This is a genomic window from Shewanella sp. 5S214, assembly GCF_041439795.1.
Lineage (GTDB): Bacteria > Pseudomonadota > Gammaproteobacteria > Enterobacterales > Shewanellaceae > Shewanella > Shewanella vesiculosa.
The window spans coordinates 1-82051 of record NZ_JBGOOV010000025.1; the positions used below are offsets into that span (position 1 = coordinate 1).

Here is an 82051-nt window from a genome sequence, read left to right on the forward strand (position 1 = left end):
CCGCTTTCGCTGTCTGCCGTGTCAGTGGATGCGCATTATAGGCAGCTTAAGATTTTGTGCAAGCATAAAAATGCTAAATATTGCAAAAACATGACTGAGAGGTGTTTTTTCAATCGAAATGAACAAAAAAGGGACTATCAGCCCCTTTTTTGCCTATTTTGCTCGGTTCTAATCACCAAAGAATCGAGTTTCCTGTTTTATTTCTATTGGGCTACCGTCTATAACTGCGTTAATTTTAATATCGATTTTGGTAATACTTCTCTTCAGCTCGATAGGATCGACAGCAATACTAATTGGCAAGGTGATGACTTCACCAGATCCGATTGAGACGTGCTGCGGGCCAATCCATTTAGCATTCGGCAGACCTTCGACACTTAACTCATACTCTTGTGGCTGTTCTGTCTTATTAAGAATTTTTATCGTAAAGGTGTTTTCGGTATTGCCTTGGTTGTTTTGACGATACAGTGAGTTTCTATCTCTAATAACATCCATACGAACAGGCGCAATAGTTGCGCTGGCATAAATGAATATTAATATCATCACCGTCAGCACAACACCGTATCCGACCAGCTTAGGTCGCAATACCTTTTCTTGTACGCCATCAAGTTTGTTTTCTGTTGTGTAACTGATTAGCCCTTTTTCGTAACCCATGCGTTCCATGGTGTTATCACATGCATCAATGCAGGCACCACAGTTAATACATTCGTATTGCAGACCATTACGTATATCAATCCCTGTCGGACAGACTTGTACACATAAGTCACAATCAATACAGTCGCCTAAGCCCATTTCTTTTGGGTCTTGTTTGCGAGAACGAGGACCACGGGTTTCACCACGCTGAGTGTCGTAACCGACTATATAAGTATTTTTATCAAACATAGCCGCTTGGAAACGGGCATAAGGACACATATGAATACACATGATCTCACGCATCCATCCGGCATTACCATATGTCGCAATAGTGAAGAAAATAACCCAAAAATATATTCCACCACCGGCATTCAAGGTAAAGATGTCAATGTACAGTTCACGGCTTGGAACAAAGTAAGATACAAAGGTTGTGGCTGTTAATAATGATACCAGTAGCCAAGAGGTATGTTTAGCGGTTTTCCGCCATAGCTTATTAAAGCTCCATGGCATTTGATCAAGCTTAATGCGTTTATTACGTGCGCCTTCAAACTTTTCTTCAAACCAGATAAAAATGAAGGTCCACACCGTTTGTGGGCAGGTATAGCCACACCACACTCTACCGAGATAAGTCGTAACGAAAAACAACCCGAATGCAGCTATCATAAACAGTGCTGCGAGTAAGGTGAGGTCTTGTGGCCAGATAGTTAAACCAAACACATGGAATTTTTGCTCGGCCAGATGAAACCAAACTGCTTGACGATCGCCCCATGGCAACCAGGGCAACAATAAAAAGAACAACATAGCAATCCAACCCATGTAACGTCGTAACGTTGTCCATAAGCCATCTACAGCTCTTACATAAATACGGTTGCGCGGATTGAAACGGTCTGCTTTACTGGCATCAGGTTGATGGATTTTAATACGTTGTTGTTTAGAAAAGTCCTTGGGGTTAGATTCTGTCGTCATGTTACAGCCTTACTGCTTTAATATTGAACGATAACTAGCTTATTATATAGGTAATAACACATTATTGGATAAAAAGATGAGAGGCTGGATAGGATTAATAATAATTGCGGGAATTATTTATTATTTCGCGACGGAAACAGACAAGCTTGATAAGCCAATCCATGACATTAAAACAATGTTTACTAAGGCTGACAAAAAGCTTGATTCGATGACGGGCACAAAAATCATTAAAATTGATAAACACTTACCGCAAATTAAAGCGGAAATTTACGAACGCTTATCAACTATTGAGATCCGTGAGTTAGATGGTGTGTTTACCAGTAATGAAGCAATAGCTGAGTTTAAAGATCAATACTGCCATAGCAGTGCTCGCCACCCGGTTTTCACCAAAGAAAACCTACAATTTATTTGCGATAAAATCTAATAACTCGAGTTAGTTAACGGTTTTATGCTCTCAAATTGACCTAAATATCAAATAAGCCTAGCCTTTGTGTAATATCTACAATAGGGGCTAGGTTTTTATGACTCAATCACACACAGAATCAGTATCCGACATTTTTGATCCAGACTTATGGGATCTTGTCGAAGGATTCAATTTTGAAGACATCACTTATCATCGGGCAAAACACCAAGGTACAGTGCGTATTGCCATTGACAGGCCTGATTGCCTTAATTCATTTCGTCCTAAAACCGTAGACGAACTCTTTATCGCTCTAGATCATGCTAGACAATGGTCTGATGTAGGATGTGTACTATTAACAGGTAATGGGCCATCAGCAAAAGGTCAGTACTCATTTTGCGCAGGCGGTGATCAACGTATTCGTGGTAAAGACGGCTATAAATATGAAGGCGCAGAGGAAGGTAAGCCTGATGTCGCACGCATGGGACGCCTACATATATTAGAAGTACAACGTTTGATTCGTTTTATGCCCAAAGTGGTTATTGCAGTTGTGCCAGGCTGGGCTGTGGGTGGTGGCCATAGTTTACATGTAGTGTGTGACTTAACATTAGCCTCTAAAGAACACGCTATCTTTAAACAAACTGACCCTGATGTGGGTAGTTTTGATTCCGGGTATGGCAGTGCATATTTAGCTAAGATGATTGGCCAAAAACGTGCTCGTGAAATCTTCTTTCTTGGTTTTAATTACTCAGCAGAAGAAGCCTTTGATATGGGCATGGTAAACCGAGCGATTCCCCATGCTGAACTCGAAATAGAAGCATTAGTTTGGGCAAAAGAGATTAACTCTAAATCGCCTACCGCAATGCGTATGCTTAAATATGGCTTTAATATGGCCGACGATGGCTTAGTAGGCCAACAACTGTTTGCCGGTGAAGCCACACGCTTAGCGTATGCGAGTGAAGAAGCTCAAGAAGGCCGTGATGCCTTTTTAGAAAAACGCGACCAAGATTTTTCCCGCTTTCCTTGGCATTACTAACCCCAGCACATAGGGTTATACTCTAAATTAACGGATATTTTCTGCCATCATAAAGGCCCTTTAAGGGCTTTTATTGTTTTCGGTATTAAGAAATATAATCGTAATCGAAATTTTCATTGGTAATAATCGAATTAACCCGCTTTACATGATAATGATAAGTGTTATCATTTAAACAAATAAACAAGGGGGGGACTTAACCATGAAAAAAACTTTCAGTTTTGCCATTTTACACTTCGGTGTAGCATTTACGATTACCTACCTATTAACCGGGAGCATTATTATCGGTGGCACCATAGCCCTGCTTGAGCCTGCCGTTAATACAGTTGTATTTTACTTTCATGACAAGGTATGGAAAAAAATTGAGTTAAAGAAAGTGCAGCAAGCTGAGCGATCTAAAGAGTCGGCACTCTTGATGGGCTAACGTTATAACCATGAGCTTGCTAGTCCATCTTATGCGCTCTTTATGAAATTATAAAAGCATTGTTACCATTATTTTTTTTGGTACCAAATCCAGAAACCGCTTAATGATACCAACAACAATGCTAGCGCAAACAAGTCCCATAGCCACACTGTTAACGCTCCAAATAAGCGACCACTATGTAGATCTAGCATTACGCGTTGCCAATTTAAATGCGCACTACGAGCATGTTGAATAAACTCAGCATTAACTTGAGGATTTGGCATAAGCCAACTTAACGGCTTGAGCGGTACAGTAGGTTGCCAATCAATTAACTGCTCATCAGCTTGATAAATACCAGAATCTGTCTTTAGCCATACTCGACCATCCACTACTGCCAGCGCTAATAAGCCAGCCGGTAAACCGGTACTGCTATTCTGTGTTTCTTGTAAATGCCCTGCGCTATCGAATAAATACAACTGATTGGTATCCATTGCCACCAGCATATTGGCAGCATAACTGGCACTGATTAACGTTTGTGGGCCTTCAAAAATAACCTGTTTTCCCTGCCACAATAAATTATCAGTAATATAAAGTGCATGTAAATTACGCTTATCTAAAGCAGAAAACTGAGCGACATGTGCAGGAGCAGGAATACCATAATAATCAAGTAACCAAGACTGGGTAACAGGTGTTTGGTCTAAACCAAAATCATCGCTGTGATTTATCGCTACACCTGTGAACACTAGCAATAGGATAAATAAAGCACTCGCTAAGCCTAAGCGTCGATGCCAAGGACGAAGTGCTCGTAACAACTTAAGTCTAAAACGATTACGTCGAGATGTCTGAGTCACACTAACCTGCTTGAAATGATCCGCTGGAATTGAAATTGAGCTTATGGCACCACATGCGCATGAAGTAATAATGCAATACGCGATAACTTAGTTAACGCTCTTACTGATAATGTCGCGCCTGTAATGCCATCTATATGCTTATCAAGCTGATATTGGTCATCTAGCTTGGCCGACTTAAATTGATCAGTAAAAAAATCATGACGCACTTCATCACCGCGACTTTCACGATAGATTAACACTTTAGTTCGTTCTATTTGATTGTCTTTTACATGAATAGCCACTGTAATAGGCGATTCTTTACCTATCTCGTCCATTATCCATACCGTTGCATTATTGTGTAGCCAATAACGCAGCCGCATTTTATTAAAACGATGGGCTAAGATAACTTCTATCGCTTGTTTGAGCTCATCGTCAAGCCATAGCACCTTAGACTCGCCACTACTGCCATTAAATGCTTGGCTAATAAACGCTTCATTTGACTGATATTGTGTGGCAGCAACACTATTAAATACTGACAAACAAGCCGCTAATCCCAGCATAAATACCATCAAATATGATCGTAATATTGTTTGCATAATAGCCCTCAAACATCATAAAAATACGGGCGCCAACAATATACACTGCAGGCCCCCATTTACCGATAAACGTTTTTACCGATGCGTCTTACCTCTGAGAATACTCAGGATTAGAACTGGTAACCAACACCTAAGTTAAAACCGTCTGAATCTGCAGCGCCGCCAATATTTTCGTAATCAGCTTTAAACACTACGTTTTCGTGTAACCAGTAGTTAACACCCACGTTGGTTTGTTTTTTCTTAGTATCGGCGCTATCACCAGCATTGTTGTCCCACTCGTTATAACGAGCAAACACACCAAACTGTTCATTAATACGGTAAGCAGGCTCAATATAGAAACCATTTTGCTTATCACGACCTAATGCTTCAGCTTCTTTACCATCAATATTCCACTGTGCATATAGAGCTTTTACAGTGAAGTGTTCAATGCTGTAAATGGCATGGGCGGTAAGCAATGTTGCTGCTGCAGAATCAACATCGGCAGTACCTTGAGTTAAATCTGACTGATACTGAACCGTTGCTGCTAGCTCCAAACCTGGAACCGCAGTGTATTTTACACGGCCGGTATAGGCTAAATCTTCGCCCTTAGCTTCAGAAACTTTTTGACGACCATTACGGATTTTGTAACCAGAGCTTTGGTCTAAATACAAACCAGAAGTGATTGCGGTATCAAAGGCTAAACCTGGCGCCGCTTTAATATTAAGGTTTATACCCCCTTCCCACCACGTTGCAGGAATGATGTCTTTTTCTACTGGGTTACGCTCAACACCATAGAATGCTGTTGGTTCGTGAGTTTCGTTGATAATACCGACAGGCATTAAAAATAGACCAGCTTTACCGGTAAACATCTCATTAAAGTCATGCTCGATATAGGCTTGCTCTAACTCAACTTCGCCATTTTGGCTCTCACCTGCGATGGAATGCTCAACTTCGAGTTCAGAGAAAAAACGTGTACTGCTATTAAACTCGTGACCGACAAATAATACAAAGCGATGGAAGTCGAATTCTTTCTTGTCTTCACCAGTTTGGTTATTGCTAATATTGTTGTAGTGTAATTCGCCATATCCACCAATAGTGGTTGCCGACTTGCTTGATGCGCTTGCTTCTACTACATCAGCCGTCGCCTCTACACGTTTTTCAGTTTGCTCAAGACGCTTTTCAAGATCCTTAAGCACTTTCTGCTGCTGCTCAATAATCTGGCGTAGTTCAGTCGTTTCATCAGAAGCCATAACTTGATTGCTAGCCAAAAGGCTAAATAGTGTTGCAGCTATTAACGTTTTTTTCATATTCCATCCCGATCAGACAATGTAAACAACTAGTGTGTTATGTAAAGTAGTGTAAATTTTCGTGAATTATACATAACGAATATGTTAATGCAAACCATTATCATTAAGCTTAGTGGGTGTGTCACATATTTAATAACAACCACTCTGTGTTTAATGACACGAGATAATCGATGATTGACATGAGGAGTGCCAAATAGGATAAAACGTAGAATATCCTCGGCCAGCTGGCCTATTTTTGGCATTGTTTGGCCATCAAGCTTAGTACTGGCTAACTATATTTTGGATACAAAACCGAAGGTAAAAGAATTATAGAAATAGGCTGTGGCATCGCCCTATCAAGTTTACTACTCAACGAAAAACATGCCGATATTATGGCAAATGACGACCATCCAGAAGTTGAGTAAGCTCTGCCATTTAAGGGCTATATTCTGCTTTTTTCACGTGTAAATATTGTTGCCTGAAAAGCCAATAAAGCGTTATGGCCAGTAATGTCGTTATTAGTGATAATGGACGGCGATAATCATGTCGCACCTTTAAAGGCAACACCTTAACCAAGAAGATTTATCCCATAGTCATTTGGCTATGAAACAACACAAGTTAAACATATTCAGCCTTAGTGTTAACTCACTCAAACTAAAATATTCCTGCTGATATCTCTTAATACAGCACTATTTGCAGGCGCAATAGCTAGCAACGTTTATGGCGGCGCACACCTAATGATAAGCCTTTAATAAAAAGGCCATCGAAAAAACCATAATCCAAATATCAACAAACGATACCGTCAACTTAACCTTAATATTACAGCGTTATTATTTGTCAGGTTTTTAGACTCAAAACACGCTATGATCACCCCATTGTCGTCACGAGCTTTATATCCCTCATAAATTGAGCCATATAGCTTAGATAATCTCATATAAGCCCAGAACAAGGCCTATAATCAGTTGTTATCAGGCGCAGCGAATTTACTCTCCACTTATACTTTATATTAGGCAGTACCATGGCTATCAGAATTAAACTTAAACCTGGCCGCGAACGTTCATTAGAGCGACGCCACCCTTGGATATTTTCCAATGGAATTCACAACGTCAATGGCGGCAAACCGCAAGCTGGTGACACTGTTGAAGTAGTGGCGCACGATGGGCACTGGCTCGGACGCGGTGCCTGGTCGCCAGAATCTCAAATCCAAGTGCGTATATGGACCTTCGACAAAGAAGAAACCATCGATGCAGACTTCTTTGCTAGACGTATAAAAAGGGCTCAAGCCGGTCGTGATGAACTCATCCGCGAACAAGGCCTTACAGGTTATCGTTTAATTGCCGCAGAATCTGACGGTTTACCTGGTATCACCATAGATCGTTATGCCAACGTATTCGTTTGCCAACTATTAAGCACTGGTGCTGAAAAATGGCGCGATACCATAGTTGAGCAACTAGTGATTCAATATCCAGATTGCGCCGTTTATGAGCGTTCAGATGTCGACTCGAGAAAGAAAGAAGGTCTGGTTCCTGTCGTAGGGTTACTTCACGGCGAATTACCCCCAATGCCTATTCTCATCGAAGAAAACGGTATTAAGATTGCGGTCGATGTTATTAAAGGCCACAAAACCGGTTTTTATCTAGATCAACGTGACAACCGTGCTATGGCGGCTCGTTTCGTTAAAGGCAAATCTGTACTTAACTGCTTCTGTTACACTGGTACTTTCGGCTTATATGCCGCCAAAGCTGGCGCGGCGAGTATTGAAAACGTCGATGTATCCACCTTAGCGCTGCAAACTGCTCGCGATAATATGGCGATTAATCACCTTAATGATGACCATGTAAATTATAACGAAGCTGACGTATTTAAATTACTACGCCAGTACCGAGATGAAGCTAAAACTTTCGATGTTATCGTGCTCGACCCGCCTAAGTTTGCCGACAATAAATCGCAGCTAGATGGTGCATGTCGCGGTTATAAAGACATCAACATGATTGCGATGCAATTGCTTAATCCAGGTGGAATATTACTGACGTTCTCGTGTTCAGGCTTAATGCAGTCAGACCTATTCCAAAAAGTGGTTGCTGATGCTGCCTTAGATGCGAAACGTGAAGTTCAGTTTATTGAGCGTATGCATCAAGCTAGCGATCATCCAATTAGCAGCGCATTCCCAGAAGGTTATTACCTCAAAGGTCTAGTCGCTCGAGTTTGGTAATTGATAACGTGACTTCAACAAAAAGGGAACAGTAACTGTTCCCTTTTTGTTGCATGAACATAACCAACAACTATGGCCTTAATGGCTATCACGAGGTTTTAATGGTGCGAGCAAGAGAAATAAAATAAACGACAACCAACTCACAAATATGGTTGCCAGCAACCAGGCAAGTTTCTCATTCGCGCTAACTTTCTTGCTGCGGGCAATAATAACTAACGGTATTAGCCAAAATACCAATAGAATTAATATAGTAAACGCCATTGTAAACATCCTGTTAAATTATCCTTAAAAATGATTTTGATGATATGTACCATTAACATTAACTAAAAAACTGAGTAAACCGTTGCCAATCCCATTGATGTAATCAATTGACTCCACAACATAAAATGGAGGGCAATTTTGCACAGTTTGTGCCTGTAAAGTCAACAGCACTATTCCTATAGAAAACGATAACGCGCCTGAAATAACCATCAGCATAAAAACTAATAAAATAAAACAGTTAAGCTTATCGATATAAATAGAGAGTATTGATAATGTCTACCTATCTATACAATCACAGCAAGCTTAAGTCCCATTTAAATCATAGATAAAAAGTATTCAGAATTTAATGTGATTGAGTGTATCTAACAGGTATAAAAAAAGCGGCTTATCTGGCAAGAATAAGCCGCTAAAGGTTTACATAGCAAATATTACATCGCAGTAAAGTCGTCTAATAAAATCACCCCAAATGGCGCTCCACCATCGACATTATCAACAGCCGCGACAGCATAAATACCCGAAGCATCTAAGGTCACATCAAGCGGACCGATAGCCACATCTTTAGTATTAGCAACAGTAACAGTAATTACATAATTACCAGGCGTAACGCTTAAACTGCCAGAAGAGGCCTTAAATGGTACATCCTCTAATACTGGCGTTGCATCGGTAATATCAGTAGAAGCTGTAAGATAAACATCAACTTCTGGTGCTGAATATGCAGCATGGGTAACAGTTAGCTTAGCCTCAGTCGCTACGCGACGGGTTTGCTCAACTAGCACCAGTGGTTCAATCATGCTATCGGTTAATGATCCTACCGCTAAGGTGCTATAACTTTTACCAAGATCTAAGTCGACGGCGGCCTTATCTATCACCACAACACTGTTATCGGCATCCGCAGCAACAGTTACTGTATGTGTACCGTCAGCAAGATTGACATAGCCCGTTACCTCACCAAAAGACAACATGTTAACTGCTGGAGTGACTGCTTCGTCAACAAATACGTCCACCGCAGGCGCGTCAGCAACAGCATGAACAACACGTAAATCTGCGCCGCTGTTGATATCATTTAAGATTACTTGCCCTTCTGGTAGCGACACTTGTAATGCTACTGGTGAATCACCAGACCAGGTATTAGGGATCGCGCTAATAAAGTAATCTTGCATATCGGCTAAGGCAACCGTACCTGAGTCATATACCACATCTTTCATTCCTGATGCGGTAATACGAATTTGATAGTCACCATTAGCTACCTCAATTTGCGAACTTACATCTAAATAGTTTGCAGATAATGTTGGAGTCATAGCGCTAATATCTGCATCAGGGCCGGTAACATAAACATCAACATTGCCCGCTGCAGGTGCAGCATGCAGAACTTGTACTCTGGCGTAACCTGTAGCAATGTCCATTATTGGGTTTGCAATCAGTTTTAGATTTAGGGTGTCATTAGCCACTAACCCTAATGCCACTGCGGTATATTCCATATCACTTTGCGCATCAAGAGATGTTTCGAGCACGGTTGCAGTGTTACCATCGGCCAAAACAGCATCAACGCTAATATCGTAAGTCGCCGATGATACTTGGATTAGATCACTAGACATGGCGTAATCCACCTTCGACAGTAATGCATTTCCATTAGCGACAACATTCACTAATGGTGCATCACTACCAGCATGAATAACACGTACGAATGAAATTTCTGGCTCTACAGGATCAACAACCATGACATCATCGTCGTCAGAGCAGGCTGTTAAACCAATTAAAGAAACACACAGTGCAAAAGGGTAAATCCGTTTCATTTTAGAAATCCTCATTAAGTATTGTGACCGATTTCTATACGGGGTGATTTATTTGCTGGTTCAAAAAAAATACACACAAATAATTAACTTTTCAGATAAAAAGATATAAATATTTGATGCCAATATAAAATATGCACAAATAATAATTTAGCGCTGGCTGTTTTAAAAAGAATGCTGGCTATGATGAAAATAACCGCGGCACAATATCGCAAACATCATTATAGAGAGCGGATGGTAAGAAGTGTTAATACTGCTAGCCTAACGTTTAGACTTATTAGCCTCACCACAAAAAACCAACATAAACATTATTATCAATTAGTTAATCACCTGTCACTGACACAATTAAACTGTAAAAATATCAATCATTGATGTAACTCTACTTACCACGCAAGTCCACTTTACACATTAAAATAAAATGTTGTTATCGACGAGCTTGATGCTGTGAAGCGTAGCTTGATCTTTTAGTACCGACTATTTTGCAAGTTCACCTCGTTAGTTTATTAAAATAAAAACTGATCTCATTAATTAACGAATGCGTAACTAATGCTGAACTCAAAAATGGTATGCACTCAAAAAAGGAAAATATAATGTTAAATAAATTCACTACAATCATCGCTATTATCCTTGCTAGTTTAGCGTTCTCGACAGTTTCTTATGCAGAGCATCATGGTATGAAAAAAGATATCGTTGATGTCGCTGCTGAAAATGGCTCGTTTAATACTCTCGTTGCAGCAGTGAAATCAGCAGGACTTGTTGAAACATTAAAAGGTGAGGGTCCATTTACAGTATTCGCGCCAACAGATGATGCGTTTGCAAAGTTGCCTGAAGGCACAGTAGAAATGCTTCTTAAACCAGAAAACAAAGATAAACTTGTTGCAGTACTAACTTATCATGTTGTTTCAGGCAAAGTGCTGGCTGCTGATGTAGTTAACCTAGATAGCGCAACTACCGTTGAAGGACAAGCTGTTACCATTGAAGTAAAAGACGGTAATGTTATGGTAAATAATGCACAAGTAATCATGACAGATGTTGAAGCTAGCAACGGTGTGATCCATGTAATTGATACCGTACTGTTACCTAAGTAATCGCTAAGTAATGATGGGGCGTTGGTTTTATGTCACGCCCCTGATTTTTCAATTCTAAAAATGCAATCTCACCGACACTGTAATGGTCAATTAAAATTATCATCTTGATGTCAGAAGCGATGATGTTCACTTTACACATTAGCCGGTAAATTTATTTTATCCAATTGATATAAACCTCATCCTCGTTAAATAGCATTATTGGCAATGTTAGTGACTTTATCCTTTGCCGATAATTAACATAGAGATAGACAGATTCACAATTAAAGCGATAAATGATCAATTATTTTATTACAGTGTTATAGCCAATAAAAACGGCTTCCCAAGAAGCCGTTAAATTAAATTTAAAATTAAATCAAAGCCTTACTCAACCGTAACTGATTTTGCTAAATTGCGAGGTTGGTCGACATCAGTACCTTTAATTAATGCCACATGATATGACAGTAACTGCAATGGAATGGTGTAGATCAATGGTGCCATGAACGCATCACAATGGGGAACCTGGATAACTTTCATTGTGTCGTCTGACTCAAATTCTGCATCGACATCGGCAAACACATACATCAATCCACCACGGGCGCGCACTTCTTCAACGTTTGATTTAAGCTTTTCGAGTAACTCATTGTTTGGCGCAACCACAATCACTGGCATATCAGCATCAATCAAGGCTAATGGGCCGTGCTTTAGTTCGCCAGAGGCATAGGCTTCGGCGTGAATATACGAAATCTCTTTGAGTTTTAATGCACCTTCCATCGCGATTGGGTATTGATCACCACGGCCTAGGAATAATGCATGCTGTTTGTCAGCAAAGTCTTCTGCTAATTCAGCAATAGCATCATTTAAGCCAAGCGCCTGCTCCACTTTAGCTGGCATTGATAACAAGCTTTGAGTAATAGCCGCTTCCATTTCACTAGACATGCCATTATGACGGCCAATAGCGGTGGTTAACATTAACAAGCCAGCAAGTTGCACAGTAAAGGCTTTGGTTGATGCGACACCTATTTCTACGCCTGCTTTCATCATGTAAGCCATATCCGATTCACGAACTAACGATGAACCTGCAGAGTTACAGATGGTTAAGGTGGCTTTGTAGCCCATTTCTTTTGCTAGGCGCATTGCCGCTAAAGTATCTGCTGTTTCACCAGATTGTGAAATCGTCACTAATAAGCTATTTGGGAACAGGTGCGACTTACGGTAACGGAACTCAGATGCAATTTCGACGTTACATGATACGCCAGCCCAGTCTTCTAACCAGTAACGCGCGGCCATACCAGCATGATAACTGGTACCACAGGCAATAATTTGCACGTGTTTAATGTCTTTTAAAAATTCAGCGGCATTTTCACCAAAGGCTGAATCTAATACTTTACCACCCGCAATACGACCTTCTAAAGTATGCGCAATCGCAGTTGGTTGCTCGTAAATCTCTTTCAACATGTAGTGACGGTATTCACCTTTGTCACCGGCATCATGAGTCACTTCAGACTCTTTCATTTCGCGCTGAACAGCGTTGCCATTAACATCAAAAATGTTAACTTGACGACGGGTAATTTCTGCTACATCACCTTCTTCTAAAAATGCAAATGAACGCGTTACCGGTAACAATGCAAGTTGGTCTGAGGCAACAAAGTTTTCACCCAGACCATAACCTATAACCAATGGGCTACCACTGCGGGCAACAACCATGCGTTCGCTATCACGACGGTCGATTACAACTGTGCCATAGGCACCTTCAAGTTGCTTAACCGTCGCTTGAACTGCTACTAATAAGCTCGCGGCTGTTTTTAATTCATGATGAACAAGATGACAAATAACTTCGGTATCTGTGTCTGATGAGAACACATAACCTAAACCTTTTAATCTCTCGCGCAATTTACTGTGGTTTTCAATAATACCGTTATGAACAACGGCAATATCACCTTCAGATAAATGTGGGTGTGCATTACGCTCTGTTGGTTCACCGTGTGTTGCCCAACGAGTGTGAGCAATACCGGTGCCACCACTTAGAGGGGTGATCTCAAGTGCAGATGACAACTCTTGTACTTTACCTACACGGCGAGTACGGCTTAGCTCACCTTGATGAATGACAGCAATACCTGCTGAGTCATAACCACGATATTCAAGACGGCGTAAGCCTTCGACTAAAATTTCTGCAACATCCCTTTGCGCAACAGCGCCTACGATTCCACACATGTTAGTTTCCTTTACTGTTTTAATTTAATTTGTTTACTTAGCATATGGCGCGAGAATGACTCTGACGCCATGTGCTGAAATAGTGTTAACGGCTTCTTGGGTAATGTTGTCGTCGGTAACTAAGACATTAACCACTTCCCAGGGCAGCTCAAGATTAGGGATTCGTCGACCAATTTTGGTAGATTCCAGTAGTACCACCACTTCACGCGACATTTCTGCCATCACTTTACTCAAGCCAGTTAGCTCGTTAAACGTGGTAGTGCCGCGGTTAAGGTCGATACCGTCGGCACCGATAAACAGTTGGTCGAAGTTATATGAACGTAAAACCTGCTCAGCCACTTGACCTTGAAAAGACTCGGAATGGGGATCCCAGGTGCCACCGGTCATCAATAATGTCGGCTCATTTTCAAGTTCATGAATGGCATTGGCCAGTTGTAATGAATTGGTCATGACCACTAAACCATGCTTACCATTAAGCTGTTGAATGATGCCTGATGTGGTACTGCCACTGTCAATGATGATCCGATTATGGTCGCGGATCAGCTCAGCGGCTTTAGCAGCAATAGCTTGTTTATTTAAAGACAGGTTTTCGTTGGCTATTTGGGTCATTTCTTGTGGTAAAGGTACGGCGCCACCATAACGTCGTAACAATAATCCATGGGTTTCAAGCATAGCCAAATCTTTACGGATCGTAACTTCGGAAGTGGCAAATAAATTAGCCAGTTCGTCGACACTGACTTCGCCTTGCTCATTAACCAATTTAATGATCGAATGGCGACGTTGTTGGGTGTTACGTTTAGTCATTTAAATTAACTACTTTCCGCATAAGTTTCGAAACGAAAGGTATTTTAGCATCAAATGAAACTTTATCTAGATCTTATAACTCAAAAGTTGAAATAAATGTACAAAAAAGCCTCTGAAATATGCAGAGGCTTTTTATGAACTAATTAAGATAAATCAGCGTTAACTAGCCATATTAGAACTTAACCTCTGCGGCAACACTGAAGTTACGCTCTTGACCAATAGTCACCATATTATATTGACCACCTTCAATATAATCGGTATCAAATAAGTTTCTGACATTTGCACGTACGCTTACGTCTTTACCCATAACATCCATAGTATAAGCGGCACCAATGTCAAAACGAACATAGCCGTCTTTGCGAATACTGTTATCGGTATTGGCAAAACGCTCGCCAACATAGATAGAACCAAAATTCAGCGCAAAATCTTCGTTCATTTGGTAGCGAGTCCAGATATTGGCAGACCATTCTGGCGCATCAACAGGCGTTTTACCTTCACGTTCATCGCCAGTGTGATATTCAGCATCAAGGTACATCATGGAAGATGTCATAAACCAATTGTCACTTATCTGGCCTTGAGCGCCCACTTCAAATCCACGATGCTTCTGCTCACCACCTTGAGTCGTAATATCAGTATAGGAACCTATTGGAGTCGGGAGTACTTCAGATATTGTAATATTCTCAAGGGTGATATCAAATACAGCCGCGGTCAGTAATAAGCTATCGTTGAACAGTTCCCACTTAGTACCAACTTCATACTGAATACCATATTCAGGTTTTAAATCCAGTTCATCGTTAACATCAAATGGATTATTAACAGCACCTTGCGGGGTAAAACTTTTTGAATAGTTTAGGTAAATACTGCCATTTTCCATGGGCGAGTAAATCACCCCAAACTTAGGCGATAGCGCATAACTGTTCTGGCCTAAACCGTCTTTCTTTTGCTCATCGTAACGAACACCAGTAAGCAGCTTCCATTGTTCATTAAGCGTCATTAAATCTTGCAAATAGAAGCCATAATATTTGTATTCGCTAGGATCACCTTTAACACTTGAATGGTAATCAAGATCAGGCTTAATAACAGGCAGCCCAGGAGTCACTATTTGGGCTTTACCACGTTGGATCTGTTGCTGATAAAAATAATCTAGGTAATTTGCGCCAATTAATAACTGATGTTGAACTCCGGCAAAATCAAACTCGCCTGTAAAATCTACATAAGCCGTTTTATGTTGCCAGTCATCGTAACGATCGAATGGTTTAATGCTATAACCATTGCTAAGAGGATCTGTGGTGTATTGTGGCGCTGAGTCGAAACGTTGGCGATTGAATTGTTGATCGTTATAGCCCGCTTTGACTTTCCAGTTATCACTCATATGCCAAGTCAGATCGGCACCTAAGTTTGACACTGTATTATCGGTAAAGGCCCAAGGCGCATCCCAAACGGTTTTACGTTCGCCAATGACATTACCTTGTTTATCTAACCAACCACCGGCATCAATACCTGCTTTATCTTGAGTGTGATCGTATTTCACTGACAGTAATACATCATCAGTTAAGTCAAATTCCATATTAAGATAACCTAACCAACGATCGCGTTCTTGATTTTCTTCGGTGGTTGAATATTCACGCCAATATGTTGTGTCTTGCTTAACTAACACTCCACGATAACGAATACTTTGGGCATCATTTAAGCTTCCTCCCGCATCGATCTGCGCACGGGTAGAACCGTAACCATCTGTATCTATACCCACATCAAGCATAGAATCATAAGTCGGCTTTTTAGTGACCATATTGACCAAACCACCAGGACCAGATTGGCCATACAACATACTAGAAGGACCTTTCAGCACTTCAACTTGCTGTAGCGTTTCAATAGGTTGTACATAGTGAGACCATTGCTGGTGGCCATTAATCAGATAACCATTACCCGAATCTAACTCAAAACCACGGATACTAAAGACTTGGCGGTTCCAGCGTGTCGTTCCTGCCGTCACGCTGGAATCGTTAACTAATACTTCTGCAAGGTTAGTAGCTAATTGTTCATCGGTAACAAAATCAGGGATAACATTAACTGACTGTGGGGTATCCATTAAGTCGATATCACCGCGCATGGCGCCAGATGCTGTAGCAACTTTATAATCGTTAAAGGTACGACCGGTCACATTAATGCGCTCTATGTTAGCGTCACTCGACACTTCTGCCATAACAGGCATCGCCATTAATGCTGAACCAACAGCCAAACCTATAACTGAATATTTAAATACCATGACCAACTCCTCAATAAGACTTTCAGTCTAACAATTGAGGGGAATATAAATGAGAATTGTTTTTATTTAAACTTATTTGTGAAAAATTTACACTTACTTGTGACATAGCTATAAATTCATTTAAAACCAGCCAATTAAGAACATTTAATTAACATAAATCAAACTTATAACAAACCTTTTTTCAGTATAATTTTCATATAAAAAATGTATAAATAATAAAAAAGCGGCTCATGGCCGCTTGATTATATTTGAGTTAACCGTTACTTTTTAATTTTTATAGGACGCTGCCAACCAGTAATATGGCGCTGTTTAACGCGAGTAATCACCAGTTCATTTTCAGCAACATCTTTGGTTATAGTTGATCCAGCCCCTAGAGTGGCATTTTTGCCTATGGTAACAGGTGCTACTAACTGAGTATCACTGCCGACGAATACGCCATCTTCAATGGTAGTAATAAACTTATTGGCACCGTCATAGTTACAGGTAATTGTACCGGCACCGATATTCACGCCAGCGCCAATGTGTGCATCACCTAAATAGGCTAAGTGGCCAGCTTTAGAACCTTTACCTAATACACTCTTTTTAATTTCGACAAAGTTACCTATATGAGCATCTTCTTTAAGCTCTGCCCCTGGGCGTAAACGGGCAAAAGGTCCTGCACTCGCGGCTTGTCCAAGCTTAGCGCCTTCTACAATAGTATAAGGTTTAATTTCTGCATTATCGGCAATGTCGCAATCAATCAAAATAGCACCTGCGCCGATTGTCACATTGTTGCCTAGGGTTACTTTACCTTGAAAAATAACGTTAACATCTATCATCACATCCATACCAACAGTCACATCGCCGCGAATATCAATACGCGCAGGATCGCGGAGATTAGCACCGTCGAGCATCAGTTTTTCAGCAGCACGAGCTTGATAAGCTCTTTCTAATTGGGCAAGTTGCACGCGATTGTTAGCGCCTTCAACTTCGATAGCCGATTGTGGCTGTGATGTGCTAATTTCAACGCCATCAGCCTTTGCCATGGCAATGATGTCGGTAAGGTAGTATTCACCTTGAGCATTATTATTCGATAAACGATTTAACCAGGCTTTTAACTGCTTACCCGGCACAACCATGATACCTGTGTTCACTTCGGTAATGGCTAGCTGTTCAGGGTTAGCATCTTTTTGCTCAACAATTCCGACGACGCTGCCTTGTTCGCGCACTATGCGACCGTAACCGCTTGGGTTAGGTAAATTAACAGTCAAAATAGCCAAGCCATTCACAGGGCGTGCAGCTAATAATGCTTCTAAGGTTGATTGCTGAATAAGCGGTACATCACCGTAAAGGATTAATACTGTATCGTTATCGTTAATATTCGGGTTTGCTTGGGCAACCGCATGGCCGGTACCCAGTTGTTCAGCCTGTAATACCCAGTTTAATGCTTGTTCGCCAAGTGCTGTTTGTAATTTATCTGCGCCATAACCATACACTAACTGAATAGCGTCTGAACCTAAGGCATTGGCAGTATCTATCACATGTTGCACCATACTTTTATGAGCAATAGGATGCAGAACCTTTGGGAGATCTGAGCGCATCCGAGTTCCTTTTCCTGCAGCTAAGATCACAACATTTAACGACATTGAGCATTCCTTTAATGAACCGATATAGATTTGCGCTCATTTTAACGGAATATGGTCAAAAGGGAAAACAGGCAGGGGGTTAATTAGCCGATAATAGGCAATAAAAAAGGCGACTCATAAAGAGTCGCCTTTTAAGCGTCAAATAATCAGATTATCTGGTGATATTTTTCTTGATGCATTCAACAACACGTAATTGAGCCAAAGATTTGGCTAATTCGATTGCTGCGGCTTCATAATTGAAGTCAACTCCGGCGTTGGCAATTGCTTGCTCAGCACGTTCTTTGGCTTCTAAAGCAGCTTTCTCATCAATATCATCGGCACGTAATGCTACATCAGCAAGTACTGAAATTGCAGTAGGTTGTACTTCAAGTAAACCACCTGATAGATACAACACTTCTTCACTACCATCTTGCTTGATAAAGCGCGCCATACCAGGCTTGATTTTTGTCAGTAACGCAACATGGTTAGGCATAATACCTAACTCACCTTCAGCACCAGTAACTTCAAAGAAGCTAACTTGGCCGTGGTAGATGCTGTTTTCTGCACTAACAATATCAAGTTGGACTGTTTTGGCTGCCATCAAGTTCTCCTTAAAGAACTAAGCTTTACGGCCTAGTTATTTCTTTTTGTTAGCTTTCTCGACAGCTTCATCGATTGAACCAACCATGTAGAACGCTTGCTCAGGGATATGATCGAACTCACCATCCAAGATACCCTTAAAGCCACGAATAGTGTCTTTAAGAGAAACGTACTTACCAGGAGAACCAGTAAAGACTTCTGCTACGAAGAAAGGTTGAGATAAGAAACGCTCAATCTTACGCGCTCGGAATACCATGGTTTTGTCATCATCTGACAATTCATCCATACCCAAGATAGCAATAATGTCTTTCAGCTCTTTATAACGCTGTAATACAGTTTGTACACCGTTTGCAACATCATAATGCTCTTGGCCAACAACCTGTGGATCTAACTGACGTGAAGTCGAATCCAATGGGTCAACCGCTGGGTAAATACCCAAAGAAGCAATTTGACGAGACAATACAACAGTCGCATCTAAGTGAGCGAAGGTTGTGGCTGGTGACGGATCAGTTAAGTCATCCGCAGGTACATATACTGCTTGCACAGAAGTAATCGAACCAGACTTAGTTGAAGTGATACGTTCTTGAAGAACACCCATCTCTTCAGCTAGTGTTGGCTGATAACCTACCGCAGAAGGCATACGACCTAATAGTGCAGATACTTCAGTACCGGCTAAGGTGTAACGATAAATGTTGTCCACGAACAACAATACGTCACGACCTTCGTCACGGAACTTTTCAGCGATACTCAGGCCAGTTAACGCTACGCGTAAACGGTTTCCTGGAGGCTCGTTCATCTGACCATAAACCATGGCTACTTTGTCTAATACGCCTGAATCTTCCATCTCGTAGTAGAAGTCGTTACCCTCACGGGTACGCTCACCAACACCAGCGAAAACAGAAAGACCAGAGTGAGCTTTAGCGATGTTGTTAATCAGTTCCATCATGTTAACTGTTTTACCAACACCAGCACCACCGAACAGACCGACTTTACCACCTTTAGCGAAAGGACAAACAAGATCGATAACCTTGATACCTGTCTCTAAAAGCTCAGTTGAATTTGACTGATCTTCGTATGAAGGAGCTGCACGGTGAATAACATAACGCTCTTCTTCACCGATAGGACCCGCTTCATCGATAGGCTCGCCCAATACGTTCATAATACGGCCAAGGGTTGCAACCCCTACCGGAACAGTAATTGGTGAACCTGAGTTTGCTACCTCTAGACCACGACGCAGACCATCAGAAGAACCCATAGCGATGGTACGAACAACACCACCACCTAGCTGCTGCTGAACTTCCAGCACCAAACCATTACAGGCGCCTTCACCAGTGATCTTCAGAGCGTCATATACTCGAGGTACAGAATCTTGTGGAAACTCTACGTCCACAACCGCGCCAATTACTTGGACAACAGTACCTGTGCTCATGATTAATCCTCTAAACTTGATTTCGTTACCTAAACCTAAACCGCTGCAGCGCCTGCAACAATTTCCGACAGTTCTTGCGTAATCGCAGCCTGACGGGCCTTGTTATAGACGAGTTGCAAATCATCGATCATTTCGCCGGCGTTATCTGTTGCCGCCTTCATGGCTACCATACGGGCAGCCTGTTCAGAGGCAATATTTTCAACAACACCTTGATATACTTGAGACTCTACATAACGAGTTAACAATAAATCCAATACTTCTTTTGGATCAGGCTCGTAAATATAATCCCAAGGATAACTAGCTACTTCTTCATCTGACTTAGGTAAAGGTAGCAGCTGTTCGATCACCGGAGTCTGGGACATGGTATTCACAAATTTGTTAAATACTATGTACAGACGATCCAGTTTACCTTCGTTGTAAGCTTTTAACATGACACGAACAGTGCCAATCAAATCAGCAAGTTTTGGCGAGTCGCCTAAACCTGATGCATGGGCGGATATTTCACCACCAAAGCTTTTAAAAAACTGAACAGAACGGGCACCAATTGGGCAAAACTCAACATTTGCACCTTGTTCTTTCCACTTTTTAACGTCTGACACAACCTTTTTAAATAGGTTAGCGTTCAAACCACCACAAAGGCCACGGTCGGTTGCTACAACAATGTAACCAACCCGCTTGGCATCTCTCACCTCTAAATAGGGGTGTTTATACTCGAGAGTACCTTGCGCTACGTGACCGATCACCTTACGCATATTTTCTGCATATGGACGGCTCGCTGCCATGCGTTCTTGCGCTCTGCGCATTTTGCTGGCGGCAACCATTTCCATAGCGGAAGTGATCTTCTGAGTATTTTTAACACTCGCGATCTTGGTTTTAATCTCTTTAGCGCTGGCCATCTCTACTCTCCAATCTGGGACCTGAGGTGCCTAATGACACCCCGTGTTCATTATTACCAGGTTTGGGTTTCAATGAACTTGTCCATGCCTGCCTTTAACTCACCTTCGATATCAGCGTTATAATCGCCAGTAGCATTGATGGTGTTCATTAGGTCAGCATGTTGACTGTTCATGTATGAAAGCAGAGAGGCTTCGAAGCGACCGATTTCATTTAAAGCAACACCTTTAAGGTAGCCTTTTTCAGCTGCGAAAATAGACACAGACTGGGCAGCAACGCTCATAGGAGCATATTGCTTTTGCTTCATTAGTTCGGTTACTCGCTCACCATGCTCAAGTTGAGCACGTGTTGCATCATCTAAATCAGATGCAAACTGTGAGAACGCAGCAAGCTCTCGATACTGTGCAAGTGCTGTACGAATACCGCCTGACAGTTTCTTGATGATCTTAGTCTGCGCGGCACCACCAACACGAGAAACAGAAATACCTGGGTTAACTGCAGGACGAAGTCCCGAGTTAAACAAGTCAGTCTCAAGGAAGATCTGACCATCAGTAATAGAAATTACGTTGGTCGGTACGAACGCTGACACATCACCAGCTTGGGTTTCAATAATAGGTAACGCGGTTAACGAACCGGTTTGACCTGTTACTGCACCGTTAGTGAACTTTTCTACATAATTTACGTTTACGCGTGAAGCACGCTCTAATAAACGAGAGTGTAGATAGAATACGTCACCTGGGTATGCTTCACGTCCTGGTGGACGCTTCAATAGTAGAGAAATTTGACGATAAGCAACTGCTTGCTTAGACAAATCATCATATACGATTAAAGAATCTTCACCGCGGTCACGGAAGTATTCACCCATAGAACAACCAGAATATGGCGCTAAATATTGCAGTGCTGCAGCTTCAGAAGCTGATGCAACAACAACGATAGTGTTAGCTAATGCACCATGTTCTTCAAGCTTGCGTACTACGTTTGCGATGGTAGAAGCTTTCTGACCAATAGCAACATAGACACACTTAATGCCTGATTCTTTCTGGTTGATAATTGCATCAATAGCCATCGCTGTTTTACCAGTCTGACGGTCACCAATAATCAATTCACGTTGACCACGACCAATAGGGATCATGGCATCAACGGCTTTATAACCAGTTTGGATTGGTTGTGATACTGACTTACGTTCAATAACACCAGGGGCAATTACTTCAACAGGAGAGAAACCATCGTTGTCGATAGGTCCTTTTCCATCAATAGGCTCACCTAGAGTGTTAACAACGCGGCCAAGTAGACCACGACCCACCGGTACTTCAAGAATACGACCAGTGGTTCTAACTTTATCACCTTCTGCTAAATTAGCATAAGGTCCCATCACTACGGCGCCGACAGAATCACGTTCTAAGTTCAACGCGATTGCAAAACAGCCACCAGGCAGTTCGATCATTTCACCTTGCATTACATCGGCTAGGCCGTTAATGCGAATGATGCCGTCACTTACTGCAACGATAGTACCTTCGTTGCGAGCTTCACTAACGACGTCGAACTGCTCGATCCGCTGCTTAATCAGATCGCTGATTTCAGTGGAATTCAGTTGCATGCTCAAACTCCCAATTACGACTGCAGCTTTTCAGACAAACGCGATAACTTACCGCTTACCGAGCCATCAATGACTAGGTCGCCTGATTTAATAATTACACCGCCAATAAGCGATGCGTCGATGCTGCAATTCAGCTTAACTTTGCGTGCGAGACGTTTCTCTAAAGAAACACTAATTTGCTGCTGTTGCTCAGAGCTTAGCTCAGTAGCAGAAACCACATCGGCCTCAACTTCTTTTGCCCACTCATTACGGTATTCAGCAAAAAGTAGCGATACTGTTGACAGTATCCCTAAACGACCGTTTTCAGCCATTACCTTTATCAGGTTTTGACCTTGCTCATTGACTTGCTCACCGCATACTTTAATAAACAGTGAAGCTAGTTGTGTACTCGCGAGAGTACCATTTAGCAGTGGCTTGATTGATTCGTTTTCACTCACCAATGAAGCGAAAGTTAACATTTCTGTCCAACTATCTACTGCTTTATGCTCAACAGCAAAATCAAAAGCTGCCTTTGCGTAAGGGCGAGCGATGGTGCTTAATTCAGCCATAACTCAACTCCCTTAATCAAATTTCAGCAACAAGTTTATTAACAATGTCACTGTGGGCTTCTGGATCAATCGTACGTTCAAGAATTTTCTCTGCACCAATGATGGCTAGAGAAGCAACTTGCTTACGCAAGTCGTCTTTCACGCGATTACGTTCGTTTTCAATTTCTGCTTGACCCTGGGCGATAATTTTAGCTCGCTCAGTTTGTGCTTCAACTTTAGCTTCATCAACGATTTGAGCCTTACGCTTATTAGCTTGCTCAATAATTTCGTTGGCAGTTACTTTTGCTTCTTTTAGTTGCTCAGTAGCTTTAATTTGTGCTAACTCTAGATCTTTTGCTGCACGGCCGGCATCCGCCAGACCATCAGCAATTTTCTTCTGGCGTTCTTCGATGGCATTCATCAACGGAGGCCATACAAACTTCATGCAAAACCACACGAAGAGAATAAAGGCAACCGTCTGACCGAATAGGGTAGCGTTGAAATTCACAACAGCCTCCTAGTTAGATTAAAGACAGAAGCGTTAGTTAAAGCATTGCACCCAATGGGTTAGTAAATAGCATAAATAGCGCAATACCTACACCAATCATAGTTACGGCATCTAGAAGACCCGCTACGATGAACATTTTAACTTGTAACATAGGCGCCATTTCTGGCTGACGAGCTGCACCTTCTAAAAACTTTCCACCTAAAAGGCCGAAACCGATAGCTGTTCCTAATGCACCCATACCAATAAGTAGAGCAACAGCAATAGCCGTCATTCCTAATACAGTTTCCATATCTATCTCCAATATTCTAAATCGTTGTTATTAATGATTTAGGTCAAAAAATTTTTCGGTTACCCTTAATGATCTTCATGTGCCATGCTTAAATAAACAATAGTCAACATCATGAAAATAAATGCTTGTAAAGTAATAACTAAAATATGGAAAATTAACCAACCTAGTTGTAATCCTACACCTAGAGCAGATAACGCCACGTTAGAACCGTACATCAATGCAATAAGGATAAATATCAACTCACCAGCGTACAAGTTACCAAATAGTCGTAGAGCCAATGAAATCGGCTTCGCAACTAGAGTCACTGTTTCTAATAATAAGTTGACGGGTATCATTGCCCAATGGTTAAAAGGCTGAAATGTTAGTTCTTTAACAAAACCTGAAACACCTTTGACTTTAATGCTGTAATAAATAATCAGCACAAACACACCAAGAGCTAAGCTGAAGGTAATGTTAACGTCAGTAGTCGGAACAACTTTTAGGTATGGCACACCAGCTAACGAAGCTAATGCAGGTAACCAATCGACTGGGATCATATCCATGAAGTTCATCATGAAAATCCAGACGAAAATTGTCAGAGCTAAAGGTGCAATAACAGGATTGCGGCCGTGAAAAGTTTCTTTCACACTGCTATCTACGAACTCAACAATCATCTCAACAAAACATTGAAATTTGCCAGGAACGCCTGTTGTCGCATTTTTGCCGGCACGGTAAAACAGCCATAAGAACAACATCCCAAGCCCAACCGAAAAGAGCAACGAATCAATGTGCCAAGTCCAAAACCCTTCACCAACACTTAAATTGGTAAGGTGATGTTGGATATAGCCCTGCGGTGTTAACGCTTCACCAGTTGCAGCCATGATTCATCCCACTTAACTTTGCTTGAAATATAAAGGTGCTATCCAATGTACAACTAACGCTAATGAGTAACAGGTAAAAAGCGGCATAAAACCGACTTTCATATTGATAAACACTAACGAAAATAATCCAATGGTCAACAGCATCTTTACCGCTTCCCCCCAGTAAAAGCTTTTAATCACTTTTGCTGCAGAGCTTGCTCCACTATGTGAGAAAGCTAGGGTTGCGAATACAAAATTAGGAAGTACAGCAATTACACCACCTGCAAGTGCAGATAGGCCATACTGTGCTCCCCACATAACGAAAAATAGTGTTGAAATAATACTCGCGACGATAGCTTGTACCAGCACTAATTTATAGGCTGCTAACCTGCCACGACGCGCTAAAACATTACCCAACTTCATATCTCCGCATTATTGCTTTTCGCGGTCCTAATGTTAAATTTAAAATATTAAACTAGCCTTAAGATTCAAAAAGCCTGCAAAGTATACCTTTTCGCGCTTTGTTTGCAACTTTGATGATAGTAAAACGACGATTTTGCACACTATTCGGCGCTAAATTATCGAAAACAAAAATTAGAGCTCTGTCACAAACTTACTAATGAAATTGGTTTGATTCACAAATCATCGGATTTTATTTAAAATTCCGTCTAATTCAGCAAGATTCTGGTAATTTATTACAATTTTGCCTTTACCTTTACTGCCATGATTGATGGCAACCTTGGCACCGAGTCTTTCAATTAACTCTTGTTCTAAGCGGCTAACATCATGATCTTTAGCTGGTGTTTCGGCGTCTTTAGTCGGATTTAAGGCTTTATTGACTAATCGTTCAGTTTCTCGAACAGTCATTTCTTTAGAAGCCACTAATCGAGCTAAATTTGTCTGTTCATCACCCTCTAATGCCAATAACGCACGCGCATGGCCCATGTCGATATCACCATTCTCTAACAAACGTTTAACAGGCTCATTAAGGCTATTTAAACGTAATAAATTAGACACACTTACACGAGATTTACCTACAGCATCAGCAACTTGTTGATGAGTTAATTCAAATTCTTCAAGTAATCGTTGTAATGCAATCGCTTCTTCCATTGCATTTAAGTCTTCACGCTGAATATTTTCAATTAACGCGATAGCGACCGCGGCATCATCAGCCACTTGCTTAACAATACACGGGACTTTATTTAATTTAGCTAATTGAGCCGCACGCCAACGGCGTTCACCGGCAATAATTTCATAATGAGTTTCAGAAATTTTACGGATCACTATCGGTTGTATCACCCCTTGAGCACGAATAGACTCAGCCAGTTCTTCTAATGCTTCTGGCGACATATCTTTACGAGGTTGATATTTACCGGGCTGTAATAAGTCAAGATCGAGGTGGAGTAAGTCACTTAGCGGAGTAGATTGTTGTTCTTCAGCCTGATCACTTTTACGACTAGCGGCATTACTGTGGCTTAATAAGGCATCCAAGCCTTTACCTAAACCGCGCTTTTTTAAAGTCATTTTTATATCCTACGCTTGTTTTGGTTGAGTTTGCTGTTCTGCACGACGGATAATTTCACCCGCTAGGGCTAAATAAGCTTTAGCGCCAGCACTCGATTTGTCGTAATACATGGCAGGTGCACCAAAACTAGGAGCTTCGGCTAAACGAACATTTCGCGGTATGACGGTACGATATACTTTTTCGCCAAAATGTTGCTTGAGTTGATCAGATACATCATTAGATAAACGATTACGCGGATCATACATAGTGCGTAAAATACCTTCTATGCTCAGGGTTGGGTTGACCATGGCGCCTAGCTTAGTAATGGTATCAATCAATGCCGTTAAACCTTCTAGGGCATAATATTCGCATTGCATTGGCACAAGTACTGAATCTGCAGCAGACATAGCATTCACGGTAAGCATATTGAGCGATGGCGGGCAGTCGATGAAAATATAATCGTAATCATCTTTGATTGGCGCTAATGCATTACGTAAACGTATTTCACGAGCATAAAATTCCATCAATTTAATTTCTGCCGCAGTAACATCACCATTACTTGCGATCAAATCATATTTTCCAACGGTATTTTTAATCACAATCTCAGCAAAGGGTTTTTCTTCGACTAATAATTCATAAGCTGTGTTATCGACTTCATACTTATCGATACCACTGCCCATAGTCGCATTACCTTGCGGATCCAAATCGATCAACAACACTCTACGCTTTGTGGCGGCAAGTGATGCGGCTAAATTAACGCAAGTTGTTGTTTTTCCAACGCCACCTTTTTGGTTGGCTACGGCAATGATTTTACCCACAATGTCATCCTGTCTTTAATTATTGATGTCCGGTTAGCTTTATTAGCGAAAGAAATGCGATTTATTGCTTAGCAATTTTTAATAAATGTCGCTGTTCATCTAACTTCGGTACATGCAATATTATGGTTTCTACCAACGAAAATCCTGTTGGCATGTCGTCTAATTCCTGCTGATTTAACTGGCCTTTTAGTGCATAAAAAGTGCCTTTTTCAGTTGTTAAATGGTGACACCAACTGAGCATATCTTGAATAGATGCAAATGCTCTGCTTAATACTCCGTCAAATTTAATATCAGGATTATAAGCTTCAACACGACTTTCTATTGAAGTGATGTTATTAATTTTTAACTCGAACTGAACCTGCTTCTGAAAACGGATCCGTTTACCTAAACTATCGAGTAATACAAACTGCTTATCTGGATTCATAATGGCTAATGGGATCCCTGGTAAACCAGGACCGGTTCCCACATCGATAAAACGCTGCCCTTCAAGATAAGGAGAAACGGTTAAACTGTCCATAACATGGCGGATTAACATTTGCTCAGGATCGCGAACGGAGGTGAGGTTATAAGCCTTATTCCATTTATTAAGCATTTCAACAAAACCTATTAATTGTTTTTGTTGTAATTCAGTGGCCGACATATTCATTTCAGCTAAATAGGATTTAAGTTGGGCAGATAACACAGAAAGCCTCGTAAGTTACGTTATAAAGACGGCAGTTATTATGAAGCCGTAAAAGCACTAAGGGAAGCCTTATGGCTTCCCTTGTGTTATTGATTTGAAAAAATGATCTGTTTTAGGCGATTTTTCGCAATAAACCTCTTTTTTTCAAATGAACTAACAAAATTGAGATTGCTGCAGGAGTGATCCCTGAGATCCGTGATGCTTGTCCGACAGTATCGGGTTTATGGTTATTCAATTTTGCGATCACTTCATTAGATAAACCAGGGACCTCTTGATAATCTAGATCAAGTGGTAATAGTGAACTTTCATGACGAATAGCTTTATCAATTTCATCTTGTTGACGCTGAATATAACCCGAATATTTTACCTGAATTTGTACTTGCTCAGCTGCTTGAGGATCTTCTAGTCCAGGTCCAAAACCTTCCAGAGACATCAATTTGGTATAATCCATTTCCGGACGACGAAGTAGGTCTTCAAATGATGCTTCACGTGAAATAGGCGTATTTAATTGTGGATTAAGTACTTCAAGCAAAGGTGAGTTAGGGTGAACCCATTGGCCGCGTAAACGCTGAAGTTCTAATTCAATTGATTCTCTCTTGGTAACAAATGATGCCCAGCGATTGTCATCAACTAATCCAAGTTCACGGCCTTTTTCTGTTAAGCGTAAATCAGCATTATCTTCACGAAGTAACAAACGATATTCTGCGCGGCTGGTGAACATGCGGTACGGTTCTTTAGTGCCTAAAGTAGATAAATCATCTACTAGTACGCCAAGATAAGCTTGATCACGACGAGGGCACCATGCTTCTTTGCCTTGAACTTGTAGTGATGCGTTCATACCTGCAAGTAAGCCTTGAGCACCTGCTTCTTCATAGCCTGTAGTGCCATTAATCTGACCTGCGAAATAAAGTCCTTCAATGGCCTTAGTTTCTAATGAGTTTTTAAGATCGCGAGGATCAAAATAGTCATATTCAATCGCATAGCCTGGGCGCATAATTTCAGCGTTTTCCATACCTTTAATTGATCGAACTAAATTTAACTGTACGTCAAATGGCAAACTGGTTGAGATACCGTTTGGATAGATCTCATTAGTGCTTAAGCCTTCTGGCTCAATAAAGATCTGATGTGACGATTTATCTGCAAAACGATGAATTTTATCTTCAATCGATGGACAGTAACGGGGTCCGATCCCTTCAATCACGCCAGAATACATAGGGCTGCGATCTAATCCACCACGAATAATATCGTGGGTTTTCTCATTGGTATGAGTAATAAAACATGAAATTTGTCTTGGATGTTGGCTGACATCACCAATAAATGACATAACTGGTAATGGTGTATCACCCTTTTGTTCGGTCATTTGTGAAAAATCTATGCTATTGGCATCGATACGTGGTGGTGTACCGGTTTTTAAGCGACCAACACGTATATTTAATTCACGTAATCGATTTGCTAACGCAATGGCTGGAGGATCACCCGCTCTACCACCACTGTAATTTTGCATTCCAATATGAATTTTGCCGCTTAAAAATGTGCCTGTCGTTAATACGATCGCTGGCGCTTCAAATGCAAGTCCCATTTGAGTTACTACACCAATAACTTTATTATTTTCAACAACTAAATCGTCTACAGCTTGTTGAAAAATACGTAAGTTAACTTGGTTCTGTAAAATACTTTGGATCTTTTGGCGATATAAAGCTCTGTCTGCTTGGGCTCGTGTTGCACGAACAGCTGGGCCTTTGCTTGAATTTAATGTTCTAAATTGAATGCCTGCAAAGTCAGTAGCTGTTGCCATAGCACCGCCCAAAGCATCAATTTCTTTAACTAAATGGCCTTTACCTATTCCGCCGATAGCAGGGTTGCAAGACATTTGCCCAAGTGTGTCGATGTTGTGGGTTAACAATAATGTTTTTGAGCCCATTCTTGCAGCAGCAAGTGCGGCTTCAGTTCCGGCATGACCACCACCTACAACAATTACATCAAACCGTTCATGAAAATGCATTATCTGACCTTTGATAGCTAAGAAAGTTGAATTCGAATTTAATCTTTTTTCGATTGGATCATTTTAGCACTTGCTTGTCTTAACGTGAACGATCATTTTTCATTGATTGATCAATATGCGGTTTGCTTAATAGATCTTAAGATCTTTATATAGATCTTTTTATTATGTTTATTATTAGGATCGGACTTTTCTGTTGATAACTTTTATTCCTTATTAAAATCATATAGTAAAGTAAAAACTAACCTGTGATCTGATCGCGATCAAACTCAAGATAACATGGGGATAGATCGGCTACTTATCCACAAGGGTGATCATTGAGCGGATCGGAGTGTGAATAGTACAGAGTTATGATCGCTAAAAATAATAGCTTATCCACAAAGTTATACTTATAAAGGTTATATTGTGGGTAAGTGTGATCTAATCTGTGGATTGATCATGATTTATGCAAGATAAGATCGGGGTTATTGGTGTTTAGATAAGATGCTGCCATTGTAACAACCACGCTAGAGCAGGTTCTTCAGGGATAGGATCGTGTTGTACATCGATTTGGAGCTTATCCACAATAGCATTTGATCCATGCTGTAAAAGTTGTGCGATGATTTTCTCAGGTCCTTGGCAAAAAGTATCATAGCTTGAGTCGCCAATTGCACACAATGCGAACTTAATATGACTAAGATCGGGCTTTTCGATCATTAATTGTTGATAAAAAGGCACGATATTATCGGGTAGATCGCCAGCTCCATGAGTAGAACAGACAATGATCCACAGTGAAAAATCAGCTAATTCATCCAAATTTGGCTCTATAAATACCTCTGTTTGATGATCTAACTGAGTTAGTTGAGCTGCCATTTCATCGGCAACATATTCTGAACCGCCTAATGTTGTGCCTACTAATAATGCTATTTTTGTCATGTTGATTTCCAATGATTAAATTTATTCATCTATTTTACGCTTATTTTTCATTGCGCTGTGTGGGTAATATCAGTATTTTCTTAAGCTCTATTTAACAATATAACAACAGGTTTTAATGAATATTGCTGAAATAACTAAACAATTTGCCGACCTTGCATGGGGTCCACACATGCTTATTTTACTCGTCGGCGGCGGGTTATTCTTCCTTATTTACTCTCGATTTGTGCCTTTTCGCTATATAGGTCACGCGATTAATGTCGTTAGGGGCAAGTATCCTGATGATGGCGCCGAAGGTCATATTAGTCATGCTGGGGCGTTATCCAGTGCCATGGCTGGTACCGTGGGAATGGGCAATATTGGTAGTGTCGCTGTTGCCATTATGGTGGGTGGCCCAGGGGCTATTTTTTGGATGTGGATTAGCGCTATTGTTGGTATGGCAACCAAGTTTTTTACCTGTACCTTAGCCATTATGTACCGCGGTAAAGATGAGAATGGTGATGTGCAGGGTGGTCCTATGTACATCATTACCCAAGGATTGAGTAAAAAATGGCATTTTTTAGCCGTGTTTTTCTGCGTTGTTGGTTTAATTGGTAACTTTCCTTTATTCAATTCTAATCAATTAGTGCAGATCATTCGTGAATGGGTATTTGTTAAACCAGGTCATTTTCCTGCCGATCAATCCACTTTTTGGCTCGATTTAAGCTTAGGTATTGTGGTGATGGTGATTGTTGCCAGCGTGATTTTAGGCGGTATTAAGCGGATCGCGACAGTAGCATCTAAAGTTGTGCCATTAATGATCTTAATTTACATGAGCTGCGCTGCGTATGTAATAGTGACAAATATTGAGCAAATACCGGGATATTTTAGTCTTATTTTCTCCGAGGCTTTTTCATTAAATTCAGTAGGTGGCGGTATTTTAGGGACTATGCTAATTGGTATTCGTCGTGCTGCATTCTCAAACGAGGCTGGGATAGGCACTGAGGTTATGGCTCATGGTAGTGCCAAAACCAATGAACCAGTTAAAGAAGGCTTAGTGGCCATGTTAGGCCCTGCTATTGATACTCTATTGGTTTGTACTGCCACTGCTATGATTATTTTAATCTCGGGTGTGTGGCAAGGTACTGAAGCTGAAGGGGTTAATTTATCGGCGCAAGCTTTTGAAATTACTATGCCTGGTGTTGGGCCGTATTTACTTATTTTATGTGTGATATTTTTCAGCATTAGTACCATATTTACCCAAGCATTTTATGGTGGTCAGTGTTTTGCGTTTCTATTTGGGCGTAAACGTATCCGTTTTTACCAATACTTTTATTTATTAGCCATTTTGTTTGCCGCAACGGCTAGCTTGCAAGAAATTGTTAATATTATTGATGCCGCTTACGCGTTAATGGCAATACCGACTATGACGTCTGCTTTATTGCTGGCGCCTAAGGTTAGGGCTGCAGCAAAAGATTATTTTTCTCGCTTAGAAAAAAGTCATTAGGGTATTCATAGAGATAAAAAAACGAGCCTGAAGGGCTCGTTTTTATTTTAATGGCAGTAGCTGTCTATTAAAGTGCTAAGTGCTTTGCATGAAAACGCAGATGGTCTTCAATAAAGGTCGCGATAAAATAATAGCTGTGGTCATAGCCTGGCTGCATTCTTAGTTCTAGCGGGTAGCCTTTGTTTTTAGCGGCTTGCACTAAGATTTGCGGTTTTAGTTGTTCGTCTAAAAAGTTGTCCTTACTGCCTTGGTCCACCAGCGCAGGCACAAATTGCTGGCTTTTAGCCATCAACTCACAGCTGTCGTATTGCTGCCATTGTTGCTGATCATCACCTAAGTAGCCACGAAATGCTTTTATACCCCAAGGACAGTCCATTGGATGACAAATTGGACTAAATGCTGACAAGCTATTATATCTGTGCGGATTTTTAAGTGCGATGGTTAAGGCACCATGTCCACCCATGGAATGGCCGCTTATACTACGCTGTTCTGTTACCGGAAAATGAGCTTCAATCAATGCCGGCAATTCGTTAACCACGTAATCATACATTTGATAATGCTGACTAAATGGCGGTTTGGTAGCATTAAGATAAAAGCCTGCACCTAAACCAAAGTCATAAGCGCCGTCGGGATCATCTGCGACGCCTTCTCCTCTCGGGCTAGTATCGGGCGCGACTATTGCCATACCTAATTCAGCTGCTATACGTTGTGCACCTGCTTTTTGCATAAAATTTTCATCAGTACAGGTGAGTCCTGACAACCAATATAAAACGGGTACTGCTTGGCTTTCTGCTTGGGGCGGCAAGTAAATGGCAAACCGCATTGCACAATTAAGTGTGCTTGAATGATGACTATATTGCTTATGCCAACCACCAAATGCTTTGGTACTGCTGATACTTTCAATGGTCATTATGTGTCCTTATTTATCAGAACGCAGTTAAGTGACTTTACCCTTAACTGCGCCTGTGATGAGCAATTAAATATTACTTAGCAAAGTGAATAACACTTCGAATACTTTCGCCTTTGTGCATTAAATCAAATGCTTCGTTAATACCTTCAAGGCCCATGGTGTGAGTAATAAATTGGTCTAACTTAAATTCACCCGCTAAGTATTGTTCAACAATACCAGGTAACTCACTGCGTCCTTTAACGCCACCAAATGCACTGCCACGCCACACACGACCAGTGACTAACTGGAATGGACGGGTTGATATTTCTTGGCCGGCACCAGCAACACCAATAATCACCGACTCGCCCCAGCCTTTATGGCAGCACTCTAATGCACTGCGCATTACATTGACGTTACCAATACATTCAAATGAGAAATCGACACCACCGTCAGTCATTTCAACAATCACATCTTGGATTGGTTTATCAAAATCCTTAGGATTAATACAGTCAGTCGCGCCAAGTTTTTTAGCCAATTCAAATTTTGATTCGTTTAAATCAATACCAATAATACGGCTAGCTCCTGCCATAGTCGCGCCAATAATGGCCGATAAACCAATGCCACCTAAACCAAAAATAGCAACCGTATCGCCTGGTTGTACTTTAGCTGTTTTAAGTACCGCACCAATGCCTGTGGTGACACCACAACCCAGTAAACAGACTTCTTCAAGTGGCGCACTTGGGTTAACTTTAGCTAATGATATTTCTGGTAATACTGTGTATTCCGAGAAAGTTGAGCAGCCCATATAATGGAAGATTGGCTCGCCATCTTTAAAGAAACGTGTGGTGCCATCAGGCATAAGTCCTTTACCTTGGGTAGCGCGAACGGCACTACAGAGGTTGGTTTTACCTGAGGTACAGAATTTACATTTTCCACATTCTGCTGTGTATAACGGAATAACATGATCGCCAACTTGAACGCTAGTCACGCCTTCACCGACCATGTGAACAATACCGCCGCCTTCATGACCAAGAATAGCTGGGAATACCCCTTCAGGATCATCACCTGAAAGCGTGAAAGCATCGGTATGACAGACCCCTGATGCCACAATACGTACCATCACTTCACCCGCTTTTGGGTACATTACGTCGACTTCTTCTACCGATAGTGGCTGGCCTGGTCCCCAAGCAATAGCGGCTTTTGATTTTATAAATTGTGCTGACATAAATGATTTCCTTAACATTAACGACCATGGTCAACATGGTTAAGAGGTATTACTACAGTGTAGTGTATTTAGCTATTGTATTTGTTTATCATACAATGATAATTAGCTTATTTTGTAAATGACTTTTACGAGAATGTAATAATGATGAAGTGGGAAGGCATTTTTGAGTTTGTGGCTGTGGCCGAAACTGACAGTTTTACCGTGGCGGGTAAGCGTTTAAGTATTTCTACTGCGCAAGTGAGTCGACAAATCAGTCAGCTTGAAAATCGTTTAAACACCAAATTATTTTATCGCACCACTCGTAAAGTATCGTTAACCGAAGAAGGTACAGTTTACTATCAGCATTGCCGCCAAGTATTAAACAGTCTTGATGAGGCAGAGCGTGCTATTTCCAGCTTAAAAGATAAGCCACAAGGACTTATTAGAATTACCGCACCAGTGACTTACGGTGAAAAGTTTATCATGCCGATAGTCATTGAGTTTATGCAACAATATCCCGACATTGAAGTGATTTGCGAGCTGACTAATCAGCAACTTGACTTGGTGGATGGTGGGTATGATTTGGCTATTAGGTTAGGGCGGTTAACTAATTCAACCATGATGGCAAAGCGACTGACAAGTCGCAGTCAATATGTGTGCGCAGCTCCGAGTTATATCGCTAAATACGGTACGCCTTATGCGTTATCAGAGTTGAGCCAGCACAATTGTTTAATTGGCAGTCAGTCTCATTGGCATTTTGTTGAGCAAGGTAAACCCAAGACGGTAAAAGTGCATGGATCTTTAGCCTGTAGTAGTGGTTTGAGTTTATTAAATGCGGCTATTTGTGGCTTGGGGATTGTTCAGTTACCTGGATATTACGTCAATGATGCTATTGCTGAAGGGGAGTTAGTGGTACTACTTGCATCTTTTCAACAACCTAAAGAAGGTATTTGGGCTTTGTATCCACATAATCGCCATTTATCACCTAAAGTGAGGTTGCTGGTTGATAAGTTATCGCAACAGCTTTAATTAACCCTGTTTGGTTGTAGTCTATTAGGTTCCCAAGCTTATTTTTTTAGGCTGAGATTTAACTAACTCATGGTTCGCAGATAACGCGCAATTTGCGCTTTTGGAAGGCTGGATATTTTATTGATGATATCAATAGTAATAGCTTGCTTGGGCAGTTGCTGCTGTAACACATCAATTTGATATAACCATAAATGGCTGGTCATGGTGGCATCGGCTAAAGCGCGGTGAAACACACCATCGTTAGGTAACTGGTGATGATCTACAAGTGTGCCAAGCTTATGATTGGGGGCATCTTGGCTAATACGTCGAGACAATAATAACGAGCAAGCAAACTGACCAGTGTAATGCAGTTTATTATGGCTAAATTCAGCATCGAGAAACTTTTTATCAAAGCTGGCATTGTGTGCCACCAGATTAAAGCCAGCAATAAATTTGGCAAACTGCCCCATGACTTGTTTAGACGCTGGGGCATGTTTCAGCATTTCATTACTGATGCCAGTATACTGCTCAATAAAGCTATTCACTCGCCGACCAGGATTAATCAGTTCCTGAAAGGTATCGACTATTTGACCATTAACCAGTTTTACCGCACCAATTTCAATGGCTCGGTCGCCATTATCGGGTGATAATCCTGTGGTTTCAAAATCGAGTATCACAACCTGATTTGCGAGTGTGGGGATCATAGCTTGGTTATTTTCCGATACAAAATGAGCCAAAAATCTTACCGAGCAAATCGTCTGAGGTAAATTTACCGGTGATTTCAGATAATGCCATTTGGCACATACGCAGTTCTTCAGCCAGTAACTCTCCGGCTAAATACACTTCAAGCTGCTCTTTACCTAACTGCAAGTGACTGGCGGCAAGATCGAGTGCTTCCAAATGGCGACGACGTGCAATAAAGCCGCCTTCTAAGTTACTTTGGTAGCCCATTAATGATTTAAGATGTTGTTTTAATTCTTCAACACCTAAGCCTGTCTTAGCTGAGATGCGGTAAACGCTGTAACCTTGTTCTTCAGTATTATTTAAGGTTTCACCAGTTATGTCAGCTTTATTACGAATAACCGTTACGCCTAGTTTTGATGGTAGGCGGTCGATAAAGTCTGGCCAAATCTCGCGAGGGTCGATAGCCTCAGTTGTCGTGCCATCAACCATAAACAAGACTCTATCTGCAGTGGCTATTTCGGCCCATGCGCGCTCAATGCCAATTTGTTCAACTGTGTCGAGTGTGTCTCTTAACCCTGCAGTATCTATGATGTGCAGTGGCATACCGTCTAAGTGGATGTGTTCACGTAGTACATCACGAGTTGTGCCAGCAATTTCAGTGACAATTGCCGACTCTTTACCGGCTAGTGCATTGAGTAAGCTTGATTTACCGGCATTAGGACGGCCGGCAATCACTACCTTCATGCCTTCGCGGATAATGGAGCCTTGCTTGGCACTGTCTTGCACTGTGTCTAATTTATCGATGATTTTATATAAGGCATTGGCAATTTTACCATCAGATAAAAAATCGACTTCTTCATCTGGAAAATCAATCGCAGCTTCGACATACAAACGTAAGTTGGTCACTTGGTCGACAAGCTCGTGAACTTCTTTTGAGAACTCACCTTGGAGTGATAGCAATGCACTTTTGGCAGCTTGCTCACTGGTGGCATCGATTAAGTCAGCAATCGCTTCTGCCTGAGTTAAGTCGAGCTTATCATTCATAAAGGCTTGTTCGCTGAATTCACCAGGCCTGGCTATACGTATGCCGTCAATTTCCATGACGCGTTTAATCAACATATCCAGCACAATTTGGCCGCCATGGCCTTGCAGTTCAAGGACATCTTCGCCAGTAAATGAATTGGGACCTTTAAAGAAAAGTGCAATACCTTGGTCAATAACCTGACCGTCGGCATTGTTAAAGTCACAATATTCGGCATAACGGGTTTTTGGAACATGGCCAATAATCGCCGTTGCGACATTAGTGGCTAAGTCGCCTGATACACGAATGATACCTACGCCACCTCGTCCAGGTGCGGTGGCTTGCGCCACAATAGTGTCTGTTGTCACGGTAGTACCTATAAAATTGATAAAGGAAAAGGCGGCTAATCAGCCGCCTTTTTAATCAGTTATACAAGATTGAGCTTAGGCTATTTTATGCCATTTTTCTCAAGACCAGCATAAATAATCTTCTGTTGAGTGATGGCAACTAAGTTACCCACTAACCAGTAAAGTACTAGACCTGCTGGGAACCATAAGAAGAACACGGTAAAGATAACCGGCATCCACTGCATCATTTTCACTTGCATTGGATCCATTGTTGGCGCTACAGGCTGCATTTTCTGCATCAAGAACATTGATAAGCCCATTAACAATGGCAATACATAGTATGGATCTTGTACTGATAAGTCGGTAATCCAAAGCATGAATGGCGCATGGCGTAATTCATAACTTTCAAGCAATACCCAGTAAAGTGCGATGAAGATCGGCATCTGTAACAGAATAGGTAAGCAACCGCCCATAGGGTTTACTTTCTCTTTCTTATACAACTCCATCATGGCTTGACCCATCTTCTGACGGTCATCACCAAAGCGTTCTTTCATCTCAGTCAATTTAGGCTGAAGATTACGCATTTTGGCCATTGAGGTATATTGCTTCTTCGTTAGTGGGTATAAACCACCACGCACTGTCAGTGTTATCAAAATGATTGCTACACCCCAGTTACCCACAAATGATTGATAGAACATCAATAACCAATGGATTGGAATGGCTAACCACCATAAGAAACCGTAATCAACAACTAAGTTTAAGGTTTCAGAAATCGCTGAAAGCGCTTTTTGGTTTTTAGGACCGACATAAAACTGTGAGCTAATATTTTGTGTTGCGCCAGGTGCAATATCATATACCGCGCCACGGAAACCAATGTTAGCTAATCCACCAGCACTTAAGCTTGTGAAAATAGTATTTGAATCTGTTGCTGGTGGAACCCAAGCTGACACAAAGTAATGTTGAAGCATTGCAGCCCAACCACCGAGTGTAACTTTAGCTAGGTTCTTGTCAGCCATATCGTCAAAGTTATATTTTTCATAACGAGTATCTTGAGTCGAGAAAGCGCCACCACGGTAGGTTGGCATCATCATGCTACTTTCTGATTCTTTAATCGTTTGCTTAATTTGACCATACATTTGCACTTGTAATGGTGCAGCTGAAATGTTGTTGATGCTGTAATCAACTTTGATGTCATATTGACCACGGGTAAACGTAAAGGTTTTTACGTAGGTGACACCGTTATCTGCTGTGTATGTAAATGGCACTGTTAATGTGTCTTTACCATCAGCTAAAGAATATGAGCTAGCCTGAACATTATATGTTGCACGGCCTTTAGCGCTGCTATCAATACCATCACGCCCAATAAGTCCACTTTGAGCAATATAAGTGAACTCATTTTGCTGATCTAAAATAACAAAGGGGTCGTTACTGTCGATTTCGCGTTTATGTTCTACTAATGCAGCATAAACAATGTCACCACCAACTGGGCTGATTTTAATATCAAGCTGGTCAGTGTTGACGCTAATAAGGTTTGTCGTTGCAGGTAATTCTACTGGTGTCCCTGAGATATCTGCTTCTGGAACATCAGCACTGTGCTGTGATGAGGCGTTAGTTTGGGTAACAGTTTGAGCTGTTGCCGGTTTTGGTGCTTTATCTGTTTGCCACTGTGTCCACATTAAATAGCTGACAAAAAGCAGACCGATTAGCAATATATTGCGTTGAGATTCCATAGCCTATTTATTACACCTGTCATTTTTAGGGGGGACGGGATCACTACCGCCGGGATGTAAAGGGTGACATTTTAATATGCGTTTCATTGCAAACCAACTACCTTTCACTGTTCCATGTGTTTTTATTGCTTCTATAGCATAATAAGAACAGGTTGGATTGAACCGACAACGCGGTCCCAATAAAGGGCTGATAAAAATTTGGTAACCACGTATAAACGTAGTTGCTAGCCATTGTAACGGCGACTGAGTTTGTGCCATAGCTTTTCTATTAATTTTTGTATTTCTGCATTTTCCATTTCCATCACGCCATTTCTGACTAATACAACGATATCGATATCTGGGATGTCGTGTTGATGTAAACGAAAACTATCTCTTATCACACGTTTAATGCGATTACGTTGGTTTGCACGTTTAACAAAACGTTTGGCCACAGTTAATCCTAAACGGGGATGTTGCTCTGAATTTGGAATTGCGAGCAGAGTTATTTCAGCAGAGGATGCTTTGATTGGATTGGAGAATACAGATTTAAATTGCGCGGGAGTTAACAAACGTAACTCCCGCGAAAAGGTATAGCTAGTCACCTAGTTATCTACTTACGCAGATAAACGAGCGCGACCTTTCGCACGACGACGTGCAAGCACCTTACGGCCGCCTACAGTAGCCATACGAGCGCGGAAGCCGTGAGAACGCTTGCGCTTCAGGTTGCTAGGTTGAAAAGTACGTTTACTCATGATGGCAATCCGTCTTTGTTAGTGAATTTTCCTTATCTCCAACATTAGAGGTAAGGGCAAAAAAGAGGCCGAATTGTAATCACTTTAAGTACTGTCGTCAATAACGAAAGTACTTATATGATAAATTTCTGCCAATCTTTATTTGAAGCTACTAAGCATTAAGCACCATAAGATGTGGATAAGTCTGTGTACAGACACTATATCTTGTGGATCTTTCGTTGTTTCAGCAGATCAAAGAAAGGCTATTATAGATCAAGTTGGATCGGTTAATAAAGCTGGATTTGCTTGATTTTTACTATTTACCGATCGATTTTGATCATGGAAGATCATCCATTTATACACAGAATGATCTCGCTGGGGATAATTCTGCTTTAAAGGATAGCGATCATTGTGATCTCACTATAGAATACATCTCCTTTGATTAAAGATATTTGGGGATAAATAAGTGGCGGTTTCACTTTGGCAACAATGTATCGGTAGACTACAAGACGAGTTATCAGCACAGCAGTTCAGTATGTGGATCCGTCCGTTACAAGCTGAAATGGATGGTGATACATTAGTTTTGTATGCACCTAATCGTTTTGTGCTGGATTGGGTACGCGATAAATATATCAATATCATTAATCAATTTTTTACTGAACAAATGGGCAGTAATGCACCTAAGTTACGTTTTGATATTGGTAGCCGTCCTTCTGCACGTCCGGTTGCGCCAGCTCCGGTAGCGGTTAAGCCTGTGAATCGTCAAACCAAAGCTCAAGTGGGAACGACGTCTTTTAATACCCAAGCCGAACCGATTATTAATCCTAATCATCGTAGTAATATTAATCCTACCTATCAATTTGATAACTTCGTTGAAGGTAAATCGAATCAGTTAGGTAAAGCTGCGGCTTTACAAGTATCTGAAAATCCAGGTGGCGCTTATAATCCATTGTTTTTATATGGCGGCACTGGTTTAGGTAAAACTCATCTTTTACACGCAGTTGGCAATGGTATTATTAAAAATAATCCCAATGCTAAAGTGGTGTACATGCACTCTGAGCGTTTTGTTCAGGACATGGTTAAAGCATTACAAAACAACGCGATCGAAGAGTTTAAGCGTTATTATCGTAGCGTCGATGCATTATTTATTGATGATATTCAATTTTTTGCCAATAAAGATCGTTCTCAAGAAGAATTTTTCCATACCTTTAATGCATTATTAGAAGGTAATCATCAAATTATTTTAACCTCAGATCGTTACCCTAAAGAGATTGACGGGGTCGAGGATCGTTTAAAATCACGCTTTGGTTGGGGTTTAACGGTTGCGATTGAGCCACCAGAGTTAGAAACCCGCGTAGCGATTTTAATGCGTAAAGCACAAGAGAGCGGAATAAACCTACCTGATGAAGTGGCATTTTTTATTGCTAAGCGTTTACGTTCAAACGTACGTGAGTTAGAAGGCGCGCTAAACCGCGTGATTGCTAATGCTAACTTTACTGGTCGTCCAATTACTATCGACTTTGTGCGTGAAGCATTAAGAGATCTCTTGGCACTGCAAGAAAAATTAGTCACTATAGACAATATTCAGAAGACAGTTGCTGAATACTACAAAATAAAAATGGCAGATATGCTGTCTAAACGCCGTTCTCGCAGTGTGGCAAGGCCTAGACAAGTGGCGATGGCGCTATCTAAAGAACTTACTAACCAAAGTTTACCGGAAATAGGTGATGCTTTTGGTGGTCGTGACCATACGACAGTATTACATGCTTGTCGTAAAATCGCTCAATTGCGCGAAGAAAGTCATGATATTAAAGAAGATTATGCTAACTTGATTAGAACTTTGTCTTCTTAATTCAGGGAATCTAGACACGATGAAATTTTCAATTGATAGGGACGCCCTATTAAAGCCGTTGCAGCTAGTGTGCGGCGCGGTAGAACGCAGACACAATTTACCTATTTTAGCCAACTTATTAGTTGAAGTTAGTGAGTCTTCACTTAAGCTAACGGGCACTGATTTAGAAGTTGAGTTAGTGGGCCAAGCGGCTATTCATGGTGATATTGATGTCGGTCGTACGACCGTTCCTGCCAAAAAACTGCTGGATATTGTTAAGTCATTGCCAGAGCAAAGTGAATTAAAAGTCGAACAGCAAGATAATAAATGGTTATTGCGTTCAGGCCGTAGCCGTTTTTCCTTAGCAACATTACCTGCCGAAGATTACCCCAACGTTGAAGCATTCCAAGCGGATATTGAATTTAGCTTAAAGCAAGGTGTGTTGAAGTCGATAATTGACTCTACTCAGTTTTCTATGGCCAACCAAGATGTGCGTTATTATCTCAATGGATTGTTATTTGAGACCGAAGGTAATGTATTACGTGCTATCGCTACAGATGGACACCGTTTAGCATTAAGCCATCGCACCCTTGAGGTGACATTACCTGAAAAGCAAGTCATTGTACCGCGTAAAGGTGTGGTTGAAATGGCGCGCTTACTCGACAGTGACGATCAGGACATCACCATTGCTATTGGTGATAATGCCATTCGAGCGGTTACCAGTTCTGCTGTGTTTACCAGTAAACTTGTTGATGGACGTTTCCCTGATTACCGCCGAGTGTTACCTAAGGGTGGCAACAAAGTGGTCATTGCCAGTCGTAATCAATTAAAGCAAGCGTTAACCCGTGCTTCTATTCTGTCGAATGAAAAATTCCGTGGTGTACGTATTCAGCTTGAATCTGGTTTATTAAAAATTACCGCTAATAATCCTGAGCAAGAAGAAGCTGAAGAGATCATTGATGTTGAATATGACTCTGACAATCTAGAAATTGGTTTTAACGTTAGTTATCTACTTGATGTTTTAAATAACTTAGCCAGTGATGAAGTTCGTATTACTCTAATTGATGGCAATTCGAGTGCCTTGATTGAAAACCACAAAGAAGAAGATTCTATGTATGTGGTGATGCCAATGCGTCTATAACGGATTATTGTCTAACAAGTTATATAAGGTGCTGTAAGGCGCCTTATTTGTCTTTACTGGATTAATCACAGCGGTTATCACAAATAGGTTTTCATGAGTTTATCGCGTATTACCATCAGTTCATTTCGTAACATTACCTCAGCATCATTGGAGCCTTGTAAGGGCTTAAATTTGATTTACGGTCAAAATGGCAGTGGCAAAACCAGTATTCTTGAAGCTATTTATTTTTTGGGTATGGGCCGCTCATTTCGTAGCCATTTATCGCAACGTGTGATCAACCATGAAGACGATAAACTCACCTTGTTTGCCCATTTAATAGACGCTGAACGAGACTGTAAAATAGGTTTACGTCGTTATCGAAGTGGTGAGACAGAAGTTAAAATTGATGGTGAAAAGGTTAAGCGTTTATCGACCTTAGCCGAAACCTTGCCTATTCAAGTCATCACCCCAGAAAGTTTTTCGTTATTGTTCGAGGGACCTAAAGCTCGACGTCAATTTATCGATTGGGGTGCATTTCATTCTGATCCGAATTTTTATCAAGCTTGGGTGAATACTCGAAAGGTATTAAAGCAGCGCAATCAATTACTTAGAAATCAATCTTCCTACAGCCAAATACAGTTTTGGGATAAGGAGTTGGTGCGGTATGCTGAACAGGTTACCGATATACGAAATCTATATGTAGACTCGTTAAATGAGCTACTAAAGGGTATAATCGGGGTGTTTTTACCTCATATTGATATTAAGGTTTCTTTTACCCGAGGATGGGACAGTAAAACGGATTTTGCCCAATTACTTGAAAACCAATACTCAAGAGATTTAGCCGCTGGTAATACGGGCAGCGGCCCCCACAAAGCAGACTTACGTTTGCGAGTGGGTAATTTACCAGCGCAGGATGCGTTGTCCCGTGGACAATTAAAATTATTAGTCTGTGCACTGCGTATTGCACAGGGAAAGTTGCTCAAACAACAACTAGATAAAAATAGTATTTATCTAGTCGACGATTTACCGTCGGAGTTGGATGCACAGCATAGGCAGCTATTGCTTCAGCAGTTAACCGAAACCGGTGCACAAATTTTTGTCACTGCGATCGATCCGCAAGCAATAGTCGATTCGTTATCTAGCCCTCCAAACAGGATGTTTCATGTGGAACAAGGGCGAGTAACGGTTATTGAATAACAACGAGAGATAAATATGTCAGAGAATAGTTACGATTCTTCGAGTATCAAGGTATTAAAAGGCCTTGATGCAGTCCGTAAGAGACCTGGTATGTACATTGGTGATACTGATGATGGCACAGGTCTTCATCACATGGTATTCGAAGTGGTTGATAACTCTATCGATGAAGCTTTAGCCGGCCATTGTAGCGATATCACCATTACCATTCATTCTGATGGTTCAGTCTCAGTAAAAGACGATGGTCGTGGTATTCCTGTGTCAATCCACGAGGAAGAGGGGATCTCTGCCGCTGAAGTTATTATGACCGTACTTCATGCTGGTGGTAAGTTTGATGATAACTCTTACAAAGTCTCTGGCGGTCTTCACGGCGTGGGTGTGTCGGTCGTTAACGCCTTATCAGAAAAACTACAGTTAACCATTCGTCGTGCAGGTAAAGTCTATGAGCAGTTTTATACTCATGGGGTACCAGATGCGCCGATCAAAGAAATCGGTGATGCAGTTAAAACCGGTACCGAACTTCGTTTTTGGCCAAGTAGTCAGACGTTTACCGACGTTGAATTCCATTTCGAAATTTTAGCCAAACGAGTACGTGAACTGTCTTTCCTCAACTCTGGCGTGGGTATTCGTTTAGTTGACGAACGTGATAACAAAGATGAGTTCTTTAAGTATGAAGGTGGTATTAGTGCTTTCGTAGATTACTTAAACCGTAATAAAACGCCAATAAACAAAGATGTATTCCATTTTTCACAAGAGCGTGATGACGGTATTACTGTCGAAGTTGCCATGCAGTGGAATGATGGTTATCAAGAAAACATCTTCTGTTTTACCAACAATATTCCTCAGCGCGATGGTGGTACTCACTTAGTGGGCTTCCGTGGTGCATTAACACGTAACCTGAATAACTACATGGAACGTGAAGGTTTTAACAAAAAAGGTAAAACCAGTGCTACTGGTGATGATGCCCGTGAAGGCTTAACTGCGGTTATTTCTGTTAAAGTGCCAGATCCTAAGTTCAGTTCACAAACTAAAGACAAACTTGTATCAAGTGAAGTGAAAAGTGCAGTTGAACAAACCATGGGTGAGCAGTTAAACGATTACCTATTAGAAAATCCAGCAGATGCTAAATTAATTGTTGGCAAAATTGTAGATGCGGCTCGTGCACGTGAAGCGGCGCGTAAAGCTCGTGAAATGACTCGCCGTAAAGGTGCATTAGATTTAGGTGGCTTGCCAGGCAAACTGGCTGACTGCCAAGAGAAAGATCCAGGTCTTTCTGAAATCTATATCGTGGAAGGGGACTCTGCTGGCGGATCAGCCAAGCAGGGACGTAACCGTAAAAACCAAGCCATTCTACCGCTGAAAGGTAAAATCTTAAACGTAGAAAAAGCGCGTTTTGATAAGATGTTATCTTCACAAGAAGTCGCAACGCTTATTACTGCATTAGGTTGTGGTATCGGCCGTGACGAATATAATCCAGATAAAACGCGTTATCACAACATCATCATCATGACCGATGCTGACGTCGACGGCTCACATATTCGTACCTTGCTGTTGACCTTCTTCTTCCGTCAAATGCCTGAGTTAATCCAACGTGGCTATATTTATATTGCGCAACCACCACTGTTTAAAGTGAAAAAAGGTAAGCAAGAACAGTATTTGAAAGATGAGCCAGCATTAACGGAATACTTAACCACTCAAGCACTTGATGGCACTAATATTTATCCAAGCCAAGGTGCGTTGGGAATGTCTGGTGAGCCATTAGAGCGTTTAGTCGCCCAGTATCGTGAAGTTGAACGTATTATTAAGCGTCTAGAAAAGCGTTTCCCAGCAGTGTTACTTGACCGCATGTTGTATCACCCTGAAGTGACAGCTGATGTGTTGAGTGATGAAGCGAAGATGACGACTTGGTGTAATGCCTTTATCGCGGACTTAATTGATCGAGAAAGCAGCGGAATTATCTTTACCGTTAATGTGATGCTTGATCCTGAGCGTAAGGTTTATACCCCTAGTGTGACGATCCGTAAACACGGTATTGATACTAATTATTTATTTGGTTATGACTTCTTCACCTCAACCGATTACCAACGTATTGCTAAATTAGGTGCTGCGTTAGACGGTATGATTGAAGAAGGCGGCTATGTACAACGTGGCGAGCGTGTTAAGGAAGTTGAAAGCTTCTTAGAAGCGTTAGATTGGACTATCAGTGAAGCAAAACGCGGTCTGTATATCCAACGTTATAAAGGATTGGGTGAAATGAACCCTGAGCAATTGTGGGAAACTACAATGGATCCTGAATCACGTCGTATGTTACGTGTCACCATTGAAGATGCTGTTGCTGCCGATCAGCTATTTACCTGCTTAATGGGTGATCAAGTTGAGCCGCGTCGTGAGTTTATTGAAACTAATGCGCTCAATGTAGCTAACTTAGACGTATAAGCGCGTTTTTAAAAAAAAAGGGTGCCTATAGGGCACCCTTTTTTGTATTTTTTACTATGGTTATATAGTATTTAATTCAACTTCTCATAAGGTTATTAATTGTGGTTACTGGTTTTTTTAAAAAATTATTCAATATTCGTGACCGTAATGAACAAGTTAAATTTACTGGCAAAACATCAGTTGAAAAACGCCAGCAGATCCAACAACAATCGACACAACCCGCTGTTGAAATTACACCTAAACTTGCAGCTGAGTCGCAGTTAGATTTGTCGGCATTGTTTTATAGTTTATTGTTTGCTAGCCAACAATCAACCACCACAGGTATTGCCAATAATCTTGAACGAAGCGTAATGCAAAAAATTGAGCAAGCACTTAGCTCACCAGAGTCTATTGCTGAAAATGTATTAAAACTTCCTAGTAAAATACTCGAACTTGATAAGAAGCTTGCTGATGACAGTATTGAAACCCAAGAGCTAATAAAGCTCATTGAGCAAGACCCTTTATTATGTGTTGAAGTACTCAAACTATGCAATTCACCCGCATTTAAACGTGCAGATACGGATGTTAGTAGCATTCAACAAGCGTTAGTGCAGGTGGGGCGACAACAGTTAAGGCAGTTTATTACCACTTGCTTAGCCCGAGAATTAATTGATATCAAAGCTATTTATTTTCGACGCTTTGGTGCAGAAATTTGGCGCCATTCTATGCAAGTGGCTTTTTTAGCCAGCGAATTAGCTCGCTCTGAGCAACGAGATCGTGCTTTTTTATTAGGCTTGTTACATGACGTGGGTAAAATTGCGATTTTTAAACTGCTGGTGGATGCTTTTTATCAAGCAGAGCCCGGAGAGCAGCCGAGTTCTTCGTTGTTTAAGCAAGTGATGACCACCAAGTCATTAACGCTGAGTGCGCTTTTAGCTCGTTACTGGCAATTACCAGAGCACTTTGAAGCATCATTAACTTTGTTAGCGAATAGCAATATTAAACCTGTGGATGAGATGGCATTACTCATTTGGAAAGCCAATATTATTAGTGAGTGTTCGATGTTGCAACAGGTTGATAAATTACCTCAAGCAGCATTGGCGCTGTTGTTGGCCCAAGTGGACTTGAGTGAAGAAGAGTTTATTGTGCTACATCAAAAGCTGATGCAGTTTTAGATACTCTTTAAAAGTAGTCTGTCTTTGGTGATCCGGTTGTAGATTGATTAAGATATGCTTTTTATCATCATTTGAGTTTTATCATTGTATTGCCCATAAAAAAGCGCCTTTCGGCGCTTTTTTTGTTAATGATAGTCGACTGACACTATTGCAGTAATGAAATATCCGCAACGTGTAAGAACTGCTCACGAAGATTAGTTAACAAAGCTAAACGGTTGTTTTTCAATGCTTCATCATCTGCCATTACCATCACATCTTCAAAGAACTGATCGACGCTCTCACGTAAGTCAGCTAATAAGGTTAATGCTTGTTGGTAATCACCTGTGGCAAACAAGGGAGCTAACTGTGGTTGCAGTTGTGCAAGTTTAGCCGCTAAGGTTTTTTCTGCTGTTTCGCTTAATAGTGCTTGGTTGATGGTTTCAGGCAGTTTACCTTCAACTTTAGCCAAGATATTAGAAACACGCTTATTGGCTGCAGCAAGCGCACTAGACGCTTCTAAACCACGGAAATGAGATACTGCATTAACGCGACTGTCAAAATCAGCTGGGCGAGTCGGACGACGAGCAAGCACGGCTAAAATAACATCAACTTGAATACCTTTATCTTGATACCAGGCTCGGAAACGTGCCAGTAGGAACTCTAGGACATCCTCACTGGTATTAACATTGGTGACGTTTGCAGCATGCAATGTTTGTGCTTTAGCAATTAATTCTACTAAATCCAAAGGTAGCTTGTGTTCAACAATAATTCGCAAAATACCGATAGCAGCTCGACGAAGTGCAAATGGATCTGCCGCGCCTTTAGGTGCTTGGCCAATACCAAAAATACCCACTAAAGTATCGAGTTTTTCGGCTAAAGCAACAGCGCAAGATACATTTGCTGTTGGTACTGTATCACCAGAGAACTTAGGCTTATATTGTTCTTCAAGTGCTAGCGCTACCGCTTCAGTTTCGCCGTCTAAGCGGGCGTAATGCATGCCCATAGTGCCTTGGGTGTCAGTAAACTCCATGACCATGTTGGTCATAAGGTCTGCTTTAGACAATAAGCCTGCACGGCTAGCATCTAGGCTACTAGTATTGACGCCATTGTCGTTCATTTGTGTTGCAATAAAGCCTGCTAACGCTGAAATACGTTCAACGCGCGCTTTTAGTGTGCCCAGCTGCTTTTGGAATACAACCGTATCTAAACTGGCAATACGAGACTCAAGCGTGTGCTTTTTATCAGTGTTAAAGAAGAACTCTGCATCAGCCAGACGTGGACGAACGACTTTTTCGTTACCTGAAATAATCTGCTGTGGATCTTTTGATTCTATGTTGGTGACAAAGATAAAGTTAGGTAATAACTTGCCGCTGTTATCAAATACCGGGAAGTACTTTTGATCACCTTTCATGGTGTAAACTAAGGCTTCTGAAGGCACATTTAGAAACTTTTCTTCAAAGCTAGCTGTTAGCACTATTGGCCATTCAACCAATGAAGCGACTTCTTCTAGTAGGCCGTCTTGAATATCGGCAATACCACCTAATTTAGCTGCTGCAGCTTCAGCATCAACTTTGATTAGCGATTTACGTAATTCATAATCTGCTAGTACTTTACCTTGCTCTTTTAGCGCGGCCAAATAGTTGTCGGCATGATCTAACTCAAAGCTGGCTTTACCCATAAATCGGTGGCCACGAATAACGCGGTCAGATTTAATACCAAGTAATTCACCCGCAACTAACTCGTTGCCTAATAGCATGGTCACAGTGTGAACTGGTCGAATAAACTGAGTTTTGTTGTTTCCCCAACGCATTGGTTTAGGGATAGGTAATTTATCGAGAGCTCGTTGTGCCATGTCAGCAATTAAGCTTTTGGTTTCAACACCAACCACTTTAGCTTGGTGAACTAACCATTCACCTTTATCGGTTGTTAAACGCTCTGCTTGCTCAACCGTAATGCCATTACCACGGGCCCAGCCTTGTGCTGCTTTAGTTGGGTTACCGTCAGCATCAAATGCTGAGCTAACCGCAGGACCGCGTTTTTCAACGACTTTATCGGCTTGTGCTAAAGCTAATCCCAATACGTTAATGGCCAAGCGTCGTGGGGCTGCATACCAAACGGCAGAATCAAATGGCAGGTCTGCTTTGGTTAATTCATCGGTAAAGTTAGCTAAAAAAGATTCCGCTAATGTGCGTAGCGCCTTTGGCGGTAATTCTTCGGTGCCCACTTCAATGAGTAAGTTTTCAAAATTCATCTGTTACCTCTACTTACACAGTGGGAAGCCAAGCGCTTCACGTGCTTGATAATAAGATTCTGCAACACCTTTTGCCATCGTACGAACGCGAAGGATATAACGCTGACGTTCGGTGACAGAAATTGCATGGCGTGCATCAAGTAAATTGAAAGCGTGCGATGCTTTCATTACTTGCTCGTAAGCAGGTAGTGGTAATGGTTTTTCTAGTGATAATAAGTGCATGCACATCTTTTCACATTGATCGAACAGGGTGAACATAAAATCGACATCGGCGTGTTCGAAGTTATAAGTCGATTGCTCAACTTCGTTCTGGTGAAAAATATCACCATAGGTCACACGGCCTAAAGGTCCGTCTGTCCACACCAGATCATATACACTATCAACTTCCTGAATGTACATTGCTAGACGTTCTAGACCGTAAGTAATTTCGCCGGTAACAGGACTACATTCAATACCGCCAACTTGTTGGAAGTAAGTAAACTGTGTCACTTCCATACCATTGAGCCAAACTTCCCAGCCTAAGCCCCATGCGCCCAATGTTGGTGATTCCCAATTGTCTTCGACAAAGCGAATATCATGTATTTGAGTATCGATGCCTAGAGCTTCAAGTGAGCCTAAATAAAGCTCTTGAATATTATCTGGTGATGGCTTGAGGACCACTTGAAATTGGTAGTAATGCTGTAAGCGGTTAGGGTTTTCACCATAGCGTCCATCAGTAGGACGGCGAGACGGTTGCACGTATGCACTGCTCATTGGCTCAGGGCCTAATGAACGTAAGAACGTCTGCGGGTGGAAAGTACCAGCGCCAACTTCCATATCTAGAGGTTGAACAATTGCGCAACCTTGCTGCGCCCAATATTCCTGAAGGGTTAGGATGAACCCCTGAAATGTCTTTACGTCATGTTTCGTCGTCATGTCTACTACTGTCAGGCTATTAATAGAAAATGTTGATGATTATACCTTGTAGAGCAAGGTAGATGTAGGTTATTTTTTAACGTACTACTCAAAACGTTAATGGAACCGTACCATGCAAGTTAACCGATGTGGCTGGGTAAGTGAAGACCCTTTATATCAGCATTATCATGATACTGTTTGGGGACGACCTGAATTTGATCCTAAACAGCTTTTTGCTAAGTTATGTCTTGATGGCCAACAAGCTGGATTGTCTTGGATTACCATTCTAAAAAAGCAACAAAATTACGAATTACTGTTTGCTAATTTTGAGCCGAGTATTATTGCACAGTACGATCAAGTTAAAGTGGCAGAGTTAATGCTCGAACCGGGTATTGTGCGCAATCGTCTTAAAATAAACTCGATCATCAGAAATGCTAAAGCTTATTTAGCATTTGTAGAGCAGGGTGATGATTTCTCTGAGTTTTTATGGGGTTTTGTTGGTGGTAAACCTAAAGAAAATAACTTCAGTTCATTAAGCCAGGTTCCTGCACAAACACCAGAATCTGAAGCTATGTCTAAGGCGTTAAAAAAGCTTGGTTTTAATTTTGTTGGTCCGACAATTTGTTATGCATTTATGCAAGCCGTGGGCATGGTGAATGATCACACCACAGATTGTCATTGTTATGGTCAGTATTGATTTTATTAAAAGTATAAAAAAAGGTGTTCCACGTGGAACACCTTTTTTATTGGCTTAACTTAATCGTTAGATTTTTTCAAAGAAAAACGGCTTACGTTTATGTTTATCACCATTTAGTTGATTCATGGTTTCTGAATTAAATAGCTTACCATTAACCATAGTGTAAGTGACTTTATCAGTCGTTCTTATATCGGCTAATGGATCGCCATCAATCACAATTAAGTCAGCCAATTTACCCACTTTGATAGAACCCAGTTGATGGTCCATACCAAAGGTTGTCGCCGGATTGATTGTCGCGGTTTTTAATACTTCCATATTACTCATGCCGCCTTGAGCAAACATCCACATTTCCCAATGTGCTGCTAATCCTTCTCGTTGACCATGAGCACCAATATTAGGTTTAACGCCGATGTTGTTTAACTCATTGGCTACGCGGGCAACATTAAAGTGGTTGTAATGTTCGTCCGGTGCTGTGGTTCTTCGCATTGATCGGGCATCAAGTATATCGTGCGGCACATACATACTTAGGCGAGGGTGAGCCCAAACGTCGGTTTTATCATACCAGTAATGCTCACCAGAAATACCACCATATGCAACCACTAGCGTCGGGGTATAGTGAACTTCTGTTTGGCTCCAGAATTGCTTAATATCATTGTAAATTGATGCTGCTGGCAATGAATGTTCTACCGTCGTGTGACCATCGGCTATCATGGATAAATTGTGCTGCAGTAAACTGCCACCTTCAGGCACTACCATCATTTCGAGCTCTCGCGCAGCAGCAATAATTTGTTGGCGTTGATCACGACGTGGTTGGTTGTAACTCTTTACGCTAAATGCACCGACTTTTTTAAGACGCTCTAAGTGGAACTTTGCATCATCAAGTGAATCAACATGCGAAGTATAACCAGGTAAGTTTGCTCCGTATAAAATCGTCCCCGTAGAGAAAATACGCGGTCCAACAATTTTGCCTGCTTTTTGTTGTTCTGAAGCGGCAAATATTTCGGTTGTGTCATTTGATGGGTCGTGAATAGCTGTTACCCCAAGTGACAGACCTGAATATAAGGCCCAGTTTTGTTGTGGAATAATCTCATCATCTGCTTGGCCACCATGAGCGTGAGCATCAAACAGGCCGGGCATGATGGTTTTGCCACTAATATCGATAATTTGGGCATTTTTAGGAATGACTGTATTAGCATCACCAACACTAACAATTTTATTGTCTTTAACGATAACGACACCATTATCAATAACTTGGTCATTTTCCATCGTAATCACTTTGCCGCCGGTAAATACTACTGTTCCACGTGGAACATCAGCTTTATCTTTAAAACCAATTGCAGTGATTTTAGGATCGACCTTGGTTTCCGCTTTTGTATATTGAGTGTCTACGTCTGCTTGATATAAATCTGGGCCCAATGTCCAATACAGTTGGTTGTTCTTACCGTTCCAGCTAATGCTTTCACCTGCACGGGCGCTTAGTTGAGTAATGGGTAAGTTGGTTGCTTTAGGCCCAATCGCAATGGTTTCACCATGTTTAGCAAAGGGAGTGACGTACACTCTAAAGCGTTCAGCAAAAGCTAAGTGCTCACCGTTGGGTGATAAACGAAACTCAGTAGCATGGTCGCTGGTGTAATGGGTACGTTTTTCAAAACCGTTCATGCCGATAGAGGCAAACTCTGGGGTTTCCCCTGAATCCATAAAGTAAACACGGTCTGAGTCAGCTCCGAATTGTGGTTGATGGCCACTGGCTGTTAGTTTGGTACTTTGCTTTCCTTTGATATCGACTTTATATAAACCGGGTTCTTGTGACCAAGTTCGTGGTGTCATGTAGCCACCGCGCGCTTTTCGATAAACAATATATTCGCCATTAGGTGAAAAGGTTGGTTCGACATATTTGCCAGGCTCGTTGGTCAACACCTTAGCTTTACCACCTCTGGCGCTAACAACACTGACTGTGCCTTGCTGTTGATCATTCCAAGTGGTGAATACGATGTCTTTACCGTCACGTGACCACTGTGGGAATAGCTCATTGATGTCATCATCTAAACGGGTTAATCGTTTATGTTTACCGTCTTTAATATCACGAATCCAAATTTTACCTAAGGCTTCAAATACTACTTTTTCGCCATCTGGTGACACTTGTGCCATACGCAGCATTTTTACATCAAATTCATCTTTATCTAAGTTTTGAGTAAAGCGGACTGATGGCTGAATATCTCTTTGAGTGTTAACACTGAATGGAATATCTATTACTTGTTTACTGTCGACATCAAGTTTATTGATTTTACCTTTAGCCCAAAATACGATGTGCTTATTGTCTTTGGTCCACGACATAGTTGGGTACACACCATGAATAGCCCATGTTTCCTGCATATCACGATCAAGTTTGTCATACAGCTTGGTTTCTTCACCGGAGGTTAAATCGAGAGAATAGAGCGTTGACTGGAATCCATCACGTTTGATGTAAGCAAGGGTTTTACCGTCAGGGCTTGGTGTTGGTCTAATCGCACCACCAGTACCTTCAATCAATACTTCAATATCGCCTGTTTGTGTGTCGTAACGTTTGATCTTATAAATGCCTTTTACCGAGTCTTTAGAATAGTGAAAGGTTTTACCTGGGGTCGCATCTTGGCTAAAGTAAATATAACGGCCATCAGGTGAATAGGCGGGTTCACCTAAATCTTTTTGCTCGTTAGGACGCTCAGTTAGTTTTACCCCTTCGCCACCAGCAACGTGAAACATCCACACTTCACCGGCTCCTAAGCTGCGAGTGCCGGTGAAGTGTTTTCTGGCTACTAAATACTGTGAGTCAGGACTCCAGGCTGGGCTGTTGAGTAAACGAAAGGTTTCAGTCGTTATTGCATGTGGATTAGTGCCATCGGCATTCATTATCCAAATATTATCGCCACCATCTTCATCAGAGGTGAAAGCTATATACTTACCGTCTGGGCTATATACTGGCTGCATTTGCCAAGCGATACCTTGTGCCAGTGGTTTTGCTTCACCTCCAGCTATCGGTATTTGGTAAATATCACCTAATAGATCAAATACAATGTGTTCACCATCAGGTGATACATTGATGTTCATCCATGTCCCTTCGGTAACATTAATATCAATTTTACTCAATGGCGCGTTTTCAGGAGCATTTACGTGCCATTTTACTTTGTCATCTTCGGCATAGGCAAAGCTAGAAATACCTAGAGTAAGTGCCATAGCGGTGTAAAGAGGGGTGAGTTTTTGAGTCAACATAGAGTAGATTATCCGTTGTCGTTTTTATTTTCAGTGGATTTAATCAAGCTTAATACTCGTGTAGGTCATCTCATTTAGCATGATTAGATGACCTGAAGAGTACTTGGCTTTACTGCGTTTGTCGGTTTGAATGGTTCCTTTATCGCATAAATTACCGATAAGGGGTATAACAAATCTGTATCAATTAATGACAGACGATAACACGCATGTTTGTTATCGATTAACAAACAATGAGTGCTATAGCGTTAGATTTTAATATGAAAGGCTTAAATGAAAATGATTTATCGATTTTGCTAATCGATATTTACTGAGTCATCGGCTTGTATTAAGCCAGCTTGGATCACGCGGCAGGTGACTCCGCCACGCCAGTCAGGTGTTAATGCTTGTTCAAGCCCTGAGTGAGCTTGTTGCATTTTTTTACATGGATCGGTTTCGCCAGTGATTTGTAGTTTTAGCTCAGTACCAATTGAGATCGTTTTACCTACATCCGCAGGGCTAAATTCATAGCCGCTGATCAATAAGTTAGCTCGACGAGTTAACCAATCTAAATCTACATTAATTTGCTGGCAGGCTTTTTGCCATTGCTGTTTTGACATCACTGTCACCTGGCGTTTACCTGGTCGGCCAAAAACGTCATTCTCGACACCGCGCTCTAAAGTCACATTGGCACAGAAAGCGGGTTTCATCACGCCGCGTTTTGCTGTTTTGTATGCGATTGCTTCCAATGTGATTGTCATTTTTAAAGTCCTTTTTTGAGTAAATAGTGATATGGCGTTTTACTGGTATCGCTAGCAATTAATGTGTGATCCATAAATTCACAAAAGCTGGGTATGTCTCGTGTAGTGGCAGGGTCATCCGCTATAACAAGTAATGTTTCACCGTCAGCCATTTTACGTACTGTTTTACGGATCATCATCACTGGCTCTGGACAGCGAAGACCAAGAGCGTCGAGCTGGTGTTGCGCCTGGGTATAAATATCGTTCATTGAGTGCTATCTATTTTACTTATCTAATTATCGCTAATGTTACTCTTGTCATTTATGCTTGCCAAGTTTGCTATTAATTTATGTTGTTTTATCTTTTTTTATTTTTCATAAAACATGTTTCACGTGGAACATTAGCCAAAGCATAAAAATTTAAAAATAAAAAAACGAGCCAATTTGGCTCGTTTTCATTGCAGCTGATGAATGATCAGCTAGAGATTTTAAACCTTATACGCGTTCGAATACGGTTGCGATGCCTTGACCTAAACCGATACACATAGTGGCAAGACCAAGCGTTGCATCTTTTTCTTCCATTAAGTTAATCAGAGTCGTTGATATACGAGCACCTGAACAACCTAGTGGATGACCTAATGCAATCGCGCCACCGTTAAGGTTAATCTTTTCATCGACAACATCTTGTAAGCCAAGATCTTTAACACAAGGTAATGACTGTGCCGCAAACGCTTCGTTTAATTCGATAAGATCTAAATCGGCAACAGATAAGCCAGCGCGAGCTAATGCTTTTTTGGTTGCAGGTACAGGACCATAACCCATGATAGCTGCATCACAACCCGCAACGGCCATTGAGCGAATACGTGCGCGAATGGTTAAGCCTAATGCACGAGCTTTAGATTCTTCCATCACTAACATCGCCGAAGCACCGTCTGACAATGCAGAAGATGTACCCGCGGTTACGGTACCGTTTACAGGGTCGAATGCTGGACGTAAACCCGCAAGTGACTCAAGTGTTGTTTCAGGACGGATTACTTCGTCTGTCATTACTTTGATCAGTGCGCCGTTTACGTCGTGGCCTTCAATGCCCCAAATCTCTTTGGCAAAACGACCTTCAATAGTGGCAGCATGAGCGCGTTGATGAGAACGTACTGCAAACGCATCTTGTTGTTCACGAGTAATGCCGTGCATTTTACCTAACATTTCGGCGGTTAAGCCCATCATGCCAGATGCTTTCGCTACGCGGTTTGCAAGACCTGGGTGAAAATCAACCCCGTGGTTCATTGGTACGTGACCCATGTGTTCAACACCACCAATAATAAAGGTGTCGCCTTGACCGGTCATGATGGCACGAGCCGCTTGATGAAGAGCATCCATTGATGAACCACATAAACGGTTTACGGTAACGGCACCCGCTGTTTTAGGGATACCAGCCAATAATGATGCGTTACGAGCAATGTTGAAACCTTGCTCTAGTGTTTGCTGCACACAACCCCAAATAACATCTTCAATGTCATTAGGGTCTAGTTGCGGGTTACGCACTAGTAATGCTTTCATTAATTCTGCAGAAAGAGTCTCTGCACGTACATTTCTAAATACCCCTGCCTTTGAACGGCCCATTGGGGTACGAATGCAGTCTACGATAACAGCTTGTTTCATGATTTAATTCCTTTCCCACTAATTAGGCTTGGTAGTAACTACCGTTGTTGGCTGCAAGTTCACGCATGGTATCGGTTACTTGATATAAGCCACCAAGATGTGCGTATTTGTCTGCTAGGGCAACAAAGTTTGCTACGCCCATGGTGTCTAAATAACGGAATACACCGCCACGGAATGGAGGGAAACCAATACCGTAAACTAGACCCATATCGCCTTCAGCAGGTGATGCAATAATGCCTTCTTCTAAACAACGAACCGTTTCGATGATCATTGGGATCATGCAACGAGCGATGATGTCATCTGACTCGAATGCTTTTAATTCACCAAACGTTTCGCCTAATAATGCATAGCTTGTAGGATCAATGTCTTTCTTCGGCTTACCACGACGGTCAACAGAATAGGCATAGAAACCCTTAGTGTTTTTCTGACCTAGACGTTTGTTTTCAAACATAATATCGATAGCGTCTTTGCCATTTTTACCCATACGATCAGGGAAGCCTTCTGCCATAACTGCTTGGGCGTGATGACCAGTATCTAAACCGACAACGTCAAGTAAGTAAGCAGGACCCATTGGCCAACCAAACTGTTTTTCCATCACTTTATCGACAGCGGCGAAATCAGCGCCTTCGGCAAGAAGACCACTAAAGCCAGCAAAGTATGGGAACAATACGCGGTTAACGAAGAAACCTGGACAATCGTTAACAACAATCGGGGTTTTACCCATTTTGCTCGCGTAAGCAACAACTGTTGCGATGGTTTCTTCTGAGCTGTGCTCACCACGGATAATTTCAACTAATGGCATTTTGTGCACTGGGTTAAAGAAGTGCATACCGCAGAAACGTTCTGGTTTCTTCAGGCTTTTAGCCAGTAAGTTGATTGAGATAGTTGAGGTGTTTGACGCAATAATCGCATCTTCAGAGACGTATTGCTCAACTTCTGCAAGTACAGTCGCTTTTACTTTTGGATGTTCAACAACCGCTTCTACAACGATATCGCTATTTTTGATAGCGGCATAATCTAAAGAAGGGGTAATGTTGTTTAATACTTTAGCCATTTTCTCTGGCGTAGAGCGGCCGCGAGCAACTTGAGTAGTAAGGATTTTAGCCGCTTCGTTCAAGCCTAACTCTAATGCTGGCTGAGCGATGTCTTTCATGACAATTGGCGTGCCTTTGCTGGCGCTTTGGTAAGCAATACCGCCGCCCATAATACCTGCACCCAATACCGCAGCTTGGTTAACATCATGAGCTAACTTAGCAGCTTTCTTAGCTTTGCCTTTAACGAATTGGTCATTTAAGAAAATACCAATTAGTGCTTGAGCAACATCTGTTTTCGCTAATTTAATGAAAGCTTGTGCTTCCACTTTTAGCGCGCCGTCACGATCTAAACCAGCAGCCTGTTCGACAACATTCACAGCAGCCATTGGCGCTGGATAATGCTTGCCTGCAACTGAGAACACCATGCCTTTAGCCGTTGCAAAAGACATCATGGCTTCAAGTTTAGGTAGCTGAAGTGCTGATTGCTTTTTGGTGCGACGAGCTTGCCAATCAAGGCTACCATTAAGTGCATCATGCAACATTTGAATCGCTGCAGCTTCTAAGTTTTCGGGGGCTACAACGGCATCAATCGCGCCAACTTTCAAAGCATCTTCTGGGCGTTGGTCTTTGGCTGTGGTAATCCACTCAAGCGCATTATCTGCACCAATCACGCGCGGTAAACGCACAGTGCCACCAAAACCAGGAATAAGGCCTAATTTTGTTTCTGGTAAACCGATGCGAGCATTGGTATCGGCAACGCGTAAGTCGGTCGCTAAAATAGTTTCACAACCACCACCAAGAGCAAAACCGTTAACAGCAGAAGCTGTTGGAAACGGTAAATCTTCAAGTTTGTTGAATACCGCGTTAGCTTGTTCAACCCAAGCTAGCAAGGTTGCATCATCTTGTTGGAAAAGGGTTAAGAATTCGGTGATGTCAGCACCAACAATAAACGTGCTTTTTGCTGATGTCAGCAATAAAGCTTTAATATTGGTGTTTTGTTTGATGCTGTCTAGCGCTGCATCAAGGGAGGCTATGGTTTCTCTGTCAAATTTGTTTACCGAACCTTGTGCGTTAAAACACAGTTTGGCAATATTATCTTCAAGTAACTCAACCTGAATGGTAGGGCTTTGGTAAATCATTGCTTGCTTCCTTATTGCTTAAAAGCGACTTCCACATCTTATTTACTGTGCAGTTATCAAGCTTGAATCACAGCAGTTTCGGCCATCTATTGACCAGCTAATTCTCAGTGTGCGACTAAATGAGAAAAATTACAACACCCAATTTAAACGGCCGTTTAATTTTTTATCATCTAGCGAGGAGTTTTTATGTTTGTGATAGACTGATTGAGTTAAAACTTATGAAAAGGGATAGTCAATGGATCAGTTAGCTCATCTATACCATGCACACATCGACGAACTAAATCGTCGTGTCGCTGAAATTTGTCAGCGTGAAAATATCTCGGGTTTAGTCATTCATTCAGGGCAACCGCACCGACAGTTTTTAGATGACTTAAATTATCCCTTTAAAGTTAACCCGCAATTTAAAGCTTGGTTACCTATTTTAGATACCGCTAATTGTTGGGTTATCGCCAATGGCCAAGACAAGCCAACGCTAGTTTTTTATCGTCCGGTCGATTTTTGGCATAAGGTTAACGATGTACCGCAGGCTTTTTGGACTGAACATTTTGATATTCAGCTATTAACTAAGCCAGATCGTATCGCAGACTATCTACCTAAAAACCTCACAACATGGGCTTATGTCGGTGAGCATTTAGACGTTGCTGATGTATTAGGTTTTAGTGCGCGTAATCCTGATGCGGTAATGAACTACTTACATTACCACCGTGCTGATAAAACTCAGTATGAACTTGAGTGCATGCGTCGAGCGAACCAAATTGCGGTAAAAGGGCATTTGGCTGCCAAAAATGCTTTTTATAATGGTGCCAGCGAGTTTGAGATCCAGCAATGCTATTTGCTTGAAATTGGCCAGAGTGAAAACGAAGTGCCCTATGGCAACATTGTCGCGTTAAATCAAAATGCGGCTATTTTACATTACACCGCTTTAGAGCATGCTAAGCCGGCTCAGCGGTTATCATTTTTGATTGATGCAGGTGCTAACTTCCATGGTTATGCTGCCGATATCACTCGAACATACGCATTTGAGAAAAATCGTTTTTGTGAATTAATTGCCGCCCTAGATAAAGTGCAATTAGCCATTATTGGGCAAATGAAGCCAGGAGTTAAATACGTCGATCTGCATGTTGCGACACACCATCATATAGGCCAGTTACTGATTGATTTTGGCATAGCTAATGGCACAGCTGAACAGTTAGTCGCCCAAGGTGTTACTAGTGCCTTTTTCCCACATGGGCTAGGGCATATGTTAGGGTTACAAGTTCATGATATGGGCGGATTTGCCCACGATGAACGTGGAACCCATATCGCGGCGCCAGAAGCGCATCCCTTTTTACGTTGCACTCGAGTATTGGCTGCAAATCAAGTGCTCACCATTGAGCCGGGCCTTTACATTATAGATACCTTGCTTGAGCAACTATCTACAACAGCCAAGCAAACCATTAATTGGCAAACCGTTGCTGAGCTGCGACCGTTCGGTGGTATCCGCATCGAAGATAACGTGATTGTGCATCATAACCGAGTTGAAAATATGACAAGAGAGTCTGGTTTAGTTGATTGAGTCATACCTAATACCACAAGCTAACCTAGTCATAGAAGAAGAGATAAAGCATAGCCGCTTTATCTCTTTGTTATTTCATTGCCCGCATGCTAATGATATGAAGTTAGTACTTACTGACATAAAGCAGCAATATCCAGGTGCAAACCACTATTGTTATGCATTCGTTGCTGGTAGCCCTGAAAATACCATTGATATGGGGGCTAGCGATGATGGCGAGCCGTCAGGTAGTGCGGGTAAGCCCATGTTAGCGTGTTTACAAGGCGCAAATATTGGTGAGCTTGGTGCTATTGTTGTGCGTTATTTTGGTGGTACTAAGTTAGGCGTTGGTGGTTTAGTACGAGCTTATACTTCGGGTATCAAGCAAGGGTTAACTCAAATACAAACTCAGGTTAAGCATTTGAGGTATCCGGCAAACTTAGTGTGTCATTATGCTCAACTAGCTGATATTGAATATTTAGTTGCTCAACACGACGGCGTAGTAATCGATAAAGTGTTTACTGACCGGGTTGAAATACGCCTTGAGTTGGCTAAATCACATCATCAGGCGTTTAACTTAGCGCTAGCGACTCTGACTCAGGGCCAGCTACAAGTAAAGTTTACAGTTTGAGCTATGACTAACTTATGCCAAAATGTCACTCAATTGTTAAATCCGACGCAGCACAACTAAACAGAATCCTTAATGCAATATAAAACAATTATTAGAATTACCGGTTTGCTGATGGGATTATTTTCAATCACTATGCTGCCGTCAGCATTAGTGGCTATCTTGTACAAAGATGGTGGTGGTACTGCTTTTATTCAGGCTTTTTTTGTCAGTATTTTTTTAGGGTTTTTATTATGGTATCCCAATCGTCATCAAAAAGCTGAGCTGCGAACTCGTGAAGGTTTTTTGATTGTGGTGTTGTTCTGGACCGTTTTGGGGTCGATAGGTGCACTGCCGTTTATTTTTGCTAATAACCCCGATTTAAGTTGGACCGACAGTTTTTTTGAATCGTTTTCAGCGTTAACTACCACGGGAGCCACCGTTATTGTTGGCTTAGATGACTTGCCTAAGTCAATATTGTTTTATCGTCATTTGCTGCAGTGGATGGGCGGTATGGGGATTATTGTATTAGCCGTCGCTATTCTACCTTTGCTGGGTATTGGTGGTATGCAGCTATATAAAGCAGAAGTACCGGGGCCAGTAAAAGACACTAAAGTGACACCGCGTATTGCTGAAACAGCTAAAGCATTGTGGTACATATACTTTATGCTTACCTCTGCTTGCGCATTGGCATATTACTTTGCCGGTATGGATGCTTTTGATGCTATTTGTCATTCGTTTTCGACCATTGCGATTGGTGGTTTTTCTACTCATGATGCCAGCATGGGCTACTTTCAAAGCCCGTTGATCAATGTGATTTGTGCAATATTCTTGCTGATTGCGGCGGTCAATTTTAGCTTACACTTCGCTGCATTCACTCGCCGTGGCATTAACGTTAAAGTGTATTTAAAAGATGCTGAGTTTAGGGTGATTATTGCGATTCAATTGGTGTTGACTGCGATTTGTTTTATCACTTTGTATCAGTCTGGTATTTACGATACGCCAGAGAAAACCCTTGATTATGCCTTTTTTCAAGTGGTTTCTATTTCCACAACCGCCGGCTTTGGTACCGAAAGTTTTCATTCCTGGCCGTTGTTTTTGCCTATTTTATTAATATTTTCCAGTTTTATTGGTGGTTGTGCAGGCTCAACAGGTGGCGGCATAAAAGTGATTCGATTCATTCTACTTATTCTGCAAGGTTCACGTGAGCTTAAACGCTTAGTACATCCTAAGGCATTGTATTCAATCAAAATTGGTTCAACTGCATTGCCGGATAGAATTATTGATGCTGTGTGGGGATTCTTTTCTGCTTATGCATTAGTCTTTGTCGTCTGTATGGTGATTTTGATGGCTTTAGATATGGACGCCATTACTGCGTTCAGTGCAACCGCTGCAAGTATCAATAACTTGGGCCCAGGTTTAGGTGATGTTGCATCAAATTATGCGAGTATTTCAGACGGTGCAAAGTGGGTACTGGTCATGGCAATGCTATTCGGTCGATTAGAGGTGTTCACCTTATTGGTGTTATTCACCCCAACATTTTGGAAAAATTAATGTTAAACACGCTTATTTTATACTCAACGGTTGACGGGCAGACATTAGCCATTTGTCAGCAAATTCAACAAAGATTAACTGAGCAAGGTGAGCAAGTTAATCTAGTCAATCTGGCACAGGTGAGTGCTGATGCATTAGCTTGTGCTGATAAAGTGGTAATAGGTGCCAGTATTCGCTACGGTAAACATAGACCAGAGTTGTTCAAGTTTGCCTCACAAAACAAGGCGATACTTGATACCAAACTGAATAGTTTTTTTACCGTAAACGTTGTGGCAAGAAAACCTGAGAAAAATACCCCAGAGACCAATCCATATATGGTGAAGTTTCTCGATTTATCCGCTTGGCAGCCTCAGCTGCTAGGGGTGTTTGCCGGTAAAATTGATTATCCTCGTTATCGTTTCTTCGATAAATTTATGATTCGATTTATCATGTGGATGACCAAAGGGCCGACTGATACTAAGGGGACGTTCGAGTTTACTGACTGGGATAAAGTGGATGATTATGCTAAAAAGATAGCAGCGCAAAAATAATCTCATAGCATTAATAGCGTGTCTAATGATACGCGCTATTAACGCTCGATATGGTTTAAATACCTATGTTGTGTAAACTAGATAGTGGTTAACCCTCACAGTCTTTAAACGCAGTAGCGTCGATGTAGAATAGAAATAACCTCGGTAACTTGTTCATTCTTAAGTGTGTAATAAACGACTTGTGAACTCTTACGTGTGTTGACCAAATCTTGAGTTCGCAGTACCGCCAAATGCTGTGACAAGGCAGATTGGCTCAGCGGGACAGTTTCATTTAACTCTGTAACACTTAACTCATTTTCTAGCAGTAAACATAAAATCATTAAGCGGTAAGGATTCGCAATGGCTTTGAGCCATTGTGCTGCCGTTTCTGCATTATTAAGCATTGTTGCGACATCGATATCTTGCTTCATGAGAGTCCTTATATGACTTTTAATGACCAGCTAGTTTGGATACAGCCGTGTTTATTTAACATCATACTTCCGCATCATCGAGATCTCAATTTTAACTATTAAATATATGAGCTATTTCTAATTTGTGATCATTACAGAGGTTTTAAAAAGCTTTTCTTGCCAAACTGAGGCAAATTAATCAGTAATGAGAGCCGCAAAATGGCCAATATTTTAGTGTTGTATTATTCTCGAGGTGGCCACACCGCACACATTAGCCGTGCAATTGCAGAGCAAATTCAATCTAAAGGCGATCATTGTGATGTGGTGAATCTTAACGATAAGATCCCAATTGAGTGGTCTAAATATCAAGCTGTGGCCTTAGGTGCTTGTGTACTTTATGGCTCTTATCATAAATCGGTATTTGAGTTTGTACGTATAAATCAGCAACATTTATCGCAACTTCCCAATAGTTTTTTTTGCGTTAATGTGGTGGCTCGCAAACCTGAAAAACGTATCCCTGAGAACAATAAATACCTACAGAAGTTTTTAACTTTATCGCCGTGGAAACCACAAGATGTCAAAATTATTGCCGGTAAAGTCGATTACCCATCCTGGCCTTGGTATGACAGCTTGATGATCCGTCTTATTATGAAAATGACCGATGGACCTACAGATCCCAGTGCTATTATCGATTATACCGACTGGGAGGATGTGAAAGTCTATGCTGATCACATTCGCCATTTAGCATCTTCTGCGGCAGTGGTTGCTTAAGGAACCTAAAAACGCCAAAATTTAGGGTGAAACAATACCGCAACAGTGAGTATTTCCAAGCGCCCTAATAACATACCTATTGCTAATGCCCATTTTGCGACATCTGGCAGCGGGGCAAAGTTACCTGCAGGGCCAATAATTGGCCCAAGGCCTGGCCCTACGTTGGTCACAGCCGTTATCGCGCCAGTAAAGCTCGTCATCGGGTCTAAGCCTGTGAGCACTAAAGTAATTGAAAGCATTAATATGACGATAACCATGAGCATAAAAAACGCCATGATTGAGCGGACAATATCGTCATTAATGCGATGGCCATTATATTTGTCTTTAAACACACCATTAGGGTGGAATTGTTGCTTAATTTGTTGACGCATAATGGAGAATGCGATTTGAAAACGAAATATTTTTATCCCACCAGATGTCGAGCCGGAACAACTGCCAATAAACATTAAAAATAAAAATACTACACTGGCTACAGCGCCCCATGATTGATAATCAGTTAAGCCGTAACCTGTGGTGGTAATCACTGAAGTGACATTAAAACTGGCTAATCTTAGTGCATCGATAAACGCTATATCTTGTTCTCGCCATAGCCAAAAAGCGAGTGAAAACGACACCAGTAATACAAAGCGTAAAAACCCTATGACTTGTTGGTCATTCCATAAGCGTACACTGCGTTGCTGTATGGTTTGTACAAACATTAATAACGGTAATCCACCCGCTAACATAAACACAATACCTACCCAATGTGCTGAATGCGAAAAGGCTGCCATTGAGCTATCTGACGTTGAATATCCACCAGTTGATAATGTTGTCATGGCATGATTAATGGCATCAAACCAACTCATGCCAGCCATGTGATAAGACACAGTACACAGCAGTGTTAGGACGACATAAATAAGAAACAAGTGTTTAGCCATATGCTGGGTGCGAGGAATGGTTTTGTCGCTCCAGTCAGATGACTCCGTTCTAAATAAGCGCATTCCCCCAACATTGAGAAACGGCAAAATTGCTACTGCCATAACAATAAACCCAATGCCACCTAACCATTGTAGTAATGAACGCCATACTAGAATGCTACGGTCCATGCTGTCTAAGCCCGACATGACTGTCGAGCCTGTAGTGGTAATGCCAGACATAGTCTCAAAGAACGCGTCGGTATAATTGATACCGTGATAAAGAGTGAAGGGCAGTGCGGCAAATAAACTCACTACAAACCATGTAATACTCGTCAGCATGAACATGTCGCGGATATTGAGATTAAAATGATGGTTTCGACCATTTTGAATGCACAAAATAGCGATAAATCCGCTACATAAACCGGATATCATAAAGTCGCCAATAGTCTCTTCACCATAAAATAGTGCAAAAGCCATGGGGACGAACATAAATCCGGTTAGTATTGAGAGGAAAATACCGAGGATAAAAATGATTTGTTTGGCGTTAAACATAATAACTAAAAGAAAAAAGCACTAGGTTGGAATAGTTTTTCGACGTCACCAATGAACTTCTTATTTACTAAGAATAAGATGACATGGTCACCCTGCTCAATCACGGTTTTATCGTGGCCCATTAATACTTCATCATTACGGACGATTGCACCAATGGTGGTTCCCGGTGGTAATTTAATGTCGCCAATCTTTTTCCCCACCACTTTTGATGTACTTGAGTCTCCATGGGCAATCGCTTCAATGGCTTCTGCTGCGCCACGGCGCAACGAATACACATTACAGATATCACCTTGACGAATATGAGTTAACAGCGCTGAAATTGTCGCTTGCTGGGGCGATATCGCAATATCAATATTCGCTTCTTGGACAATATCGACATAGGCTTCACGTTGGATTAGCACCATGACTTTTTTAGCGCCCATACGTTTAGCGAGTAAAGCCGACATAATATTGGCTTCGTCGTCATTGGTGACCGCAATAAATACATCAGTTTGATCGATATTTTCTTCTAGTAATAATTCTTGGTCAGAAGCATCACCACAAAACACTGTGGTTTTTTCGAGTTTTTCTGACAGCAACTCAGCACGCTCTTGACGGTGCTCAATTAATTTAACTGAATGAGTACGTTGTAGCTTTTGGGCCAGACCAAAACCAATATTACCGCCACCGGCAATCATGATATTGCGGTACGAATTATCCAGCTTTTGCATTTCACTCATCACGGCACGAATATGGCGACTATCGGCGACGAAAAAGACTTCATCATCGGCTTCAATAATCGTGGTGCCACGCGGCATGATGGGACGGCCTTGCCTAAAAATAGCGGCAACCCGGGTATCAATATTGGGCATATGTTCGCGAAGTGTCGCAAGTGCATTACCCACCAGTGGACCACCATAATAGGCTTTAACAGCCACCAGGCTGAGTTTTCCTTTTGCGAATTCAAGTACTTGAAGGGCGCCTGGATACTCAACTAATCTTTGTATGTAAGTAGTTACTAACTGCTCGGGGGCGATGAGTTGATCTATAATAAAACCGCCACGAGGCTTAGCATCGCTACTCTTAATTTCGCTGTTAATAAACAGTTTATCTTGTAGTTCCAAATACGCTTCTGAGCGAATACGAGCAATCTTTGTGGGGGTACCAAATAGGCTATAAGCGATTTGGCAGGCTGCCATGTTGCATTCGTCACTGTTAGTCACCGCAATGAGCATGTCTGCGTCTTCTGCGCCTGCCTCTTTTAAAATATTAGGATGGGCGCCATGACCGACAACAACACGTAAATCAAATTTATCTTGCAACAGTCTGAGTCGAGCTCGATCACTGTCGACGAGTGTGATGTCGTTATTTTCACCGACCAAGTTCTCAGCGAGTGTGCCGCCAACTTGCCCAGCCCCTAAAATAATAATTTTCATGGCTTGAGGTACATCCTTAAATTGCTTTAACTAGGCGCGCGTAATAAAAGCCGTCCATATTGTCTTGTCCTGGCAAAATTTGCCAACCGATGTCATCGAGCTGAGTTTGTTGCTCTATCGGTATTAGACTCGCATCCGCTGTTCGTTCTAGGAATTGTTCAACTTGTTGGCTATTTTCCTGCGGTAAAATAGAGCAGGTTGCATACAACAATGTGCCACCAGGTTTAAGCCATTGCCAGCAATGATCTAATATCTGTTTTTGTAAATTCGCTAATTCTTCAATGTCGCTATTTTTTCGTAACCACTTTATGTCTGGGTGACGACGAATAACCCCAGTAGCAGAGCAAGGTGCATCAAGTAATATTCGATCAAATTGCTGTCCTTGCCACCACGATGGGATATCCGCGGCATCGCCGTGAATAAGTTGCGCTTTTAAATGCAACCTGTCCAGATTTTGTTGTACTCGAGCAAGGCGTTTTTGATCAAAGTCGACTGCAACTAAATTGATATTGGGAGCGAGCTCTAGCAAGTGGCAACTTTTGCCACCTGGTGCGGCGCAGGCATCTAAAACAAGTTCATCTGCTTTCGGTGCCAGTAAGGTTGCTGCCCATTGTGCGGCACCATCTTGTACCGATGCGGCACCTTCCATAAAATCAGGTAGTGCAGCCACATCTTTTGCAGCGTCAAGCAATATAGAATCTTGGCTTGGGCCTGCTTGAGCTGGAATATCGTATTGAGCTAATGCCGCTAAATAAGTGTCACGTGTTTGTAACTGCTGATTATTGCGCAGCCACATTGGTGGACGCTGGTGGCTCTGCTCAATAATATGTTGCCATTTGTCAGGATAAGCTTGTTGTAAGCGTTTAATAAACCAAGCAGGAGTGTTAAAGCGTAAGGTGTCTGAGTCAGTATTTAGTTCGGCGTCTTGACGCTGAATGGTCCGCAATACACCATTGACTACTTTTACTAAACCATCAAAACGAAGCTGTCTGCAGGCTTCTGCCGTTTCAGAAATCGCCGCATGTGCCGGTATACGAGTAAAGTAAAGCTGGTAACAACCGACAATCAACAATTGATGCAATATACGTTGTTTACCTTTAAAGGGCTTTGCCAAACAGTCACTTACACATTTATCTAACTGGGGTAATTGGCGCATTACGCCATAACATAATTCTGCCAGTAAGGCTTTGTCTTTGCCATTGTCGAGGTGTTGTTGCTGATCGGGTAGTGCGACCGATAATGAGATACCTTTTTCAAGTACTTCATAAATCGTTTTGGCTGCTAATGCGCGCACATTCATGCTAGTTGGCCTCTTGGTTTATACATATACCAGCAGTAAACCAATCACCACGAGCATTGAGAATATCGGCCACATCAAGCGGCTTTTTATTAGGCAGCTGCATGGTTTTAATGATTAACTTACCATCTGCCGTGGCAACCTCAATCCCTTGTTTAGTTGCCGCAATAATCGTTCCTGGAGATTCGGTGCATTGGTCATTAGAGTAATCTGCCTGCCACACTTTTATGCTACTTTGTTGATGATCAAAGTAGCTTACTGGCCAAGGATTAAATGCACGAATTTCTTGCCATAATTGCTTAGCACTTTTGTGCCAATCAAGACGCGCTTCTTCTTTTGACAACTTTTCAGCATAGTTAGCCAATGTTTCATCTTGTTTTTCTGCTTTTAGGCTACCTTCACTTAATCCAAACAGTGCCTGTACTAAGGCTTTTGGCCCTTGCTCGGCGAGTTTTTCATAAAGGCTGGCTGAAGTGTCGGTATCTTCGATTGGTAAATGCGTTTTGAGCAGCATATCACCAGTGTCTAGGCCAATATCCATCTGCATAATGGTGACACCGGTTTGTTTATCACCAGCCCACAATGCCCGTTGGATTGGTGCCGCTCCGCGCCAGCGCGGTAAAATTGAACCGTGAACATTGATACAGCCTAAGCGCGGGGTATCAAGTACTATCTTTGGTAAAATCAATCCGTAAGCAACCACCACCATGATATCTGCGTTAAGGCTGGCTAATTCTGCTTGCGCCTCTTCATTTCGCAATGAGCTGGGTTGGAATACGGCGATTCCATTTTTTAACGCCAAATCTTTTACTGGGCTTGCTGTGAGTTTCTTACCTCGCCCAGCAGGTCTGTCGGGTTGGGTATAAGCTGCAATCACCTCATGTTCTGAGTCTATGAGTGCCTGTAAATGGCCAGCCGCGAAATCCGGAGTACCGGCAAAGATAATTTTTAACGGTTTCAAATTTATTCCTATGCTTCTCTAGCATCTAAACGAGCTTCTTTTTCAAGCTTAGTTTTAATGCGTTGGCGTTTCAATGGCGATAAATAATCGACAAATAACTTACCTTTTAAGTGATCCATTTCATGTTGAATACAAATAGCAAACAACTCATCAGCTTCAACGGTAAACTCTTTACCGTGACGATCTAGTGCTTTTAAGGTGACAAACTCGGCGCGATCAACTTTAGCGTAAATCCCCGGTACCGATAAGCAACCTTCTTCATTGGCCAAGTCTCCGCTGCTCGCGACAATTTGTGGATTAATAAAAATAGTCGGTCGTTCAACATCATCTTGTAGATCCATCACAATCAGTTGCTGATGAAAATCCACTTGAGTTGCTGCCAGACCAATTCCTTTTTCTTGGTACATTGTTTCTAGCATGTTATCTATTTGTGTCTGTAGCTCTGGACCGAAATCCGTTACAGGCTGAGCAATAGTGCGTAAACGTTCATCTGGAAAGCGTAAAACATTAAGTAATGGCATATATAAACTCTTAACAAGTCTGTCAAATTTCAGCCAGTTAGCTATACTGGCTATTGCGATAAGGGTAATTTTAATCCTTACCGCCTTTCAATAACAGTAAAAAGCTCTAATAAAGAGCTAAACAACATGGACCGCACCATGAAACGCTTACTTTTACTTGCTTTTTTATCATTAAATATTTTTGTGGCCCACGCTGATACATTAACTTTAAAGGCGGGGCATCCTGACACGTATGTCGTTAAAAAAGGCGATACATTGTGGGATATCTCCGGATATTTTTTAAATGATCCTTGGCGCTGGCCTAAATTGTGGGGAGTTAATCCGCAAATTGCCAACCCACATCTTATTTATCCAGGCGATAGACTGACATTAGTCTTTATCGATGGTCAGCCTCGTTTAGTGGTTAAGCAACATGTTAAAAAAAGTCCTGAAGGCCGTGTAGAGTCTAAGGATGGCCCGATCCCGGCGGTTGATCTGGCATTAATTAAACCTTATTTGGTACAAAATAGAGTGGTAGATCCGACTTGGTTATCAGGATTACCAATTGTAATGAGCGGTGAAAGCCCATCAATTCATCATGTGGTGGATGATATTGTTTATGTTAACGCGCAGCTGGAGCAAGGCCTAAAGGTTGCAATGTACCAAACGGGTCGTGAGTTTTTTGCTGCTGATAGCGGTGAGTTATTAGGCCAAGAAATTATTTTGGCTTCTAGCGGGCGGGTCATTGAGTCTGGCGCAGTTTCAAAAGTTAAATTACTCAGCAGTTTACGCGAGACTAAAGGTGGCTATCATGTTGCGCCAGTGGAAGATGAAGCGTTAATGTCGGCTTATTTCATTCCGAAGGCGGCGGACTTAAATGTTGCTACTTCTATTATCGGTACTATAGGTAACATCCGTGAAGCCGGTAAGTTAGATGTCGTTTACCTTGATCGTGGCGCCGATGATGGCGTTGAGACTGGACATGTTTTTTCAATGTATCGTGATGGCGAAAACATTATTATTGATAATGATGGCAATCCTGTTCGCCCCATTGACCGCTCTTCTTACGATAAATTATTGGCGAATTTCTCAGACGATATTGAGTATAAAATGCCGGATGTTTTTCATGGTAATTTGATGATTTTTAAAGTTTTTGATAAGACTAGCTTAGGCTTGATTATGTTTAATGATCGTCCTGTTCGCGTTGGCGATAAACTGATGAAACCCGACCCACTGACCATAAAAGGTGAATAATTTCAGATAAGTTGGTTGACTGGTTAGTTGTTTGTGCAGTATCTGGGCTAGGACCGGCTCGGGTTCAACAATTATTAACTCAAATGGACGTTGAAGAAATTCGCCAACGTCTTGAATTTGAACCACAGGCTTTGCCGCTACCAGCAAGCTTGTTGGCTAAATGCCATATTGACTTTAACAAGGTAGAACAAGCTTTAACCTGGCTTGATTCACAGCCTAATCACTATATTGTGACCCTCTCTGATCCGCTTTACCCTCCATTGCTTGCACAAATTAGCGATCCTCCACTGGTATTATTTGTTAAAGGGTCAATAGAATCGCTGGTATTACCTAGTATCGCTATTGTCGGTAGTCGAAATGCCTCCCGGGGTGGATTAGATATGGCCGCAGATCTGGCTCGTCATTTAGCTAGCCAAGGGTTTGCCATTACCAGTGGTATGGCGACGGGTATTGATGGTGCTGCTCATAAAGCGACTTTAGCGGTTAATGGAACGACCATGGCTGTACTGGGTTGTGGGGTAGAGTGCATATACCCAAAGCGTCATCTAAATTTGTATCAAGACATTACCAATACTGGTTGTGTGATCAGTGAATATTGGCCTGATATAGGGCCCTTTGCTGGGAATTTTCCTCGGCGTAATCGTATTGTTAGTGGTTTAAGCTTGGGCACTGTTGTGGTGGAGGCTAGTCGTAAAAGTGGTTCGTTAATTAGTGCTCGGCTGGCAATGGAACAAAATCGTGAAGTGTTTGCTGTGCCAGGATCAGTATTAGGCGGTTATAGCCAAGGTTGTCATGATTTAATTAAAAATGGGGCAAAACTTGTCGAGTCTGCTGCCGATATAATAGAAGAATTAAGCTGTTTATCCGATTATCACCTTGAACAATTGCATCTACGGCACCATATACAGGATAATGCTATTTGTGATTTGCCATTTCATCCGCTGTTAGCTAGTGTAGGTTATGAAACAACTGCAGTCGATGCCGTGGTTGAGGATAGTGGAAAACCAATAGATCTGGTGTTAATACAAATGCTTGAACTTGAGTTACAAGGGTGGGTTGCAGCAGTGCCCGGTGGTTACGTCAGACTAAAGAGGAGTTAGCCATGTTCGATATCCTCATGTATTTATTTGAAAATTATGTTCATAGTGAAATTGAGCTATTAGTTGATGAAGATGAACTCACGAAAGAGTTAACCCGTGCAGGGTTTCATCAAGTTGATATTATAAAAGCACTTTCTTGGTTAGAGCACCTTGCCGATCTTCAAGAGAGTGATAAACCGTACTTGTGTAATCACGCCCAACATTCATTCCGTATTTATACTAAAGCGGAAATGGACAAGTTAGATGTTGAGTGTCGTGGTTTTTTACTGTTTTTAGAGCAGATCCAAGTACTCAGTGTTGAAACTCGTGAAATGGTTATTGACCGTGTCATGGAGTTAGACGAAACCGCTTTAGTGTTAGAAGATCTCAAATGGGTAGTATTAATGGTACTATTTAATGTGCCTGGAAATGAGTCCGCCTACGAGCAAATGGAAGATTTAATCTTTGAGCAGCCAGAAGGGCGCTTACACTCATAACACAAAGGAGGCTTAGCCTCCTTTTTTAGATCTTCACAATATCATTCATTGAGAGCACGATGTCGAAAATTGATCAGCAGTTGTTTACTGCCCACGAGCATGCACTGGAGAAAGAGTTTGAACTTTGTCCTGTTTGTGGATCTGAACTGTCGGTTAAGCACAGTAAGCATGGCAGTTTTGTCGGCTGTAATAATTATCCCAGTTGCGATTATACTCGCCCATTAGTGCAACATGAGTCGTTAGAGACTCAAGTTATTAGTGGGTCGCAGTGTCCGCAGTGTGGTCATGAGCTTGCGGTTAAATCTGGTCGGTTTGGTATTTTTATCGGTTGCACTCACTACCCTGAATGTACTCATATTGAAAAGCACGATCATTCTCATCAAGCCGAAAAATTGACTTGTCCTCTGTGTGCTAAAGGTCACCTTGAATCTCGTACGAGTCGTTATGGTAAGACTTTTTTTGCTTGCAGTGCCTATCCAAAATGTAAGTTTATCGTAAACTATCCTCCCTACAATGAAGCTTGTCCTGATTGTGGCTTCGGGATTTTAGTTGAACGTAAAGGTGCTGCGGGTAGTCGAGTTGAATGTCCGCAAAAATCCTGTAAATATAAGCGAGCTTTATAGTTTTTCGCTTACACCATTAAAATGATGCGAGGAAATTCCATGTTGCAATTGCAGCCAGCTGCTGTCGTCTCCGTTATCAATCAAGGTGGAGTTATTGCTTATCCTACTGAAGCGGTATTTGGTTTAGGCTGTGATCCTGATAACGACAGTGCTATCGAAAAGTTATTGGCCGTAAAGCAACGTCCTTGGCAGAAAGGCTTAATCTTGGTCGCCAGTTCATTTGAGCAACTTCTACCTTATCTTGATTTGACTCAGTTAACGGAGCAGCAGTTGCAGTTTGCCCAATCAAAGTGGCCAGGGCCCTTCACTTTTGTGATGCCAATAAAACCGCATGTATCTAAATTACTCTGCGGTGAATTTGATTCGATAGCTGTGCGCATATCAGCACATCCTGTGGTGCGAGAGTTATGTAACACCCTTAATAAGCCCTTAGTATCGACAAGTGCCAATTTAGCCGGTGAGCCACCGGTCGTCGATGCACAAAATATCGTCACAGATTTTAGTGATAAAATTGATGCATTGATTTTAGGTAAGCTGGGCGAACAGCGTCAGCCATCAACCATTATTGATGCCCGCAGTGGTAAAATTATTCGCAGTGGAAGCTAATACTATGTCAAACAACCGTTCTCAAGTACCCGACGTGCAAAAAGTAAAATCCTTTTTGTTAGCATTACAGCAAAATATTTGTCAGCGTTTAGAGCAACTCGATGGTAAAGCCAGCTTCAAAGCCGATTCATGGGAACGTGAAGAAGGTGGTGGCGGCACGAGCCGAGTATTAACTCAAGGCCAAGTATTTGAGCAAGCCGGCGTTAACTTTTCCCATGTGATGGGGGCGGCTATGCCCGCATCGGCCACTGCTCATCGTCCAGAGTTAGCTGGTCGCAGTTTTGAAGCTATGGGGGTGTCATTGGTTATTCACCCTAATAATCCTTATATACCGACGACTCATGCTAACGTGCGTTTTTTTATTGCCAGTAAAGAGGGCGCTGATCCTGTGTGGTGGTTTGGTGGCGGGTTTGATTTAACCCCTTACTATCCATTTAAAGAAGATGTGGTTAGTTGGCATCAAACGGCTAAAGATATTTGCGATCCATTTGGTGAAGATGTTTATCCAAAGTACAAAAAATGGTGTGATGAGTACTTCTTCTTACCGCATCGTAATGAAACCCGTGGTGTCGGTGGATTGTTTTTTGATGATCTTAACGAACCAGGTTTTGAGCGAAGCTTTGAGTTTATGCAAGCGGTAGGCAACGGCTTTATTGACGCTTATGCGCCGATAGTCGAACGCAACAAAGAGTTAGAATATGGCGATGACGAACGTCAGTTCCAGCTTTATCGCCGTGGTCGCTATGTTGAGTTTAACTTGGTCTATGATCGTGGCACCTTATTTGGTCTACAAACAGGCGGTCGGACAGAATCTATTTTAATGTCGATGCCGCCATTGGTGCGTTGGGAATATGCATTTACTCCTGAACAAGGTAGCCCAGAAGCAGAACTGTATGACATCTACCTAAAACCTCAAGATTGGTTAGTCCAAACTTAATACTTGCCATGTCGCACTAATGAGTCATCGGTTACGCATATTGTCTGCTAAAGTCGAAATAGCCTGAATAATCACTTGTTGATGTTCAGGCTTTTTTATTGCGTTGGTGATCGCTGCACGCATACAAATTAACCACTGATCACGCATCGACTCATCAATCGCGAAGGGCATGTGCCTTGCTCGTAATGCCGGGTGACCATGTTTTTGCTGATAAAGTTGCGGACCACCCAACCAACCACTTAAGAACTCATACAGTTTTTGTTCAGACGCTTGTATTGGCGATCTATGTATCGCTAATAGTGCTTGGGTTTCAGGACGTGTTTGCATTTGTTGATAAAAGTCATGGGCAATCGCACGGATCACCTTGTCGCCACCAATAAGGTCGTAGGCATTTGACTGTGTGGTATCTCTGTCATCAACGGCTTGCTGTTTAGTGAATAATTTACGTAACCAGTTCATATTGTCAGTTATTAGGGGTGTCGAAGTTATTATATCGAAATCATTACCATCGATGGATTATTTTTTTTGTTAACGTTTTGATACCAATTATTTAACGATTAGGCTGTATTTCAGCTGTTAACTTGGTTAGATTGGGTGAAAAATAAAAAGGAGAGCCAAATGGCAAAAGTAATGCCTTCATTGGTTGCTGTAGCGCTATCAACTGTAATTGTAGGTTGTAGCCCAGCACAACAAGACCCTAAAATCACAATCAATACCAATCCGTATCCTAGTACTTATCAAATATTGCCTAATTCAACCACACTGCTTAAAAATGCCATTGTATTAACCGGTACTGGTGAGCGTATTGATAATGCTGATGTATTGATAAAAGACGGAAAAATTAGTGCTGTGGGTCAACAGCTATCCGCTGCAGGTGCCGTGGTAATCGATGCTAAGGGTAAGTGGATTACTCCAGGTATTATTGATGTCCATTCACATTTAGGCGTGTATCCAAGCCCGAATGCTGAGTCACACAATGATGGCAACGAAATGACCAACCCAGTAACCGCTGAGGTATGGGCAGAGCATAGTGTATGGCCACAAGACCCTGGGTTTAATCGTGCCCGAGAAGGTGGTATCACTACGCTACAAATTTTACCGGGTTCGGCTAACCTAATTGGGGGCCGTGGGGTGACACTCAAAAATGTTCCCGCGACAACCATGCAAGCGATGAAGTTTCCAGCCGCGCCTTATGGATTGAAAATGGCCTGTGGTGAAAATCCTAAATCTTTATATGGTAGCCGTAACGAATTACCTATGACTCGTATGGGTAATATGGCGGGGTACCGTACAGCGTTTATTCAAGCAACAGAATACAAACGTGCTTGGGATAAATACGATGCTGACTATGCCGCAGGTAAGAACCCTGTAGCACCAGAGCGCGACTTAATGAAAGACACTCTAAAAGGTGTGCTTGAAGGTGATATTTTAATTCACAACCATTGTTACAAAGCTGAAGAAATGGCAATGATGATCGACCTAGGTAAGGAGTTCGGTTATCACGCCGGTACATTCCATCATGCTGTAGAAGCTTATAAAATTGCCGATTTACTTGCTGAGAATGGTAATTGTGCTGCTATGTGGCCTGATTGGTGGGGCTTTAAACTCGAAGCATACGACATGGTGCTTGAAAATGTTGCTATGGTCGATGCGGTTAAAAACTCTTGTGCTGTCGTGCATTCAGACTCTGGCGTAACCATACAGCGCCTTAATCAAGAAACAGCAAAAATCATGCATAACGCAAATGCTAACGGCTTTAACCTAAAAGCTGAGCACGTGATTGGCTGGATTACTGCTAACGCAGCAAAATCATTGGGTATTAGCGATAAGACTGGTTCACTCGAAAAGGGTAAAAATGCAGATGTGGTTGTATGGAATACCAATCCGTTTAGCGTATACGCTCAAGCTGAACAGGTATTTATTGATGGTGCAAAAGTGTATGACCGCCAAGACCCTGCCTATCAGGCACAAAGTGACTTTATGTTAGGTCAGGAATAAGGAGCAAGACAATGACATTATTTAACAAATCTGCGCTTGCTTTGAGTTTATCAATGAGTCTTGCTTTAGTGACTAGCGCTGTTAAGGCTGAAACTATTGCCATTATTCATGCCACCGTGCATACCGCCACCGAACAAGGTGTATTAAAAGATGCTTCGGTTGTGATTGAAGACGGTAAAATTGTGGCTATTAATCCTCTATTACCGACTGCTGACACCATTATCGATGCCAAGGGTGCAATTTTAACACCTGGTTTTATTGCTAGCATGAATGATTTGGGCTTAGTGGAAATTGGTGCGGTAGCATCTTCACGTGATGCTTACGAAAAAGAAGCCGATGTTGTTTTCGATCCTAGTTTAGCTTACAACCCCAAGGCATCTACAGTGCCATTTGCTCGTAAAGGCGGGATAACTCGTAATGTAGTGTCATCAGGCGGTGGCGAAGGCATTTTTGCAGGACAAATATTTGCCGTAGACTTAAGTGGTGATTGGGACAGTATACTGGCCGCTAACACCGGATTAGTTGTTGCATTAGGTGCTAAAGAAGAAGGCTCTCGTGCAGCAGGAATGCAGCAATTGATCCATAAACTTGAAGATGCTAAAAAAGCGCAAGCCAAAAAGAGTAAAACGAAAAAAACTGCTGAAGATGATAGCGAAGTGCCAAGTCGTGAAGATGAGATTATTCACGCTGTACTCGCGGGTGAAAAACCATTAATTATCGACGTCGACCGTGCCAGCGATATTTTGCATTTAATTAAACTTAAACAAGACTTAGGCATAGATCTTATCCTGGTCAATGCTGCAGATGCTGTATTAGTGGCTGATAAGCTAGCGCAAGCCAACATTCCCGTGGTTATTGATAGCATGCGTAACTTACCAGAAAGTTTCGATGCATTGCATAATTCTCTCGAAAATGCAGGTAAACTGGCAAACGCGGGTGTCAAAGTAGCCATTGCATTACCGGGTGATAGTCATGGTATTTACGCACTACGTTTTAGTGCTGGTAATGCGGTTGCTAATGGGATGAATTATGATGATGCCCTTGCTGCTGTGACGGCAAATGTGGCGGATATTTTTCATTTAGACTCTGGGCGGATTGCGGTCGGCAAGTCTGCAGATTTAGTGTTATGGAGCGGCGATCCGTTCGAGTTTAGCAGTAAGGTGCAAAAGATGTGGATTGCAGGTGAGGAGCAAAGCACAGACAGTCGTCAAGACAAGCTTCGTGACCGCTATTTGCATAAAACGGCAATGCCTGAAGCCTATAGCCGATAACATCTCACGATTTACGTGGGACGTTTCCCTAAATCGTTAATGAAGAGAAAAAGCGAATGACAGATAAGTATGCTGTATTTGGTAACCCAATAGCCCAAAGTAAGTCACCATTTATACATACTGAGTTTGCCAAGCAAACTCAGCAAGACTTAAGCTATGAAGCTATTCTCGCACCGGTCGATCAATTTGACTCTTGGTTAACGGCATTCTTTGCCGATGGTGGAAAAGGTGCCAATGTTACTGCGCCTTTTAAAGAGCAGGCGTTTGCCATGTGCGACGAGCTCAGTGAGATGGCTAAACTCGCGGGCGCAGTCAATACCTTGTTTAATTTGCCCGATGGCAGAATTGGTGGCGATAATACTGACGGCATTGGTTTGGTTAATGACCTCGAAATGCTGTTTGGCTCCTTAAAAGGTAAACGAGTGTTACTGGTGGGTGCTGGTGGCGCGGCAAGAGGCTGCATTTTGCCTATTTTACAGCACAATGTGGCTCAGCTCGTTATTTGTAACCGGACCCACGAAAAAGCAGTGCAGCTTCAAAGTTTATTTAATGAATATGGTAATTTTTTTGCTAAACCCATTGATGACCTCAAATCTCCATTTGATTTAGTGATTAATTCAACTTCAGCTGGTTTATCGGGGCAGTTAATTGCTCTTCCGAGTGTTATTGTTGATGAAACCACTGATTGTTATGACATGACTTATAGCCGCCAAACCACTGTATTTAACCAGTGGGCTCAAGATCTACATGCACACAAAACCGCTGATGGTTTAGGTATGTTAGTCGGCCAAGCTGCAAAGAGTTTTAGCTTATGGCGTGATGTCGTTCCTGAAACCGCTTCAGTTATGCGACAACTACGAGAATCAATGATGCAAAAGGTAGCTGATTAATGAATCAAAGCGTAATTTTTTCCGATCAGCTGTTTATTGAAACGAATCAAGTAAGGTTCATTGCGCAGCTGCAGGGCATGAATATTAACTGTTTTGCTAGCTTCGGTATTATCAGCAAGCTCTGTGATCATCAAGACGTAAGTCAACATAATGCCGCCGGTTTATTTGAGCAATGCCGTTTTGATTTAGAAGACAAAGCGGAAAGTCTTATTGAACAAGAGGCTTTTAACGACAGCGGTGAGATTATAGTGGTGTGGTGATGTGCCTAATGAGTATGATTTATCTTGTTAGTTGCGCAATCTTCCGCAGCCGGCCTTTTTTTGAGACCTTTCTGGATGTACATATTGTTATCCGCCTGCTTAAAGGCGCTTGCCCAATCTTGAACATAGTGCGCAATCCCGAAACTAAAGTGAATTCCCGGCGATAAAGCCGCTAAGTCTTGTTGCAGTTGGCTGATTTGTTTTTCGATGGTTTCTATAGGGCCACGGCATAATGCAACAAATTCATCGCCACCATAACGAGCAAGCAAAAATTCAGAGTGCCATAGCTTTTTTAATGATTGCGCAAAGGCTTTTAATGCATTGTCACCCGCCTGATGTCCATGTTGGTCATTTAGCGGCTTTAAATTATCCATATCTAAAATAATAATGTAGCTGGCTAAGTCTGGCTCATGTTGCCATTGTAAAATCGCGCTATCAAATTTCTTCCGGTTATATAGCTCAGTTAGTCCATCATAATCTGCCATGATTTCGATTTTTTTAGACTTCTGATACAGTGAAATTGCGTTAGCTGCTTCTGATGTAAGAATATTAACCAGATTTATATCATAATCACCAAAGGCTTCCATCTTGCTACTGTCTAAATTCATCATTCCATAAAGTTTACCGTCAATGCGTATAGGGCTCGATAAGGTTGAGCAAATCGGCTTTGTTGAAGCATGTAAGAGTGCGTGTTGATCATCGCTAGTGAGAGTACTTTTAGCATTGATGTTTTTCATATTGTTAATCACAACGGCTTTATCACAGCGCCCATTCGTGCTTCGAAATTGAAAGGTTTCCTCTAAAGTAAAATTTATTTTTCGCAAAGCCTCTAAATCTAAGCCCACAACCGATTCAAATTGTAATCTACTGGTGTTCTTATCAACCAAAATCATACTGCCCATTTCGGCATCATTTATAGCAATAACCGCTTTTTGTAGTAGGGCGTCTAAGAAGGCATTTTCAGAATTGTATTGGCTCGATAAATTAACTAACTCATAAGTAGTGTCGTTAATATGGATAACTTGCTCTAAATGCTGCCAAAGCCGCAAAATATTCTGTTTATGAATGTAATAAGCGATGCCATAACTCAGTGTGTAAACAGCACAAACAAGCAATAGAGATAGATAAAAGAACGAATTATTAGGTATGGCGAATGTGAAGATAATAATAAACAGCGATAAAGGTACTGCAAGCAACAGTAGATGACTGGTAAAATCGACATAGGCGATGTGTTTATTATTAATCTGACCTCTGGTATTCACTTCAAACATCCTGGGTTATAAATAGCTAAAACGACTTAACGATTAAACATCGTGTCGGTTTTATATCAAGTTAAGTCGTCGCCTCTACTAATTTAACCCTAGTGATCAGCATTCGTACGATAATGACAGTATAAATCATACTGTATGTGTTAATAACTCTCTATCTTGTTCATCACAATAGTGGTTAAGCCAATAATATAAATGTGTTGAATAACTCATTTAGACAAAACTTAAAACGATATAGACCAACTTTATACAGATCTATATCGCTTACATGGCGTTTCTCTATTGCTGTAAATCCACTAAGTATTCATTTTTTAAACGAACATAGTTATCTGCAGACATTGGCAAGAAGGCTCGTTCTGCGTCAGTTAAAGGACGAACTTGTTTACAAGGACTGCCAACATACAAATAACCACTCTGCAAAACTTTATTGGGTGGTACTAATGAACCCGCTCCAACAATCACGTCATCTTCTACTATGGCCCCATCAAGTAAGATCGCACCCATTCCAATTAATACACGATGACCAATCTTGCAGCCATGCAACATTGCCTTATGACCAATAGTCACATCGTCACCGATAATCAAGGGATTTCCTTCAGGGTTAGAAGGCGATTTACGCGTGACATGCAATATACTGCCATCTTGAACATTACTGCGTTTACCAATGCGGATTTTATTCACATCACCACGGGCGGCAACTAATGGCCAAATACTTGCGTCATGGTCTAGTTTTATATCGCCCACAAGTACCGCAGACTCATCAACATAGACGTTATCAGCCAAATTGGGGTGAATTCCTTGGTAAGTTCTTACATTAGTAGACATAACAATCCTTATATATTCATGGTTTGTGACAGTATAATGCTTAAAAACTAGCTGGTCAGGCTAAATTATCCGCAAACAAGCCGAAAATAACAAATAACCTCAAAAAAGGCCTTGCACTAAATCTTAAGCTGCCTATAATGCGCATCCACTGACACGGCAGACAGCGAAAGCGG

The 82051-nt window shown here is 41.7% G+C and carries 76 protein-coding genes and 1 pseudogene; 29 read left to right on the forward strand and 48 right to left on the reverse strand.

Annotation, left to right across the window (positions count from 1 at the left end; translation table 11 throughout):
- Positions 1 to 168: 168 nt before the first annotated feature.
- Positions 169 to 1596: a cytochrome c oxidase accessory protein CcoG gene (ccoG, locus tag ACED29_RS15745; protein WP_124016619.1), complete on the reverse strand. Its 1428-nt coding sequence runs from the start codon at positions 1594 to 1596 to the stop codon at positions 169 to 171.
- A 76-nt stretch (positions 1597 to 1672) separates the two neighbouring features.
- Between ccoG and ACED29_RS15750 the strand changes: the two genes are divergently transcribed.
- The 3 genes from ACED29_RS15750 to ACED29_RS15760 all read left to right on the forward strand — a co-directional run bounded on the left by ACED29_RS15750 (position 1673) and on the right by ACED29_RS15760 (position 3453).
- Positions 1673 to 2020, forward strand: a complete 348-nt coding sequence (locus ACED29_RS15750) for a hypothetical protein (RefSeq protein WP_182698844.1) — start codon at positions 1673 to 1675, stop codon at positions 2018 to 2020.
- Between the two features lie 97 nt (positions 2021 to 2117).
- Positions 2118 to 3032: a 1,4-dihydroxy-2-naphthoyl-CoA synthase gene (locus ACED29_RS15755; protein WP_124016617.1), complete on the forward strand. Its 915-nt coding sequence runs from the start codon at positions 2118 to 2120 to the stop codon at positions 3030 to 3032.
- A gap of 199 nt (positions 3033 to 3231) precedes the next feature.
- Positions 3232 to 3453: a DUF2061 domain-containing protein gene (locus tag ACED29_RS15760; protein WP_182723731.1), complete on the forward strand. Its 222-nt coding sequence runs from the start codon at positions 3232 to 3234 to the stop codon at positions 3451 to 3453.
- A 68-nt stretch (positions 3454 to 3521) separates the two neighbouring features.
- On the opposite strand, the gene ACED29_RS15765 is transcribed toward ACED29_RS15760, so the two are convergent.
- The 3 genes from ACED29_RS15765 to ACED29_RS15775 all read right to left on the reverse strand — a co-directional run bounded on the left by ACED29_RS15765 (position 3522) and on the right by ACED29_RS15775 (position 6144).
- Positions 3522 to 4283 carry a PepSY-associated TM helix domain-containing protein gene (locus ACED29_RS15765; protein ID WP_371698053.1) on the reverse strand — a complete coding sequence of 254 codons (762 nt, stop codon included), beginning with the start codon at positions 4281 to 4283 and terminating at the stop codon, positions 3522 to 3524.
- 41 nt (positions 4284 to 4324) lie between these two features.
- Entirely contained in the window at positions 4325 to 4858 is a 534-nt protein-coding gene (locus ACED29_RS15770; protein ID WP_124016601.1) for an FMN-binding protein, read from the reverse strand.
- A 110-nt stretch (positions 4859 to 4968) separates the two neighbouring features.
- Complete coding sequence (locus ACED29_RS15775) at positions 4969 to 6144, reverse strand: porin (protein WP_124016600.1); 1176 nt, start codon at positions 6142 to 6144, stop codon at positions 4969 to 4971.
- A gap of 201 nt (positions 6145 to 6345) precedes the next feature.
- On the opposite strand from ACED29_RS15775, the pseudogene ACED29_RS15780 reads away from it, so the two are divergent.
- Both ACED29_RS15780 and ACED29_RS15785 read left to right on the forward strand, forming a co-directional pair.
- Positions 6346 to 6539: pseudogene (locus tag ACED29_RS15780) on the forward strand (histidine kinase); the annotation flags it as partial.
- Between the two features lie 602 nt (positions 6540 to 7141).
- A complete protein-coding gene (locus tag ACED29_RS15785) occupies positions 7142 to 8335 on the forward strand; it encodes a class I SAM-dependent rRNA methyltransferase (RefSeq protein WP_371698054.1) in 1194 nt (397 codons plus the stop codon).
- A gap of 78 nt (positions 8336 to 8413) precedes the next feature.
- Here ACED29_RS15785 and ACED29_RS15790 read toward each other — a convergent pair whose 3' ends face one another.
- Together ACED29_RS15790 and ACED29_RS15795 are read right to left on the reverse strand one after the other, a co-directional pair.
- On the reverse strand, positions 8414 to 8596 hold the full coding sequence (locus tag ACED29_RS15790; RefSeq protein WP_124016598.1) for a hypothetical protein: 183 nt from the start codon (positions 8594 to 8596) through the stop codon (positions 8414 to 8416).
- 428 nt (positions 8597 to 9024) lie between these two features.
- Positions 9025 to 10389, reverse strand: coding sequence for a DUF4397 domain-containing protein (locus ACED29_RS15795; RefSeq protein WP_371698055.1), 1365 nt, complete (start codon positions 10387 to 10389; stop codon positions 9025 to 9027).
- 587 nt (positions 10390 to 10976) lie between these two features.
- On the opposite strand from ACED29_RS15795, the gene ACED29_RS15800 reads away from it, so the two are divergent.
- A complete protein-coding gene (locus ACED29_RS15800; RefSeq protein WP_371698056.1) occupies positions 10977 to 11474 on the forward strand; it encodes a fasciclin domain-containing protein in 498 nt (165 codons plus the stop codon).
- A gap of 360 nt (positions 11475 to 11834) precedes the next feature.
- On the opposite strand, the gene glmS is transcribed toward ACED29_RS15800, so the two are convergent.
- From glmS to mioC, 18 genes are all read right to left on the reverse strand, one after another.
- Positions 11835 to 13664, reverse strand: coding sequence for a glutamine--fructose-6-phosphate transaminase (isomerizing) (glmS, locus tag ACED29_RS15805; RefSeq protein WP_124016595.1), 1830 nt, complete (start codon positions 13662 to 13664; stop codon positions 11835 to 11837).
- A 33-nt stretch (positions 13665 to 13697) separates the two neighbouring features.
- Complete coding sequence (locus ACED29_RS15810; RefSeq protein ID WP_182723706.1) at positions 13698 to 14468, reverse strand: DeoR/GlpR family DNA-binding transcription regulator; 771 nt, start codon at positions 14466 to 14468, stop codon at positions 13698 to 13700.
- Between the two features lie 172 nt (positions 14469 to 14640).
- Positions 14641 to 16734, reverse strand: a complete 2094-nt coding sequence (locus tag ACED29_RS15815) for a TonB-dependent receptor (protein ID WP_371698057.1) — start codon at positions 16732 to 16734, stop codon at positions 14641 to 14643.
- Positions 16735 to 16994: 260 nt separating this feature from the next.
- Positions 16995 to 18359 carry a bifunctional UDP-N-acetylglucosamine diphosphorylase/glucosamine-1-phosphate N-acetyltransferase GlmU gene (gene glmU, locus ACED29_RS15820; protein WP_371698058.1) on the reverse strand — a complete coding sequence of 455 codons (1365 nt, stop codon included), beginning with the start codon at positions 18357 to 18359 and terminating at the stop codon, positions 16995 to 16997.
- Positions 18360 to 18510: 151 nt separating this feature from the next.
- A complete protein-coding gene (locus ACED29_RS15825; RefSeq protein ID WP_124016591.1) occupies positions 18511 to 18939 on the reverse strand; it encodes a F0F1 ATP synthase subunit epsilon in 429 nt (142 codons plus the stop codon).
- Positions 18940 to 18975: 36 nt separating this feature from the next.
- Positions 18976 to 20367 (reverse strand): F0F1 ATP synthase subunit beta, encoded by a 1392-nt coding sequence (gene atpD / locus ACED29_RS15830; RefSeq protein WP_011639450.1) that lies wholly within the window; start codon positions 20365 to 20367, stop codon positions 18976 to 18978.
- Positions 20368 to 20402: 35 nt separating this feature from the next.
- Positions 20403 to 21263: a F0F1 ATP synthase subunit gamma gene (gene atpG, locus ACED29_RS15835; RefSeq protein WP_124016589.1), complete on the reverse strand. Its 861-nt coding sequence runs from the start codon at positions 21261 to 21263 to the stop codon at positions 20403 to 20405.
- 53 nt (positions 21264 to 21316) lie between these two features.
- Positions 21317 to 22858, reverse strand: a complete 1542-nt coding sequence (gene atpA, locus ACED29_RS15840; protein WP_124016588.1) for a F0F1 ATP synthase subunit alpha — start codon at positions 22856 to 22858, stop codon at positions 21317 to 21319.
- 14 nt (positions 22859 to 22872) lie between these two features.
- On the reverse strand, positions 22873 to 23406 hold the full coding sequence (atpH, locus tag ACED29_RS15845) for a F0F1 ATP synthase subunit delta (protein WP_182723703.1): 534 nt from the start codon (positions 23404 to 23406) through the stop codon (positions 22873 to 22875).
- A gap of 16 nt (positions 23407 to 23422) precedes the next feature.
- Complete coding sequence (gene atpF / locus ACED29_RS15850; RefSeq protein WP_124016586.1) at positions 23423 to 23893, reverse strand: F0F1 ATP synthase subunit B; 471 nt, start codon at positions 23891 to 23893, stop codon at positions 23423 to 23425.
- Positions 23894 to 23930: 37 nt separating this feature from the next.
- Positions 23931 to 24182, reverse strand: a complete 252-nt coding sequence (gene atpE, locus ACED29_RS15855) for a F0F1 ATP synthase subunit C (protein WP_011639455.1) — start codon at positions 24180 to 24182, stop codon at positions 23931 to 23933.
- A 65-nt stretch (positions 24183 to 24247) separates the two neighbouring features.
- Complete coding sequence (atpB, locus tag ACED29_RS15860) at positions 24248 to 25042, reverse strand: F0F1 ATP synthase subunit A (RefSeq protein ID WP_124016585.1); 795 nt, start codon at positions 25040 to 25042, stop codon at positions 24248 to 24250.
- 12 nt (positions 25043 to 25054) lie between these two features.
- A complete protein-coding gene (locus ACED29_RS15865) occupies positions 25055 to 25438 on the reverse strand; it encodes an ATP synthase subunit I (protein ID WP_124016769.1) in 384 nt (127 codons plus the stop codon).
- A 225-nt stretch (positions 25439 to 25663) separates the two neighbouring features.
- A complete protein-coding gene (locus ACED29_RS15870; protein WP_124016584.1) occupies positions 25664 to 26545 on the reverse strand; it encodes a ParB/RepB/Spo0J family partition protein in 882 nt (293 codons plus the stop codon).
- A 9-nt stretch (positions 26546 to 26554) separates the two neighbouring features.
- Positions 26555 to 27343, reverse strand: coding sequence for a ParA family protein (locus tag ACED29_RS15875; protein WP_124016583.1), 789 nt, complete (start codon positions 27341 to 27343; stop codon positions 26555 to 26557).
- 61 nt (positions 27344 to 27404) lie between these two features.
- The gene (gene rsmG / locus ACED29_RS15880) at positions 27405 to 28025 is read right to left on the reverse strand and encodes a 16S rRNA (guanine(527)-N(7))-methyltransferase RsmG (protein WP_371698059.1); all 621 of its coding nucleotides are present in this window, start codon (positions 28023 to 28025) and stop codon (positions 27405 to 27407) included.
- A gap of 112 nt (positions 28026 to 28137) precedes the next feature.
- On the reverse strand, positions 28138 to 30027 hold the full coding sequence (mnmG, locus tag ACED29_RS15885; RefSeq protein WP_273059796.1) for a tRNA uridine-5-carboxymethylaminomethyl(34) synthesis enzyme MnmG: 1890 nt from the start codon (positions 30025 to 30027) through the stop codon (positions 28138 to 28140).
- Between the two features lie 471 nt (positions 30028 to 30498).
- Complete coding sequence (mioC, locus tag ACED29_RS15890) at positions 30499 to 30939, reverse strand: FMN-binding protein MioC (RefSeq protein ID WP_182698830.1); 441 nt, start codon at positions 30937 to 30939, stop codon at positions 30499 to 30501.
- Between the two features lie 115 nt (positions 30940 to 31054).
- On the opposite strand from mioC, the gene ACED29_RS15895 reads away from it, so the two are divergent.
- Entirely contained in the window at positions 31055 to 32422 is a 1368-nt protein-coding gene (locus ACED29_RS15895) for a sodium:alanine symporter family protein (RefSeq protein ID WP_182698829.1), read from the forward strand.
- 67 nt (positions 32423 to 32489) lie between these two features.
- On the opposite strand, the gene fghA is transcribed toward ACED29_RS15895, so the two are convergent.
- Positions 32490 to 33332 (reverse strand): S-formylglutathione hydrolase, encoded by an 843-nt coding sequence (gene fghA / locus ACED29_RS15900; protein WP_371698060.1) that lies wholly within the window; start codon positions 33330 to 33332, stop codon positions 32490 to 32492.
- A 73-nt stretch (positions 33333 to 33405) separates the two neighbouring features.
- On the reverse strand, positions 33406 to 34536 hold the full coding sequence (locus ACED29_RS15905; protein WP_182698828.1) for an S-(hydroxymethyl)glutathione dehydrogenase/class III alcohol dehydrogenase: 1131 nt from the start codon (positions 34534 to 34536) through the stop codon (positions 33406 to 33408).
- A gap of 141 nt (positions 34537 to 34677) precedes the next feature.
- Here ACED29_RS15905 and ACED29_RS15910 point away from each other — a divergent pair, with 141 nt between their 5' ends.
- Positions 34678 to 35544, forward strand: a complete 867-nt coding sequence (locus tag ACED29_RS15910; RefSeq protein WP_124016576.1) for a LysR substrate-binding domain-containing protein — start codon at positions 34678 to 34680, stop codon at positions 35542 to 35544.
- Positions 35545 to 35606: 62 nt separating this feature from the next.
- Here the strand turns inward: ACED29_RS15910 and ACED29_RS15915 are convergent, their stop codons facing one another.
- The 6 genes from ACED29_RS15915 to rpmH form a co-directional block, all read right to left on the reverse strand.
- Positions 35607 to 36227, reverse strand: coding sequence for a PolC-type DNA polymerase III (locus ACED29_RS15915; RefSeq protein WP_182698847.1), 621 nt, complete (start codon positions 36225 to 36227; stop codon positions 35607 to 35609).
- A gap of 7 nt (positions 36228 to 36234) precedes the next feature.
- On the reverse strand, positions 36235 to 37596 hold the full coding sequence (gene mnmE / locus ACED29_RS15920; RefSeq protein WP_124016575.1) for a tRNA uridine-5-carboxymethylaminomethyl(34) synthesis GTPase MnmE: 1362 nt from the start codon (positions 37594 to 37596) through the stop codon (positions 36235 to 36237).
- A gap of 80 nt (positions 37597 to 37676) precedes the next feature.
- Positions 37677 to 39305 carry a membrane protein insertase YidC gene (yidC, locus tag ACED29_RS15925; RefSeq protein WP_124016574.1) on the reverse strand — a complete coding sequence of 543 codons (1629 nt, stop codon included), beginning with the start codon at positions 39303 to 39305 and terminating at the stop codon, positions 37677 to 37679.
- A gap of 3 nt (positions 39306 to 39308) precedes the next feature.
- Positions 39309 to 39563 (reverse strand): membrane protein insertion efficiency factor YidD, encoded by a 255-nt coding sequence (gene yidD / locus ACED29_RS15930; RefSeq protein WP_124016573.1) that lies wholly within the window; start codon positions 39561 to 39563, stop codon positions 39309 to 39311.
- The gene (gene rnpA, locus ACED29_RS15935; RefSeq protein ID WP_124016572.1) at positions 39530 to 39886 is read right to left on the reverse strand and encodes a ribonuclease P protein component; all 357 of its coding nucleotides are present in this window, start codon (positions 39884 to 39886) and stop codon (positions 39530 to 39532) included. The genes yidD and rnpA overlap by 34 nt, the downstream gene beginning before the upstream one ends.
- A gap of 12 nt (positions 39887 to 39898) precedes the next feature.
- The gene (gene rpmH, locus ACED29_RS15940; RefSeq protein WP_006083827.1) at positions 39899 to 40036 is read right to left on the reverse strand and encodes a 50S ribosomal protein L34; all 138 of its coding nucleotides are present in this window, start codon (positions 40034 to 40036) and stop codon (positions 39899 to 39901) included.
- Between the two features lie 445 nt (positions 40037 to 40481).
- Between rpmH and dnaA the strand changes: the two genes are divergently transcribed.
- From dnaA to ACED29_RS15965, 5 genes are all read left to right on the forward strand, one after another.
- Positions 40482 to 41867 carry a chromosomal replication initiator protein DnaA gene (gene dnaA / locus ACED29_RS15945; RefSeq protein ID WP_124016571.1) on the forward strand — a complete coding sequence of 462 codons (1386 nt, stop codon included), beginning with the start codon at positions 40482 to 40484 and terminating at the stop codon, positions 41865 to 41867.
- A gap of 19 nt (positions 41868 to 41886) precedes the next feature.
- A complete protein-coding gene (gene dnaN, locus ACED29_RS15950; protein WP_124016570.1) occupies positions 41887 to 42987 on the forward strand; it encodes a DNA polymerase III subunit beta in 1101 nt (366 codons plus the stop codon).
- 93 nt (positions 42988 to 43080) lie between these two features.
- A complete protein-coding gene (recF, locus tag ACED29_RS15955; protein ID WP_124016569.1) occupies positions 43081 to 44163 on the forward strand; it encodes a DNA replication/repair protein RecF in 1083 nt (360 codons plus the stop codon).
- Positions 44164 to 44178: 15 nt separating this feature from the next.
- On the forward strand, positions 44179 to 46596 hold the full coding sequence (gyrB, locus tag ACED29_RS15960; RefSeq protein WP_124016568.1) for a DNA topoisomerase (ATP-hydrolyzing) subunit B: 2418 nt from the start codon (positions 44179 to 44181) through the stop codon (positions 46594 to 46596).
- Between the two features lie 101 nt (positions 46597 to 46697).
- Positions 46698 to 47750, forward strand: a complete 1053-nt coding sequence (locus ACED29_RS15965) for an HDOD domain-containing protein (RefSeq protein ID WP_371698061.1) — start codon at positions 46698 to 46700, stop codon at positions 47748 to 47750.
- 145 nt (positions 47751 to 47895) lie between these two features.
- Here ACED29_RS15965 and glyS read toward each other — a convergent pair whose 3' ends face one another.
- The gene (gene glyS / locus ACED29_RS15970; RefSeq protein WP_371698062.1) at positions 47896 to 49980 is read right to left on the reverse strand and encodes a glycine--tRNA ligase subunit beta; all 2085 of its coding nucleotides are present in this window, start codon (positions 49978 to 49980) and stop codon (positions 47896 to 47898) included.
- A gap of 9 nt (positions 49981 to 49989) precedes the next feature.
- Positions 49990 to 50895 (reverse strand): glycine--tRNA ligase subunit alpha, encoded by a 906-nt coding sequence (gene glyQ / locus ACED29_RS15975; RefSeq protein ID WP_124016565.1) that lies wholly within the window; start codon positions 50893 to 50895, stop codon positions 49990 to 49992.
- A 112-nt stretch (positions 50896 to 51007) separates the two neighbouring features.
- Here glyQ and ACED29_RS15980 point away from each other — a divergent pair, with 112 nt between their 5' ends.
- Entirely contained in the window at positions 51008 to 51571 is a 564-nt protein-coding gene (locus tag ACED29_RS15980) for a DNA-3-methyladenine glycosylase I (RefSeq protein ID WP_347690794.1), read from the forward strand.
- A gap of 66 nt (positions 51572 to 51637) precedes the next feature.
- On the opposite strand, the gene ACED29_RS15985 is transcribed toward ACED29_RS15980, so the two are convergent.
- From ACED29_RS15985 to fadB, 5 genes are all read right to left on the reverse strand, one after another.
- Positions 51638 to 54820, reverse strand: coding sequence for an amidohydrolase family protein (locus ACED29_RS15985; RefSeq protein WP_371698063.1), 3183 nt, complete (start codon positions 54818 to 54820; stop codon positions 51638 to 51640).
- A 293-nt stretch (positions 54821 to 55113) separates the two neighbouring features.
- Positions 55114 to 55557, reverse strand: coding sequence for an MOSC domain-containing protein (locus ACED29_RS15990; protein WP_182723693.1), 444 nt, complete (start codon positions 55555 to 55557; stop codon positions 55114 to 55116).
- 2 nt (positions 55558 to 55559) lie between these two features.
- On the reverse strand, positions 55560 to 55805 hold the full coding sequence (gene tusA, locus ACED29_RS15995) for a sulfurtransferase TusA (protein WP_124016561.1): 246 nt from the start codon (positions 55803 to 55805) through the stop codon (positions 55560 to 55562).
- 225 nt (positions 55806 to 56030) lie between these two features.
- Positions 56031 to 57194, reverse strand: coding sequence for an acetyl-CoA C-acyltransferase FadA (gene fadA / locus ACED29_RS16000; RefSeq protein WP_124016560.1), 1164 nt, complete (start codon positions 57192 to 57194; stop codon positions 56031 to 56033).
- 22 nt (positions 57195 to 57216) lie between these two features.
- Complete coding sequence (gene fadB / locus ACED29_RS16005; protein ID WP_182698823.1) at positions 57217 to 59367, reverse strand: fatty acid oxidation complex subunit alpha FadB; 2151 nt, start codon at positions 59365 to 59367, stop codon at positions 57217 to 57219.
- A gap of 235 nt (positions 59368 to 59602) precedes the next feature.
- Here fadB and pepQ point away from each other — a divergent pair, with 235 nt between their 5' ends.
- From pepQ to hemG (ACED29_RS16025), 4 genes are all read left to right on the forward strand, one after another.
- On the forward strand, positions 59603 to 60922 hold the full coding sequence (gene pepQ, locus ACED29_RS16010) for a Xaa-Pro dipeptidase (protein ID WP_371698064.1): 1320 nt from the start codon (positions 59603 to 59605) through the stop codon (positions 60920 to 60922).
- Positions 60915 to 61529, forward strand: coding sequence for a YigZ family protein (locus ACED29_RS16015; RefSeq protein WP_182723691.1), 615 nt, complete (start codon positions 60915 to 60917; stop codon positions 61527 to 61529). The genes pepQ and ACED29_RS16015 overlap by 8 nt, the downstream gene beginning before the upstream one ends.
- A gap of 72 nt (positions 61530 to 61601) precedes the next feature.
- A complete protein-coding gene (locus ACED29_RS16020) occupies positions 61602 to 63059 on the forward strand; it encodes a TrkH family potassium uptake protein (protein ID WP_124016556.1) in 1458 nt (485 codons plus the stop codon).
- Entirely contained in the window at positions 63059 to 63589 is a 531-nt protein-coding gene (gene hemG / locus ACED29_RS16025; protein WP_371698065.1) for a menaquinone-dependent protoporphyrinogen IX dehydrogenase, read from the forward strand. The genes ACED29_RS16020 and hemG (ACED29_RS16025) overlap by 1 nt, the downstream gene beginning before the upstream one ends.
- A gap of 104 nt (positions 63590 to 63693) precedes the next feature.
- On the opposite strand, the gene ACED29_RS16030 is transcribed toward hemG (ACED29_RS16025), so the two are convergent.
- Positions 63694 to 63999: a metalloregulator ArsR/SmtB family transcription factor gene (locus tag ACED29_RS16030; protein WP_124016554.1), complete on the reverse strand. Its 306-nt coding sequence runs from the start codon at positions 63997 to 63999 to the stop codon at positions 63694 to 63696.
- A 198-nt stretch (positions 64000 to 64197) separates the two neighbouring features.
- Here ACED29_RS16030 and hemG (ACED29_RS16035) point away from each other — a divergent pair, with 198 nt between their 5' ends.
- Entirely contained in the window at positions 64198 to 64749 is a 552-nt protein-coding gene (gene hemG / locus ACED29_RS16035) for a menaquinone-dependent protoporphyrinogen IX dehydrogenase (protein ID WP_273059499.1), read from the forward strand.
- Between the two features lie 5 nt (positions 64750 to 64754).
- Here the strand turns inward: hemG (ACED29_RS16035) and ACED29_RS16040 are convergent, their stop codons facing one another.
- The 5 genes from ACED29_RS16040 to def are packed head-to-tail and all read right to left on the reverse strand — an operon-like array spanning position 64755 to position 70391.
- Complete coding sequence (locus tag ACED29_RS16040) at positions 64755 to 66197, reverse strand: TrkH family potassium uptake protein (protein ID WP_182698819.1); 1443 nt, start codon at positions 66195 to 66197, stop codon at positions 64755 to 64757.
- A 5-nt stretch (positions 66198 to 66202) separates the two neighbouring features.
- Positions 66203 to 67612, reverse strand: a complete 1410-nt coding sequence (trkA, locus tag ACED29_RS16045; RefSeq protein WP_371698066.1) for a Trk system potassium transporter TrkA — start codon at positions 67610 to 67612, stop codon at positions 66203 to 66205.
- A gap of 16 nt (positions 67613 to 67628) precedes the next feature.
- Complete coding sequence (rsmB, locus tag ACED29_RS16050) at positions 67629 to 68912, reverse strand: 16S rRNA (cytosine(967)-C(5))-methyltransferase RsmB (RefSeq protein ID WP_371698067.1); 1284 nt, start codon at positions 68910 to 68912, stop codon at positions 67629 to 67631.
- 1 nt (position 68913) lies between these two features.
- Entirely contained in the window at positions 68914 to 69870 is a 957-nt protein-coding gene (fmt, locus tag ACED29_RS16055; RefSeq protein WP_371698068.1) for a methionyl-tRNA formyltransferase, read from the reverse strand.
- An 8-nt stretch (positions 69871 to 69878) separates the two neighbouring features.
- Positions 69879 to 70391 carry a peptide deformylase gene (gene def, locus ACED29_RS16060; protein ID WP_220487684.1) on the reverse strand — a complete coding sequence of 171 codons (513 nt, stop codon included), beginning with the start codon at positions 70389 to 70391 and terminating at the stop codon, positions 69879 to 69881.
- Between the two features lie 126 nt (positions 70392 to 70517).
- Between def and ACED29_RS16065 the strand changes: the two genes are divergently transcribed.
- The 6 genes from ACED29_RS16065 to hemF all read left to right on the forward strand — a co-directional run bounded on the left by ACED29_RS16065 (position 70518) and on the right by hemF (position 75366).
- The gene (locus ACED29_RS16065) at positions 70518 to 71624 is read left to right on the forward strand and encodes a LysM peptidoglycan-binding domain-containing protein (RefSeq protein ID WP_124016547.1); all 1107 of its coding nucleotides are present in this window, start codon (positions 70518 to 70520) and stop codon (positions 71622 to 71624) included.
- 83 nt (positions 71625 to 71707) lie between these two features.
- The gene (dprA, locus tag ACED29_RS16070; protein ID WP_371698075.1) at positions 71708 to 72724 is read left to right on the forward strand and encodes a DNA-processing protein DprA; all 1017 of its coding nucleotides are present in this window, start codon (positions 71708 to 71710) and stop codon (positions 72722 to 72724) included.
- Positions 72725 to 72726: 2 nt separating this feature from the next.
- On the forward strand, positions 72727 to 73200 hold the full coding sequence (locus tag ACED29_RS16075) for a DUF494 family protein (RefSeq protein ID WP_124016546.1): 474 nt from the start codon (positions 72727 to 72729) through the stop codon (positions 73198 to 73200).
- A gap of 59 nt (positions 73201 to 73259) precedes the next feature.
- The gene (locus ACED29_RS16080) at positions 73260 to 73823 is read left to right on the forward strand and encodes a type I DNA topoisomerase (protein WP_182698815.1); all 564 of its coding nucleotides are present in this window, start codon (positions 73260 to 73262) and stop codon (positions 73821 to 73823) included.
- Between the two features lie 39 nt (positions 73824 to 73862).
- Positions 73863 to 74429 carry an L-threonylcarbamoyladenylate synthase gene (locus ACED29_RS16085; RefSeq protein WP_371698069.1) on the forward strand — a complete coding sequence of 189 codons (567 nt, stop codon included), beginning with the start codon at positions 73863 to 73865 and terminating at the stop codon, positions 74427 to 74429.
- A gap of 4 nt (positions 74430 to 74433) precedes the next feature.
- Positions 74434 to 75366: an oxygen-dependent coproporphyrinogen oxidase gene (hemF, locus tag ACED29_RS16090; RefSeq protein ID WP_182698814.1), complete on the forward strand. Its 933-nt coding sequence runs from the start codon at positions 74434 to 74436 to the stop codon at positions 75364 to 75366.
- Positions 75367 to 75390: 24 nt separating this feature from the next.
- On the opposite strand, the gene ACED29_RS16095 is transcribed toward hemF, so the two are convergent.
- Positions 75391 to 75825 carry a group II truncated hemoglobin gene (locus tag ACED29_RS16095; RefSeq protein WP_371698070.1) on the reverse strand — a complete coding sequence of 145 codons (435 nt, stop codon included), beginning with the start codon at positions 75823 to 75825 and terminating at the stop codon, positions 75391 to 75393.
- Positions 75826 to 75984: 159 nt separating this feature from the next.
- Here ACED29_RS16095 and ACED29_RS16100 point away from each other — a divergent pair, with 159 nt between their 5' ends.
- From ACED29_RS16100 to ACED29_RS16115, 4 genes are read left to right on the forward strand one after another with little or no spacing between them, the layout of a single operon-like run.
- A complete protein-coding gene (locus ACED29_RS16100; protein WP_371698071.1) occupies positions 75985 to 77364 on the forward strand; it encodes an amidohydrolase in 1380 nt (459 codons plus the stop codon).
- Positions 77365 to 77375: 11 nt separating this feature from the next.
- On the forward strand, positions 77376 to 78635 hold the full coding sequence (locus ACED29_RS16105) for an amidohydrolase family protein (RefSeq protein WP_371698072.1): 1260 nt from the start codon (positions 77376 to 77378) through the stop codon (positions 78633 to 78635).
- A 56-nt stretch (positions 78636 to 78691) separates the two neighbouring features.
- Positions 78692 to 79525, forward strand: coding sequence for a shikimate dehydrogenase (gene aroE / locus ACED29_RS16110; RefSeq protein ID WP_124016539.1), 834 nt, complete (start codon positions 78692 to 78694; stop codon positions 79523 to 79525).
- Entirely contained in the window at positions 79525 to 79785 is a 261-nt protein-coding gene (locus tag ACED29_RS16115) for a DUF1488 domain-containing protein (protein WP_124016538.1), read from the forward strand. The genes aroE and ACED29_RS16115 overlap by 1 nt, the downstream gene beginning before the upstream one ends.
- Before the next feature lie 5 nt (positions 79786 to 79790).
- Here ACED29_RS16115 and ACED29_RS16120 read toward each other — a convergent pair whose 3' ends face one another.
- Together ACED29_RS16120 and ACED29_RS16125 are read right to left on the reverse strand one after the other, a co-directional pair.
- Entirely contained in the window at positions 79791 to 81047 is a 1257-nt protein-coding gene (locus tag ACED29_RS16120) for a diguanylate cyclase domain-containing protein (RefSeq protein WP_371698073.1), read from the reverse strand.
- Positions 81048 to 81332: 285 nt separating this feature from the next.
- The gene (locus tag ACED29_RS16125) at positions 81333 to 81878 is read right to left on the reverse strand and encodes a gamma carbonic anhydrase family protein (protein WP_371698074.1); all 546 of its coding nucleotides are present in this window, start codon (positions 81876 to 81878) and stop codon (positions 81333 to 81335) included.
- Between the last annotated feature and the right edge of the window lie 173 nt (positions 81879 to 82051).

Coding starts and splice junctions, on each gene's coding strand:
- ccoG (WP_124016619.1), bottom strand. CDS start 1,596: ATGACGACAGAATCTAACCCCAAGGACTTTTCTAAACAACAACGTATT.
- ACED29_RS15750 (WP_182698844.1), top strand. CDS start 1,673: ATGAGAGGCTGGATAGGATTAATAATAATTGCGGGAATTATTTATTAT.
- ACED29_RS15755 (WP_124016617.1), top strand. CDS start 2,118: ATGACTCAATCACACACAGAATCAGTATCCGACATTTTTGATCCAGAC.
- ACED29_RS15760 (WP_182723731.1), top strand. CDS start 3,232: ATGAAAAAAACTTTCAGTTTTGCCATTTTACACTTCGGTGTAGCATTT.
- ACED29_RS15770 (WP_124016601.1), bottom strand. CDS start 4,858: ATGCAAACAATATTACGATCATATTTGATGGTATTTATGCTGGGATTA.
- ACED29_RS15775 (WP_124016600.1), bottom strand. CDS start 6,144: ATGAAAAAAACGTTAATAGCTGCAACACTATTTAGCCTTTTGGCTAGC.
- ACED29_RS15785 (WP_371698054.1), top strand. CDS start 7,142: ATGGCTATCAGAATTAAACTTAAACCTGGCCGCGAACGTTCATTAGAG.
- ACED29_RS15790 (WP_124016598.1), bottom strand. CDS start 8,596: ATGGCGTTTACTATATTAATTCTATTGGTATTTTGGCTAATACCGTTA.
- ACED29_RS15795 (WP_371698055.1), bottom strand. CDS start 10,389: ATGAAACGGATTTACCCTTTTGCACTGTGTGTTTCTTTAATTGGTTTA.
- ACED29_RS15800 (WP_371698056.1), top strand. CDS start 10,977: ATGTTAAATAAATTCACTACAATCATCGCTATTATCCTTGCTAGTTTA.
- glmS (WP_124016595.1), bottom strand. CDS start 13,664: ATGTGTGGAATCGTAGGCGCTGTTGCGCAAAGGGATGTTGCAGAAATT.
- ACED29_RS15810 (WP_182723706.1), bottom strand. CDS start 14,468: ATGACTAAACGTAACACCCAACAACGTCGCCATTCGATCATTAAATTG.
- ACED29_RS15815 (WP_371698057.1), bottom strand. CDS start 16,734: ATGGTATTTAAATATTCAGTTATAGGTTTGGCTGTTGGTTCAGCATTA.
- glmU (WP_371698058.1), bottom strand. CDS start 18,359: ATGTCGTTAAATGTTGTGATCTTAGCTGCAGGAAAAGGAACTCGGATG.
- ACED29_RS15825 (WP_124016591.1), bottom strand. CDS start 18,939: ATGGCAGCCAAAACAGTCCAACTTGATATTGTTAGTGCAGAAAACAGC.
- atpD (WP_011639450.1), bottom strand. CDS start 20,367: ATGAGCACAGGTACTGTTGTCCAAGTAATTGGCGCGGTTGTGGACGTA.
- atpG (WP_124016589.1), bottom strand. CDS start 21,263: ATGGCCAGCGCTAAAGAGATTAAAACCAAGATCGCGAGTGTTAAAAAT.
- atpA (WP_124016588.1), bottom strand. CDS start 22,858: ATGCAACTGAATTCCACTGAAATCAGCGATCTGATTAAGCAGCGGATC.
- atpH (WP_182723703.1), bottom strand. CDS start 23,406: ATGGCTGAATTAAGCACCATCGCTCGCCCTTACGCAAAGGCAGCTTTT.
- atpE (WP_011639455.1), bottom strand. CDS start 24,182: ATGGAAACTGTATTAGGAATGACGGCTATTGCTGTTGCTCTACTTATT.
- atpB (WP_124016585.1), bottom strand. CDS start 25,042: ATGGCTGCAACTGGTGAAGCGTTAACACCGCAGGGCTATATCCAACAT.
- ACED29_RS15870 (WP_124016584.1), bottom strand. CDS start 26,545: ATGACTTTAAAAAAGCGCGGTTTAGGTAAAGGCTTGGATGCCTTATTA.
- mnmG (WP_273059796.1), bottom strand. CDS start 30,027: ATGCATTTTCATGAACGGTTTGATGTAATTGTTGTAGGTGGTGGTCAT.
- mioC (WP_182698830.1), bottom strand. CDS start 30,939: ATGACAAAAATAGCATTATTAGTAGGCACAACATTAGGCGGTTCAGAA.
- ACED29_RS15895 (WP_182698829.1), top strand. CDS start 31,055: ATGAATATTGCTGAAATAACTAAACAATTTGCCGACCTTGCATGGGGT.
- fghA (WP_371698060.1), bottom strand. CDS start 33,332: ATGACCATTGAAAGTATCAGCAGTACCAAAGCATTTGGTGGTTGGCAT.
- ACED29_RS15905 (WP_182698828.1), bottom strand. CDS start 34,536: ATGTCAGCACAATTTATAAAATCAAAAGCCGCTATTGCTTGGGGACCA.
- ACED29_RS15910 (WP_124016576.1), top strand. CDS start 34,678: ATGATGAAGTGGGAAGGCATTTTTGAGTTTGTGGCTGTGGCCGAAACT.
- ACED29_RS15915 (WP_182698847.1), bottom strand. CDS start 36,227: ATGATCCCCACACTCGCAAATCAGGTTGTGATACTCGATTTTGAAACC.
- yidC (WP_124016574.1), bottom strand. CDS start 39,305: ATGGAATCTCAACGCAATATATTGCTAATCGGTCTGCTTTTTGTCAGC.
- yidD (WP_124016573.1), bottom strand. CDS start 39,563: ATGGCACAAACTCAGTCGCCGTTACAATGGCTAGCAACTACGTTTATA.
- rpmH (WP_006083827.1), bottom strand. CDS start 40,036: ATGAGTAAACGTACTTTTCAACCTAGCAACCTGAAGCGCAAGCGTTCT.
- dnaN (WP_124016570.1), top strand. CDS start 41,887: ATGAAATTTTCAATTGATAGGGACGCCCTATTAAAGCCGTTGCAGCTA.
- recF (WP_124016569.1), top strand. CDS start 43,081: ATGAGTTTATCGCGTATTACCATCAGTTCATTTCGTAACATTACCTCA.
- gyrB (WP_124016568.1), top strand. CDS start 44,179: ATGTCAGAGAATAGTTACGATTCTTCGAGTATCAAGGTATTAAAAGGC.
- glyS (WP_371698062.1), bottom strand. CDS start 49,980: ATGAATTTTGAAAACTTACTCATTGAAGTGGGCACCGAAGAATTACCG.
- glyQ (WP_124016565.1), bottom strand. CDS start 50,895: ATGACGACGAAACATGACGTAAAGACATTTCAGGGGTTCATCCTAACC.
- ACED29_RS15980 (WP_347690794.1), top strand. CDS start 51,008: ATGCAAGTTAACCGATGTGGCTGGGTAAGTGAAGACCCTTTATATCAG.
- ACED29_RS15985 (WP_371698063.1), bottom strand. CDS start 54,820: ATGTTGACTCAAAAACTCACCCCTCTTTACACCGCTATGGCACTTACT.
- ACED29_RS15990 (WP_182723693.1), bottom strand. CDS start 55,557: ATGACAATCACATTGGAAGCAATCGCATACAAAACAGCAAAACGCGGC.
- tusA (WP_124016561.1), bottom strand. CDS start 55,805: ATGAACGATATTTATACCCAGGCGCAACACCAGCTCGACGCTCTTGGT.
- fadA (WP_124016560.1), bottom strand. CDS start 57,194: ATGAAACAAGCTGTTATCGTAGACTGCATTCGTACCCCAATGGGCCGT.
- fadB (WP_182698823.1), bottom strand. CDS start 59,367: ATGATTTACCAAAGCCCTACCATTCAGGTTGAGTTACTTGAAGATAAT.
- pepQ (WP_371698064.1), top strand. CDS start 59,603: ATGGATCAGTTAGCTCATCTATACCATGCACACATCGACGAACTAAAT.
- ACED29_RS16020 (WP_124016556.1), top strand. CDS start 61,602: ATGCAATATAAAACAATTATTAGAATTACCGGTTTGCTGATGGGATTA.
- hemG (WP_371698065.1), top strand. CDS start 63,059: ATGTTAAACACGCTTATTTTATACTCAACGGTTGACGGGCAGACATTA.
- ACED29_RS16030 (WP_124016554.1), bottom strand. CDS start 63,999: ATGAAGCAAGATATCGATGTCGCAACAATGCTTAATAATGCAGAAACG.
- hemG (WP_273059499.1), top strand. CDS start 64,198: ATGGCCAATATTTTAGTGTTGTATTATTCTCGAGGTGGCCACACCGCA.
- ACED29_RS16040 (WP_182698819.1), bottom strand. CDS start 66,197: ATGTTTAACGCCAAACAAATCATTTTTATCCTCGGTATTTTCCTCTCA.
- trkA (WP_371698066.1), bottom strand. CDS start 67,612: ATGAAAATTATTATTTTAGGGGCTGGGCAAGTTGGCGGCACACTCGCT.
- rsmB (WP_371698067.1), bottom strand. CDS start 68,912: ATGAATGTGCGCGCATTAGCAGCCAAAACGATTTATGAAGTACTTGAA.
- def (WP_220487684.1), bottom strand. CDS start 70,391: ATGCCATTACTTAATGTTTTACGCTTTCCAGATGAACGTTTACGCACT.
- ACED29_RS16065 (WP_124016547.1), top strand. CDS start 70,518: ATGGACCGCACCATGAAACGCTTACTTTTACTTGCTTTTTTATCATTA.
- dprA (WP_371698075.1), top strand. CDS start 71,708: ATGGACGTTGAAGAAATTCGCCAACGTCTTGAATTTGAACCACAGGCT.
- ACED29_RS16075 (WP_124016546.1), top strand. CDS start 72,727: ATGTTCGATATCCTCATGTATTTATTTGAAAATTATGTTCATAGTGAA.
- ACED29_RS16080 (WP_182698815.1), top strand. CDS start 73,260: ATGTCGAAAATTGATCAGCAGTTGTTTACTGCCCACGAGCATGCACTG.
- ACED29_RS16085 (WP_371698069.1), top strand. CDS start 73,863: ATGTTGCAATTGCAGCCAGCTGCTGTCGTCTCCGTTATCAATCAAGGT.
- hemF (WP_182698814.1), top strand. CDS start 74,434: ATGTCAAACAACCGTTCTCAAGTACCCGACGTGCAAAAAGTAAAATCC.
- ACED29_RS16095 (WP_371698070.1), bottom strand. CDS start 75,825: ATGAACTGGTTACGTAAATTATTCACTAAACAGCAAGCCGTTGATGAC.
- ACED29_RS16100 (WP_371698071.1), top strand. CDS start 75,985: ATGGCAAAAGTAATGCCTTCATTGGTTGCTGTAGCGCTATCAACTGTA.
- ACED29_RS16105 (WP_371698072.1), top strand. CDS start 77,376: ATGACATTATTTAACAAATCTGCGCTTGCTTTGAGTTTATCAATGAGT.
- aroE (WP_124016539.1), top strand. CDS start 78,692: ATGACAGATAAGTATGCTGTATTTGGTAACCCAATAGCCCAAAGTAAG.
- ACED29_RS16115 (WP_124016538.1), top strand. CDS start 79,525: ATGAATCAAAGCGTAATTTTTTCCGATCAGCTGTTTATTGAAACGAAT.
- ACED29_RS16125 (WP_371698074.1), bottom strand. CDS start 81,878: ATGTCTACTAATGTAAGAACTTACCAAGGAATTCACCCCAATTTGGCT.